Origin of the sequence: Aeromonas sp. 11P (assembly GCF_051920165.1) — a bacterium.
Lineage (GTDB): Bacteria > Pseudomonadota > Gammaproteobacteria > Enterobacterales > Aeromonadaceae > Aeromonas > Aeromonas veronii.
On the sequence record NZ_JBQBDJ010000004.1, the window covers coordinates 2,402,501 to 2,517,843 of the forward strand.

Sequence of the window (115,343 nt, forward strand, 5' to 3'; positions counted from 1 at the left end):
GCCTTATTTTCAAAGGCTTTTCGAGGTTACCGACGAGGTTGTTTGCGTTGCTGCTTGCCCTGTCGATGGAGGCGCATTATAGGGTTCTGGATCACGCTTGCAAGGGTGTTTTCGAATAAAATTCGCATTTTTGGTTCAACCGTTCACTATTCACCCAAAATGCGCATTTATCCTGCAATAACACACCCGTTTGGCGAGCTCGCTATCCTCTAGATGGCGTGGCGATGGTAGCAGATCAAGGTTGTGGCGATTTGCTCTCTCTACATCTATATGCATGGTGATCGAGGTCACGCCTTCGGGTAACATAGCGCCCCTTTGCGATTCACACACTCTTGGGCTTTGGAGAGTTTAATGCCTTTTGCACTTGGCCAGCGTTGGATTAGTGATACAGAGACGGATCTGGGGTTGGGGACTGTCGTTGCTGTTGAAGGACGCATGGTTACCCTGTTGTTTCCGGCTACCGGTGAAAACCGCATGTATGCCAAAGAAGAGGCGCCGGTCACCCGGGTCAGCTTCAATGTGGGCGATCAGATCACCAGTCACGAAGACTGGACCATGACGGTCGAAGAAGTGCAGGAGAAAGACGGCCTGCTTATATATGTAGGTGTGCGCACCGACAATGATGAGCCCGTTGCCCTCAAGGAAGTGTTTCTCAACAACTTTATCAAGTTCAACAAGCCGCAGGATCGCCTGTTCGCCGGTCAGATCGATCGGATGTCCCGCTTCACCCTGCGCTACGAGGCGCTGGTCAACCAGCACCAACGTCGTCGCAACCCGACTCGCGGTCTGGCCGGTGGCCGGGTCAGCCTGATCCCGCACCAGCTCTATATCGCTCATGAAGTGGGTCACCGCTACGCCCCGCGCGTACTGCTGGCCGATGAGGTGGGTCTGGGCAAGACCATCGAAGCGGGCATGATCATTCATCAGCAGCTGCTCTCCGGCCGCGCCCATCGGGTGCTTATTCTACTGCCCGAAACCTTGCAGCACCAATGGCTGGTCGAAATGCTGCGCCGCTTCAACCTGCACTTCTCCCTGTTTGATGAGGAGCGCTGCATCGAGGCATTCGCCGATGCGGAGAACCCCTTCGAGACCGAGCAGCTTGTGATCTGCAGCCTCGACTTCCTGCGCAAGAAGCGTCGTCGCTTCGAGCAGGTGCTGGAAGCCGAGTGGGATCTGCTGGTTGTCGACGAAGCCCACCATCTGGAGTGGAGTGAAGAGGCGCCGAGCCGTGCCTACGAAATGGTGGAAGCACTTGCCGAACAGGTGCCGGGCGTACTGCTGCTGACCGCGACCCCGGATCAGCTGGGCCACCAGAGCCACTTTGCCCGTCTGCGCCTGCTCGATCCCGAGCGTTTCTACGACTACGAGGCCTTCCTCGCCGAGGAGCAGGCCTATGGTCAGGTCGCCAGCGCAGCGCAGGAGCTGCTGGATGGCGAGACCCTGAGCGATGAAGCCAGACAGATCCTCGCCAGCCAGCTGGAAGGGCTGGACTTGAGCGATGCGACTGCCCGTCAGCAGGCAGTCGCCAAGCTGCTGGATCAGCATGGCACCGGCCGGGTGCTTTTCCGCAACAGCCGCGCCAATATTCAGGGCTTCCCCGAGCGTCACCTCAACGTTTACCCCATGCAGTTGCCGGAGCAGTACAAGACTGCCATCAAGGTGATGGGCATGATGGGTGGCAACGGTGGCGATCTGCAGACCCGTGCCCTGCGCTACCTCTATCCCGAGAAGATCTTCCAGCAGTTCGAAGGTGACAACGCCACCTGGACCCAGTTCGACCCGCGCGTCGAATGGTTGCTGGAGCTGCTGCTCTCAGCCCGCCAGCAGAAGGTGCTGGTGATCTGCTCCGAAGCGGCGACCGCTATCGCGCTGGAAGAGGCGCTGCGTACCCGTGAAGGGATCCGTGGTGCCGTGTTCCACGAAGGGATGTCGATCCTCGAGCGGGACAAGGCCTCCGCCTATTTTGCCCAGCAAGAGGGTGGCGCCCAGGTGCTGCTCTGCTCCGAGATCGGTTCAGAAGGGCGCAACTTCCAGTTTGCCAGCCATCTGGTGCTGTTCGATCTGCCCCTCAACCCGGATCTACTGGAACAGCGTATCGGCCGACTGGATCGTATCGGTCAGCAGAATACCGTCGAGATCCACGTTCCCTATCTGGAAGGGACTGCCCAGCGCGCCCTGCAGCTCTGGTATCACGATGGTCTGGACGCGTTCGAGCAGACCTGCCCGACTGCCCGCCCGGTATTCGAAGCGGTACGTGAAGAGCTGTTCGAGCTGCTGGCCGCCAACACCGGCGATCAGGCGGCCCTCGACGCCCTGCTGGTCAAGACCCGCGAACTGCACGAGCCGCTCAAGGCTCGGCTGGAACAGGGCCGCGATCGCCTGCTGGAGATCCACTCCAGCGGTGGCGCTGCCGCCCAGCAGCTGGTCGAGAAGCTGGCCGCCGAAGATGACGACACCGGCATGATCTCCTTCGCTCTCAAGATGTTCGACGAGATCGGCGTCAATCAGGATGACCGTGGCGAGAACGCGCTGGTGCTGACCCCCGGGGATCATATGCTGGTCTCCAGCTTCCCGGGCCTGCCGCAAGACGGTATGACCATCACCTTCGATCGCAACACAGCCCTGTCGCGGGATGACATGGCGCTGCTCTCCTGGGATCACCCCATGATGCGCGGCGGTATCGACCTGATCCTCGGCTCCGAGATCGGTGCCACCTCGGTGGCTCTGCTCAAGAACAAGGCGCTGCCGGTCGGTTCCATCCTGCTGGAGCTGATCTTCGTCGCCGAGTCAGCGGCTCATCCCCAGCTCTACCGCTTCATGCCGCCGACACCGATCCGCCTGCTGATGGACAAGAACGGCAACAACCTCGGCGAGAAGGTGGCGTTCGATGCGTTCAACCGCCAGCTGACGCCGGTCAACCGCCACCTTGGCAGCAAGCTGGTGACTGCGTCCCAGCCGGTGATCCATGGTCTGATTGGCCAGGGTCAGGCGATTGCCGAAGAGCTGAAGGCCGGGATTGTCGACAAGGCCCGCGCCCAGATGGCGCAAACCCTGCAGCAGGATCTGGATCGTCTGGAAGCGCTCAAGGCAGTCAACCCGAACGTGCGCGACAGCGAACTGGATTATCTGCGCAATCTGCAGGCAGAATTGCACCACCTGATCGATCAGACCCAACTCAAGCTGGATGCCATCCGCTTTATCGTGGTCACCCATAACTGACAAGGTACCGACCGATAGCGGCCAGACCCAGTTCAAACTGGATACCCAAGGCCGCTTTGTCGTGGTTACCCATAACTGATGGGGGCTTGCCCCCACCTTCTGATGCGAGACATTTATGTTTGAATACTCACCGCCTCTGGAACCCTGGCTCGATATCCTGTTCAAGGACAAGGACATCATGGTGGTCAACAAGCCCACTGGCCTGCTAAGCGTCCCCGGGCGCGGCCCCGAGAATGAAGACAGCGTCCTGCATCGGGTGAAACAGCAACACCCCAAGGCGGCGGCGGCTCATCGCCTCGACATGTCCACCACTGGCGTCATTGTCATTCCCCTCAATCCCAACTCTCATCGGGAGTTGAGCCGACAATTTCGCGAGCGGGAGACCGAGAAGCACTACCTCGCCTGGGTGTGGGGTGAGCCGGAGGCAGAGTCGGGTCAGGTTGACCTGCCGCTCTGCGTTGACTGGCCCAACCGCCCGAAGCAGAAGGTGGATCACGAGGAGGGGCGTCACGCTCTGACCCTGTGGGAAAAACTGAAGGTGGAGAACGGCAACAGCCTGATCAAGCTGACCCCCATCACAGGTCGCTCGCACCAGTTGCGCGTCCATATGCTGGAGCTGGGCCACCCGATCCTGGGTGACAACCTCTACGCTCATCCGGATGCTCTGGCGGCTGCGCCCCATCTCTACCTGCATGCGGCCATGCTGACCATCAGCCACCCCCGCAGCGGCGAGCGGATGACCTTCGAGGCGCCAGCCCCCTTCCCGCTCTGAGCGGAAGAGGCTTACGCCAAATCGCAGAGATAAAAAAGCCCCCATCGCAAGATGGGGGCTTTTTCATTAGGGTCAGACGCGAATATCGATCTTGCTTCCCAGAGAAGCGCTGGCCGATGTCGGTGCAACCGGCGCTGATTGCGCTGCGTTTTGCAGCAGCTTCAGCGCAGCTTCGCCCTCTTGGGTCTGCTGTTTCTTGGCCAGACTGGCCGTCATCAGAGCAGAACCAAACGACGCATTTGCAGAACTTGATATATCCATAGGGTTCCTCCTGCACTCAACAGTATCGGCCAAGCGGCCCCGAACATAAGCCCTGAATGCAAAACAATCTGAAAGTCGCTTTTCTATCAATCAGATAGCAATAGCATTCATGGCCCCTGTTCACCGCTGGATGACGCCTTCAAGCTCCTGTGCCGTCATCGGCCGAAGCACCTTGCAAGGGTTGCCAGCCGCCACCACATTGGCGGGCACATCTTTGGTCACCACCGAGCCTGCGCCTATAACGCTGTTGTCACCGATAGTGACGCCGGGGCAGATGACGACGCTGCCGCCAATCCAGACGTTGTGACCGATCCGCACCGGCTTGCCGAACTCGACACCCTTGATACGTGGCGCCACCGCCACCGGGTGAGCGGCGGTGTAGATCTGCACCCCGGGCGCCAGCAGCACGTTGTCGCCGATGTGCACCTCGCAGACGTCGAGGATGGTGCAGCCCACGTTGGCGTAGAAGTTCTCGCCGACGAAGATATTGGCGCCATAGTCGCAGGAGAACGGCGGGTTGATGGCGCACTCCTGGCCGCGGCCACCAAGCAGCTCGTGAAGCAAAGCATCCCGATCCGGTTTCTCCTGCCAGCAGGTGTTGAAGGTGTGATAGAGCCTTCGGCAGCGCTCGCGCGCCGCTTTGAGCTCAGGGTCGCCCGCATCATAAGGTTCCCCCGCCACCATCTTCTGCCACTCGGTACCGCGCACCACCTTCTCCATTACCTACTCCATCAGCCAGATCAGGGATTCATAAGGGCGCAGCATACCCGATTGCGGTTGGGCCGGGCTATCCGGGTAGTTGCCGAGCAGCAGCCGACCTTGCCCGCTTTGCAGCTCGGCAGGCAAGGCAAACTCCACCGGCTCGCCGTAGAAGTTGCTCACCACCAGCAGGGTCTGACCGTTGGCGCGGCGGGCATAGGCCCAGATCTGCGGGTGCCCGGTCAGCAGCTCCTGATAATCCCCCTGAGTGAAGATGGGGTGCGCCTTGCGCAGGGCGATAAGATCCCGATAGTGCCAGAACACCGAGTACTGGTTGGCCAGCGCCGCCTCGGCGTTGATCTCGGGATAGTTGGCGGCAGGCTTGAGCCAGGGCGTCCCGCTGGTGAAACCTGCATTGGCCGCAGCGCTCCACTGCATCGGGGTCCGCGAGTTGTCGCGGGACTTGGCACCGAGAATGGCGAGGATCTCGGCCTCGTTCATCCCTTCGGCCTGCTTGATGGCGAAGATGTTGCGGCTCTCCACATCCTGATAGTCATCGATGCGCTGATAGCCGGGGTTGGTCATGCCGATCTCCTCCCCCTGATAGATGTAGGGGGTGCCTTGCAGGCCGTGCAGCGTGCTGGCCAGCATCTTGGCGGCCACTACCCTATGCTCGCCCTCATCGCCGAAACGGGAGACGATGCGCGGCTGATCGTGGTTGCACCAGAACAGCGCCGACCACCCCTTGCCATGCATACCGCTCTGCCAGTGGTTGAAGATGCGCTTAAGTTCGAGGAAATCGAACGGCGCCTTGGTCCACTTGTCGCCGTTGGGGTAATCCACCTTCAGATGGTGGAAGTTGAACACCATGGAGAGCTCGGAGCCATCGAGGGCACCATAGCGCTGGCAGTGCTCCAGCGAAGTAGAGGACATCTCCCCCACCGTCATGGCGCCGACAGGAGCAAACACGTCGCGGCTCACATCCTGCAGGAATTCGTGGATGCGCGGCCCGTCGGTATAGAAGCGGCGGCCATCGCCAATCTCGTCGTTCGGGAACGCCTGATCCTTAGAGATAAGGTTGATGACGTCGAGGCGGAAACCGTCCACCCCCTTCTTGGCCCAGAAGTGGATGATATTTTTCACCTCGGCACGCACCGCCGGATTTTCCCAGTTGAGATCCGCCTGCTCGCGGGCAAACAGGTGCAGGTAGTACTGACCGGTGGCAGAGTCCAGCTCCCAGGCGCTGCCGCCAAACTTGGATTGCCAGTTGTTGGGCACGCCGCCATCCACCGGATCACGCCAGATGTAGTAGTCGCGGTAGGGGCTGTTTTTATCCCCCAGCGCCGACTTGAACCAGGCGTGCTCGGTGGAGGTGTGGTTGACCACTATATCCATCACGATGCGGATGTCGCGCGCGTGGGCGGCGGCCAGCAGCGCCTCGAAATCATCCATGGTGCCGTAGGCGGGATCGATGGCGTAGTAGTCGGCGATGTCGTAGCCGTTGTCCACCTGCGGGGAGACGTAAACCGGGGTCAGCCAGAGGGCATCGACGCCCAAGGTCTTGAGATAGTCGAGGCGGGCCATGATCCCCTTGAGATCGCCGGTGCCACGGGCGCCGGAATCCTGAAAGCTCTTGGGGTAAATCTGGTAAATCACGGCACTCTGCCACCAGGGTGTTTGGCTCATGGGTCTTTCTCTTGTCTCGAATAGAAAATGGAGAGGGCGACCCACGGGTCGCCCTGATAATCAGTGTCAGGCGCTGGCTTGGGCCAACTTGCCAGCCGCTTGCTGGCGCTTATAGACCAGCAGGGTCAGCACCACAGGCACCACGATGGCGACCAGCATGGCGATGGCGAACACCGCCCAGTATTGCGGCTGGATGGAGAGGATGCCCGGCAGGCCGCCTACCCCGATGCCGTTGGCCATCACTCCGGCGAAACCGCAGATGAGGGCCGCAAGGCTGGACCCCACCATGGCGCACAGCATGGGGAACTTGTACTTGAGGTTGATACCGTACATGGCCGGTTCGGTCACCCCGAGGTAGGCGGAGATGGCAGCAGGTACCGAGATCTCCCGCTCGTTCTCCTTGCGGCTAATCAGAATGATGCCGACGACCGCAGACGCCTGAGCGATGTTGGAGAGGGCGATCAGCGGCCAGATTGGCGTGCCACCCATGCTCTGCATCAGCTGCAGATCCACCGCGTTGGTGGTGTGGTGGATGCCGGTGATGACCAGCGGCGCGTAGAGGAATCCGAACAGGGCGGCACCGATAGGGGCGAAGGAGCCGGTCATGGCAGCCTTGGCAGCGAAACCGACGCCATCACCAATCCAGCGACCGAACGGGCCGATAAAGGCGTGAGCCACGATCACTGCCAGCAGCAGCGAGACAAATGGTACAATCACCAGATAGAGATAGGCCGGAATGATCCGCTTGAGGTTGGTCTCAACCCAGGCCAGGAATACACCCGCCAGCAGCGCCGGAATGACCTGGGCCTGATAACCCACCTTCTGGATCACGAACAGGCCGAAGTCCCACACCTCGGGAGTCTGCTGACCAATGCCGTAGGCGTTCATTAACTGCGGTGACACCAGCGTCACCCCCAGCACGATACCCAGGATCTCGGAGCCGCCCATCTTCTTCACTGCAGACCAGCAAACACCGACCGGCAGGAAGTGGAAAATCGCCTCGCCCAGCAGCCAGAGGAAGGCGTGTACCTGAGCCCAGAACTGGCTGATCTCGGTGAGGGTGTGAGTGCCATCGTCAAACATCTTGATGTCGCCGATGACGTTGCGAAAGCCCAGGATCAGACCGCCGGTGATGATGGCGGGCAGCAACGGTACGAAGATCTCCGCCAGATGGGAGATGCCCCGCTCCAGCGGATTCATGTTCTGGCGAGCCGCCTGCTTGGCGGTCTCCTTGCTGCTACCGCTGACGCCGAGCTGTTCGGTCAGCGCCTTGTACCACTGCTCTACCTCGTTACCGATGACCACCTGGAATTGACCGCCCTGGGTGAAGCTTCCCTTCACCGCCGGAATGGTCTCGATGGCCTTGCTGTCGGCCTTGGCCGGATCGTTCAGGACGAAGCGCAACCGGGTCAGGCAGTGGCTGACGGTGGCGATGTTCTCCTTGCCGCCGATCTTGTCGATCAGGGTGGCAAGCTGCTGTGCGTTGATCTTGGACATGGGTCTTCCCTCTGTGACGCCATTGAATAGTGGTCTGTATCGCCCTTTTGAGCCAGTCTGTCGGCCGGAGCGTTTTTGGTATCGTTCCCATTTAGCATGCCGACAATCTGGCCAGATCGAAATGGGAACGTTCCCAATACGTGGCCAGCATCACAAAAAGCGTACTTTTTGTTCAGTCCGGAGTGATGGGGCTCACAGGGTTCGACAGGGGGCGATTGTCACCAGCGGAGGCTGATCCTGCTCAATCTGGCCGAGCAGCTGACGCGCCGCCTGCTCCCCCGCCCCCTTGTATCCAAGATCGAGACTGAGGGCGTTGGGGAAGAGGAAACTGAGCATGGGGTTGTTGCCAAGGCCGGTCACCAGCACCTCGCTACGCCCTTGTTCTTGCAGGTATTTTGCCGCACCGATGGCGAGGGTGTCGCTGGCGCAGACCAACGCCTGGGTGGAGGGCGTCAGCAGCTCGGCCGCCAGCCGGTAGCCGCTCTGCAGGCTGAGATCGCCGAGGGCGCTGCGCGGGCGCAACCCTTGCTCTGCGCAGTAAGCGAGATAGGCGTCGAGGCGACGCTGGCCGGTGGTGAGATCCGAGGCATCAACCCCCAGATAGGCGATGTCGCGGGCGCCACGGCTTGCCAGTTGCGCCAGCATGGTGCGTACCGCACCGGCGTCGTCGAAGCAGACCGAGGAGAAACCGGGATATTCACGAGCGACCAGCACCAGCTTCTCTTTCAGCGACGCCATAGCGGCATAGTCCAAGTTATTGAAGGCGAACAGGATAATGCCATCCACCCCGCGCCGCTCCAGCACCGCCAGATGCTCCTGTACCTTGGCGGGGGAGAACTTGCTCTCCATCAGCACAGCATCGTAGCCGCGCTGATAGAGGGTCTCCAGCATGCCGCGCACCGCCTGATTCTCCGAGCTGGAGTCGAGCCGCGAGACGATGATCCCCACCACCTGCTGGCTCTGGCTGCGCATAGCACGCGCCGACTTGCTCGGCACGAAGCCGTGATCGGCGATGATCTGCTCCACCCGCTCGCGGGTCTCCTGCTTCACCTTGGGATCCTGATTAAGCACCCGGGAGACGGTCGACTTGCCGACGCCACTCAGTCTGGCGATATCGAGGATGGTCAGTTTCTTGTCCATGAATTGGCTCACAGGAGGCTAGGCGGTGGAATTGCCCACATTGTTGTGATTAACCCCTGTGAATACAAGCCCATGGCGTTAGAATGCCCTTTTTGCCCCGCCGTCAGGGTGTGTGGGCACAGCACAGGATGCCCATCATGGATCTGCTGGCCAGTCTGCTCTTCTCCCTCTCCATCACAGGCCCCATCTGCGTGGTGCTACTGCTCGGCATCTTGCTCAAGCGGTTGGGGCTGCTGCCGGATCCCTTTACCGAATCCGCCTCGCGGCTGGTGTTTCAGGTCACCCTGCCTGCTCTGCTCTTGCTCAGTATTCTGGGTACCAACTTCGCCACCATACCGAGCCTCTGGTTTATCGGCTATGGCCTGCTCGCCACCGTTATCAGCTATCTGGTGCTGGAGCTGCTGGCCGGACGTTTTATCGGGGAGCAGCGGCTGCGCGGCATCTTCGTGCAGGGGAGCTTTCGCGGCAACAGCGCCATTATCGGGCTTGCCTACGTGCAGAACGCCTACGGCCACGAGGGGTTGGGGGCAGCGGCCTTCTATGTCGGCGCGGTGACCGTGCTCTACAACATTCTCGCGGTGATCACCCTCACCCGCAGTCTCGGCGGCGCCACCGGCATTCGCCCCATCCTGCTCGGCATCATCAAGAATCCGCTGATCATCGCCATTGTGGCGGCGCTGCCGTTCAGCCTGCTCGGTATCAAGATGCCGCAACTGCTGCTCACCACCGGCAGCTACTTCGCCAACATGACGTTGCCGCTGGCGCTGCTCTGCACCGGCGCCTCCCTCAGCCTGGATGCTCTGCGTGGTGGTGCAGCCATTGCGGGCTGGGCCAGCATCATGCGGCTCTGTCTCATTCCGGCTGCGTTCACTCTTGGGGCTGCCCTGCTCGGCTTCAGCCATCTGGAGCTGGGTATTCTGTTTCTCATCAGCGCTACCCCGACTGCCGCCGCCAGCTATGTGATGACCCGCGCCATGGGGGGCGACAGCGTGCTGGCCGCAAACATCATCGCCACTACCACCCTCGGCTCGCTGCTCACCACTAGTCTGGGAGCAACCCTAATGAACTATCTGGGTCTTATGTACTGACGGCTTGACCTTGCCGGAGGCGGCAGCTTTAGGCTGGCGTCCATCAACAGAGGAGATATCCCATGACCATCGAACTCACCGTGTCCGGCATGTCCTGTGGTGGCTGCGCCGCCAGTCTGCAAAAAGCGCTGCTGGCCCAGCCTGTAGTCACCACCGCAACCGTCGACTTTGCCAGCCGCAAGGCCGTCATCGAGAGCGAGCTGAGCAAGACCGAGCTGATCGCCCTGATTGAAGCCAAGGGTTTCTCTGCGAGTTAAATTATCTCCATAGAGGTATAAAACAGGTTAAAAATCTGTACTCACCTGTCTTTTGGTGAGTTTTATCACAGATATTGATGGTTATCTGGGCAAACTGGCTGCAATTATTCCAATCATAAGGATTTGCAGCATGACCCTACCGATCCGCAAGACCCTGCTCGCCGCCGTCGTTGGCCTGACACTCTCCCCCATGGCCATAGCGCTGCCCAACGTCCATATTCTGGCAACCGGCGGCACCATTGCCGGGGCAGGTCAGTCGGCTACCCAGTCCAACTACGAGGCTGGCAAGGTGGCCATCGAAACCCTGATCGCCGCCGTGCCCGAGATGAAGAACGTGGCCGATGTGCAGGGTGAGCAGGTAGTCAAGATCGGCTCCCAGGACATGAACGACGAGGTGTGGCTCAAGCTGGCCAAGCGGGTCAACGAGCTGCTGGCCAAGGATGACGTGGATGGCATTGTCATTACCCACGGCACCGACACCATGGAAGAGACCGCCTACTTCCTCAATCTGACCGTCAAGAGCGACAAGCCGGTGGTACTGGTTGGCGCCATGCGCCCCTCCACCGCCATGAGTGCTGATGGCCCGCTCAACCTCTACAACGCCGTGGTGACCGCCTCCGACCCCGCCTCCAAGGGACGTGGCGTCATGGTGGCGATGAACGACACCGTGCTCGATGCCCGCGACGTCACCAAGACCAACACCACAGGCGTGCAGACCTTTGCCTCCCCCAACTTTGGCCCGCTGGGTTACATCCACAACGGCAAGATCGACTATCAGCGCAGCCCGGCCCGTCTGCACACCAGCAAGACGCCGTTTGACGTGAGCAAGCTCGACAAGCTGCCGCAAGTGGGCATCGTCTACAGCTACGCCAACGCCACCGACTTGCCGGCCAAGGCGATGGTGGATGCCAAGTTCGACGGCATCGTCAGCGCCGGGGTGGGCAACGGCAACCTCTATCACACCCTGTTCGACACCCTGGCCAAGGCGAGCAAGGATGGCATCCGCGTCGTACGCTCCGCCCGCGTGCCGACCGGCGCCACCACCCTGGATGCCGAGATCGATGATGCCAAGTACGGCTTCGTGGCCTCCGGCACTCTCAACCCGCAGAAGGCGCGGGTGCTGCTGATGCTCTCCCTGACCCAGAGCAAGGATCCGGCCCAGATCCAGCGCTGGTTCCAACAGTTCTGATAACGGTTGTCTGAACCATGACAAGCAAGGGCGGGACTTCCCGCCCTTTTCCCTCCTGCAATGCTGCCTCGCCCATTACGCCGTTTGGCGTGGTCATCCTTCCCTTTTCCGGCCATCTTTTTCAGCCATCCCAGAGCGCGGTCATCAAATTAGCGAGCCGGATCACCCGCTTTCACAAGCACATCGCCGCCAAATTCATTACACTGCCAGCGATATTTTCTACTCAAGGAGTGCAGCTGCAGTATGGAACTGTTGATCCTGTTGGGATTGATCTTGCTTAACGGCCTCTTCGCCATGTCGGAAATCGCCATCGTCACCGCCCGCAAGGCGCGCCTTGGCAAGCTGGCCAATGAAGGAAGCCGCTCGGCGGCCATCGCACTCAAACTCGGCGAAAACCCGACTCATTTCCTCTCCGCCGTGCAGATCGGCATCACCTCCATCGGCCTGCTCAACGGTATCTATGGCGAATCCCTGCTGGCCCAGCCCTTCTCCCTCTGGCTGCAGGAGTGGGGACTCTCCCCCAAGAGCAGCGGACTTATCGCCACCGTCATCGTGGTGGTGGGGGTGACCTACCTCTCTATCGTGGTGGGTGAACTCGTGCCCAAGCGGCTTGGCCAACTCAGCGCCGAGCGCATCGCCTGTCTGGTGGCGCGCCCCATGCTGTGGCTTGCCATCATGACCCGCCCCTTCGTCTGGCTGCTCTCGGCATCCACCAACACCACCTTGCGCCTGCTGCGGGTCAACCAGAATGGCAACGCCAACGTCACCGAGGAGGAGATCCATGCCATGCTGGTAGAGGGGTCGGAAGCCGGGGTGATCGAGGATCACGAACATACCATGCTGCGCAACGTGTTTCGTTTAGACGAGCGCAGCCTCTCCTCCCTGATGGTACCGCGCAGCGATATCCGCTATCTGGATCTGGCGCTGCCGCTGGAGGCCAACCTGCAGCGGCTGGTGGAGTATCGTCACAGCTTCTTCCCGGTCTGTGACGGCAGCCTGTCGGATCTGGTGGGGGTCATCAACGTCAGCAAGGTGCTGCACGCCTACATCAAGGGAGAGCCCATCGATCTGGCGGCCCTGACCGAGGATTGCAGCCTGCTGCCCGAGACCCTCAACGGGGTCGAGCTGCTCAACCACTTCCGCACCCACAGCGAACAGATGGTGATGGTGGTGGACGAGTATGGCGAGCTGCAGGGGCTGGTCACCCAGCAGGATCTGCTGGAAGCGCTGGCCGGGGATTTCCAGCAGGAGGATGGCGAGGACAACTGGGCATTCCAGCGCGCCGACGGCAGCTGGCTGCTCGATGGCCTGATCCCGCTGCCCGAGTTGAAGGACTGTCTGGAGCTGGTTCGCCTGCCGGAAGAAGAAAAACATCACTATCACACCCTCGGAGGGCTTATCATGCTGCTCCTTGGTCGTGTTCCACACACCGGCGATCTGGTGACCCTGGAACAGTGGCAACTGGAAATTGTTGACATGGATGGCCTGCGCATCGACAAGGTGCTCGCCATGCCCTTGACCGATCAACCCAGCTAACCTGCGGAGTTTGCAAGTATGGAGCAGTTTTACCAACTGGCTCACGCCTTTATGAATCACGATCTGAACACACTTTCCGATCCCAAGATGGCCTTCATGATCTGTGGTGTGATTCTGACGTTTCTGGTACTGGAAAACGGATTCATCCCTACCGCCTTTCTGCCCGGTGACAGCCTGCTGATCCTCACCGGCGTGCTCATCTATCAGGATGTGTTGTCTCTCGGGGTGATCCCCCTGTTGATCATGGCTACCTTTGTCGGCACCTGGCTCGGTTACATGCAGGGGCGCTTCCTTGGCCACACCCAGCTCTACCATCGGCTGATGTCCCACGTGGAAGAGCGACACCAGCAGAAGGTCTACCACCTGCTGGACAAGTACGGGATCATCACCCTGATCACCGCGCGCTATATCGCCTTCGTACGCACCGCCTATCCCTATATCGTAGGTGCCACCGAACTGCCCCAGGGGCGCTTTCTCATCGTCAATCTGATCAGCTCCATCATGTGGATCTGCCCGCTGGTCGGGTTTGGCTACTACCTTAGCCACACCAAGCTGGCCGCCGAATACCAGACCCAGTTTTTCAACATCATCATCTATCTGCCGGTGGCCCTGCTGGTGGGTGGCATGGTGGCGCTGGTCTGGCGCTGGATCAGCAAACGCAGGGCCGCGCAGCCGCGGGATTGACCCTTCGCCCAACGCCCGACCCGAAAGCCCTCGCCAGAGGGCTTTTTTGATCGCCAATTTCGCGCAAATAGCAGAAATAGTCCCGCTCGGCCCTTGTAAAGCCGGGGTAAAAATGAGTGAATCTAGCGCCTTTTTTTGGATGGGAACGGAGTCGGTTGTATGTGGTGTCGGATTCGCGCAGCAGCGCTGGTTGTCGGGTTGATGGGAATGCTGGGATTGCCTGCGGTCAGCGCGGCCCCTAACCCAGCCAAACTGGAAGTACGCTCGAGCAGCGCCCTGGTCGTGGATGTAAAAACGGGCAAGACGCTCTACCAGAAGAATGCCACCAAGGTGCGTCCCATCGCCTCCCTCACCAAACTGATGACAGCGCTGGTGGTGCTGGATGCCAAGCAGAATCTCAACCAGACCATCACGGTCGACAAGAACGATCTGGATCGGGTCAAACACACCCACTCCCGCATCCGCATGGGCACCAAGGTGACCCGCCGCGACGCCCTGCATCTGGCGCTGATGTCCTCCGAAAACCGGATGGCCTCGGCACTGGCGCGTCACTATCCGGGCGGTCGCAGCGCCTTCGTGCGGGCCATGAACAACAAGGCAAGACAGCTGGGTATGCGTAATACCCACTTCTACGACTCCACCGGCCTCTCCACCCGCAACGTCTCTACCGCCCAGGATCTCGGCAAGCTGGCTGCCGCCGCCTACCGTCAGCCGCTGATCCGTCAGTTCACTCAGGATGAGAACCGGGAGATGCGCTTCAGCGCCCCCGCCTACAGCCTGATGTTCAACAACACCAACCCGCTGGTGAAAAACCCGGATTGGGACGTGCGCCTCTCCAAGACCGGCTTCACTGACGAAGCGGGGCGCTGTCTGGTGATGCGCGCCAAACCGGACAGCCGCGAGCTCGCCATCGTGCTGCTCAACTCAGTGGGCAAACGCACCCCCATCGGCGATGCCAACCGCATTCGCAAATGGCTGAAAAGCTGAGTAAATATCTCAACACAAAAGGATGCTGCGGCATCCTTTTTTATTGCCCGCAAAACGCCTCAGCAGGCCTTGCAGGATGTTGATAGCCAAACCCTGCATGATGAGCTGCGCAGCAGCTGCCGTGGCAACAACAGGCATACAGAGCACCTGCAGATGAAGCAATGAGTGGTACCGGTCAGAAGAGCTCGACGCAATGGCAAAAAGGGGGAATGGAGGATGGTAAGCGAAGAGAGGAGGGAGGGCGATCCACCCGCAACAGCGCACGGGGATCCGCACCAAAAGCTAAATATCGCCCATAAAAAAACAGCCCCGACCGAAGTCGAGGCTGTCTGTATGGTGCGCCCGAGAGGATTCGAACCTCTGACCACCTGGTTCGTAGCCAGGTACTCTATCCAGCTGAGCTACGGGCGCTCATAAACTTTTGGCACTGCTTGAAATATGGTGCGCCCGAGAGGATTCGAACCTCTGACCACCTGGTTCGTAGCCAGGTACTCTATCCAGCTGAGCTACGGGCGCTCACAAACTTTTGGTACTGCTTGAAAAATGGTGCGCCCGAGAGGATTCGAACCTCTGACCACCTGGTTCGTAGCCAGGTACTCTATCCAGCTGAGCTACGGGCGCTCATAAATCGTTGTGTCGTTTTAAATGGTGCGCCCGAGAGGATTCGAACCTCTGACCACCTGGTTCGTAGCCAGGTACTCTATCCAGCTGAGCTACGGGCGCCCTGTTTTAAAACGATAAAAAAAGCTTACTTATCAGTAAGCCTTTTCCAAAGTGTCGACTTGCTGATGGTCAACACATGACTCTTGCTTGAGTCGTAATATGGTGCGCCCGAGAGGATTCGAACCTCTGACCACCTGGTTCGTAGCCAGGTACTCTATCCAGCTGAGCTACGGGCGCAAATGGCGGAGAAGGGGGGATTCGAACCCCCGATGCGGGTATAAGCCGCATACTCCCTTAGCAGGGGAGCGCCTTCAGCCTCTCGGCCACCTCTCCGTTTGCGGGGCTGATAATACTTCACAGGGATTTTTAGTCAAACACTTTTTTGGAGAAAAAAGTGCGTTCGCTCAGCATTTGGTCAAAGCGTGGAATATTCAAACAATATCGGCACTTATCCCGCAGTTTCGCGCCCTGCAGGGCGATTTCAGGGGGCCTGAAAAACAAAAGGCGACACATGAGGTGTCGCCTTGTCACAGCCATGAAAGTGGCTTAGAAGCCCGGTTGGCCCGGAACTTTCTCGGCCTGGATGCGCTGGTAGATCTCTTCGCGGTGTACGGAGACCTCTTTCGGCGCGTTAACACCGATACGGACCTGGTTGCCTTTAACGCCCAGTACGGTGACAGTCACTTCATCACCAATCATCAGGGTTTCCCCAACACGACGAGTCAAAATAAGCATTCGCTTGCTCCTGTATCCTGTTTTGTTTTTATATCGATATGCGACATTATCTAACAAAGATACCGATATGGTAAATGGTTGAAACTAAATCAATCAGAGATTGTTAGCCCAAGGGCTGCTCTTGCGGTGCCTGATCCAACCCGAAAGCCGCGTGCAGGGCTCGCACCGCCAGCTCCAGATACTTCTCGTCAATCACCACAGAGATTTTGATTTCAGAGGTCGAGATCAACTGCATGTTGATCCCCTCCTCGCCCAATACCTTGAACATGGTGCGTGCAACACCGGGATGGTTCCACATGCCGACACCGACAATGGAAACCTTGGCAATCTCGCCATTTCCCTGCACGCAGGAGGCGCCAAGTTCGGTGGCGGTCTCCTCCAGCAGTGCCCGGGCGCGGCGATAGTCGTCACGATTCACCGTGAAGGTGAAGTCGGCGGTGCCATCTCCCAGGGTGTTCTGCACAATCATGTCGACATCAATGTTGGCGTCGCTGATCGGATTCAGGATCTGAGCGGCAACGGTTGGTCTGTCCGGCACGCCCAGAATGGTCAGGCTGGCCTCGTTGCGGTTAAAAGCGATCCCGGATACCAGGGGAGCTTCCATCCTATCACCTCCATATGTGATTAAGGTTCCCTCTCCATCGATAAAGCTCGACAGCACCCGCAGCGGGACGCGGTACTTGCCCGCAAACTCCACCGAGCGGATCTGCAGCACCTTGGCGCCGAGACTGGCCATCTCCAGCATCTCCTCGAAGGTGATGGTGTCGAGACGACGCGCCTTGGGCTCGATGCGCGGATCCGTGGTGTATACCCCATCCACATCGGTAAAGATCTGGCACTCATCGGCCTTGATGGCCGCCGCCACGGCAACCGCCGTGGTATCCGAACCGCCGCGGCCCAGCGTCGTGATGGCGTTATGCTCGTCACGGCCCTGGAAACCGGCGATCACCACCACCTTGCCCGCAGCCAGTTCAGCCTGAACCAGCTCGGTGTCGATGTGGGTGATGCGCGCCTTGCCATAGGCGGAATCGGTATGAATCCGCACCTGATCACCGGTCATTGAGACCGCAGGACAACCGCGTTTGTTCAACGCGATCGCCAGCAGCGCTATGGTGACCTGCTCACCGGTGGAGACCAGTACATCCATCTCCCGCCGGTTGGCATCAGGATCCAGCTGCTGGGCCATGCCCAGCAGCCGGTTGGTTTCGCCCGACATGGCGGAGACAACCACCACCACGTCGTGTCCCTGGGCGCGGGTCTGCTCGACCCGCTCAGCTACCGCCTCGATCCGCTCCAGTGTGCCGACCGAGGTGCCGCCGTACTTCTGTACATAGAGTGCCACAGATCACCTCGCCCGATTACAGGCGCTCTTCCAGCCAGGAGTGAACGGATTGCAGCGCTGCCGGCACCGCCTCAGGCTGGGTACCACCCGCCTGTGCCATGTCCGGACGGCCACCGCCCTTGCCACCCACCTGCTGGGCAACCAGATTGACCAGCTCACCGGCCTTGACCTTGCCGGTCAGGTCGTTGGTGACACCGGCGATCAGGTTGACCTTGCCGTCGGCACAGGTTGCCAGCAGCACGACACCGGACTTCATCTGGTTCTTCAGCTCGTCCAGCATGCCGCGCAGGGATTTCGGATCGGCCCCTTCCAGCGCAGCAACCAGCACCTTCTGACCGTTGATCTCGATCACCTGACCCAGCAGGTCGTTACCGGCCTGAGCGGCCAGCTTGGCCTTGAGCTGCTCCAACTCGCGCTCCATCATCTTGGCCTTGTCCAGCATCTGGCGAACCTTGTCAGCGATGCAGAACTGGTCACCTTTCACCAGTGCGGCAGCCTCTTCGATCTGCTCGCCAACCTGATGCATGAAGTCGATGGCGGCCTTGCCGGTCACCGCTTCGATACGGCGCACACCAGCCGCGATGCCGCTCTCGGCGATGATCTTGAAGAAGCCGATATCACCGGTGCGCTTGGCGTGAGTACCGCCGCACAGCTCGGTGGAGTAGTCGCCCATGCGCACCACACGCACGTCGTCTTCATATTTTTCACCAAATAGCGCCATGGCACCGGCGGACTTGGCCGCCTCCAGATCCATCAGCTGGGTGGTGATTTCGTGGTTGGCGCGGATCTGGTTGTTGACCAGCTCCTCGACCCGACGAATGGTCGCCATGGTCAGCCCCTCGAAGTGGGAGAAGTCGAAACGCATGCGCTCGGCTCCAACCAGAGAACCTTTCTGGGTGACGTGCTCGCCCAGTGCCTGACGCAGGGCTGCGTGCAGCAGGTGAGTCACGGAGTGGTTCAGGGCGATGGCCTGACGACGATCGCCATCAACCACGGCTTCTACTTCGGCGTCCTTCTCCAGGGGGCCCAACTCCATGTAGCCCTTGTGGATGATCGCCTTGCCCGCTTTCAGGGTGTCGGTCACGGCAAAGATGCCGTCGTCCACTTTCAGGATACCGCTGTCGCCAATCTGACCGCCGGACTCGGCGTAGAAGGGGGTCTCTTCCAGCACGATGACCGCTTCGTCACCGGCGATAAGACCGCTCACCTCTTCCACACCCTTGTAGATACCGACCACGCGAGTGCGCTCGGTCAGGGTCTTGTAACCGGTGAAGGGGGTCTCGAAGTCGAGCTTGAGCATCTCGTTGTAGTTCACACCGAAGCTGGACGCTTCCTTGGCACGAGCACGCTGCTTCTCCATCTCGGCCTTGAAGCCCTCTTCGTCGATGCCGATCTCGCGCTCGCGCACCACGTCGGCAGTCAGGTCGGCCGGGAAGCCGTAAGTGTCATAGAGCTTGAACACCACCTCGCCCGGAATAACCTTGGCATCGCCGAGATTGGCCAGAGCGTCTTCCAGCAGCAGCAGACCGCGATCCAGAGTGCGGACAAACTGCTCCTCTTCGATACGCAGCACGCGCTCGACCAGCGGCAGCTGGGCGATCAGCTCGGCAGCGACGTCTTTCATCTGCACGGCCAGCTCGGCAGCCAGTTTGTAGAAGAAGACATCGGTCGCGCCCAGCTTGCGACCATGACGCACAGCACGGCGGATGATACGACGCAGCACATAGCCACGACCTTCGTTGGACGGCATCACGCCATCAGCCACCAGGAAGGCGCAGGAGCGGATGTGGTCAGCGATGACGCGCAGGGACTGGTTGCTCAGATCGGTGGTGCCGACAATCTCGGCCGCTTTCTTGATCAACGCCTGGAAGATGTCGATTTCGTAGTTGGAGTGCACACCCTGCATGATGGCGGAGATACGCTCCAGACCCATGCCGGTATCCACGGACGGACGCGGCAGCGGCTCCATGGTGCCGTCAGCCTGACGGTTGAACTGCATGAACACCACGTTCCAGATCTCGATGAAACGGTCACCATCCTCTTCCGGTGAGCCGGGACGGCCACCCCAGATGTGATCGCCGTGGTCATAGAAGATCTCGGTGCAAGGACCGCACGGGCCGGTATCGCCCATCGCCCAGAAGTTGTCGGAAGCGTAAGGGGCGCCCTTGTTGTCACCGATGCGGACGATGCGATCGGCCGGGACACCAACCTCTTTTTCCCAGATATCGAAAGCTTCATCGTCAGTCGCGTAGACGGTTACCAGCAGGCGATCTTTCGGCAGCTGCAGCACCTCGGTCAGGAAGCCCCATGCAAACTTGATGGCATCCTGCTTGAAGTAGTCACCGAAGCTGAAGTTGCCCAGCATTTCGAAGAAGGTGTGGTGACGAGCGGTATAGCCGACGTTTTCCAGATCGTTGTGCTTACCACCGGCACGCACGCAACGCTGGGAAGTCGTCGCGCGATTGTAGGCACGCTTGTCTGCGCCAAGGAACACATCCTTGAACTGGTTCATACCCGCGTTGGTAAACAACAGGGTCGGGTCGTTATGCGGTACCAGCGAGCTGGAGGAGACAACCTGGTGTCCCTGGGAACGGAAATACTCGAGAAACGCAGCGCGTATCTCTGACGTGGACATATACATGGAAAATCCTGCTTGATTCGAATACGGACTTTTAACCGCATTAATGTAAGTTTTCTGCGGGGTAAAGTAAAACGGACAGGGCCGCCACGGGCGAAAAAGCGCACATAAACGGGCCAGATAAGAGCGCCGCTGCCCACAGTGGCTTTTTTCACTGTCGAGAGGCAAAAAAGCAGCGCAGAAAGAGAGATGAGATGAACAAAAGGCCGCTTTTTCGGAATTGCTTGCGCAAACTACTGAGCGGGCAGGGAAAACCTGCCACCAAGAGAGGTGAAACGACGTTTGCCACGCAGTGGCGTTACTCTTCCCGCTCCTGCAGGGCAGAGATGGCATAACGGGCCTGATCCTGGGTAAAGCCGCGCCCCAGCAGATACTTGAGCCACTTCATCCGTAGCTTGAAATCGGCCAGATCGGCTCTTTTTGCCCGTCGTTCCAGCAGCTCGAAGGCGAGCTCGAACCAGTCCAGCTCGGGTTGTTCGAAAGCGGCGTCTATCTGCATATCGTCCAGCCCCTTGCGGCGCAGATCGAAGCGGATCTTGATGGGGCCATGCCCCTTGGCGGCACCGGCACGTACAGCCATACCGCCGTAACGTTCGTCATTGACCCAGTTGTACCCGCGGCAGTAGTCGACCACCGCCTCGATCACCTCTTCATTGAAGCCCTGCTGGCGCAGCCGGTTGGCCAGCTCAGACTCGGCACTCTCGCGACGGGCCAGACTGCGCATGGCAAAGGCGCGGGCGGCGGCCAGCTGCTCGGCAAAGGTCGGCTCGGCGGGCTCAAGCGGTTCGGTCACGGATTCATCTACCATCATAAATAACAAGGCCGGGTATCTACCCGGCCTTCCTTTGTTCCTTATTCGAACTCTTGTTCGCTTTCGGCATCGAACTCTTCTGCCTCAACCGATGCAGCCTTGTCATCGACAGGTACGGCACCGGAGAGCAGCAGCTCGCGCAGGCGGGCTTCCACTTCGCCAGCCAGCGCCTTGTTCTCGGCGAACAGCTTCATCACGTTGGCTTTGCCCTGACCAATCTTCTCGCCGTTGTAGCTGTACCAGGCGCCCGCCTTGTCGATCAGCTTGTGCTTGACGCCCAGATCCACCAGCTCGCCCTCTTTGGAGATACCGGCACCGTAGAAGATCTGGAATTCGGCCTGCTTGAAGGGAGGAGCCACCTTGTTCTTCACTACCTTGACGCGGGTCTCGTTACCGACCACTTCGTCACCTTCCTTGATGGCGCCGGTACGACGGATATCCAGACGCACGGAGGCGTAGAACTTGAGCGCGTTACCGCCGGTAGTAGTCTCCGGGCTGCCGAACATAACGCCGATCTTCATCCGGATCTGGTTGATGAAGATGCACAGGCAGTTGGCGTTCTTGATGTTGGCAGTCAGCTTGCGCAACGCCTGGGACATCAGACGGGCCTGCAGGCCAACGTGGGAGTCACCCATCTCCCCTTCGATTTCCGCTTTCGGCGTCAGGGCAGCCACGGAGTCGACGATGATAACGTCAACGGCGTTGGAGCGAACCAGCATGTCGCAGATCTCCAGCGCCTGTTCACCGGTATCCGGCTGGGAGATAAGCAGGTCGTCGACGTTGACGCCGAGCTTGGCGGCATAGATAGGATCCAGCGCGTGCTCCGCATCGACGAAGGCACAGGTCTTACCCTTCTTCTGGGCTTCCGCGATCACCTGCAGGGTGAGGGTGGTTTTACCGGAAGATTCCGGGCCGTAGATTTCGACGATACGGCCACACGGCAGACCGCCAATGCCCAGCGCCACGTCCAGCGAGAGGGAACCGGTAGAGATGGCTTCGATATCCATGGTCTTGCTGTCGCCCAGACGCATGATGGAACCTTTGCCGAACTGCTTTTCAATCTGACCCAGCGCAGCCGCCAGTGCCTTCTGTTTGTTCTGATCCATGCCAATCTCCGCTGGAAATCGTGAGTAAGAAGTGAAGTTGGGCTAAGTATACTGTCTATTCATACAGTATCAAGCCCAATTTATCTGAGCAGGGCCAACAGACCCGACAAGGCCTGTCTCACCGCCTGCTGGCGTACCTGCCGGCGATCCCCGTCGAAGCGGGCCAGCAGGGAGTGGTGACGGCCATTGCGGTCGGCCCAGGCGAACCAGACGGTGCCGACCGGCTTGCCTTCGGTGGCGCCGCCGGGACCGGCGATACCACTGATGGCAACGCTGATGGAGGCAGACGAGTGGGCCAGCGCGCCGCGGGCCATCTCCAGCACCACGGCTTCGCTCACCGCACCGTGCTGCTCAAGGCTCTCGCTGCTCACCCCCAACATCTGCTGCTTGGCTTCGTTGGTGTAAGTGACAAATCCGCGATCGAACCAGCCGGAACTACCCGCGATGTCGGTGATGGCCGTAGCCACCCCACCGCCGGTACAGGATTCGGCGGTCGCCGCCAGCCAGCCCCGTTGACCAAGGGCCCGTCCCAGCTCGATGGCAAGGTGCTCTATCTCTGCATCCAGTTTCATCACGACTCCTTATGATCCGCTCAAGGGGCACATTATGCGATCCCGCTAGCGCCGCCCGCAACCACGGCAGACCGCCCTTGCCTGCCGCAATGTGAGGTGCTGCGCCGGTGTCATGTCTTCAATAGCGCAGAACAACCGCGCCCGGAACACCCGCTCCCCCGTCGCGGCGCTTATGTGTAGAATGGCGCCATCAAGCTCAAGGCTCATCACCGCAGACACTGGCCCGCAGAGGCCCCTTCTGGAACAGAACATGACAGCACAACACCAAGCCAGCGGCGCCACAGGCTCCGCTCCCGGCGCCAATCTGAGCGCCCACACGCCCATGATGCAGCAGTACCTTGGCCTCAAGGCCGAGAACCCGGAGATCCTGCTGTTCTACCGGATGGGCGACTTCTACGAGCTGTTCTATGACGATGCCCGCAAGGCCTCCCAACTGCTCGACATCTCCCTGACCAAGCGCGGCCAGTCGGCGGGTAGCCCCATCCCGATGGCGGGGGTGCCCTATCACGCCATCGAGGGCTATCTGGCCAAGTTGGTACAGCTTGGCGAATCCGCCGCCATCTGCGAACAGGTAGGGGATCCCGCCACCAGCAAGGGGCCGGTGGAGCGCAAGGTCATTCGCATCATCACCCCGGGCACCGTCTCCGACGAAGCGCTGCTCAGCGAGCGGCAGGACAACCTGATCGCCGCCGTCTACCACGATGGCCGCCGCTTCGGCTATGGCACCATGGACATCGGCTCGGGCCGCTTCTTCATCAACCAGTTCGAGAAAGAAGAGACCCTGCTGGCAGAGCTGCAACGCACCAATCCGGCGGAGCTGCTCTACCCGGAATCGTTCGAGTTTCTGCACCATATCGAGGGTCGCCGCGGCCTGCGCCGCCGCCCGGAGTGGGAGTTTGAGCTGGGCACCGCTCGCAAGCTGCTCTGCCAGCAATTCGGCACCCAGGATCTGGTTGGCTTTGGCGTAGACAAGAGCGAGACCGCCCTGTGCGCCGCTGGCTGCCTGATGCAGTACGTAAAGGACACCCAGCGCACCGCCCTGCCCCACATCCGCAACGTACGCCTCGAGCAGCCAGATCATGCGGTCATCATGGATGCCGCCACCCGCCGCAATCTGGAGCTGACCCAGAATCTGGCCGGTGGCTATGAAAATACCCTGGCCGAGGTGCTGGATCGCACCGCCACCCCCATGGGCAGCCGCCTGCTCAAGCGCTGGATCCACCAGCCGATCCGCGATCGGGTGATCCTGAAAGGTCGCCAGAGCACCATCCATACGCTTATCGAGCAGAACCTCTACGACGAGCTGGGCAACCTGCTGCGTCAGGTGGGGGATGTGGAGCGGGTGCTGGCCCGTCTCGCCCTGCGCTCGGCCCGCCCGCGCGACCTCACCCGGCTGCGTCAGGCCTTCGCCCAGTTGCCAGAGTTGCAGCGCCTGCTGGCGGACAACGAGCACGAAGCGGTGCAACAGCTGGCCGAGCGGGCCAGCACCTTCCCCGAGCTGCTCGACCTGCTGGAACGTGCGGTGATGGAAGTGCCGCCGGTGCTGATCCGCGATGGGGGCGTGATCCGTGACGGCTTCAATCAGGAGCTGGACGAGCTGCGGGATCTCGCCAACGGCGCCACCGCCAGCCTCGCCCGCATCGAAGAGCGGGAAAAACTGCTGACCGGCATCAACACCCTCAAGGTGGGCTACAACAAGGTGCACGGCTTCTATATCGAGGTGAGCCGGGCCAACAGCCATCTGGTGCCGGCCCACTACATCCGCCGCCAGACCCTCAAGAACAACGAACGCTACATCATCGATGAGCTGAAGAAGTACGAGGACAAGGTACTCACCGCCCAGTCCCAGGCGCTGGCGCTGGAGAAGCGGCTCTACGAAGAGCTGCTCGATGCTCTGCTGCCGCATCTGGGCGATCTGCAGGAGTCCGCCGCCGCGCTGGCGGAGCTGGACGTGCTGGCCAACCTGGCCGAGCGGGCCGAGACCCTCGACTACCGCTGCCCGACCCTCATCGATGAGGATCAGATCCTGATCGAGGCGGGCCGCCATCCGGTGGTAGAGCAGGTGATGACAGATCCCTTTATCGCCAACCCCATCCGGCTGGAGCGGGAGCGGCGGATGCTGATCATCACGGGTCCCAACATGGGCGGTAAATCGACCTACATGCGCCAGACCGCGCTGATCGTGCTGCTGGCCCATATCGGCGCCTTCGTGCCCGCCGACAGCGCCCGCATCGGCCCCATCGACCGCATCTTCACCCGCATCGGGGCATCGGACGATCTCGCCTCCGGCCGTTCCACCTTTATGGTGGAGATGACCGAGACCGCCAACATTCTCAACAACGCTACCGCTCGCAGCCTGGTGTTGATGGACGAGATCGGCCGCGGCACCAGCACCTATGACGGCCTCTCGCTGGCGTGGGCCTGTGCCGAACAGCTGGCGAGCAAGATTGGCGCCTACACCCTGTTCGCCACCCACTACTTCGAGCTGACCCGCTTGCCCGAGCTGATGAGCGGGCTGGCCAACGTCCACCTCGATGCGGTGGAGCACGGCGACACCATCGCCTTTATGCACGCAGTACAGGAAGGCGCAGCCAGCCGCTCCTACGGCCTGCAAGTGGCGGCGTTGGCCGGGGTGCCGAAATCGGTGATCCAGCAGGCCCGCCACAAACTGCATGAGCTGGAGAGCGCCACTCCGGTCGCCGCCGGTGAAAGCCGCCCTGCTCCGGTGACTCTCGCCCCGCAGATCCATCCGGTGGTGGAAGAGCTGGAAGCGGTGCGCCCGGACGAGCTCACTCCCCGTCAGGCACTGGACCTGCTCTATCGCCTCAAGCAGATGCTGTAAGCACTGGCTGCCGTGCAAACATGCAAAAGGGGAACCGCGAGGTTCCCCTTTCTATATTCAGCACCCGGCAAACCAGTCAGGCCACCGCTCGCACCTCTCCACGTGCCCGCAGCAGGCTCTGGCGCCCCTGCCAGTAACCCTGCAGATAGCCAGACTCCAGCTTGACCGGATCCTGGGTAAAACGGGAGACCATGAAACCGGCCGATGGCGCGATCACCTCGATCTCGCAATCGGCAGGGGGATTGGCAATGAAATCGAGTGCCCGGTTGTAGGCGAGATCCCGCTCCAGCATGGCTTGCGCCAGCGCAGGCTGGGTTTTCAGCAAGGCTTTGACCATCCAGCAGAAACGGGCCGGCTTCTTGCGATATCCCCGGGGCTCCGACAGCACCACCGTCATCCGCCGCGCCCCGAGCCGATAGGCCTCGATCACCGGAATGGAATCGCTGATGCCGCCATCAGCCATCGGGCGACCATCGACGCAGGGGGTATCGTGCTGCACCACCGGCAGGGCACAGGTGGCGGTCAGCACCTCGTCCATGTTGTCGGGCCGCACCGGCAGATAGATGGCCTTGCCGCTCGCCACATCGGTCGCCACCGCGTAGAAGGGAATGTCGCGGGCGCAGAAAGTGTCGAGATCGAGCGGGAAGCGATGGCGACTGGCCTGCCACAGCCAGCCGATGTCCACCAGATCGCCCCCTTTGACGAAACGCAGGGGATCGAGAAAACGGGAGCTGCAAGCCAGCTCGGTGATGATGTGGTGACTGCGGCGCGGCTGCTCGCTCAGATAAGAGACCAGATTGGTGGCACCGGCCGAGACGCCCATGACGAAATCGAACGGGTAGTGGTGACTTTCGACAAACGCATCGAGCACGCCGCTGGCAAAGATGCCGCGCATCGCGCCCCCTTCGACAATCAGGGCGCAAGAGTGGGGATTAAACATAACAAGGCTCCGTCAGCTGTAATACCTGCCGGGATCGATCCCGGCCCAGTGATGGACGCCTTCATGCAGAACATCAAGACGCCGCAGCAGGACGATTCAGGCTCACTCGCACAAGCCAGAAGCAGGCAGGAGCAAACCTGAACCGTGAAGCGACCCCCAGTATATGCAGTGCACCAACCTTCAAAAAATGAATTTAAATAATAAAAAACATGCCTTTTTGGCATGGTTCAGCACATCGGCAGAGACGGCCCTTTATCCGGGAACAGCCCCATCAGGATCAAGGCAGCCCGGGCCCGAACGTCCCGTCGACGGGGTTGTAGTGGTAGGCCCGATAGTCAAAGTCCACCTTATCAAGGCGCGGATTGGCCAACTCGAACAACAGGCGCCTGGGGAGCTGCGCCTGCTCGAGGGAAGGTTTGAAGTGGCGCAGCCAGAGCTGTTGCAGCGAGCCATCCCGCCACGCCAGCTTGAGGCCGACCGAGAGGCGGCGGATGGCGGCCTGATTACCCTTGTGGGTGTAGAAGAGGTGGAGGAAGGGATAGTGCAGCGCCACTCGCCGATCCACGGTGAGGCCGGGCAGATCACTGTGCTGCTCCTGCTCGATAAAGAGCTCGTTGGCCCCGCGGCAGAAGAGATCGATGCGACCGCGAGCCACCAGCTTGAACAGCCGCTCGTAACCGTCGATCTCCTGCACCTTGAATCCCCCATGACGCAGGATCTCCACATCCTGCCAGCCACGTCCCTGCCCGTGCAGAAATTGCTGCAGCTCGGCCAGGGTATTGACCCTTGCCACCGCGTCGGCCTGCTGCGGGCTGACAAAACAGATGCGATAACCGAGGATGCCCAGCTCCACCGGAAAACGGACGTAATCCAGCGCTCCGCTCTCCGCGGCCGGGCGCAGACTGTCGGCCACAAACAGGTTGGGGTATTGCTGAGTCTGCACAACCTGTCGCATCCGGATACGGTTCATCGGCGGCGCGGTTCGCAGCTCGTAGTCACCGAAGCTGTCGCGGGTCTTCTCCAGCGCCAGCTGCAACAGATCGCGAAAATAGAGGGTACGCAAGTCCCGATCGCTCTCGGGGCTGATGTGAGTGATGACGTCGCTCGCCCGAAGGGGAGTGGCAAGGAGGGAAAGGCTGCACAGCAGCAAGCAGGAAGCGAGGCGATGAAAGGTCATACTGCTCATCCCGGAAATACACGCTCACTAGAGTGTAGCGCCGGGACGAGCCGCCTTCTAAAGGGAAGCCCGGCCTACCAGAACATCCGGCCCAGCAGGGGCGCCAGCAGCACGGTCACCATGCCGGCGATCATCATCACCATACTGGAGACCACCCCCTCTTCGTTACCCATCTGATAGGCCTTGGCGGTGCCGGCGCCGTGGGCCGAGGCGCCAAACCCCGCCCCCTTGCCGAGGCGACTGCGAATGGCCAGCACGGTGAGCACGCTCTCCCCCACCGCCATGCCGATGACGCCGGTCAGCACCACAAACAGCGCGGTGAGGTCGCTCTGACCGCCGATGGCGCGGGTCGCCTCCACCGCAAACGGCGTAGTGATGGATCGCATCGCCAGACTGCGCTGCAACATGTCGGAGAGATCCAGCCAGCGGGCCAGCAGCACGGTACTCCCCACCGCCATAATAACTGAGGCGACCACCCCCACCGACAGCGACAACCAGTGGCGACGAATGAGCTGGCGGTTCTCGTAGACCGGCACCGCGAAGGCGACGGTCGCCGGGCCCAGCAGCCAGAGCAGCCAGTGGGATTCCGCCATGTAGTCCTGATAGGGGATGTGGAACAGCAGCACCACGGCCACCAGCAGGGTCGGCGCCAGCAGCAGCGGCATCAGCGGCAGGATCCGCTTTTTGCCGTAGAGCCATTTGCTGGCGTAGTAGAAGAGCAGGGTGAGGGCGAAACAGATCAGCCCGAGCAGGGTATCAGACATGACGGCGACTCCGGCGGGCCAGTTTCAGTTCGAGGCGGTAGACCCGATCCACCACCAGCGCTGTGGTGCCGAGCACTAGCGTGGTGCTCACCAGCAGCACCACCATGATGCGCCACCCCTCTTGCAGCAGCAGATCCTGATAGTTGACCACCGCGACTACGGCGGGCACGAAGAAGAGCAGCATCTCCGCCAGCAGCCAGCGAGCCCCCGCGCTGAACCACTCGGCCTTTACCACCCCGAGCAGGATGCAGGCCAGCAGCAGCAACATGCCGGTGAGGTTGGCGGGCAGCGGCAGGTGGAGGGTACGCACCGCGGTATCGGCCAGCAGCCAGATGGCTGCCAGCAACACAATCTGGAAGGGAGTCTGTAACCAGCGCAAGCAGAGGGCTTTCATGATCATCGTCTTTCTGTGAACCGGCTCACAGTATAGAGTTGAGCAAAACCTGCCAGAAATGAATTAAAATTATCAAATTCATGCCGCATAGGCATACTTCATCCCGTACCCGCCAACACGAGTCGAGAGAGTCCATGGATATTCGCGCCCTGCGCTATTTTGTCGAACTGGTGCGGGAAAAGAGCTTCACCCGCGCCTCTGAAAAGCTGTTCGTCACCCAGCCCACCATCAGCAAGATGATCCGCAATATCGAAGAGGAGCTGGGCCAACCCCTGCTCAACCGGGAAGGGCGCCGCTTCACCCTGACCGACAGCGGCCAGGTGCTGTTCAACCGGGCCCAGACCATCTTGGCGGAGATGCAACAGCTGGAGGCCGAACTGGCGGATCTGCAGAGCCTGCAACACGGTCGCCTCACCCTCGGCATTCCCCCCATGGTGGGTCACGTCTATGCGGATCTGATCCGCGCCTACCGCAGCCGCTATCCCAAGGTGGAGCTGACCCTGGTGGAGTACGGCGGTCGCCGCATCGAACAGGCGGTGCTGGAGGGGGAGCTGGATCTCGCCATCACCATGCTGCCGACCAAAGAGGGGGGCGCCCTCAGCGCGCTGGAGCTGGATCAATACCCGATCCGGGTGGTGCTGCCTGATCAACCCCGCTGGCATGGCGAGGCGCCGCTGCGGCTGGAGTCTCTGCAGGAGGAGCCCTTCCTGCTCTATACCCAGGCGTTTACCCTGAGCGAGCGGTTGGAGCAGGCGTGTCAGGAGGCGGGCTTTGTGCCGCAGGTGGCGGCGCGCAGCAGCCAGTGGGATTTTCTCACCGCCATGGTACGCAGCGGCATGGGGGTCGCCTTCTTGCCGGAGCCGGTCTGCAACCGGCTGACTCCGGATGGTCTGGTGCTGCGACCGCTGGAGCCCGAATTGAGCTGGCGACTCGGGGTGATCTGGCCGAGCGAGCGCTATCTGTCGCGCACCGCCGAGGCCTGGCTGGCCCTCTGCCGCCAGCGGCAGGCGCCTCAGTAATCGCCGAAGCGATCGGTTTGCGGATTGTAGAAGTAGGGGCGGTAATCGAAGCTGATCCCGTCGAGGAAGGGGTTATCCAGACGCAACATTCGGCGCTGGGAGAGCTTGGCAAAGGCGATGGCCGGGCCAAAGCTCTTGCGCCACAGAGCCTGTAGCGAGCCATCCTGCCACGCCAGCTGCAACCCCCGCTCGACCCGCTGCAGTGCCTCGCGATTGTTGGGATTGGTGTAGAAAACCCGGGGCAGCGGGTAGTAGATCAACAGCGCGTCATCCACCAGCAGATCTGCCATCTCCTTGTGGGTCAGCTGCTCGCTGCGCAGCTCGCTCACCCCGCGGCAGAAGAGATCGAAGCGCCCCCGCGCCACCATCTTGAACAGCTTTTCGTACCCCTCCACTTCCACCACCTCCATCCCGGCGTAACGCAGGATATCCACATCCAGCCACCCCTTGCCCTGACCGAAGGTGAACTGGCGCAGCCCCTTGAGGTCGGTCACTTTGCTCACCGCCGCCTTTTGCTGCGGGCTGACAAAACAGATGCGGTAGCTGACGATCCCCAGATGGATGGGAAAACGGACATAGGCGAGCCCCAGATCCTCGCGGGTGCTGCTGTAGCTATCCATCACAAAGAGGTTGGGATAGCTGTCGAGCTGCATGCTGAGCCGCTCGCGCGCCTTGGTCATGGGCGGCGCAGGTTCCAGCAAATAGTCGCCAAACTGGTCACGGGTCTTGTCGAGGGCGAGCCGCAGCAGCTCCCGATCATAAGTGGTTCGCGGATCTCGCTCGCTCTCCGGGCTGATATAGGTAAACCGGGTGGCCGCCAGTCCGGTCAGCGACAACATGCAGAGCAGAGCGGCAGCAAGCAGATGCAGGGGTGACATAAACCGCGCCTTGGCTGAAGGGGGTACTTTCAGTGTAGCCCTGAGCGTGGGCACTCGGCCCTGCCACCACCCCACGCTCTCCTCCCCTTTTCGGCCAGTCGCATCCATCAGCCTACTCCCCCACCGGAGGTGTGCTTCTGAGCGATGTTGCATAACGCTGATAGGCAGCAGAGTCGCGCACCTGCTCGATAGCATCCCACACCTGCCGGCTTTGTAGGGGATGGGCCTGATAAAAGCGGTGAGAGAAAACCAGATAGTAGGGCTTCTCCACCAGCACCGGCGACAGCCGCTCGATGCGGGCCTGCAACTCGGGATGTGCCGCCAGAATACTGTCAGCCACCTCGGTCTGGATGGCGGTCGCCTGCGCCCGATCCATCACCAGTTTTTTCAACATGATCAGCGGGTCACGGCTGGAGTCATCCACCTCGGCTCCCGCAGCCTGCAACAAGTCGACGATGGAAAATCCTGACTGGGCAGCCACCACGCCATTGACCCTGAGGGTGGTGCCATCCCACTGGCTCTTACCCCCCTTGAGCTGGTAGAGACTGTAACTCTCTGTCAGCAGCCGCTTGGCAGGGTCGGGTTTGCCCTCACGCATTGGATAGACCCCCACTGTGGTCGCCCGCTCGACGCTATAGCTCATCTTGATGGCCGCATCCATCTGGCCACTGCTCACCTGAGAGAGGCAGCGCTTCCACGGTAGCGGCGTCAGCACGATCTCGGCATCAAGAGCGGTAGCAACCGCCTTGAGGTGATATTGCACAACCCCCTCCCCCGATTGCAGCAGCCAGGGGTAGGAGTCACTGTTTTCAAAGCAGGTACGCAGCGTAAAGGCAGGGGCCGCACTGCCGGTGGCGGGCAGCAGCAACGCGATAAAGAGCAGGGAGCGGGCAGATGCGCGCATGGGCCATATCCTTGGCGGCAATTATTCCATCTCCACTATATCAGCCAGGAGTGAGCCAACAAGGATACATCCGGGCCACCACAGGCCCGGAGAGCAGGTTCACACCGTGCCCGGCACTACTCTTCGCCGATGGGAGCGGCGATCCACTTCATCAGCGTCAGCATATCCTGCGGCGCCACCCCCACCGAGAGCCCGCGCTTGCCGCCACTCACCAGGATTTCGTCAAACTGCAGCGCCGACTCATCGAGCACGGTAGGCAACTGTTTCTTCTGCGCCAGCGGGCTGATGCCACCCACCTTGTAGCCGGTCAGCTTCTCCGCTTCCGCCGGTTTCATCATCTCCACCTTCTTGAGACCGGTCGCCTTGGCCAGCTGTTTCAGACTGCACATGCCGGATGAGGGAACGATGGCCACCACCGCCTGCTTGTCGTGATGGGCAACCAGGGTCTTGAACACCTGCGCCTCCGGTAGCCCGAGCTGGGTCGCGGCATGCTTGCCGAAATCGTCGTGGGCTTCGCACTCGTAGGGGTAGAGCTTGTGGGGAATTTTGAGCTTCTTCAGCAGGTTGATGGCAGGAGTCATGATGGTTGCCTTGAATCGAATCGCATAAAAACAAGGCCAAACAGTCTGCGCCTCACTCTGGGGTGATGCAAGGGGGGATGGAAGTTGCAAGGGCCATTGACTGGCGCCATACCATGCACGCTTGGTGGCGAGCGACCAGAACACTTGACCAAACAGAGTCCAAACGGGTATTGCTTTAACCCTTTGACGCCGCCACAACCCATACCGCAGGAGCCCATATGCAACTCACCCCACCCCAACCGCCTCAGGACGATGATGTTGAAGCACTGCGCATTGGCCTGACGGGCTACAACGTAAGTCAGGCTGGCCCTCAACTGTACGAACTTCGGCGCGAGCGGATCGCCAGCTTTATCAAGGATAAAGAGGGCAAGGTACACGGCGGCATCATCGCCGACATCAAGTGGGGCTGGCTGCACGTCGACTGGCTCTGGATCGACGAAAGCCTCCGCCGCGACGGCTGGGGCGGCCGCCTGCTGGAGGCCATGGAGCAGTACGCCCAAAGCAAGGGCATCACCAACTACCATCTGGAAACCACCAGTTTTCAGGCCCTCCCCTTCTACCAGAAGCAGGGTTACGAGGTCTTTGGCCAGCTGCCCGATATGCCGCCGGGGCATATCAGTTACTTTCTGAAAAAGCAGGATAAGTGATGACTCTCCCGCGCCTTGCCAATGCCAATATCGTGATCCGCCCGTTCGAACCGGCCGATGCCGACGAATTTGTCCGCGCGGCCCACGAATCGATCGAGACGGTCGGTAAATGGATGAGCTGGTGCTCCCATTCATTTACTCGGGAGAGCGCGCTGGAGTGGTTTGCCAGCTGCGATCAGGATCGCGCGGCGGGACGTGCCTTTGACATGGGCATCTTCTGCGCCACCACCGGCCAACTACTGGGTGGCGCAGGTATCAACCAGCTGTCGCCCCATCATCGCTACGGCAATATCGGCTATTGGGTACGCCAATCCCGCCAAGGCTGCGGCATCGCCCGTCAGGCTGTCGCCCTGCTCCGTGATTTTGGCTTTCGGCAGTTGGGACTATTTCGGCTGGAGATCGTGATGGGAATCGGCAACAGCTCCAGCGAAGCGATTGCCATCGCCGCAGGGGCCACCTTTGAGTGCCGGGCAAGGAACCGTATCTTTCTTCATGGGCAGCCCCTTGATGCACATATCTATTCGCTTGTTCCTAATGCGTCATTTCTGTAGTCTAATGACTCTTACTGAACTGTGTGAGACATATAGAGAAGTGCAGATATAGTGTAATGTGGTTGACCAGATTATATTGGTAATGCCCTGTTAGCTTAAAACACTTATAAAATATCCAGTAAATTTTCACTGGCATTATATTAAACAACCCCCCAACTGAATAGCCGGTTGGCATAAAAGCCAAGAAGAAATAAATGAAGCCATTACTTGAACACTTTGCGAATGCCACTAGAAACATGCAAAGTCTATACATAATTGTTTTTATATTAGCGGCTTTTTTACTTCGAACAACACTATACCTATATACATCCCAAAGTGAAATTACACTTGAAGATTATGCAGCTAATAATCTTTTACCTGAAGTTACAGGAATGGTAATAGAGTTGGTGTTAATCCTTTTTGTCGTAGATGCTATCCAAAGCAAAGAAAAAAAGGAAAGAGAAAACAATGAAACATTAGAAAAAAGACATAAGCAGATTATGCTTGAACGTAGACTTAGGGCGCAACTTAGATTTTTAATTAGACAAATTTTTGAAGACGTGACTATTGACAGCGGAACTATAGGAAAAGACTTTTTATTTCATGCTGCCGATCATTATGAAAACCAAGTATCCATTAATAAATTCAAAGAAGTTATTGCTGAAGAAATAGCGAGCGACTCATTTAAGGAGTATTTAATAAACGTATGTTTAAATGAGCAACCTTTAATACTAGCTTTATCTCCGGTATGCTCTGAGCTTAGCGATAGACATGTTAAAGCATGGATGGCTATTGCTCATTACCTTCAAAAGATTACGACAGGAAATAACCCTTTGCAGAACACTGAAAAACTGCTTTCATGGATCGCTTTCTTTGACAAGCAAACTTTTAGCCAAGGGCTTATAAACTCATAAATCTGTACATTACTTACTAATGATCTGATCATATCAACTCCGTAGGGTACAGTGAACGAAGTGGCGTAGGGTGTAATGAACGAAGTGAATTACACCTCTATCTGCATAACTATCATAATGAAAGCGGTGCAATGCGCTCCGCTTATTGCACCCTACGTTAACCACGTTAATTCCGATTATTTATTGTTATGTGGTATTGCATCTTCTGGCGTGGCGGTATCTCTCCAATATAATGGATACCGACCCTGTTGCACCCAACGATGGAAGGTGGAATATGGCCAATCTTTCGGGGCTGTTACCAATCCATGTTTGACAGGATTGATATGGATGTAATCGAGATGATGATTGAAATCTTCCTGATCGCGGATCAGATGCTCCCAATAACGTCGCTGCCAAATACCCCGCTCACCACGCTGCCAACGAGATTCTGAGCGAGCCTCTGAATTGGGGATTGATCGTGAAAACTTGCTTTTTATTTGGCGCCAGCGCAACGGAAAATTGGTATCCCCTTCCGGCAACTCCAACAGTGCATGTAGATGCTCGGGCAAGACAACCCATCCGTGGATCCGGAATGGGTGGCGCTCTTGCACCTCCCTGACAACTGACCTCAGCAGATCAATCTGCTCGACAAGTAGATGGTTGTTCTGACGTTCAGCCAGCACGACTGTAAAAAACCAGGTTCCCCCCGGTTGCCATATTCGTCTGTAATTCGCCATGTTTTGCCCAATCCACAATCAACCCTGTTGTTAAATGTGGCCCAAGCGAAGCAAAACGTAGGGTGCAATGAACGAAGTGAATTGCACCTCTCGTCACAATCGCGGTGCAATGCGCTTCGCTTATTGCACCCTACGACCACTACGACCACACCCTGAGGTTATGGTGGGCACGGTTTTGGTTTCCCCCTCTTATTGGCTGAGGCGAGCCCGCTTGTCCAGGCCGCGAGACAGGATGTCGAGCGAGCGGCGCCGGGCCATGGATGGCCCGTCGGCGCGTGCCGTCGGACAAGCGGGTGAGCCGAAGGAACCCGACGAAGTCGGGCGAATAAGCGGGGGTGGCCTTTCTTTTGGTGACTTTTCTTTGGCCACGCAAAGAAAAGTTACTCGCCCAAGCCCGAAGGGCGGGCGAAACCCCTTCGAGGCCAGCGGCCTCGCGTCCTGCACGGCAAAGCCGTGCCACCACACAACGGCCCCTGCCGCCAGCGCCATACCTCGGAACGGACGATTACGCCTACCGGCTAATCGACCCTACGATTGCACGGCGCAGCCGTGCCTGCTTGCCACAGGCACGGAGTCTGGCTGGACGCTGGATGCCACCGGCAAAGGGGACGTGGCCGCCCCTATCGGCCCAAGAAGGGTTCCCAATCCTTGAACACCGGCTGCAACCCCGCCTGCCGCACCGCGGCGGCCACTTCCCCTACCGGGCGGTCGTCGTGGATGGCGAACTGCTCCAGCTCCTCTTTATCCCCCTCGGCATAGCCACCCGGCTGGGTGCGCGACTCGGCCGACATCTGGGTGATGCCAAGGCGCACCGCACCGTTGCGAAAGGTGGCGGACTCGCGGGTGGAGAGGGACAAGTCCAGCGTGGGCGAGAAGAGACGCCAGGCGCAGATAAGCTGTGCCAGCTGGCGATCCGACATGACCACGGCAGGTTCCAGTCCGCCGGTGCAGGGGCGCAGGCGCGGGAAGGAGAGCGAGTAGCGGCTCTGCCAGTGGTGGCGCTCAAGCCAGCTCAGATGCTCGGCGACAAAGTAGCTGTCGGCGCGCCAGTCCGCAGAGAGGCCAATGAGCGCCCCCAGCCCGATTTTGTCGATACCGGCGCGGCCCAACCGATCCGGCGTCGCGAGGCGCCATGCGATGTCCCGCTTGTTGCCGCGCAGGTGGTGGCGGGCGTAAGTGGGGGCGTGGTAGGTCTCCTGATAGACCATGACGGCATCGAGGCCGAGAGTTTTCAGTTCGGCATATTCGGCCTGCGAGAGGGGCTGCACCTCCATCCCCACCGTGCTGAAGTGGCGGCGGATGATGGGCATCACCTCGCGAAAATAGGCGAGCCCCACCTTGTGCTCGTGCTCGCCGGTCACCAGCAGCACGCTGTCAAAACCGCGCGCCTTGATGGCCAGACACTCGCGCTCAATCTCCTCTGCATTCAAGGTCTTGCGCTTGAGGCGGTTGCTCATGGAGAAGCCGCAGTAGGTGCAGTCGTTGGCGCACAGATTCGACAGATAGAGCGGTACATAGAAGCCGATGGTGTTGCCAAAACGCTGGCGGGTCAGCCGCTCGGCCTCGGCTGCCATCTGCGGCAAAAATGCCTCGGCGGCTGGCGAGATCAGCGCCATAAAATCGGCCAGTGTGCGGCGGGGTGCGCTCAGGGCTCGGGCCACATCGGCGGCGGTCTTGGCGCGGATCTGCATGCCGATATCGTCCCAATCAAGTTCGTACCAGCGGTCGAGAAAGGTAGACTCCTTAGCCCTCACCCCCGGCGCCCTCACCCCCTCTCCCAGAGGGAGAGGGGGGCAAACCTCTGGCTGCCCTTGGGGCAAGGGGGAGATGTTCATGGTCGCCCCTGTTTCATGACTCATAACGCCCCCAGAAAATCGGTCAGCGGGCTGGAGGCTTGGGCCTGCAGGGCGCGGGCGCCAAGTCCTGCCTCATAGGCGCTGCGACCGGCGGTGCAGGCCAGCGCAAAGGCGCGGCCCATGGCCACCGGGTCGCCGCTCACCGCGATGGCGGTATTGACCAGCACGGCATCGGCCCCCAGCTCAAAGGCGGCGGCGGCGTGGCTTGGTGCACCGATCCCTGCATCCACCACCACAGGCACATTGGCCTGCTCGACGATGATGGAGAGAAACTCCCGGGTCACCAGCCCCTGATTGGAACCGATGGGGGCGCCGAGCGGCATCACGGCGGCGCAACCCACCTCTTCCAGCCGCTTGCAGAGCACGGGGTCGGCGCCGCAGTAGGGCAGCACCACAAAGCCCTCTTTCACCAGCTGCTCGGCGGCTTTCAGCGTCTCGATGGGATCGGGCAGCAGATAGCGCGGATCGGGGTGGATCTCCAGCTTCAACCAGTTCGTCCCCAGCGCCTCGCGGGCGAGGTGGGCGGCAAACACCGCCTCGGCGGCGGTCTTGGCGCCTGAGGTGTTGGGCAGCAGCTTGACCCCGAGTTGCAGCAAGGGGCTCAGGATATCGTCGTGGGCCTTGCCCGGTTCGAGCCGCTTGATAGCCATGGTGACCAGTTGGGAGCCGCTCGCCTCGATGGCGGCGGCCATCAGTTCCGGGCGGGCAAACTTGCCGGTGCCGGTAAAGAGGCGCGATGAGAAGGTGTGATCGGCAATCTTGAGCATGTCAGCCTCCGGCCACAGTGGTAAGAAGAGATGAAGTTCCACCGCAAGGCAGAACGATCGAAGATGGGACTGCGAGCATCATGGGTCAGCCTCCCGCAATGGCGGTAAAGAGGTGAAGTTCGTCCCCGTCATTGAGACGGGTCTCGGCCCAGCGGCCACGGGGCAGCACGGCGCCGTTAAGGGCTACCGCCACTCCCTGTGGATTAACGTCTTGCGCTGCCAGCAGATCGGCCACACTCAGCCCTGCCGCCAGCGACTGGGCTTTATCGTTGAGTCGAATGGTGAGGGTCATGGGGTGATCTCCTTATCGTGTGTCGGGCATCGGCGCTGCCCGCAAACCGGGCAATCGGGGTCGGGGGCCAGAGTGAGGGTCTGCCACTGATGGGTCAACGCATCGAAGCGGCGCAATGTGCCAGCGACCGGACTCGGCATCCCGAGCAGCAGTTTCAGTGCCTCCAGCGCCTGCAAAGAGCCCATCACTCCGACCAGCGGGCCGGTGACGCCGCTGGTCTCGCAGCTCTGGGCGAGCTTGGTATCCAGCGGATAGAGGCAGGCGTAGCAGGCGTGCTCACTGCTGGTTCGCGCCATCAGCTGCCCCTGCCAACCCACTGCGGCGGCAGAGATCCAGGGCTTGTCCTGAGCCACGCAGGCGGCGTTGATAGCCTGGCGGGTGGCGAGGTTGTCGCAGCAGTCGATCACCAGATCCACCTCGGCCACAAACTCCGGCAGGCTGGCGGCATCGAGCCGCTGGTTGATGGCGATCAGCTCCACCAGCGGGTTGTGGGCGGCCAAGCGCTCGCGGGCCAGCTCCGCCTTGGAGTGGTTGACCGCCTCGCTATCGAACAGGATCTGGCGCGGCAAGTTGCTGGAATCGACCGTATCGCCATCGGCCAGCCACAAGGTGCCGACCCCGGCCCCGGCCAGATAGAGGGCGAGCGGTGAGCCGAGCCCGCCCAAGCCCACGATCAGCACGGACTTATCCTTGAGCCGCGCCTGACCCGCCTCGCCCACTTCCGCCAGCATCAGCTGGCGGCCGTATCGCAAATACTCAACATCAGAGAGCATGTTCCACCTCCCTTATGGCAGAGGCCGAGCATGGCTCATCCCCCGCTCCCACGGCCTCGAGCAGCCGTTCGATCGCCCCCTGCCAGTCATCGCTGGCAGTGATGGCCGAGACCAGCGCGATGCTGCCGACCCCGCTTGCCTTGACCGCCGCCACCCGCTCCTCGCTGATGCCGCCGATGGCCACCGTCGGCCAGTCGCACATCAGGGCGCGGTAGCGGTGCAGCCGCACCAGCCCCTGCGGGCGCGAAGGCATCGCCTTGGTATTGGTCGGGAAGATATGACCCAGCGCCATATAGGAGGGGGCCAGCTCGCGGGCCCGCATCAGCTCGAAGTAGCCGTGGGTGGAGATGCCAAGGCGCAGCCCGGCCGCCTGAATGGCGGCGAGATCGGCGGTCTCCATATCCTCCTGCCCCAGATGCACGCCCCAGGCGCCCTCCTCGATGGCCTGCTGCCAGTAGTCGTTGATAAAGAGCCGCGCCCCATGACGGCGACCGAGCGCTACCGCATCACGAATGGCCGGTGCCACCTGAGCGGCGGGCAGATTCTTGATCCGCAGCTGGATGGTCTTGACCCCAGCCCCCAGCAGGCGGCGCAGCCACTTGACCGAATCGACCACCGGATAGAGGCCGAGGTTGTGTTCGGTCGGCGCGAAGGGGCCCTGCGGCAGGCGGGCGCAGCTTGTCTCATAAAGTCCGAAGCGGCGATCGAGGGCAGACCCTGCCAGCACGGCACGGGGGAAGTGGGCCAGGTCGGCAGGCCAACCGAGATGGGCGATGGGCCCCGGGCCTGCGCCCACCCCCTGCGCCGCCGCCAGCCCCTGTTGCAGGTAGGCGCGAGCGAGGGTGATGGCGTCCTCCACCGGATAATCCTGCGCCACCACGGCGGCGATGGCGCTGGCGTAGCAGCAGCCGGTGCCGTGGCCATGGCGGGTATCGAGTCGCGGCGCCGCCAGCCAGAATTCGCGCTGCTCATCCTGGTAGTAGTCGAGGCAGAGATCGCCGTTCCACTCCAGATGTCCGCCCTTGACCAGCACGGCGCGGGCACCGAGTTCGCGCAGCCGCCGGGCGGCGAGGCGCACCAGCTCGGGGCTGCTGACCGGCAAGCCGGTCAGGGCTTCCAGCTCGGGGCCGTTGGGGGTAATAAGCGACAGACGTGGCAGCAGCTGTTCGCGCACCGCCTCCAGCATATTGGGCTCCGCCATCGGGGTGCCGGTGCTGGCGATGGCCACCGGATCGTAGACCACAAAGGGGGCATCGATGGCCGCCAGTCGACGGGCCAGCACCTCGACATGCAGCCGGGTCGGCAGCAGGCCGATCTTGATGGCGGCGGGCGGCAGATCGACACCGAGGGCGTCGATCTGGGCGGTGAAGGTCTGCATCAGCACGGGGTCGACCATCTTCACCGCCACCGAGTTCTGGGCGGTGATGGCGGAGATGACCGAGCAGCCGTGGACACCGAGGTCGTGCAATGTGTGCAAGTCGGCCTGAATGCCGGCACCGCCGCCGGAGTCTGAACCGGCGATGGTCCAGACAACTGGGCGGGAGTCCGTCACGGGCAGCAGATCGGCGGGGCTGACAGCCCCGCTTGCGCTGCTCACGCCTCCTCCCCTGCGGCCTGTTTCAGCGCCGCCGCCTGATGATAGATCTCGCCGCCAGTCTCCTTGAAGGTCTCCGCCATGCGGGCCATGCCGCTCTCCACCTGAGCCACTACCTGCTCCTGCTGGCCATCCATACCGACCAGCTTGATCTCCACCACTTCAAGCTTGGCGGCATAGTCACGCACATCCTGAGTGATCTTCATGGAGCAGAACTTGGGCCCGCACATGGAGCAGAAGTGGGCCACCTTGCCGGACTCCTGCGGCAGGGTCTCGTCGTGGTAGGCACGAGCGGTGTCGGGATCCAGCGCCAGATTGAACTGATCCTCCCAGCGGAACTCGAAACGCGCCTTGGACATGGCGTTGTCGCGGATCTGGGCGCCCGGATGCCCCTTGGCAAGGTCTGCGGCGTGAGCGGCGATCTTGTAGGTAATCAGCCCCTGCTTCACATCCTCCTTGTTGGGCAGCCCCAGATGCTCCTTGGGGGTGACGTAGCAGAGCATGGCGCAGCCGTACCAGCCGATCAGCGCGGCGCCGATGCCGGAGGTGAAGTGATCGTAACCCGGCGCGATATCGGTGGTGAGCGGGCCCAGCGTATAGAACGGCGCCTCGTGACAGCGCTCCAGCTGCTCGGTCATGTTGCGCTCGATCATGTGCATCGGCACGTGACCCGGCCCCTCGATCATCACCTGCACGTCGTACTCCCACGCGATTTTGGTCAGCTCACCCAGGGTGCGCAGCTCGGCGAACTGGGCCTCGTCGTTGGCGTCATAGATGGAGCCCGGACGCAGACCATCGCCCAGTGACAGGGCCACGTCATAGGCGGCGCAGATCTCGCAGATTTCGCGGAAGTGCTGGTAGAGGAAGTTCTCCTTGTGGTGGGAGAGGCACCACTTGGCCATGATGCTGCCGCCACGGGAGACGATGCCGGTGAGGCGCTTGGCGGTCATCGGCACGAAACGCAGCAAGACACCGGCATGGATGGTGAAGTAGTCCACCCCCTGCTCGGCCTGCTCCAGCAGGGTGTCACGGAACAGCTCCCAGGTGAGCTCTTCGGCGATGCCGTTGGTCTTCTCCAGCGCCTGATAGATGGGCACGGTACCGATGGGCACCGGGCTGTTGCGCAGGATCCACTCGCGGGTCTCGTGGATATAGCGACCGGTGGAGAGATCCATGACGGTGTCGGCGCCCCAGCGGGTGGACCAGACCAGCTTTTCGACCTCCTCCTCAATGCTGGAGGTGATCGCCGAGTTGCCGATATTGGCGTTGATCTTCACCAGAAAATTGCGGCCGATGATCATCGGCTCCGCTTCCGGGTGGTTGATGTTGCTGGGGATGATGGCGCGACCGGCGGCCACCTCATCGCGCACAAATTCCGGGGTGATGTTCTGGGGCAGACGGGCACCGAAATCGCGGCCCGGATGCTGGGTGCGCAGGAGCTCGGAGCGCACCCGCTCGCGCCCCATGTTCTCGCGAATGGCGATAAATTCCATCTCGGGAGTGACGATACCGGCACGGGCATAGTGGAGCTGGGTGACCCGGCGACCCGGCTTGGCGCGGCGCGGCTTTGGCAAGTGCTCGAAGCGCAGGTGATCCAGCCCCTCATCGGCCAGCCGCTCCTGAGTGAAGGTGGAGCTGAGCCCCGGCAGTTCGTCGGTGTCATCCCGCTCCAGCACCCAGTTCTCCCGCAAGCGCGGCAGGCCACGGCGCACATCGATGGCGACCCCCTCCTCCCCGTAACGGCCCGAGGTGTCGTAGACCGGCACCGGCTCGTTGGGCTCGAACCGGGGATCTTCTTTGGTGCCACCGACGAAGGTGTCGGCCAGCTGGATCTCCCGCAGGGGAACACGAATATCGGCGCGGGAGCCTTCGATAAAGATGCGGCGGGAGTTGGGGTGAGCCATCCCCTTGAGGCTGTCGATAAAGGCCTGAGCGCTGGAGCGCTGCTCGCGGCGGCTGGATTTGGTGGTATCAGATACGGAAGTAGACATAGCAAAACTCACATTAACTGGTTGAAGTTATGGGTATTTGCTTGTCTGGAGTTCGAGGAGAAGATGAACTTGCGGCGGGGTGTTTATCTCGGGAGGGAGTGCGCGCGGGATAGATCTCCGCGCTGCTGTTCTGCCGCTTCCCGCTCTCTGCATGCTGTGGGCAAGGCGCCCCACGTGCTCGACAACCGGACGGGACAGACTCCCTCCTGTGCGCCCTGACCCATCAAGGGTGATCCCTACGATGAGCGGAAGAGGGCTTGTTCCTCCTCCGGCGCGGTAACCCGCAAGTTACCCTTGTTCCCTTCGCAGGTTTTAACCTGATCAGGTTCCACGGATCCCGAATTAACGGTCTCAGCTTCGCGTCGTTCGACGGTCAGCACTCCGACAAGATGGCGCCAGTATAAGGGGGAAAATTTAAAGCACAAGCCGTTAACAATCTGGCCAACACGCCTCTTTCAACAAATGAGTGAACAATGCCTCGCTCACGGGGCCACCCCAAACAGAGGGCAAACCTGCGTTGGCATCCCCTTGGCAAGCTACAGCTTCCCGCTGTGATCATGCAGGGACAAGAGGAGAAAAAGAGGGAAAATCGAGGGCGCTGGGCAAGTGCATCGTCTTGCGCAGAACAGAAACAGGCCCCTATGAAAGGGGCCTGCGAGGGAGGTTATTGAACCGGAACTATGGTCAGGGATACATTGCCAAACCCTTCGTTGGCAAGGGCCTCCTGATCCAGATCTACACCGGTCAGAGCCACACCTTCAGCAGAGGCGTTACGCAACTGGGCAGAGGCCGCGGAACGGGTCTGGGGCTGACCGATTTCGATATCGCCGGCAAACTGGCTCTCGGCATAGAAGTCACCGGTCACCGCCGAACGGATCGGGCGCAGCACACGACCCAGGTTATTCTGCATGGTCGACAAACCATACTCGCTGATGGTCCAGTTCAGTCCCACCACTTCACTTCACCCGGGATATAACGCTTGTCCCACTGATAGCGGATGCTGCTGGCCTTGTCGCGGAACGGGCCGACGGCAAAGGTGTGCTCCCAGGTCGGACGATTATCAGGATGGGTATACCAGGCATTGCCGCCCCAACGCAGGAAGCCCTTCATGGTCAGGTCATAATTGACCTCGGCCTTGAACTCATAGGGGTATGAGATATTGGACTTGTAGAGGGCAACCCGCACCGGCAGGCTGGAGTGAGGTGGCACCGTGGGGCGCGCTTCAACCGAGACAGTCTCGGTGGTCGAGCCCCCGTGTTGGGAAGCCCAGCTCTGGCTCGCTGCGATCTCGATGGCCAGTTCGGTTTCCCCCACCAGCGGCCACTGAAACTTGTTCTTGGTGGTCACCTTCTCGCTCAGGCTGTAGGTGTCGGTCTTCGACCAGTTGGTGGCCTTGTCGTACTTCAGGGTCACCACCACCTGCTGAGGCAGATCCGTGTAGTTGGTCGCATTGGCCGTGATGGTCTTGACCAGCTGCTTGCCGCTCTCGGTGACCTGACCATGGCTGAAGGAGTCGGGTTCCAGGGTATATGAGAAGTTGCTTACCTTGATGGAGCTCTTCTCCCCGCAACGATATCCGGAGCAGCCGCCATCATTATTTCCCTTTATCAACCAGCCATCGCCAACCCGGGTAACATCCATATCTTCCCCGACATAAGGGCTATGATTTCCACCCACCCAGGCGTATCCCAAATAATGGGCGAGATAACTGACTGGCTTGATAAAATAATCATTATCATGGACAAGCCGCCATTGCACATCGACCTCATCACCCGCCGGAATATTCCAGTCAGAGAGTGTTGGTATTTCTCCGGAAACTGGTGAGTTGGGATAACACCAGGTTTCTCCGGCAGTGCCCTGTTTGATTTCGCCATTATATCCCGGCCCCATAATCACCCAGCGATCCGCCAGCCCGGTGATCTGCCACTGCCCCATGCGGCTGACCAGATTACCCTTGATACTCATGGCTTCATCGCGGGTCAGAGGACGGTAACCACTGGCACAGACGCCCGTCCCAAGACCCGCCCACTTGACCTGATCAGGGTAGACAGGTTCAGCCGCCTGCACCTGAGCGAGCATCAATGAAGACGCCAAAAACGCCAGATTGGCGGTAATTATTCTATTCATCATTTATCCCTCTTTCAGACATACGATAATTGTTATTGTGTAGAAATATCCTTTTTCATTTGACAGGTATGGACTCCGACAAAACCTGACACAAATAAAATAAACCACCAAAAAACATCCATGACAAACAAAATAATGGTGGTATAAGAAAATAATTAGAGTGATGACTTTATTGAGGAATAAATCATAAATATTGTGGCAGCCATTATTTAATGGCTGCCACAATATGGTGAACCTATATTAAATAAGAAGATGCTGAATTACTCTTCCGGATTGATCACTTCAATTCCCTGCAATATTCCATCCGCCGAACGGATCAATACCAGCTCGCTCCCGGCATGCAGATCGGCGGCCGAGCCGTTGACCCAGCGCACCAGCGGATTGAGTGGCACTGTGCCCAGGGTTGCCAACGTGAGCTGCCGGTCATCGAAGGATTGCAGGCGATCTTGCGCCCGCTGCCAAGGCTGATTGGCCAGCGGAGCTCTGGCGGCCAGCAACTCGATCCGGGTGGCAACGCCATCGGCGACCAGCAGGGCGAGCTGGTCGCCGGGTTTGAGTGGCTGTGGCCAAATCTCCCCCTGCCGCCAGACGGCGGCACTGCCCTGCTCCACTTCGGCCCCCTGAAATTGCAGGCGGATGCCATCGCTGTGCTCCAGCTCCACCAGCCACAATTCGTCGGCTCCCGCCTGCGCCGCCCAGAGCGGCACACCCAGCATCCATGCACACCACTTTCTCGATTGTTCCATCTTCGTTCGTCCCTGAACAAAAAGCCCATGCTGGACAAGCATGGGCTTCATTCGGGAGCATTTCTAATCGGAACGCAGAGATCGGATCAGTCATCCTCGCGGCAACGGCTCAGGCGCATGCCGTCAAACTTGCACTCCAGCTCCAGCCAGCGCCCTTCGAACGGCACCAGACTGTTATCCGAGGTGGTGTAGCCCCAGATCCGCCCCCCTTCGACCGGCCCCTCCAGATCCATCTCGTCCTTGTCATCTTCGTCGAGGGCTTCGACCTTGCGCACATAGCGCACGCCGTTCTCCACCACCCCTTTCATCTCTACCCAGGTACCGCCGAGGTCATCCTCGTTGAGCCAATCCTTGAAGCGAGTCTGGTCGTCGATCACGAACGGCATGCCGTTGACCATCAACTGGCCAAGCTGCCAGGTGGTGCGGCCGGTCAGTTTGAATTCGGTCGCCTGTGCGGTGCCAAGTGGCAACAAGATCAGCAACAGGAAGGCGCAGAGAGACTTCTTCATCAGGGATCCTCGGGGTTACACTGGCAAACAGGATGCCGTATCCGGTGTGAAAAGAGCGTGAAACGCTCGCCAACCAGGAGAGCAAAGCATGAAGATTTTGGTAGTGGAAGACAATCCTCAGGTGGCGGAAACCATCATGGATTATCTGGAGCTGGCCGGTCACCGCCTCGATTGTGCCTATCACGGTCAGGCGGCGCTGCAACTGCTGGAGGAGCAGCGTTTCGACGTCATCATCATGGATGTGATGATGCCGCGCCTCGATGGCCTCAGCACGGTGGCCCGCCTGCGCGAGCAGGGGATTGCCACTCCCGTGCTGTTTCTCACCGCCCGCGACAGCCTGGAGGACAAGCTGGCGGGCTTCAAGGCGGGAGGGGATGACTATCTGGTCAAGCCGTTCGCCATGGAGGAGCTGGAGGTGCGGCTGCAAGCCCTCAGTCTGCGTGGCCCGCGCGGCGATGTGGGGGCCATCAGCTTTGGCGATCTGACGGTCGATGTCGCCAGCGGCCGCGCCACCCGCGCCGGTGAGCCCCTCAAGCTCGGCAAGATCCCGTTCCGGATCCTCGCCCTGCTGGCCCGCCGCGCCCCCGCCATCGTCAGCCGTCAGGAGGTACTCGACACCGTCTGGGGGGATGAGGAGCCCGACTCCGATGCCCTGCGCAGCCATATCTACGCCCTGCGCAACGCGCTCGACAAACCCTTCCCCACACCCATGCTGGAGACCTTGCACGGTCAGGGCTACCGACTGGTGAACGCATGAACCTGCCGAGCCTGCGCCGCCGCCTGATCATGGCGCTCGGCGGCGCCGGGGTGGTGCTGCTGATCCTGCTCTCCGGCTTGATGCTGGTGGCCGAAGACAAGATGGAGGAGCTGAGCCTGCGCCACTGGCTGGAAGCCGAAGTGACCCGCTACAGCGATGACTGGCTGCGACTCGGCCCGGCCGCCGCAGCCCCGAGCCCCAGACAGTTCTCTAGCTACTGGACCGAGGCGGGCCGTCTGCCGAAGTGGTTGAAGCCCTACCAGACTCCCGGCTTTTTCGAGCACCAGCTGGGCAAGGAGGACAAACACTTTCTGGTGGCCCGTCACCCCTCCGGCGAGGGACTGCTCTATCTGGTGTTCAACGACGACGCCGACGACTACCTAGACCCCTACGAAGACAAGCTGCATCTGGCGACCCGGCTGATCGGGGTGACCCTGCTACTCGCCTGCCTCGGCTTCGGCATCTGGCTGGTACGCCATATCACAGGGCCGCTGCAACGGCTGCAACAGAGGGTCGCCCACCTCACCCCGGATCAGGCGGATTTCGAGCCCGACGCCCCCTGGCAGGAGCTCAGGGACATAGAACTGGCGCTGCTGGCCGGCAAACAGGAGGTGGCCGCGGTATTTGCCCGCGAGCAGGAGTTCAGCCGCTTCGCCAGCCACGAGCTGCGCACCCCCAACATGGTGATCCAGGGTTCGGCCGCGCTGCTCGGCAAGGTGACGGATCTGCCCGCGCCAGCGGCCCGCGCCACCACCCGTATCCGCGCCGCCGCCGACGAGATGGCGCTGCTCACCGAGACATTCCTGCTGCTGGGCCGCAAGGAGGCAGTGGAGCGCCCGCTGCAGCAGGTCACCCCGCTGATCCGTCAGGAGCTGGCTCGCCTCGCTCCGCTGTTGCAGCGGGAGGCACTCGATATCCGGCTTAATCTGGACGAGAGCAGCGAAGTAAATGCCCCCCTCTCCCTGCTCGCCATTGCCCTCGGCAACCTGCTGAAAAATGCCCTGAGCTATGCCGAAGGACATATCGACATCGAGCTGTGTGGCCCGGTGCTCACCATCAGCAACCCGACGGCGGCGGCGCCGGATCAGATCCTCGGCTACGGCTGTGGCCTCACCATCATCCAGCGCATCTGCGAGAAGCTCGGTTGGCAGATCGACACCCGGCTCGAGGATGGCGTATTTAGCGCAAGGCTGGCGATGATCACTGCCGACCTCGCGAAGGCATAGCCCCCTCACCCCCGGCCCTTCTCCCCGTCTATTCAAAATAGTGGGAGAAGGGAGACAACAGCCCCCCAGCAAGCCATCACTGCTCGCGGTGACAACCACAGGCCAACGACGATTGCCCAACACCACCGAACAGTTCCTCTCCCTTTGGGAGAGGGGTAGGGTGAGGGTTCTTTGGTTAAGCCAGATAGCAACAAGGCGCCCGAGGGCGCCTTGTTGCTATCTGGCTACTGCAAGCCCGAGGCTCACTCCGCCGGTTTGTTCTTGCGGCTCGCCTTGAGTTCGAGGAACTCGATGATCTTGCCGGCCACATCCTTGCCGGAGGCGGCTTCCACCCCTTGCAGGCCGGGGGAGGAGTTGACCTCCAGCACCAGCGGGCCGCGGGCGCTGCGCAGGATATCTACCCCCGCTACATCCAGCCCCATGATCTTGGCGGCCTGCACCGCGGTAGCGCGCTCTTCCGGGGTGATCTTGATCGCCTCGGCGGTGCCGCCACGGTGCAGGTTGGAGCGAAACTCCCCCGGCTGGGCCTGACGGCGCATGGCCGCAACAACCTTGCCGTTGACCACCAGACAGCGGATGTCGGCACCATTGGCCTCGCGGATATACTCCTGCACCAGAATGTTGTTGTTGGTCTGGATAAAGGCCTCGATCACGCTCTCGGCGGCTTTCTGGGTCTCGCAGAGCACCACGCCAATCCCCTGGGTTCCCTCCAGCAGCTTCACCACCAGCGGCGCCCCGCCCACCATGGTGATGAGGTCGGGCACGTCGTGGGTGCTGTGGGCATAGCCGGTGATGGGCAGGCCGATACCATGGCGGGAGAGCAGTTGCATCGCCCGCAACTTGTCGCGGGAACGACTGATGGCCACCGAGCTGTTGAGGGCCATGGTGTTCATCATCTCGAACTGGCGCAGCACGGCGGTGCCGTAGGCGGTAATGCTGGCACCGATCCGCGGGATCACGGCGTCATAGCTTCCCAGCTCCCCACCCTCGTAGTGAATGGAGGGGTTGTGGGAAGCGATGTTCATATAGCAGCGCAGGGTGTCGAGCACCTCTACCTGATGACCGCGCGCCTGTGCCACCTCGACCAGACGGCGGGTGGAGTAGTTTTTCGGCTCACGGGATAAAATGGCGATCTTCATGACAATTCCGCTAGAAGGCTATGCCTGGGCAGGATGGGGCGGGAGAGTATAAGGTGCCACAGCGCCAAGACAACGCCAATTGTTTATCCTGACAACAAGACAAACCACACCAAACCGCACGCTACCACATCACTGTGACCAACAGGTTAAACGGCGGCTCTGCGCAGGTTGTTCAACCCGTGCAAGGATGCCGCCGTTTCTCGTTAAAGATCAACCGATGTCACGCGGGAGTCAGTTCAGGTTTGGCCCCAGCCAGCGCTCGGCCTCGGCCAGCGTCATCCCCTTGCGAACGGCGTAATCTTCCACCTGATCTTGCTGGATCTGCGCCACCGCAAAGTATTTGCTCTCGGGATGAGAGAAGTACCAACCCGATACCGCCGCCCCCGGCCACATGGCGTAGGATTCGGTGAGCTGCATGCCGATAGCCTGCTCGACATCCAGCAACTCCCAGATGCTCCCCTTCTCGGTGTGCTCCGGGCAGGCCGGATAACCGGGGGCCGGGCGGATGCCCTGATAGTTCTCGCGAATGAGCTCCTCGTTGCTGAGGGCCTCGTCGGGAGCATAACCCCAATGTACCTTGCGCACCTGCTCGTGCAGATACTCGGCAAAGGCTTCGGCCAGACGGTCGCACACCGCCTGAATAAGGATGGCATTGTAGTCGTCGTGCTGCGCCTTGTAGGCCTTGGCGATGGCCTCCTCACCGATGCCGCCGGTCACCGCGAAGGCGCCGATCCAGTCGGGCTTGCCACTCTCTTTCGGCGCCACATAGTCCGCCAGACAGTAGTTGGGGAAGCCCTGCTTCTCGCTCTGCTGGCGCAGGTGATGCAGCACCTTGATGACCTCGGTGCGCGACTCATCGCTGTAGACCTCGATGCTGTCCCCTACCGCGTTGGCCGGGAACAGGCCGACCACCCCGGCGCAGCGCACGCTCTGATCCTTTTCCAGCTGATCCAGCATGGCGTTGGCGTCGGCAAACAGCTTGGTCGCTTCCTCGCCGATGATCTCGTCCTCAAGGATGCGCGGATACTTGCCCGCCAGCTCCCAGCTGAGGAAGAACGGCGTCCAGTCAATGTAGGGGCGCAGCACCGAAATGGCCACATCTTCGAACTTCTGCACTCCGAGCTCGCGGGGCTTGGGTGGCTGGTAGCCAACCCAGTCCAACTGATGCCGGTTGGCGCGGGCATGAGCCAGACTGACCGGGCGGGAGCGTGGCTGCTTGCGGGCATGCTGATCCCGGGCGATCTCGTACTCCTTGTCGATGCGGGCGACAAACGCCTCCTTGAGATCCGGACTAAGCAGGCTCTGGGCCACCCCTACCGCGCGGGAGGCGTTGGAGACATAGACCACAGGCTCCGAGTAGTTCTGCTCGATCTTCACCGCAGTGTGTGCCTTGGAGGTGGTAGCGCCGCCGATCAGCAGCGGCAGCTTGAAGCCCTGACGCTCCATCTCCTTGGCCACATGCACCATCTCGTCCAGCGACGGGGTAATGAGACCCGACAACCCGATGATATCGGCACCGACCTCCCGCGCCGTCTTGAGAATCGTCTCGCAGGAGACCATGACCCCTAGGTCGACAATCTCGAAGTTGTTGCACTGCAGCACCACCCCGACGATGTTCTTGCCAATGTCGTGCACATCCCCTTTCACGGTCGCCAGCACGATTTTGCCGTTGCTGGAGCCGCCCGATTTTTCCGCCTCGATATAGGGCTGCAGATAGGCCACCGCCCGCTTCATCACCCGCGCCGACTTCACCACCTGCGGCAGGAACATCTTGCCCGCACCGAACAGGTCGCCGACCACGTTCATGCCATCCATCAGCGGCCCTTCGATGACGTGCAGCGGCTTCTCGGCGCCAGCGCGCGCCTCTTCGGTATCCTCTTCGATAAAGTCGGTGATCCCCTTGACCAGCGCGTGCTCCAGCCGCTTGCCCACCGGCCAGCTGCGCCACTCCTGATCCCGCGGATCCTCAGCCTGGGCACCGGCACCACGATACTTCTCGGCGATGGCCAGCAGCTCCTCGGTGGCGTTGTCATTGAGGTTGAGCACCACCGCCTCGACCTTCTCTTTCAGCTCCGCCGGAATGTCTTCATAGATGGCGAGCTGACCGGCGTTGACGATCCCCATGTCCATGCCGTTCTTGATGGCGTGGTAGAGGAAGACGGCGTGAATGGCTTCGCGCACCGGCTCGTTGCCGCGAAACGAAAACGAGACGTTGGAGACGCCGCCGGAGATCATGGCGTGGGGCAGGTGCGTTTTGATGTCCTTCACCGCCTCGATGAAGTCCACCGCGTAGTTGTTGTGCTCGTCGATGCCGGTCGCTACCGCGAAGATATTGGGGTCGAAGATGATGTCTTCCGGCGGGAAACCGACCTGATCCACCAGGATCCGGTAGGCACGCTGGCAGATCTCGAACTTGCGGGCGCGGGTATCGGCCTGACCCGCTTCATCGAACGCCATCACGATGACGGCGGCGCCGTAGCGGCGCAGCAGTTTCGCCTGCTGAATGAACTTCTCCTCCCCCTCTTTCATGGAGATGGAGTTGACCACCGGCTTGCCCTGCACGCACTTGAGGCCCGCTTCCAGCACCTCCCACTTGGAGGAGTCGATCATCACAGGCACCCGGGCGATATCCGGCTCACCGGCGATGAGGTTCAAGAAGCGCACCATGGCCGCTTCGGCGTCCAGCATCCCCTCGTCCATGTTGATGTCGATGATCTGGGCGCCGTTCTCCACCTGCTGCTTGGCCACGTCCAGGGCCTCGTCGTAGAGTCCCTCCTTGATCAGCCGCTTGAACTTGGCCGAACCGGTAACGTTGGTGCGCTCACCCACGTTCACGAACATGGATTCGGGGGTGATGATGAGGGGCTCGAGGCCCGACAGACGACAGGCCACCGGCAACTCGGGCAGCACGCGCGGCTTGATGCCCGCCACGGCGTCGGCCATGGCGCGGATATGGGTCGGGGTGGTGCCGCAGCAGCCGCCGACCATGTTGAGAAAACCGCTCTGGGCCCACTCGCGGATATGCTCCGCCATCTCGACTGCGTCGAGATCGTACTCGCCGAACGCATTGGGCAGACCGGCGTTGGGGTGGGCGCTGACGCAGGATTCGCTGATGCGCGACAGCTCCTCCACATACTGGCGCAGCTCATCGGGCCCCAACGCACAGTTGAGGCCGAACGATACCGGTTTGACGTGGCGCAGCGAGTGATAGAAGGCTTCGGTGGTCTGGCCGGAGAGGGTTCGGCCGGAGGCATCGGTAATGGTGCCGGAGATCATCACCGGCAGGCTGTAGCCCAGCGCCTCGAACACCCCTTCCACCGCGAAGGCAGCGGCCTTGGCGTTGAGGGTATCGAAGATGGTTTCGATCAGGATGATGTCGGCGCCGCCCTCGATCAGGGCGTGGGTCGATTCGGTGTAGGCGGCCACCAGCTGGTCATAGGTGACGTTGCGCTTGCCGGGATCGTTCACATCCGGCGAGATGGAGGCGGTGCGGTTGGTGGGGCCCAACACCCCTGCGACGAAACGCGGCTTGGCGAGATCTTTTGCCGTCCACTCGTCTGCCACGGCGCGGGCCAGACGGGCGGCTTCCCGGTTGATCTCGGCCGAGAACTCTTCCATCTCGTAATCGGCCATGGCGATGCGAGTGGCGTTGAAGGTGTTGGTCTCGAGAATGTCGGCCCCGGCAGCGCAATACTGCTCGTGGATCTCGCGGATCACCGCCGGACGGGTCAGCACCAGCAGATCGTTGTTGCCCTTGATGTCGGTATGCCAGTCAGCAAACCGCTCACCCCGATAATCCGCCTCCCCCAGCTTGTAGCCCTGGATCATGGTGCCCATGGCCCCGTCGATGATCAGGATCCGCTCCCTGAGGCAGGCTTCCAGCTTCTTTGTTACGTCCGACTGCTTGCTCGGCTCTCTGCTCGACATTACGTTCGACACCGCGTGTTCCTCTTACATCCATGCAACTGCGTAAACAGCATCCTAACAGCAAACAAATAAAATGGAAATCTAGCCGTCTATCAGTCCAAATTCACCACCATATACTCATTTATGGGTAATGAGTAACATAGGGCCCGAGAGTAACCTATGCCCGTCCTGCATAGGGATACGTGCTTGCTGTCTACCAACGAGAAAAAAATAACTATGAGCGTCTACTACACACTCTGTTTTCTGGCAGCGTTGGCGATTTTTATCGCCTTTGCCAACCAGTATGTTGTGAAGATCCAGACCACCATCGCCATTACTGCGGGCTCCATGCTGATCTCCGCACTGCTGGTGCTGTTTGGCAAACTGGGCTGGTTCAACCTGGAACCTCTTGCCGTCAAGACCATGGAGAGCATCGACTTCCAGAACTTCCTGCTGAAGGGGATTCTGGGCTTCCTGCTGTTCGCCGGTGGCCTTGGCATCAACCTCAAGGCGCTGCGTAGCCAGAAGTGGGAGATCACCATTCTGGCCATCATTGCCACCCTGCTCTCCACCTTCCTCATCGGCTACGGCTTCTGGTTTATCGCCAAGCTGCTGGGCTGGGAGTTGCCGCTGGTCTACTGCATGCTGTTCGGCGCGCTGATCTCCCCCACTGACCCGATTGCCGTACTGGCTATCGTCAAGAAGATGAAAGCGCCACCCCAGATCGCCATCCAGATCGAAGGGGAATCCCTGTTCAACGACGGTGTTGGCCTCGTCATCTTCGCTACCGTGTTTGCCGTCGCCTTTGGCGGTGTCGAGCCCACCTTCGGCAGCGTGGCCGGTCTGTTCCTGCACGAAGCCCTCGGTGGCATCCTGTTCGGCGCCGTGCTGGGCCTCATCGCCCACGTGATGATCAGCGCCACCGATGACGGTTCATTGGAGCTGCTGCTGACCCTCTGCATCCCGACCGCCGGCTTTGCTTTTGCCAACATGATCGGCGTCTCCGGCGCACTGGCCATGGTGGTCACCGGCATCATGATCGGCAACTGGACCCGTCACTCCGGCTTCTCCGAGCAGAGCAGCCATCACCTGGATCATTTCTGGGAGTTGATGGACCAGTTCCTCAACGCCCTGCTGTTCCTGCTGATCGGTCTGGCGCTGGTTCTGCTGGATCTCGCCTGGCGTGACTGGATCCTGCTGGTCATTGCGGTGCCGCTCTGCCTGGGCGCCCGCTTTATCAGCGTGTCGCTGCCCTATGTGGCTTTCCGCCGATTCCGCAATTACAACACCTTCTCGGTACGGATCCTCACCTGGGGTGGCCTGCGCGGTGGTCTGGCGATGGCGATGGCACTGGCACTCCCCTCCGGCGTCATGATGATCCCGGAACATGGCGTCGATCTGCGGGAGGTCATCCTGGTGATGACCTACTCGGTGGTGATGTTCTCCATCGTGGTGCAAGGCATGACCATCACCCCGATGATCACGGCCGCCAAGAAGGCCTGTGGCGACTACTGAGTCGGCCCACTGTGCTGATTACAGAATGAGAGAGGGCTCCCGCCGGGAGCCCTCTTTTTATGGCGAATAGTTGCGAATATTTGCTGCTGATAGCCCCTTAATTACACAGCGGAAAAGCGTACTGACTTCAACATCGGCAAATTATTGTTTGCTTTTTATTCATTTCGAGGAGAGAATGCGCCCCGGCTAGTTAATCAGCCCTGTTTATGTTTATCCTGCAATGCTTCACCTCACGATGAATCCTGCCAGTACCCGCATAACCTTCTTCTGATTTACTCGCCTTGAGAACCGTCAGGCTGTCTGCCTGCGTTGCCCGGCTCTCACGGTGCAGACCCGATCTGCCCACCCAATTTGATTTATGCATCAGCATATTCCTTGAAAGTGCAGACGCCCCTTAACCGGGCTGGGTATTCCTGCGCGCTTGTCGTTCACCCAATCGACCGCGCCCATTGACCTGACATTTGCCAATACAAGGAGCAAACACCTAATTTATATAGAGAAATACCATGATGAAAGCAGTACAAACACACAAGCCCCTGCGTCGCAGCAAGCCCATCAACCTGCCTGTGCAAGAGCACGACAATGATGCGTTTCTGATCCAGTTCAGCACCCGCTTCAGCGGCGGTTTCGCCATCTCCTGTGATGGGATCGCTGGCGAGTTCTCCATCGAAGACCTCAACTGATCCTGCCTGCCCTCCGGCAGCGACCGATGCAGACAGGCCGCAACTCACGGCGGCCTCTTTGCTTCTCTCACGCCTTTAGCCAGATCCAGGCTCTTGCTTGTCACTCAATTTGACCAGCCACCTCGCCATTCGCTTTTCCGCTCTCTGACCCTGATCACTGCTCCAGCAGCAGGCACTCATCGGCATCTTCGCTCAACTTGACCAGTCGACTGCGCACCAACCCCAGCTTGGCCAACAGGCCGATGGAACGCTCGTTGCCCGGAGTGACGATGGCAACTACCTGCCCGATCCCCAACCGGCTTTTGCCATCGGCAAGAGCGGCCTGCGCCGCTTCAATGGCGTAGCCCTGACCGCGATATTGCGGCAGGAAGGCGTAACCGATATCGACCTGCTCCAGGGTATCGCGCTTGATCAGGCCGCAGATACCGAGGCTGACACCATCCTCCTTGCGCTCCACCAGATAGAGCCCATGACCATAACGGGCATAGCTGACTGCCGGCCCTTGCTGGATATACTCCTGCGCCTGTTCGAGGGTGCGAATGCCCCGATCACCGATGTAACGATAAAAGTCGCCGTCATTGAGCAGCTCAAGGATGAAGGGGGCATCGGTGGCGATCATTTCGCGCAGGATCAGGCGGGAGGAGGCAATCATGGCAAGGGCTCTCTAACGGAAAGTGAAGGGCAAAGAGTGCCCCGTCACTCCCGGGCTGGCAAGCCTGTGGCACCATCAGACATGAAAAAGGGGCCGCGTTGGCCCCTGATGAGATGGGATAAACGGGCTCAGGCAGCCAGCAACCCGGCATAGCCATTACCCTGCTCGCGCAGCGCAGTGAATTGGGCAGCGCAATCGGCCCAGCTCAGCCCCAGCGCATCTGCCACCTTGTGGGGCCACTCGGGGGGCGCCTCTTCCCCCACATCGGATTGCGCAGCCAGCACGATCGCCAGATGGATCAACCCGGCCTCGGGAGAGAACTCCTTGGCCAGCATGGGGTTGTAGTGATACTCCACCGCATTGCTGATGGTCTCGGGGAACTTCCAGTAGCGTGCCATGGCCGCCCCGACCTGGGCATAGTTGAAGCCGACCACCAGCTCTTCAGCCTTGGCCCGCCCTTTGTGCAACTCCAGATCGTGAATGTGGTGGACGGTGTTTTCCGGCAAGCCTACGTGCATCACCAAGCGGCCGAGATCGTAGAGCAGGGCGCAGGTAAAGACCTCATCTCCCTTCATCCCCTTCTTCACCGCCAGACGACGGGCCAGCTCCGCCACGTTGAACACGCAGCCCCAGAAATGTTTGAGGTCAATGCCGGGCACCGCAGTGACCGATTCGGTGAGCCCGCAGGCCAGCACCATGTTGCGCACCATCGCCAACCCCAGCCGCACCGCGGCTTCATTGACGGTGCCGATCTGACGACTGCTGCCGAATTTGGCCGAGTTGGCTAGCCGCAGCAACTTGGCGGAGATGACAGGGTCCTTGTTGATCAACTTGCTGATCTTGAGCAGATCCGGATCCTTTTCATTGAAGGTCTGGATCAAATCGCGCATCACTTCCGGGATCTGGGGCAGTAGCTTGGGCTCGGCCAGCAGGGAATCTATCGTGGGCATAGGCGTGTCCATCCATGTTATCTGTGTTCCAACCTGTTTGCCTTGGCAAACTCCTCCTAATTATGGGTAACAAATGGCCTCCTCATCGGATTGTTTATTCGCTGGCCATTCAAGGTGTTAGTCACATTCAGGCTATACTGGCCGCCACATTCACTGTTGCGGATATCCCATGAACGACACTCAGGAATTTTTTGATGAAGACGCGCTGCTGGAGATGGTGGAGAACCAGCTCAACGACGGTCACCCGCCCCATGTGAAGGCGACCCTGATGCGGCTGGTAATGAAGGGCACCCCGCGAGAAGAGGCGCTGCAATATATCGCCTGCGCCCTCGGTGCCGAGCTGATGGCGATGGAGGCCGATCAGGGCCCCTTCAATCTGACCCGTTACGGCGAGTTCCTCGACAGCCTGCCCGAGATGCCGTGGGCAGACGACTGACCCGAGCTGGATGACGGATGCAAAAAGGGCGGGTGCCAATGGCCCCGCCCTTTTGCATGGATCCACTCCGGATCAGAACTGGGAGTTGATGATCACCTCTTCCCCCAGCGCCCCTGCCAACGGCAGTGGCCGATAGCTGGAGTTGGCGGCCCGCAGCAGACGAATGCCGCGAATGCCGACCTCCTGCGCCGCCTTGATATCCCCATCGGCGTCGCCGTAGAACAGCTTCATCTGCTTATCCTTGAGCCATTGCACCTTGGTGTTCTGGCCCGGCTGATCACCGGCGAAGATCACCGGATTGAGCTTGTCGGCCGGAATATTCATGGTCTGCTGCAAGGTCTGGCTCACAGTTTCGGTCTTGGTGGCCGAGCGGCCGGTGACGAAATAGATGTGGTCTCCGCGCTTGAGATGCATGGCGATGAGCGCCTTGCCCACCTCTTTCGGCATGCTGAACGCATCCCAGCCATTGTTCATCTTCTCCCAGAAGGCAGGGTTCTTCAGGTAGCTCTCGTCGTTGGGGGAGAACTCCTGCTTGCCGCGATAAAAACCCGGGCTGGAGAAGAGCAGGGTATCGTCGATATCAAACCCGACCGCCATCGGGGGCAGGCCATCCAGACTCTTGGCAATCTGCTCCACTGACACCCAGTGGATCGGCGCCTGCTGGGCCAGAGTGACGGTGGTGACACCGGCAGGGATCGGCTGAACGGTAGCGGCTTGACCCGCCACAGCAGGCAGAGAGAGGGCGGCAGCCAGCAAGGAGGCAAGCAGCGCCGGACGAGAGACGTGTTTCATAAGGCAGGTTGTCATCTTGAATCAAAAGAGGGGGCCAATAGTGCCCCCATCCCGCCTATCAAGTCTGTGAATGCTCCTGCAAAAGGGAGTATTTGACGCCCGATAATTAATCTTCGATTGGCAGCAGATCGGTAAAGACAAAGCCGTCGCGCAGCACTGTCTCGCCGACCCGAATGCCAAGCGGACGGGAGAACATGGGGCCATCATAGGCCAGGGTGTGAAACTCGCCGTTCTCGCCACATGGGTCAACGCCCTCCGGCAGCGCCGCCAGCAGTGCCTCGTCAAAATCGTGGCCCCCCAGGCTGGCATCCAGCTTGTTCGGGTCGAGAGCACTGATCCGCGCCTTCAATCCAGCGGCCACCATCTGCGGCGCCAGTTCACGGGTATTACTGCCCCACAGCGGGAACAGTGGTTCGATGCCGGTGCCTGCCAGCTGCTTTTCACGGTAGGCGCGCACATCCTCGAGGAACAAGTCGCCAAAGGCCATATGGCGGATCCCCTGTGCACCACATCGGCGATAAAGCCGGTCATGATGCGGGCGTAATCCTCGTTGCTGCAGGGCCAGGGCAGATCGATGGTGATGAGAGGCAGCCCGACGCAGGCGGCCTGCTCGGTCAACAGCTGCTTGCGCACCCCGTGCATCGCTACCCGCTCGAATGCCTGATTGAGGGTGGTAAACAGCCCCACCACCTCGATGGCGGGATCTTGCCGCAACTGATGCAGTGCCCATGCGCAATCCTTGCCGCTGCTCCAGGAGAGCAGTACCCGTTTCTTTTCCATCATTCCTCCGCCAGCGGGGCATTCGGATTGCCCCAAAAAGATGCAAGACAGTGTTGCGAATTGCGCGATTTACACACAAGAGGCAGGCAGCATACTCTCGATCACCTGTATATGCCCCTTGTCCGGGGTGACAATAACTAAAAAAACCGATGGGAAACATACGGATATGACCACGACCACACAACAGCACGATCACGCCCGCCCCCTCAATCGACAGGATTACAAAACTCTGAGTCTGGCTGCCCTCGGCGGTGCGCTGGAGTTTTACGACTTCATCATCTTCGTCTTCTTCGCCGTGGTCATCGGCGAGCTGTTCTTCCCGGCCGATATTCCCGAGTGGCTGCGCCAGTTCCAGACCTTCTGCATCTTCGCAGCCGGTTATCTGGCCCGCCCGCTCGGCGGCATCATCATGGCCCACTTTGGCGATCTCATCGGTCGCAAGCGGATGTTCACCCTCAGCATCATCATGATGGCGCTGCCGACTCTGTTGATCGGTCTGCTGCCCACCTATGCAGTGCTCGGCATCGGCGCACCCATCGCCCTGCTGGGACTGCGGATCCTGCAAGGCGCCGCCATCGGCGGTGAAGTGCCCGGCGCCTGGGTATTTGTCGCCGAGCACGTCCCTGCCCGTCGAGTCGGGGTCGCCTGCGGCACGCTCACGGCGGGATTGACGGCCGGCATCCTGCTCGGCTCCCTCATAGCCACTGCGGTCAACAAGAGCCTGACCCCGGCCGAAGTGAGTGACTGGGGCTGGCGGGTGCCCTTCCTGCTGGGCGGTATCTTCGGCATCGTCGCCATGTACCTGCGCCGCTGGTTGCACGAGACCCCGGTCTTCGCCGAGATGAAAGCCAACAAGACCCTGGCTGATGAGCTCCCCCTCAAGTCGGTGCTGCGCAACCACAAGAGCAGCGTGGTGGTCTCCATGCTGCTCACCTGGCTGCTCTCCGCCGGTATCGTGGTGGTGATCCTGATGACCCCGACCTATCTGCAGAAGGTCTATGGCATCAGTCCGGCTGACGCCCTGACCGCCAACTCGCTGGCCATCGTGGCCCTGACCCTAGGCTGCATCGTCTATGGCCGACTGATCGACCTGCTGGGCAGTGGTCTCACCTTCATGTTCGGCTCCCTGCTGCTGGCGGGCTCCAGCTACGCCTTCTATCACGGTCTGGCGGCCGGTACGAGTCAGCTGGTGCCGCTCTATATGCTGGCGGGCTTTGCGGTCGGGATTGTCGGCGCCGTGCCTTACGTGATGGTCAACGCCTTCCCGCCGGTAGTGCGCTTCTCCGGTCTGTCGTTCTCCTACAACGTGGCCTACGCCATCTTCGGCGGCCTCACTCCGATGGCGGTGACCCTCTGGATGAAGAGCGACATGCTGGCCCCCTCCCACTATGTGGTGAGCCTGTCTGTACTGGGTTTCGCTATCGGTCTCTGGCTCTGGTTCCAGCAACGAGCCGTCCGGCAGCAGCCACAACCGGCCTGAGCCAAAGCCCCGAACCCGGTTCGGGGCTTTTTTGTACTGCTTGCGTTCAGGTAGACCAGCATAAAATATGCCCCCTCTTGAGTCGGGCGACGGCCTTGCTCAAGATATTCCCATTCATCCCTGCTATCAGAGGCTCAACATGTTCTTTCAGGTCGTCTTTCTCACCTTGCTGGCACTGCTGCCCATGGTCAACCCGCCCACCACGGCCACTCTGCTGCTGGGACTGAGCAAGGGGATGTCGCGCGAGCATGTGCGCCGTCAGGTCAAGCTGGCCGCTATCTATCTCTTCTGCACCCTCTGCATCACCTTCTTCATCGGCTCTTCCATCCTGGATCTGTTCGGGATCTCCATCCCAGGTCTGCGCCTGGCCGGTGGTCTCATCATCGGCTTTATCGGTTTTCACATGCTGTTCCCCGCCCCAAGCCAATCCAGCGGTGTGGATATCAACCAGAGCATTGCCTTCGTACCGCTCACTATGCCCAGTATGTGCGGGCCGGGCACCATGGCGCTGGTGATCAGCGGAGCCGCCCAGATTGCCGAGTTGCCAGCCGAATACGAACGTCTGCCCATCTATGGCGGTGTGGTTACGGCATTCGCCCTTATGAGCCTGATCAGCTGGGGCGTGCTCAAACTGGCGGATCCGGTTTGCAAGATCCTGGGCGCCACCGGCATCGATGCCATGACCCGCATCATGGGCTTCCTGCTGGTCTGCATGGGTATGCAGTTCTGCATCAACGGCATCAAGGAAGTTGCGCAGGATCCGGTATTCCATGGTGCACCTGCGGTTCAAACAACCCCCAATTTGCCACAGATGGACGGCCATTTTGATCAACTGCCGAAGCCGCACCAGCAGTGATTGAAAACGGTATCAAAAAGTCCCTGACGATCTGCACTGATCTTGTCCCTGATCATGTTATTGACACACAAATGAGTTAGTTTGTTTTTCATACAGACTGTATTCAGATGGACGCTGATAGGTTTGTTGATGAATACCCACTCAACTTCAGGAGAGTATGCAGATGGACAAGATGCTGACCGAAATAGGGAGCCATAGCCTGTTTCACGAGTACCTGAACGTGGTTGGGATTGCGAGCCCATCCCTCGCCAAGATCGAGCAACGCTGGGAATATAAAGATCAAGAGCAGCTGGTTGCCAAAATCCAGATCGACAAACAGGGTAACGCTCGCTATTTCATCGACGCCCGCGCCATATCCGTCAACTGATACCGAATAACCCGCCAGCCCCGGTCCAACGACCGGGGCTTTTTGTTGCCTGTGGTTCCCTGAATAGCAAAACCCCGGCAAGAGCCGGGGTTTGAATGCGTCGGGTTACGCTGCTGCGCGGCTAACCCAAACCTACGAAGTGCCACCCACGGTGAGCTGATCCAGTTTGAGGGTGGGTTGGCCGACACCGACCGGTACGCTCTGCCCCTCCTTACCGCAGATGCCAACCCCGCGATCCAGCGCAAGATCGCTGCCCACCATGGAGACCTGGCTCATCGCTTCTGGGCCGTTGCCGATCAGGGTCGCGCCCTTGATGGGAGCGGTGATCTTGCCATCCTCGATGAGGTAAGCCTCGGAGGCGGAGAAGACAAACTTGCCGGAGGTGATGTCCACCTGACCGCCGCCGAAGTTGGGGGCATAAATGCCCTTCTTCACCGAGGCGATGATCTCGGCCGGATCATACTGACCCGTCAACATGTAGGTGTTGGTCATGCGCGGCATCGGCATGGCGGCGTAGGATTCGCGGCGGCCGTTGCCGGTGAGCGGCACACCCATCAGGCGGGCGTTCTGCTTGTCCTGCAGGTACCCTTTGAGGATGCCGTTCTCGATCAGCACGTTGTAGCCACCTGGCGTCCCCTCGTCATCGATGGAGACGGAGCCGCGCCGACCCGGCAGAGTGCCATCATCGACGATGGTGCAGTGCTTGGAGGCCACCTGCTCGCCGATACGGCCAGCAAACGCGGAAGAGCCCTTGCGGTTGAAGTCCCCCTCCAGACCATGACCTACCGCCTCGTGCAGCAGCACGCCGGGCCAGCCGGAGCCCAGCACCACCGGCATGGTGCCGGCTGGCGCGTCGATGGCTTCGAGGTTGACCAACGCCTGACGCACCGCTTCACGCACATAGCCAAAAGCGCGGCTCTCCAGCCCGTCCAGTTCGAGGAACCAGTCGTAACCAAAGCGGCCACCGCCACCGGCACTGCCGCGCTCACGGCGATCACCCTTCTCGGCGATCACGGTCACCGACAAACGCACCAGCGGACGCACATCGGCGGCCAGGGTGCCGTCGGTGGCGGCCACCAGCACCTCTTCGTAGACGCCGCTGATGGAGGCCATCACCTGATTGATGGCGGGATCCAGACTCCTAGCGAACTTGTCCATCTGCTCCAGCAGGGCGATCTTCTGGTGCTTGTCGAGGGTTTGCAGCGGATCCATGGCCGGATAGAGCAGGTTTGCGGAGGTTCTGGCCCACGCCTTTACCTTGCCGTGAGCACCGGCAGCGGCGATGCCGCGGGCGGCAGTCACCGACTGTTGCAGCGCCAGCAGGCTCAGCTCGTCCGAGTAGGCAAAGCCGGTCTTCTCGCCACTGACGGCACGCACCCCCACCCCCTGATCGATGTTGTAGCTGCCATCCTTGACGATGCCATCTTCCAGCATCCAGGACTCGTGCCAGCTGCGCTGGAAATAGAGATCGCCGAACTCCACCTGATGGCTCATCAGGCTGCCGAGCAGCTGCTGCAGGCGCCCTTCGTCGAGATCGTTTGGGGCCAACAGGGAGGCACTAACCTGGCTCAATAGACTCAATCTTCTTCTCCACTCTCGTAACGAGCTGTTTTAAATCGTCTTGCCGACGGGTTGGCAACAAGCCACACCATCACAACAAACGGGCATGCTCCAGCACGGGCAAACGGCTGCGTTTCAATTTTTCACCACACCATCAGAGCAAACGGGCGTGTTGCAGCACTGGCATGGTGCGTTTCAATTCGTCGATAAGCCCGGGCTCCATCTGCGCCAGCACTGTGCCGCGCCCGGACTCTTTGCTCGCCAGCACCCGGCCCCAAGGATCGATCACCATGCTGTGGCCCCAGGTCTGGCGCCCCGTTTCGTGAGTGCCGCCCTGATTGGCCGCGACTACGTAGCACTGGTTTTCGATGGCGCGAGCCCGCAGCAGCGGCTCCCAGTGCGCCTCGCCGGTCACGGCGGTAAAGGCGGCAGGCACCAGCAGCACGCGAGCTCCAGCTCGGGCCAACTGGCGGTAGAGCTCGGGAAAGCGCAAATCATAACAGATCGAGAGGCCGAGGGGACCAAACGGGGAGTCCACCAGCACAGGTGCATCCCCCGGGCTGAAGGTCTCCGACTCCCGATAGCGGCCGTGATTGTCCGCCACATCCACGTCGAACAGGTGGATCTTGTGGTAGTGGCCCCTGAGCTCACCGCCTGGGTCAAACACCAGCGAGCTGGTGTGGATATGGTCGGAACCTGCGATGGTGGTCGGCATTCTTGTCGGCATAGCCCCGGCCACCAGCCAGATGCCGTAATCTCGTGCCCATTCGGCCAGCTGCTGCTGGATCGGGCCCTCACCTATGGTCTCGGCCCCATCCAGATAACCCTGCCGTTCGCCAAACAGGGCAAAGTTCTCCGGCAACAGCACCAGTAGCGGCCGCTCTTTGGGCAAGGCGGCCAGCTCGGCGGCGATCTGCTCCCGGTTATCCTGCCAGTGACGACCAGATACCAGCTGTATTGCGGCTAACCACATGACGTTCTCCTTGTCCGCGTTAATCGCGATCCACTATATTCGGGTCTTTATCCATCTCGGCCAGCATCTTGCGAAGATGATGCCGGACCAATCCCCGCTGCCCCCGCTCCGCCCATTTGAGGCAATCGAACAACTCCCACACCAGACCATCCCCTTCGGCCATATAGGCAGGAAAGTTCCAATGGCTTGGGGCAGGGCCAGATACCTCAAGCGCACCAAGGGAGGAAGTTTTATCGAACAGTGGCAAATAAGGTTTGGCAAGGGGGAACTCAGCCCCCCGATCAAGGATGTGGATCTCGATGCTGGACATGTCGAGGAATATGAATCGCCAGTATGAACAGACCTCTTCATGTCTTCCTTGCCAGCAGTGAAAGATGGGCCGCTCCCCCACAATGGTGCGCACCAGTTCGTCTCCTTGCTTATGGAAGCCGGGCTCGGCCAGCAGCAAGAGATCGACATCGGATACCCGGTCTGCCTTGCCCTTGGCGAGCGACCCAACCACTACCCCGGCATCAATCGCAGGATGGGCTGCGCCATGTTTCATAACCGACTCCAGCAGTGCGCGCTGCAGTGGCGGGATGGCAGCCCAGTGCTCATTCACCATCATAACGGCCCCTCTGACACAACCCGATCCCCTGCCTGCAGGGTGTAATCCAGCACTATGATGCGCTCCAGCACCGGACGGAAGATGGCCTTGAGGGCATCGTGATCAGGATGGGGCAGATAGCGCTGACGGGCCGCTTCGTCGGCGAAGGTCATCAGCACGCTGTGGGTAAACCCCTCGGCCCGCCCCTCCGGGCTGTCATCCCGACCCCACTCCACGGCGGTCACGCCGCTAACCTGATGGGGAATGGCGAGAAAGGCGGTACGCACCGCATCTATCTGGGCAGGCAGGGTGCCCGGCTTGAAGGCGATCAGCAGGATATGTCGGATCATGGCTCACTCCTTGTGATGGTGTCGTGCCGCTCGTTCAGCGCTGAGCGGGCCCCGCGTGTTTGGGGCTCAGCAGGAAAGGGGTCACCTCTTGGGTCGGCAGGCTGGGGGCAACGGCATCTACCGCCTCTTTCTGCTGCTGGTTGAGCTTGATGCGCGCGCGATCTCGTCCCGCCTCGATCAGCTTGGGTGCGTCGAGCGGGCCCGAGATGCGAAAATCGATGCGGGTCACCACATCCACCACCGGCTCCAGCAGTTTGGAGAGGGCCAGCACATAGAGCCCCGTGACCGGCGTGATGGAGAAGGCCGCCACCACCGGCAGGGTGCCCCCCAGATTGGGGGAGAAGCTCAGCTCGTAGTCGAGCTGCCAGCGCACCAGATCGGCGATCCCCTCGCCGCGAAGGTTGCCTGCCGCCCCCTTCATATAGAAATCATCGTTGCTGACCTGCCCCTGCTTGATGGTGGCAGAGGCGGACATGGATTCGAAGTAGAAGCCCTTGTCGAACACATCGCGAAAATCGAGCCGCAGTTTGCGCAGCAGGGAGTCGAGACTGAGCAGGGAGAGCAGTCGCGCCCCCTTGTCGTTGACCTCCCGCAGGGTGCCGCCCTCCAGCTGATAGTTGGCACTTCCCCCCAGGGTCGGCAGACTCGGGCGGTAGGGCACATCCTGCCAGTTCAGATCAAAAGCGAGGGAGCCTGGGGCATCGCCGATGGGCGAGGTGTAGCCGAGCCGCTTGAGCAGCAGTTCGCTGTTGTTGCTGGTCAGCTTGCCACGAGCGCGGGTCTCCATCCGGTTGCCATCGGCCAGCCAGTCGACGCTGCCGGTGAGCTGACTCCCCGCCAGCTGCATATCCAGCCCCTTGAGGGTCACCTTGTTGGCGCCGGGCACCAGCTCCCCTTTCACTTCACCGAGCGGCTGCTCTCCAAAACGGCAATCGACACAGCTGAATGTCAGCCAGGGGATCGAGGCCATGATGGCGTTGTCCTGTTTGGCATCGGGATCCGGGCTGAGATCCGAACTCTTGCCAGACCAGTAGATGCGGGCAAACTTGGCATCCACCGGGCGATTGGCCACTGCGGGCAGGCGGATCACCCCCATCACATCGGGGCTGTCGATCATCACCTCGGTCGCCTGATTGGTCGGCCCCACGGTGAAACGCGCTGCCTTGAGGGTGGCACTGCCGATATAAGCGCGAGCCAGCTGTCCATCCACCCACCACTCCTGCGGCAGGAAGGCGGGGCCGACCACCGCATTGCCGGTCTGGTTCTGCGCTGGCAGCCATTGCTTGAGTCGTGCCAGCCAGCCGCCCACATCGGCCTCCTGCTGGTTGATGGCGAGCAGCATGGGGGCATCACGCATTACCCGGGCGCCCGGCTGACCCACATCGACCCGCACCCGACTGAGATAAGGCACCCCTTCGCCGTAGACCAGTCGGGTCTGCATATCCACATCAGCCCCCAGCACGGCACGAATGTCGGCGCTGCCATCCCGGCCACGGGCGATCACCTTGAGCGGAAGCCGGCTGGCACTGCTCTTGACCAGCGGCAACGGCAGATCCAGCCCCATCCCCTGCAGATTGGAGTCGAGCGCCAGCTGGAAGCTGAACGGCTTGCTGTCGGGCAAGGTCAACCCAAGCTTGCCGCCCCAGTTGCTGCGGCCGTTGAGAATACCGAATGAAGAGATGGCGGCGGGCTGGCGGCGGCTATCCCACTGCCCCTTGAAATCGAGGTCGACCTGATAGTGATCCGGATGCTGGCGCCCCTGATAGTCGAGGGTCAGCGGCTGGTTCCACAAACTCGCCTTGAGGTTGCTGAAGCGGGTCTGTTCGTTGTCATATTCGAGACGCCCCTGCACCTTATCCAGCGGCAGGTCCAGACTGGCGACCCGCACCTTGTTGTTGCTGAAGGTGGCATCGCCGCTCGCCTTGACCTCGCTCTCGCCATCGAGAGGAATATCGAGCTTGACCGAACCGGCCATCGGGCCGCGGATCTCGATCTCCCGCAGCGCCTGTCCCACCGAACTGCCCAGCGGGGAGTCCTGCAGGTAGTCGCTGATGGCCTTGCCTTCCCCCTGCACCTTGGCATCCACATAGAGGTGGGCACCGGGGGAGAGATCCGGGATCCAGGCATGCACCGAGTCGGAGCTCGCCTTGCCGAGTTTGGTGGATCGGCTGCGCATATCGAGACCGGCATTCTGGAACAAGAGATCGATCTGCAGGTCGGTGAGCGGTTGCCAACCGGGGAAGAACTCGTAGGTAGCCTGCTCCAGCGGCACCGCCACCTGGAAGATGCCCTTGCCGTTGTCGTAGGGAAAGTCCCTGAACTCGCCATACCAGAGCAGGTCGGCCCCCTTGGCCTTGCCCCCCTTGATGGCGCCGCTCAGGTAATCCACCAGCCCCTTGTCCATCGCCTGCAGCGGGAAGTAGCGATCCGCATGGCCCGCATTCTTCACATCGATGCGGCCGGTCAGGGCGAGGAAAGGGTGCTCGAACAGATCGAGGCGGAAACGGCTGGCCAGGGTCAGATCCGGGTTATCCAGCGCAATATCCTGCCCGTAGAGCACCCAGCCCTGTTCCTCGCGCCACCAATCGAGGCGGGCCGAGAAGTTGTCGACCGGGATCGGCATCTTGAAGTGACGGGCGGGATCCACCTTGTCGTTCGCCAGCGCCAATCTGGCGCTACCGCCGGTCGGGGTAAGCCAGAATTCGCCGTTGAGATCCTGCATCCCGGGTATATCCTGCCAGGCCTTGAGGCGCACCTTGCTGAAGCGGCCACTGAGGGAGAGATCCTGCCAATTGGCGTTGGCCAGTAGCGTCAGATCCTGCACCGAGCCCTGCGGATTGGTCTGGCGCAGGGTCTCGCAGAGCGTCGGGTAGAGCGCCGAGCCCAGCTGGCTGATCTGGGTGATCTTGTCGAACTCGATGCTGGGCAAATAGCCCTGCACCCGATCCCCGATCCGCTCCAGCTGCAAGCGGCTCTGCAACCAGGGTTTGCCGTCCAGCTTGAAGGTGACGTTGTGGCTGGCCAGCTGCCAGTCGGTGCCATCGCGGCGCAGCTGGATCTTGCCGCCATCGAGGCCGAAGCGGTGCATCTCCCCTTTCTTGGGATCCTTCCAGATCAGGTAGTTGTTGCCAAACGCCAGCAGGGTATTGCCCAGCTTGCCACTGTCAAACTCGCTCCAGAGCTGGAAGTCGAGCTGACCGGCAACCCTGGGTTCGCCCGCATGGATCTTGGCCAGGGTCGGGGTGATATCGAGCTGGCGGGCCCCCAGATAGAGCTGACCCTTGAGGCGATCGAGCCGGGCAGTCGGGGCGTCCACATCCAGAATCAGATCGAGGGTGCTCTCGCCCACCCCGTTGATCAGATAAGCCTTGCCGACCCCCTGATGGCGCTTGCCACGGTTCTGCCAGCGCAGTTGGGCGATATCGAGCGCCCGCATGTTGCCTAACGCCGTGGTGACGCTGAGACGAGTGTTGTGCACATCGAAGGTAGAGAGCTGGGTCAGCAGAAAGCGCAGCAGGGCGCCCTGCTGGGGATCGCCGGAAGGGCTGTCGTCAGCCGGTTGGCGCAAGTCGATGGTGATATCGCCATCGCTCAGGATCAGCTCGCCAAAGACCGGCTTTAGCTCGTTAATGGTGCGCCAGAAGTCGAGGTGCACCCAGGCTTTGCCGAGCTGTACGGTAAAACGCCCCGAATCCGGGGCGATGGCGAGTTGCTGCAGTTCGAGGGCGGGCCCGGATTGTGTCCAGTCCAGCCCCACTTGCTCCACGCTGACCTTGAGTTGTGAATCACCCAGCAGAGTGTGGATCAGACTCTCCCGATATTGATTCAGCAAAGGACCCCCGACCCGTACCAAGGTGACCAGCATGGCCATCAGTACGAACAGGACCCCCAGGGCCAACCAGCCCCGACTCAGCCAGCGATAGACCAATTACATCATCACCACGTCGAACTGCTCCTGACCGCAGAGGGGTTCGCTCACTACCCGCACCTGCTTGCCGATGAACACTTCCAGCTCAGCCAGACTGTGGGACTCCTCGCCATGGAGGTAGTCGGCCACAGCCGGGGCCGCGTAGACGGTGAACTGATCCGCATCGTAGGCACGATTGACCCGAATGATCTCCCGCAGGATCTCGAAGCAGACCGACTCCACCGTCTTGACCCGGCCGCGCCCTTTGCACTCGGGGCACTCGGAGCAGAGCACATGCTCCAGACTCTCGCGGGTGCGCTTGCGGGTCATCTCCACCAGACCGAGCTGGGAGAAGCCGTTGACGTTGGTCTTGGCACGATCCTTTGACAGCGCCTGCTCCAGACTGTGCAGCACCCGGCGGCGATGATCCTCGGACTGCATATCGATGAAGTCGATGATGATGATGCCGCCAAGGTTGCGCAGGCGCAGATGACGGGCGATGGCCGCCGTCGCCTCGACGTTGGTGTTGAAGATGGTCTCTTCCAGATTGCGATGGCCGACAAAGGCGCCGGTGTTGATATCCACCGTGGTCATGGCTTCGGTCTGGTCGATGATGAGGTAGCCGCCGGATTTCAGCTCCACCTTGCGCTCCAGCGCCCGCTGGATCTCGTTCTCCACGTCGTAGAGATCGAAGATGGGCGACTCGCCTGGGTAGTACTCCAGCTTGCTGGCCAGCTCAGGCACGTACTCTTCGGTGAAGCGCTTGAGCTGATCGAAGCTCTGGCGCGAGTCAACTCGGATCTTGTCGAGCTCGGCACCGACGAAGTCGCGCACTACACGGAATGCCAGACTGGGATCCTCGTAGAGGATCTTGCAAGGTGGATACTTCTGCTTGCGCTCGAGGATCTTGCGCCACAGGCGTTTCAGGAAGGCGGCATCCTGCTCCAGCTCCTGCTCCCCCACCCCTTCGGCGGCGGTGCGAATGATGTAGCCACCCAGTTCATCCACATAGCCGGCCACGGTGCGCTTGAGGCGCTCCCGCTCTGCTTCGGACTCGATACGTTGGGAGACACCGACGTGGGCACTGCCCGGCATAAAGACCAGATAGCGGGATGGCAGGGTGATATCGGTAGTGAGACGGGCACCCTTGGTACCCAGCGGATCTTTCACCACCTGCACCATGATGTCCTGCCCCTGACGCACCAGCTCGGCGATGTTACCGACCTGGAACTGCTCCTTCTCCTTCACCGCCACACACTCGGTGTGAGGGACGATATCAGAGGCGTGCAAAAAGGCTGCCTTGTCCATGCCGATATCGACGAAGGCCGCCTGCATGCCGGGCAGCACCCGGCTGATCTTGCCTTTGTAGATATTGCCCACGATGCCGCGTTTGGCCTGACGTTCTACATGCACTTCCTGCAGCAGACCGTTTTCGACCAGAGCGACCCGGGTTTCGGAGGGGGTAACGTTAACCAGCAGTTCTACCGACATAAGTAACCTTGCCTGTTCCAGTTTTGAATTCTATAGAGCCAATCCGGTACAACGCGCGCAAGGGAGAAACGCAGCAGAGCACAGCTGACGGGAAATTATTTGAGCTGTTCCAGATGATGCTTGATCAGCAGGTCTGTCTCCAGCAGGGGCAGACCGACCACGGCGCTATAGCTCCCTTCGATGCGGCTGACAAACTTGCCGGCAATACCCTGAATACCATAAGCCCCGGCCTTGTCACAGGGCTCACCGGTCTGCCAGTAGGCCTCGATCTCGGCCTCGTCCAGCTTGCGAAACGCCACGTTGGTGGTGACCAGACGCACGTCACAACGATCCTTGCTGGCCAGCGCCACCGCCGTCATCACCTGATGCACCTTGCCGGAGAGGGACTCCAGCATATCTTTGGCATCCAGCAGATCGGACGGTTTCTCCAGTACCCGGTCGCCCAGCACCACTATGGTGTCGGCACCCAGCACCGGCAACGCCGTCGGCGCACACGCCACACCCGCCATCGCCTTGTCACGGGCGAGACGGCAGACGTAATCCTGCGCCTTTTCACCCTCTTCCCGCTGCTCGGGCACATCCAGTTTCAGCACATCAAAGCGGTAGCCAATCTGGGTCAGCAGTTCACGGCGACGGGGAGAAGCCGAGGCGAGATAGAGTTGTGGTTCGTTGTTTTTGTTCATATTTACCTGATATTGAAGCGGCGCCGCACCTTGCGCAGCACCAGAAACACCCAGGGCCATATTAGCATCGTCGTCAACGTCGACCAAAAGTAGGAGAAGTTGAGACTGGCCTGGCTGAACAGATGCTCGGCCCAGAATACCGTCATTTTACCCACCAGCGAGAGGCCACCGATGATCAGTGCCTGCTGCCAGAGGGAGAAGTTGCGGATCTTCTGGAACTGGAAGGCCGCCAGATAGGTGGTGATGGCCATCGCCATCGCCCGCACGCCGAGGGTGCTGCCAAGCAGCACATCCAGCAGCAGACCGGCCACCCAGGCGGTACCGACGTTGGTCCGGTGCGGCAAGGCCAGTGCCCAGTAGATGAGCACCATGGCCAGCCAGTCCGGGCGGAAGGGGTCAAATTCGAAAGGAAGCGGCAGGATCGACAGGCTCAAGGCCAGCAGGATCGAGATCCAGATCCAGATCCTGCCGCTGGCGGGTTCTAGCATTAGCGGGTGGCTCCTGCAGCGGACGCAGCGGGAGCCGCCCGTTCGCCATCCTCATCGTGTACTTCAGGCTTCTTGTCGGTCCACAGCAGCAGCAGATAACGCAGTCTGTCCAGCTCCACCAGCGGCTTGGCCTCGACCTGAGCAAAGGGCTTGCCCTCCACATACTCGGAACGGGTTACGGTCGCCACCGGATAACCTTCCGGGAAGCGGCCACCCAGACCTGAGGTGACCAGCAGATCACCCACCTGAATATCGGTATTGCGCGGCAGGTTGCGCAGCTCAAGCTTGTCGAGCTCACCACTGCCGGAAGCAATGGCGCGCAAGTCGTTGCGCAGTACCCGCACCGGAATACCGTGGCTGGAGTCGGTGATCAGCAGCACGCGACTGGTGGTGGAGCCCACGTGGAGCACCTGACCAATCACCCCCTGATCGTTGATCACCGCCTGACCGTTGTAGACGCCATCCAGCGCCCCCTTGTTGATCAGCACCTGATGGCTGAAGGGGTCGGAATCCACCGATAGCAGCTCGGCCACCATCTTGCGGGACTCCTTGTGCACCGGCGAACCGAGCAGCTCACGCAGCCTTTGGTTCTCGTGCTCCAGCTGATCCATTTTGAGCAGACGGGCACGCAGGGTAAACAGCTGTTGCTCCTGCTGCTTGGTCTGCTCGATGAGATCGGCGCGGGTCTGCACCTGGGTCGACATGGTGTCGAGCAGGGTACCGGGCGCATTGGCCATGTATTGCAGGGGACTGACTAACGAACTGAGGTAGACGCGGACATGGGTAAACACACCGAAGCGGGAATCCGCGACGATGGCAGCGATGGAGATGATGACGGCGAGAAACAACCGTAACTGAAGCGAAGGGCCTCTACCAAAAATGGGTTTCATGGGTCGTCAAAAAAGAGCCGGCACGCTGGCCGGCTTTGGGTCTTATTCGTAGTGGAACAGATCGCCACCGTGCATATCGATCAGCTCCAGCGCCTTGCCGCCGCCACGGGCCACACAGGTGAGGGGATCTTCGGCCACGACGACAGGAATGCCGGTCTCTTCCATCAGCAGACGGTCGATATCTTTCAGCAGTGCGCCACCACCGGTCAGCACCATGCCGCGCTCGGAGATGTCGGAAGCCAGTTCCGGCGGAGACTGCTCCAGCGCCACCATGACGGCAGCCACGATACCGGACAGCGGCTCTTGCAGCGCTTCCAGGATTTCGTTGGAGTTGAGAGTGAAGCTGCGCGGTACACCTTCAGCCAGGTTGCGACCACGGACTTCAATCTCGCGCACCTCTTCGCCCGGATAGGCGGAGCCGATCTCGTGCTTGATGCGCTCGGCAGTCGCTTCACCGATCAGGCTGCCGTAGTTGCGACGGACGTAGCTGATGATCGCCTCGTCAAACTTGTCGCCACCGATACGGACGGACTGGGAGTAGACCACACCGTTCAGAGAGATGATGGCCACTTCAGTGGTACCACCACCGATATCAACCACCATGGAACCGGTCGCTTCGGATACCGGCAGGCCGGCACCGATGGCAGCAGCCATAGGCTCGTCGATCAGGTAGACCTCGCGGGCACCAGCGCCCAGTGCGGACTCCTTGATGGCGCGACGCTCAACCTGGGTTGAACCGCACGGTACACACACCAGCACACGCGGGCTGGGGCGGAAATAGTTGTTGTCGTGAACCTGTTTGATGAAGTGCTGCAGCATCTTCTCGGTCACGTAGAAATCGGCGATCACGCCATCTTTCATCGGGCGGATTGCGGAAATGTTGCCCGGGGTACGGCCCAGCATCTGCTTGGCGGCATGACCGACAGCAGCGACCGATTTGGCGTTCCCGCGCTCTTGGCGAATGGCGACAACTGAGGGTTCGTTAAGGACGATCCCTTGATCTTTTACATAGATCAGGGTGTTGGCAGTTCCCAAATCGATCGACAGATCGTTGGAAAAGACGCCTCTGAGCTTTTTGAACATGGCTACGGGAAATCCTAAGAATTTGGAGGTGCAGAAAACCGGCTAACTTTACCAATGCCCACCCCAATGGGCAAGCGCTCAAACTGTCGCCAATCAATCAGGCGCGACAAAAATGCGAGTCATCACTCACTCGGACACGCTTGCAAACACTAATAAACAAGGATTTAGGGGGATGCTGTTGAGTCAGCCCCCCTCACACATCATTTACTGCAATACTTCGCGCCGATAAATAATTCTGTCATTACCCCGGCTGGAGCCGAAAATGGCCTCACCTTGCAGGTTGCCGTCATTGGCACTCGTTGGGTCAGACAACCAGAGTGGCGATGATGGCTGTTTTGCCAAATCGACTTTGTAGGGGATGCGCACCGAGATGTCCGGCTTGGCAAAGTGGAACAGGATCTCCCCATCTTTCGCCAGTGCAGCATCCCCACCCGGTGCCGAGCTGCCCAACCCCAGCTTGATCTTGCGACCCGCCCCCAGATTCAGCTCGCGAGTCGCCGCATCAAAGGTGTGACTCGGATTGAGGAAAATACCCCCCTGATTGGCCAAAGAGAGCTGGGTACATTGATCTTCCTTGTTTTGCAGCCAGTTGCCCGCTTCGTAATATTGCATCTGCAGTGGAATGGCCAGCGGCGCCGAGGCCAGGCCAGCCGCCGTACCAGCCTGCAGGCGGCCAAAATAGGCTTTCATAGGCACACTGTCTATCTGACGGGCATTACAGCCGCTACCACTGCAGTTACCTACCACGGCATCATTGAAATTCGGGCTGGCAATCAGCGTTCTGTCGCCATCGTTATCCCTCATATACAGACCAAACAACAAAGACTTGTAGGGACCATCCGGTTGCGTGCCAGAGAGGCGCACAAACTCGCTGCTACCGGTAGTCAAGGCCGCACGGCCATCGAGCCATGGCAGCAGCTGCAGACTGCGCAAGCGGCTCGACAGGGATTTACCATCCTTATCATTGGCAACCGCGAGATAGGCTTCGCCCTTGGCAAAGGGCCCAGTATAGTTTCGGGTCTGTACACCCGTCGTATTACGAGCCAGCACATCCAGCACAACGCCAAAGGGCTGCCCCATATAGGAGAACGCATTGCAGGCCGGCACTATGTCGCCGCTCACCAGATTGAAGTCGGCAGGAATAAAACGTCCCACCGACTGGCTCTGGGCTGATGGGATGGTGTAATTGAAGTAGCCATTGGCTGGTGGCGTCGCCGTCATACGGAACACTCCCACCTCGCTCACGGTCTGGCTAACGCTATTGGCACTGTTGGCCGCAGCCACATGGTTATAGATGGTAGTACCCAGCGTTGCATTGGTGCCCGGATTGGGTGCCACCAGCGTACTGCCCAGAGCAATATTGGGCAGGGAAAAGTTGGGCGTAGTCTGATTCCCGGCGCAGATATCCCCATCATTGGCGGATTCCCAGGCCATCGCCTTGATATCTACCTGGAACGTCTCCCCCGCTTTTTTGAATACCGGACAACTGCTGTTACCTGCCACGCAGACCCCTTGCAGGGGCGTAATGCACAGACCGACAGGACGTGCCACAAACGTGTCGGACCCCGTCATCACCAGACCCGCCGTCTCACCACTGCCATTATGACTTGCTGAAAGCTGCATCTGACCCGCATCCGGGTAGGTCACTTTTTTCAAGGTCGCCTTACCCTGATTATCGAAAGTCAGGTTAAGGGTGGTTGGCGTTGGTGAAGAAACACTGCCGGCATAAGTTGCAATGGCGTTGCCATCTATCGAGATCTTGCTACCAAAGTTATTGGTATTTGGATTGTTGTACGTTCCCCAAAAGCCGACAGACCTCACGCCGGTAAATCCGGGCACACATTGCTTGGTAATGTCGTCTTTTTTAACCGCACTGATAGTTACATCCTGAGGCTGGTTGGAATAAGTATCAGACACATCAAAGAAGAAGCCGCTATCAGCAAAGTTCAGGGTACAGGCTGCGGTACTGGGAGTCCCGGCCCCGGCCTTGCACAAGGTTTCACTGAGTGGTTTGACAGCAGGAACGGAATTGTTCACGCCCATCGTAACTTGGGTCTGAGTATTGTTACGCAACAATACTTTGCCCGTTCCACCGGTAAAGGTCACCGTATTGCCACTCACATTGTTGGCACCAGACAATGGGTACCAACCACCATCCAAGATACTCTGTGGCGACAAGGAAACAGCAACTTGTTCGGTAATCAGCAGACTGCAATCTGGATTTGCACACGCCTTGATAGTGATCTCTTCCGGATTGCAGGTCAGAGGTTGACCCGAGTACTGCAACTCGAAATGATCTACCTGAACGCCTACCTCTCTTGATTTCAGCGCACATATTTCTACGTTATCGAGTTCGTGAATATTGGTCAGGGCACCTGTAGAACCTGTCAATGACACATAAAAGTCTTGCGGTAATGGACTTTGGCCCAATGCAGGATCCAGCGCATCAAACGAATCGATAAGAGAGATAAACCCGTTTCCCGTATCACGCTCTACTTTGACAATCGCTCGCCCACTGGTTCGTGAATCAATCGTCAGGCGGTAACGATGGTTGGCGCTACCGTTACCATCTACCTTTGGACTCAAGCAACTGGTATTAACATTGGTAGTTCCGTTATTACAGGTGCCTCGCAGATAGTTATATCCGGAATAATTGGATCCCGAGCCACGCACGACAACCGATTGCGGGCGATAGCCCACACTCCCCCCCCCCCCCCCCAAAGGATGAGAAGTTGCCATATTCATCCAAGCCAAATCCGAGCCAACCGCCAGCAAATCCAGGTGAGTTACTCGGTTGATAATGGCCATAACCCAAGGGCCCCCCAGCAGCACCTGGCTGTGGCGTCACTGACGCGTCAGAAAGCACAACTGTCATGCCATCTGCACCAGTGCTCGTGCCACCATAGGCGTAGTGATTAAATGTCAGCGTCACCAGATTGCCAGCAGCAGGAAATAACCTCTGATAAGTCGCAGAGGTTGCTTGTCCCGTGCTGGCTTGGGTCATCCGTAAACGTCGGTCTGCCGTAATGGATGGTATAAATCCGCCAGCACTCTGCTTGACGGCCCACCTATCACCGAGCGGCTGGGAGAAGTCATCGGTCTCACAAATCAATGTCGAGCCACCACAGGGATGACGTTGACTATATAACTCAGCTATCTGAGCGTCAGACAGGGCCAAACCATAAATAGCAACCTCATCAATTCGGCCATTAAAGCTGCGACTATCGATATAATCTCGGCCAATCTCCAAATTTTGTGTATTTGCTCTTAATGAGTTTGCATCATTACCTTTAGCCGTATCAGCGACGCCATTGACATATATTTTTTGACGTTGATTGTTAGCAGCCATTGCATCATAGCGAATGACTATATGGGACCACGTATTTAACGGTATTTTGGTGTTTGTTGTCAGTGCCTGGTTCACGCCAGAACTTCTCTCCCAATACCAATACACTCTGCCTTGACTATCCAGATGAAACTCATAGTTGCCATCTTTTGACACGATAGAATACAAATTCCCAGCCGATGGCAGACTTACCGGATATACCCAAGCAGAAACAGTTAACTGATTTGAAAATGACAGGCGAGCGTCATGCGGCACTTCAATGTATTGATTACTACTGCCAGTAAACTCACCATAACCACAAGTGCCAAGATTATTCGCGTTTGCAGGTAATGCAGGCGACACAGTATTAGTTTTCGCTCCCCTCATTGCGCGACCATGTAGCATATCAGCAACAGCGTTTTTGACTTCTCCTGCAACGCCAGTCCACTTACTCTCTTCAAGCTGATACAAGGCAACAGGTGCCGGGACACAAGCATTCACCGGATTTGACACTGGTAAGCAAGTACCAGTCACAGAGCTATTGTTGACATTCACCACCCCACCGGCATTATTTGTTGCAGCAGTCAGATTGCCATAAACCGTAGAATTGGTAACAGTGATATTATTTGATGTGGTCGAGATAGTGACGGGGCTACCCTGAGCACCGAGTTGACTGCCTGTGGCATTAAATGAGCTGGCACCTGTGACACTTCCACTGGTCATATTGACCGAATTTAAGGTAACCGGATTGTTAGCACTCATGGTGATGTTACCACTGTAGGTTCCACCTGCCATGGTCACAGAATTATTTGCTCTGATATCCCCTGACAATTGCACATTAGTTACGCTGACAGCGTTATTGCGGCTGGTTATATTTCCCTGCACAACCCCAGAACTTAGCGATACATTCCCTCCAGTAATTACATTGCCATACAGATAAATATTGTTCAGAGTGACATTGGAACTGTTAGCGGAAATGTCACCATATATAGTATTTTGATAACCTTGAGCGGTAATAGCACCAGCAGTAGCTTGCAGGCTAATTTTGTTTGATATATTGCCTACTTTGCTATTTACGAGAGAAAAACCAGCGCTGGCAACAACAGTTGAGTTCGTATTGGCGATAAGTACATCGCCATCATTTAATGTCACTTGGCCATTACCGCCAGTACAGGTATAAGTGCTTCCTGATTTTTGCCACGAAGTGTTGCAAGGTGGGTATTGGTTACTGGATAAATTATATTGCTGTGCCACAGCGGTACCGCAGAAAAGTAATAAACCAACCAGCCATTTAATATTCATCACTTTCCTCTCCACTTATATCATCTGCCGCAATATCGATCGTTAGTACAAAGTGCAGGCGAATGACTTGCACTGAAACAGCGATAACCACTCCAGCCAGAAGTGACTAACACAACCGACATCATCGCCATCACGATTCATGGCGTTCCTCCATCATAAGCTTCGACCATCAGGGTTCGGCTCACGGCAAAATCCGGGTTGGCACTGTCAAGGTCCGAGCTGCCACAGGTTCCGACACTCTCGAGACGATAGCCATTGGTCACAGATCCGTTGTAGGTCACCGGCACCGTGGCGCAACGAACCACAGCCTGACAGTTGGTCAGTCCGGGAGTGCTGGCAAAGCTCAGTGGGCTGCTTGCCAGGCAGACCGCTGGGGGGGTCGGTTGGGCAAGCGTGCGCTTGGGGAACAACCGATAGAGCGCTACTTCCAGCCCGCTCTGGGCGGCCAGCAGAGCCCGCACGCTGCGCACCTCCACGGTATTTTTCTCGCCGCTATCGACCAGAAAACGGCCCATTGCAGCCGCCAGCAGGGCCATCACCACAATCACAAACAGGGCGATCATCAAGGCACTGCCTCGCATCCGTCCGAAAGCCTGTGGATCAGGGCACATTGAACACCTCTATCTTGTGGTTGAAGGTGACCGACTCCCCCTTGCGCTCGAAGACAAAGCGCATGCCAAACTCCCCTTCGGCGTTAAACGCCGAGGTTTCCCGATAGAAGGTGCCAATACGAAGGGAATCGGCCATCAACACGCCTTGAGCGGGTAACGATGCACCAATGGGCGCGGTGGCACGGGTGAGCGTGCTTCCTTCCACACAGTAACGTACCTGCTGGTTGGCAAAGTAGACCCGGCTGCCTGGAGAGAGACCAGCCAGACTCTCGGTGCTGGTATAGCGGATGGTTTGCGCTCCGGATACGGGCGTCAGCACATCGGTAACCCTGGCTACGCAGCGGCCATAATCACAGCCTGCAGTAAGCGAACCGACATTTTTGTCCGGCACGGGAAATACAATCAGCTGATCGTCTTTTTTAACGGCGGTGGCATCCACATCCAGCGGATTGGCAGCGGAAGCGGGGGTCGCCATCACCAGCTCAAGGGTAGCCGCGCTCCCAGACATGGCGCGGTTAAGCGCCAAATAGCGGCTCGAGGTGCTGATGGGCCAGAATCGCAAACAGGCACCGGTGTCGTCCCATATCCCGCCAGTCGTCTCGATCCGCTCCGAGCCCGGCACCGCATCACGCAGTTCGCGGTTAAGCCGCTCCATGGCGAAGCGGGCATCGCTCATCAGCTGCTCACGGCTGCTGGCATCGCCATAAATCTGGGTGCCGATACCGATAAACTGGCTGGTAAAAGTCGCCATAATCCCGAGCAGCAGGATGACCATCACCAGCTCGACCAGGGTAAAGCCACTGTTACCCCGAGGTTTGCGGTAGGTGCGATTGGCCGCCAGGCGTAATCGAACGCCGGAAGTGGTTACAGGCGCGGACATTCGGACAGGCAAGCAACCTCCGACAGCGGAGCGATCCATCAGTAATTCCCCCGATAGAAGGAGAAGTCGAGCACGCTCTGATCCGGTAGTTTGATCTGCAGATCAATACGCTTGCCCACAGAGCAGGGGGCGACACAACTCTTGAAGGTGCCGTCGCTAAAATCAGCTCCGCTCACCGCAATTTTCACCTGATAGTTGCGATACTCTTCGCTGCTGACTCCCCCCTCAGTTGTGGTCAGCGTGTTGGCATCCACCCAGTTACCTGCGGTATCGAAATCATCCACATCGTTATAGGCGTAGGATGCAGGTTCGCCATCCGGGCCATAACTGGTGGAGCAGGAAGAGATGGTCACCCCTGCCACCTGCTCGCCACAACGATAGCGACCACCGTTATGATCCGAATGTTCATCAAACGACTTTTGCAAGATCTCGCCGGAGAGGCGCTGGGCCAGCTGGGCGGCGCGTACCTGCTGCACCGGATCCACCGCCTGCGGCGCCTGATCGATAAGCAACCCCAATATGCCGGTCAAGGCCACCGCCAGCAGCACTATACCGACGATCAGCTCAATCAGGGTGAAACCACGCTTAAGGGATCTCATGGATAAACCCCTCGGATTCAATCTTGATGCGGCTGGTTTCGCGACCATCACTCACCAGCAAGGTACAACCGGTGGCGCAACTGCCTAGCGGCCTGCCCATCTGATCGAAGCGCAGCACGAAGCGGTTGTTGCTGTTATTGAGGGAGATAGACATATCGGCAGAGGGGGTCACCAGCCGACCACGGGTCTCCAACTGGGGAGTCCAGCCACTACTGGTATCCAGGTCATCGCTGGCGGGACACGCAACATAAGTACGGTGGGCAAAACGGGGAGAGGCAACCACCAGCTGGGTACAGCGGTTGGCAGGCTCATGCATATTGACGGTCTGTACCAGCCGCAGGCGGGTCAGCAGCTCGTCACGTACGGTTTGAGTTTCAAAGCCGCCTTTGCCCAGCCATTTGGGCACGGCAAAGGCGGCCAGAATCCCGAGTAACAGGATCACCAGTACCAGTTCAATCAGGGTAAAGCCCTTGGTTGCAGGCATGGGTTTTCTCATCAGGGAAAAGAGAAAGCGAGGCCGAAGCCTCGCTTTAACATTATGGATTATGGGGTTACAACACATGCATTGGTTGCGTCGAATTTACCCAATTCCGCTTTAGCGGGTGTAGTAGAGGTGGCTTGAGTGTAAAGAACACAATCAGACTTTTCTTTCGCATCGTTTGGTGCAAAACGGAATGTGGAACTAGAGGCTGAAACGCCTTTCCAGGAACCATCAATAGTCACAGCTTGCTCAATGCCGTCTGCAGATGCCTTGGGGTAACCGTACACAACTTGAATAGTTGTACCATCAGAGCTTGATACAGCACCGGAAGAGGCTGTTTCCAACCCTTCCAACGCAGCTTTGCTATATACCAGTTGAGAAGAGCTCTGTACTGCAGCCAGAACTCCGCTTGCCGCTGCAGTTTTTGCATCATCCTGCAGATTCAGGAACTTGGGTGCAGCGGTGACCGCCAGAATACCCAGAATGATGATCACGATAACCAGTTCGATCAGGGTAAAACCCGCCTGTTTTTTCATTTCACTTTCCTCTGTTAATTAATATTTGTGGTCACCTGACCGGACGCCGGACGGTAACTGAAACTCATAAATGCATCAGTCTTGCCTTGCGGATCCTGATACTTGCCATCACTGCCCTTACTCAAACTATTGACCAAATAGTAACGGCAGACCGAATCCAGTCCATTACTGCTCACTGTGGCATAGTATTTCAGGTCATTGCCGCTACCGCGCACTTCATTGAAGCTGGCCGTAGCCTTGGGCGGGTTTTGCAGTAACCCCTCCCAAATATTGAGACAACGTTCGGCAGTCAGATTGGCCGGATCCACATCGGGATTACCGCTTGCAACGGTATCCATGGGATAGCCGGGCGACAGCTCGCCGTTGCTGATCTGGGTATCGTTCGGAGTGGTCAGATAGAAGCGGCTGCCGTCATAGAGCACGGTATTGAGGCTGTCCTGTTTGGCGCGACCTTCCGCCTCCCATTGAGCACGCACCAGCGAAACGCCGGTAGCAAAACCGCCGGAGACCCCTTCCACGCTGGCCTTCTTCGCTTCATCGGTCACATCGAGAAAGCGCGGCAGCGCCGTTACCGCCAGGATCCCCAGGATCACGATAACGATCACCAGCTCAATGAGGGAGAAGCCGGCGGCCCGTCTCCTCATCCCGTTTACCGGCATTGTTGGTGCCATTGGTTTCATTGTCATGCTCCCTCCGTAATGCCCCGCATTATTTCATGCAGGCCCAAAAAAATCATGTAGTTGGGTCATATGATTAGTTTCATTCAAGGCTTTTTCATCACCCGCCCGTCAGAAAACTGATAAACCAGCCAATAACCATCCCACCCCATCTCGCAACCACTGCCATCGGGGCGGGCTAGAACCTGCAGGGGAGGCATGCTCCCCTTCGTCTCTCCCACCAGTGCCAGCCACAACTGACGGCAATTTTCCGAAGGGGATTGCAGCGGCACCAGCCCCAGAGGCCAACCCTTGGCGTCAAACTGCCACCCCTTGCCGGCGACATGCAGTATCTGCGGACGCCGCTCATCGAGCCAGATCCCGTGCAAACGCTGTGCCCGCTCGGCAAATTGCTCCCCCAGCAAGGTGAGTGTGAGCTGCTGCGCCTCTTCCCGGTGGCTCTGATAGCTGCGCACCAGGGTCGCCACAATCACCATCAGCAGGATGATCACGGCGATCCGCCGATATCCGGTCAGCCAGCGATCATCCTGCTGCGTCTGTCTGCTCATCCAGCCCTCGACTCCACCGATCACTTGCCTCTTACGGCTCTCATCATGTCCCACCACTCAAGCGTGAAGATGCCGAGTTACTTGCCGCGAACAGCGCGCATCATGTCCCACATTGGCGTAAAGATCCCGAGTGCCAGGATCAGCACCATCACCGCCACGATCCCGATCAGGATCGGCTCGATGCGGGCGGTGAGACTCTTGAGGTCATAATCCACCTCCCGCTCGTAATACTCGGCCGCTTCGTGCAGCAGGTCATCGACCTGACCGGTCTCCTCCCCCACGGCGATCATCTGCATCACCAGCGGGGTAAACAGGCCACTGCTGCTGGCGGTGCGCAGCAGGCTCTCGCCCCGCTCGATACCGGCGCGCATATCCCGCACCCGCCCCGCCATATAAGCGTTATCCACCGCATCGGCCACCAGGGTCAGCGCCGTGTTTAGCGGCACCCCGGCCTTGAGCATCATGGAAAAACTGCGGGCAAAACGGGCCAGCAGGGAGCGTTCTATGATGGTGCCGACGATCGGCAACTTGAGTTGCCAGCGGTGCCAGGTCAGCTTGCCCTTGGTGGTGGCTACCCAACGGCGCCAACCGAACACCATCCCAGCCAGAATGGCGAGCAGCAGCCACCAGTAGTGGACAAAAAAGTGCGAGGTGGCGAGCAGAATGCGGGTCGCCAGCGGCAACTCCACCCCGAATTTGGCGAACATCCCGGCAAACACCGGGATCACCATGATATTGAGGATTACCATGGCGATACCGATGGCGATCATCACGAAGCTGGGGTAGCGCATGGCGGTCTTGATCCGCTTGCGGGTCTCCAGCTCCAGCTCGAAATAGTTGGCGAGCTGCAAAAAGGCCTCTTCCAGCTGACCTGTGTTCTCACCCACATGGATGATGGCAACAAACAGGCTGCTAAATACCTTGGGATGCGCCTGCATCGAGCTCGACAGCGGACGACCATTGCCGAGATCTTCCCCCAGCGAGTGCAGCGCCCGCTTGAGCGGCTTGCTGTGAGTGCTCTCCTCCAGCCCGGCAATGGCGCGCAGGATCGGGATCCCGGCCCGGGTCAGGGCATACATCTGGCGGCTGAAGATCACCAGCTCATCCAGCTTGACGCCCCCTTCCAGCAGCAGTGACCAGTCGATGGCAGCGGATTTGGCCTTGCCCGGTTTGAGCTCGGTCGGCATCACGCCACGGCGCATCAGCTGCTCGGCGGCCGCCATCTCGTTGGCCGCTTCGACCACGCCACTGGTCGAGTTGCCCTGGCTGTCACGCCCCTTGTAGGCAAAGTTAGCCATCGCTTACCCCAAATCCTCGGCCAGTCGCAGCACCTCGTCCACCGAGGTGATCCCCTGACGGGCATAATCGAGGGCAGTGAGGGCCAGCGGCCGGTAGTGTTCGTGTTGACGGGCCGCCTTGGCGAACCCTTCCGCATCGTTGCGGCGCAGGGCATCCATCATCGGCTGATCCAGCTCCAGCAGCTCGTAGACCCCGATCCGGCCGGAATAACCGGTAAAGTTGCAGCTCTGGCAACCCCGCCCCTTGTGATAGATGTACTGACTAGGCGCCTCGCCAGAGAGCACAGTGAGCCAGGTGGCCTGCCCTTCGTCGGGCGCCTTCTCCTCGACGCAGTGCTCACATACCCGCCGCACCAGCCGCTGGGCGACCACCGCCCGCAGGGCGCTCGCCACCAGATAGCCGGGCGCCCCCATGTCGATCAGGCGCAAGGCACTGGTCACCGCATCGTTAGTGTGCAGAGTGGTCAGCACCAGGTGACCGGTGATGGCGCCACGCAAGCCGATCTCCACCGTTTCGTTGTCCCGCATCTCACCCACCAGCAGGATGTCCGGATCCTGACGCAGGGTGGAGCGCAGCACGTTGGAGAAGGTGAGGCCGATCTTGGGGTTGACCTGCACCTGATTGACGCGGGAGAGACGATACTCCACCGGGTCTTCTACCGTGATGATCTTGTTGCTGGACTGGTTGAGCTCGGAGAGCGCGCCATAGAGGGTGGTGGTCTTGCCGCTACCGGTGGGGCCGGTCACCAGGATCATCCCGTGCGGGCGTTTGAGCTGGCGACGGAAACGGGTCAGGATCTCAGGCGGCATGCCGGTCTCGGTCAGCGACAGGATGCCGGAGGATTGATCCAGCAGACGCATCACCACCGACTCGCCATACTGCACCGGCATGGTGGACATCCGCACATCCACATCGCGACCGCGCACCTTCATGTTGAAACGGCCATCCTGCGGCAAACGCTTCTCGGAGATATCGAGCCCCGCCACCAGCTTGAGGCGCAGCACCAGCGCCTGGGCGATCCGCACCTCGTTGAGGATATTCTCGTGCAGAATGCCGTCGATCCGCTGGCGAATGCGCAGCACCTTCTCGTCCGGCTCGATATGGATATCCGAGGCGCCAACCTGCACCGCGTCTTCAAACAGGGAGCGCAGCAGTTTGGCCACCGTAGCCTCCCCCTCATCATTAGCTCCCAGATTGCTGGAGCCCAGCTCGAAGCCGGAGTCCTGATACTCCTCCTGCAGCTGTTCGGCGAAGCCTCGATTTCGCGGGTACGGCGGTAGAGCCGGTCGAAATACTCCAGCAGCTGCCCTTCTCGGGCAACCGCCAGCACCATGATGCGCGGGCTGAGCAGGGCAGCGATGGCATCCAGCGCACTCAAGTCGGCCGGATCCGACATGGCCACCGTTACCCGGTCGTCGGTGAGATTGACCGCCAGCGCCCGGTAACGGCGCGCCTGCACCTCGGGCAACAGCGGCACGGCGGCGGCATCTATGGTGAGGTTGTTGAGATCGAAGAAGGGTACATCCAGCTGACGGGCGAGGAACTGCAGCAGCTGCACCTCGCTGATAAAGCCGAGGTCGATGAGGGTGGTGCCCAGCTTGCGGCCGGTCTGACGCTGCTGCTGCAGGGCAAGCTGCAACTGATCATCAGAGATGATCTGCTCTTGTACCAGCAGGTCGCCGAGGCGCATTTTCAGTCTGGGTTGTGCCATGTTTGCTCCGATCTCTGTTACTTCACACCCGTTGCCGCATCCGATTCCACTTAGCTAATCGAACCAGCTGTTTATCAAGGGGTTAGTTGGCCAATTCGTTGTTCCAGCCAGTTGGTCGACGCCTCGCCGAGGTTGCCGTGCAGCAAGGCGTTGCGATAGGCATCGAGCGCCCGCTGGCTGTGACCCTGACCATCCTCGGCCACGCCGAGGCCAAGCCACCAGCGGCCCTGATCCGGCTGCTGACGCAGCAGCTTCACATAGAGCGCCGCCGCATCGGCATTCTGGCCCAGCTCCTGAGTCAGCCCGGCCCAGGTGGCGTAGTAGTCCATGTTGCTGGCGAGATCCGGCTGATAGCCGGACAACCAGCCAAGCGCCTGCTGCTGCTGCCCCTCGCTGATGGCAAGACGGGCCAGTAGCAGACGAAAATCGGCCTGCTGGGGATCGAGACGGATCCCCTCTTCCAGCAGCTGACGCGCCTCGGTCAGGCGGCCCTCGCCGTAGAGCAGCCCCGCCAGCTGCTCGCGCGCCCCCTGGTTGTAGGGATCGTGGGCCAGCACCTGATAGTAGTTGTCCTGCGCATCCCGCAGGCTTCCCTTGGCCATGGCGGTGGTCGCCTTGCGCTCCGCCAGCGCCGCCAGCTCCTTGGCCGACAGCTCCACCGTCTCGATCTTCAATACGCTCGGCTTGCGCGGCGCGCTGGCGACGGCCTGCTGCTCTGCCGCCAGTTCGGCGTAAAGCTCGGGCTGCAGCTCTTCATCGGTCGGCTCGGATTCGTCAACATCGCTGGAGGCATCAAAGGGCGCACCGTCGGCCACGTCGGCCGAGTCACTCTCGCCTGCCTCATCATTCACCTCGTCCTGACTTGGCAGCGGCAGCGCAGCCGCCACCTCGACCGGCTCGAGCTGGCTGACTGGCGCGGCGGCCCTTGCCACCACATCGGGGGCGATCACTTCGCTGGCAGCCATCACGGTATGGGTCTGCTGCCAGTAGATCCAGGTTCGCCAACCAAGGATCCCCAGTGCCAGACCGCAGATCAGGGTCAACAGCAACATCCACCATCCCTGCTGGCGCGCAGGGGCAATATAGACGGCAGCACCTTCGGATCCTTGCTGGCGCCGATCCAGATCTTTCAGCATCTGGTTGATAACGCTCATGGCCAGACTCCATAAGCCAGGGCGCACCCCAGCAACAGTAACAGGGGCCACCAGCGCCGTAGCGCAAAGCGGCTGGCATCGTCGGTATCGCGAATGGCGAGCCGTACCAGATGGCTATCGATCTGACGCACACCCTGACCATAGGCCAGCATCAGACACTTCTGCGCCAGGATATTGATAAGTCTCGGGATCCCTCGCGATGCTCGCCACAACAGACGCATGGCGCGACCTGCGAACAGCGGTGCCCCGCGATACCCGGAGACCTGCAATCTGTGCTCCAGATAGGCGCGAGTCTCGTCAAAACGCAGCGGCCGCAGGCAGTAGGAGAAGCCAATCCGCTGGCGCAGTTGGCGCAGATGCGGCTTGCCCAGTCTGGTATCCAGCTCCGGCTGGCCGAACAGCACGATCTGCAGCAGCTTGCTCGATTCGGTTTCGAGATTGCCGAACAGGCGGATCGCCTCCAGGGTCTCGTCCGGCAGCGCTTGCGCCTCGTCGATCAGCACCACCACCCGGCTGCCTTGCTGGTGCAGACTGATCAGGTGACGATGGATACGATCGGTCAGATCCAGCTCGCTCTGATCCCGTACCGCCAACCCCAGCTCCAGTGCCAGCGCGATGCGCAGCTCGGCCGGAGTGAGGTGGGGATTGGGCAACCAGGCAAGCCGCACCGGACGCGATTCCGAACCCAGTTCGCTGAGCAACTTGCGGCAGAGCAGGGTCTTGCCGGTACCCACCTCGCCGGTCACCTTGATAAAGCCCTCCCCCTGCGCCAGCGCCCAGTTAAGCACTTGCAGAGCCTCTTCGTGAGGCGGCAGGCCGTAGTAGAAGCCGGTGTTGGGAGTGAGGCTGAACGGTGCCTCCTGCAGGCCGAAGTGGGTCAGGTACATGAGACCTCACCTGCCACGGCAAGCAAGCAGCCTGTGCTGGCAAGGCCGCACAGGCCGTTCGGGATAAGGGTGACCGCATCTGGTGTCATGGGTCAGCCCTTGGCCGGATACCACTTGTCGAGCAGCTCAGAAGAGCGTTGCAGCTCGTTTTGCCAGGTATCTTTCTCCACCACGGTCGGTTTGAGCATGATCACCAGCTCCACCTTCTTGGTGCTCTCGCGGCGGTTGGTAAAGGCTTCACCCACCCAGGGAATATCCCCCAGCAGCGGTACCTTGCTGACGATCTCCTGCTTGTCGGTCTTCATCAGGCCGCCGATAACGATGATGTCACCGTTATTGGCCTGCACTACGGTATCGGACTCTCGAATGGAGCTTTTCGCCAACGGCAACACCAGCGTATCGCTGTCTGTCACCTTTATGGTCTTGGTTTGCTCTTCAGTATCGATAACGGAGGGATGGATATGCAGCAGCACCTTCCCCTCTTCATCGATCTGTGGTGTTACATCCAAAGAGATACCTGAGAAGAAAGGGGTCAACTCTACATTGGGAGTTGTTCGGTCACCGCTCGTCGTGCTCACGGTTGTTGTCGATGCATTGGTGACAAAATATTCGTCCGTCCCCACCTTGATCACCGCCTTCTGGTTGTTGGTCGCGGTGACACGGGGGCTGGAGAGGGTATTCACATCGCCCTGGGTCTTGAGCAGGTTGACCGCCACATTGAAGTTGCCGTCAGAGATCTTGAAACCGGCGCCGCCACCCAGTGCAGTGAAGATCTGATTAGGGGTGGTGGGTAACTGGGTATTGGCCAGTGAACCGCCACCGGTAATCCCCTTGTTGCCATCCCAGCTGGCGGAGAGACCGCTCCAGTCCACCCCCTGCTCATACCCTTCGTTGAGGGCAACTTCGATGATCCGCGCCTCCAGCACCACCTGCCGCTTGAGGTGACTATCGGATTGATTCAGGAATTCACGCACTGCCTTGAGCTCTTTCGGGTAGGCGCGGATGGTGACCAGACCTGCCTGCGGGCTGGTGATCACGGCGCGTCCATCGCCAGAGCCAATCAGAGTCTGCAGAGAGTCACGCAGATCGGTCCAATAGTCGCTGTTGGTATCGGTCTCGATACGGGTGCCGTTACTGCTGTCACCGTTCGAGTTGTTGCTGGAAGAGTTATTGGTGCTGTTGTTGGACGAGTTGTCGAAGCTGCCGTTGCTGTCGTTGTTGCTGTCATTGGCCGTCACCCCGCCGGTACTGACCGAGGTGCGGGAGAGGCCACGACGGGACATCATCAGATAGTTGACCGGGATGGTCTCGGTGCGCAGACCCGCCGGATAGATATGGAAGACATTGCCCTTGCGCTGCACGTCGAAGCCATACATGTCGCCAACCACCGCCAGCACCTCCGGCAGAGTCACATCCTTGAGCTCGACGGAGACCAGCCCGGCCACCCCGGGGTGAACCGCCACGCTGTAGCGGGAGCCCTTGAACAGGGAACCGAAAAACTCCACAGCCTCCACGTCGTGAGCCGCGATACGCAGCCGCTTCTCCGGCATGCCGACCGGCATCTGCGGCCGGTTCAACTGCAGCAATTCACTTTGCACCGATTTGGGCAAAGCGGTCAGAGGGGCAGCCTGTTTCTGCTGTTCGTTCATGGCCTGTTTGAGAGCATCCTTGGCCTGGGTCGGCTCGGGGTGCTGATACGTGGTACAGCCTGCAGCCATCATGGCCACGGAGATCAGACAGAGACGGTGTTTTTTCATGTAATTAGGGCACCCTGACTTGCAATTAAACTCGATAAAGCCGATTCACCTCTCGAGAGGCAAGCACGACTCAAACCCGGATCTTGCTGGCAAACAGTGTTACCGCATGGCGTTTTCCCGCCTTTTCCAGCACCACAGCATCGGCATTGATGGCCACCAGCGTATAGCCGTCCACCTGTTGCCCGACCCGATAACTCTTGCCATTGAGTACCGCCAGTGCCGGGCCATTACCCAACACGACACTCTGCAGCTTCGGCAAACCGGCGCTGCTCTCGCCGGTCGCACGGGCGCCAACCGCCACATCCGCCAGCGGCGCGGTGGGATCCTGCAATACCTCGACCTGCTGTGCCTGTACCAGCAAGCTGAACAGGCAACAGCACAACGCAAATACTCTAGCCACGGATAAACTCCTTGCTGGTACTCAGGGTGTAGATCTCCATCTCCACCACCGCGCCGGGATAGGCTTTGACCTGATAATCGAACTGCTTCCAGTAAAAGTGGCGCGGCAAGGCTTCCAGCGCTTTAAGATATTGATACACATCGAAATAGCCGCCTTCAAGCTGAAGCCGGATACCATGCTTGTAGAGATTGACCTTCTGCTCTCCCGCCATCAGCGGGGTCGGCTCCAGCGAACTGAGGGCCAGCATGTGAAGGTTGGCGGAGCGGGAGAGCAGCGCCTCCAGCACCAGCGGCATCTCGTGCGCCGGGATCAGATCGACGGTCTGGGCCTTGAGCTCATCGTCGATCCGGGCCAGATCCGCCTCGACCTGTGCCAGCTGGTCGCGAACTCCCTGATTGGGATCCCGCTTGAGCCGGGCCTGTTTGCCGAGGTTTTCCAGCTCCATGATCTCGAGGTCGCGCTCGGCGGCGCTCAGGGCCATACGGTCCTGCTGCAGACGGGTATCGGCGCCATCGAGCCAGCCGTAAATGCCGGCCGCGCCCAGCAGTACCAGGCCGGTCAGCAGGATCAACACCCGCTCCCGCTGGCTCAACACGGCGATACGCTGGCTCCATGCCTGCCATTGTGCTTTCAGGTTCATCAGGGTTTCTCCCGCGCAATGCCGCTCAACTGGAAGGTCAGACGCCCCTCCTTGTCACGGCCGAGGGTCAGTTCACCAAACTCCTTGCCCACCAGACTCGGGGTCTGCTTGAAGCGGTTGACCCAGGCCGGCACATCCTGACTGCGTCCAGCAAAGCCGGAGAGGTTGATCCGCCCTTCGTTGATCTCGATGCGCTGCAACGAGAGGTTGCTGTTGCGAATGCGGGAGAGATCCGCCATCACGCTGGCATAGCCCTGGGATTTTTGCAGGGTCAGGCTGCCCAATTGGCGCATCAGCCCCTGCTTGGCCGTCAGCTCATCCTGCTTGTTGACCAGTTGCTGTTGCAGCCGGGGATCCGCCTGATGGCGCGCCAGCTCGGCATCGAGCCGCTGCGCCTCGCTGCGCTTGAGCTCCAGCTCGGCAGAGCGCTGCGCCAGGGCCCGGCTGACCTGCTGCTGCTGCCAGCTGTAACCGACACCCGTCAACAGGATCAGCAGCAGCGCAAAGCCCCATACCAGCGCCATCTGATTGAGGCTGGCCCACTGCCGCTTGGGGCGAAACTCGGCGCCATAGAGGTTTATCTGACGTTTCATCACGCATCCTCCCCGATGGCGGCGGCATAGGCCGAGAGGTATTCGACGCCGGCCAGCACCGCTTTATTGGCCATGGCGGAAACAGCGAAACCAAAGGTCTGCTCCATGTGGCGCACCAGGGTACCGATAAATGGCGAGGCGACGGCAAACTGCATCTGCCCCAGCTCGGGCAATTTCAGCTGGCCCGCCAGATAGTCGAGGGAGCGCTGGATCTCCAGCGCCAGTGAATCGAGCAGCATGCTGTCCGGCTCATGTTCGCCAGTCAGGCTGGTAAAACCGCGCAACTGGCGGGAGAAGCAGAGGCCGCCCTGATGGAAGACCAGCAGTTGCAGATCCTGCCCCTTGGGCTGCCACAGCAGCATGCGCACCGTCTCATCCGCGTCATAGAGAGAGGTGAGCGCCAATTCGTCGCTGATGATGGATTGCAGGGTGGCGATGCCGTTGATGGCATCGGCCAGCTGTTGCACCCGGCTCTTGGGCAGGCAGATCACATTGATGCGCGGACGACCGGCAGGCGGAGTGGGCAAGTCCACATAATCCATCGCCAGTTGCAGCACGGGTTCGCTGACATAGTCCTTGATGGCCCAGGGGAGCGCCCCCGCCATTTCGGCGTCAGGCACGGCAGGCTTGTCGATCTGGATCTGTTGATAAAGGCTGGCGGCGAGGGCCACCCGCACCGTAGACTTGGCCAGCCCATGACGGCTGAACAACTCGTTCATGGCCACAGCCCACTCCTGTGGGCCGTTGATGGTGCGCGTCGCGAAGACGGGGGGATTGCCCACCGCAGCCAGCATGATCCTGTCATTGGCCAGCAAGAGCCCGACCTGGCGGCTTGGCGTCGACCGTCTGAACAGTTGTTTCATGTAAGCCCGCCCATCAATATTGATTAAATGTATGAAATATTAACATAAACAGCAGATTAGCCTCCATATAAAAGACGGACTCACCATTGCAAGCCAGCCTTTCCGCCGAGTCAGAGGGTCAAGCCACCCTCCCTTCCCCCTGCAACGCCTCCACCATCCGTTGCTGACCCGCTATGGCGTCGAGCTGTGGTGCAAGCGGGATGACCTGATCCATCCGGCCATCTCCGGCAACAAGTGGCGCAAACTCAAGTACCACCTGCTGCATGCCAAAGAGCATGGCAAACGGCACCTGCTCTCGTTTGGCGGCGCCTACTCCAATCATATCCACGCGCTGGCGGCTGCGGGGTGCCAATCTGGTCTTCGTACTACCGGTATCATACGGGGCGAGTATGACGCCGTCAGTAACTCTACCCTACGGGATGCCCGGCGCTGGGGCATGGATCTCGTTTTTGTCGACCGCCAGAGTTACCGGCGACGGCAGGATCCCGACTGGCTGGCCCAATTCGATGCACCCGATACCCTGATCGTGCCGGAAGGGGGCAGTAGCCCGCTGGCCATCCCCGGCGTGGCAGAACTGGTCGGCGAAGTGCCCTTCTCGCCGGATCTCTGGGTACTGCCCTGCGCCAGCGGCGGCACTCTGGCGGGCCTGATCGCTGGCAAACGGGATCGGGAGCAGATCCTCGCCATTGCGGTACTGAAAGGGGGCGGCTTTATCGCTGACGAGGTGTGCCGCCTCCACCCCGCAGCCGCCAGCATTCCCGGTTGGCGCATCGCGCTCGAGCACCACGACGGTGGCTACGCCAAATTCAGCCCGGCCCTCTGGCAGTGGGTACAGGATTTCAGCGCCGACACCGGCCTGCCGCTGGAGCCCATCTACAGTGGCAAGGCGATGTGGGGGCTGTTTCGCGAGCTGGCGGCGGGCCGCATCGCCCCCGGCAGCAAGATCGTCTTTATCCACACCGGCGGCATGCAGGGGCTGGCCGGACTGCGGGAGCAGGGGCGGCTGTGAGCCCCACCTGACGGCAACCGCAAACAACAGAGGGTCGCCCCAAGGCGACCCTCTGTTGTTTATCTCACGCGCCAGCCTGTTCCGGCACCAGCCGCTGGGGTTCGGCAAACCAGGGCCCCTGCCCGGCATGCACCCCGAGGTGGCGCAGCATCTTCCACTCGTCGCCACTCTCCACCCCCACCGCCAGCACCCGGGTGCGGGTATTGGCGCAGCCGCCTACCAGACTGCGGACCGCCATCTGGTTGACCTGACGGGCGTGGATCTCCCGCACCAGGCTGGGGTGCAGCTTGAGGAAGTTAATCTCGAACTCCTTGATGTACTGGGTGCTCACCACATCCTGACCGGCATGATCGATGGCCAGCTGACAGCCGAGCATCCGCAGGGAACGCAGCGGCCGCTTGAGTGCCTCGAAGTGACGGGTCACCTGGGATTCGGAGAGTTGCAGGATCAGCCGCTCGTTGGTGCTGCGCGGCAGCTGGAACAGGGCGAAGAAGAGCCAGCGCTGGAACTCGCGGTTAAGCAGGCTCTGGGCACTGAGGGTCAGGCTGATGGGGCAGCTCTGCTCGGAGCGCTGGCGCAGCAGGGTGAGGGTCTGCTCCGCCACCAACCGATCCAGTTGCAGCAACAAGCCCACCTTCTCCGCCATCGGCATGAAAATACCCGCCTGCAGGGCACGCCCCTGCTCGTCGTGCAGATAGGTGAGCAACTCCTGCTGCAGCACCACCTGCCCCCGATCCTGCTGGATCGGCTGGGTATAAAATTCGATGCCGTGCTCTTCGAGACGGCGGCTGATCAGGGTTCGCCAGCGTACTGTCCCCTTGCTGCTCTGCTCCTCATCCAGCTGCTTCTCGTAGAGGAACCAGCCGTTGTGCCCCTGCAGCCGGGCGCTCTTGAGGGCCAGCTCCGCCTCCTCTTGCACCTTGAGCAGGCTATCTTCTGCCTGATAACAGACGGCGCCAAGATAGACCGCCGTGTCGGGATTGATCTCCTGCGGCCAGTGCAGCCGTTGCAGGCTCTTGAGCAGCTGGCTGGCGCTATCCACCATCTCGCTCTCGGACATATTGGGCAGCAACACCGCAAAGACCTGACCGGCGTAGCGGGCCTGCAGGGCGCCGTTATGCTTGCGCACGAAGGCACCTATGGTGGCGCTCGCCTCCATCATCAAATCGTGCCCCAACAACTCGAACTGATCGGCCTCCAGCTCCTCCAGACAGGCGAGATCGATCAGCAGCACGCCGCCGCTCATCACGCTCGCCTCCATGATGGCGCTCTCCAGCCGGTTGTCGAAAAACAGCCGGTTACCGATGCCGGTCATCTTGTCGACGAAGGCGTTGCTGCGAATGAAGTTGTCGAAGCGGCTGCGCTCCTTGCGGGCATCCGCCAGCTCGGCGAGCAGATGATCGAGGGCCTGACTGGCGGCCACCGGCCACTCTTCGGCGGGGTCATGACTCAGTTTGGAGAGTTTGTCATCGAGGATCAGCTGGGCGCGAATGCCCAGCAGCTCGGCCCCGCGCAGCTGCTGGCGTAGCCAGCGGATGGAGTACCAGAGACCGAACACCACGATAAAAATGCCCAGCGAGATGCCGGACATCGCCTTGATGGAGTATTCCGCCTCCTTGAAGGGGCGCTCCAGTTTGAAGTTGGCCTGCATGCCGGCCTGATGGGGCAGCGGGTGGCTGTATGGCACCAGCAGCTGTTCGTCGACCGGATTGCGCACATCGCGGAACCAGTAGACCCGCTGGTTATTCTGGCGCACCTCCAGCTCTACCACATGGGCAGCCCGCAGCAGGGTAGGCAGCCAGTGGCTCATATCTTCCATGTCGTGAGCAACATCGAGCTGCTTGTCGATCACTTCGACCAGCGCATCGACCTTCTTTTGCTGCAACTCCATGCCCAGCTCGCGAAAGCTGAACACCCCGCCAATCAGCACGGTCGCCATGGCTGCGATCACGCAAAGGGTGATAAATGAGACAAGCTGTGTAGTGAGTTTCATGCGCCTTTCCGTATGCCCGGCATCATCCATGTCGCCTCATGGTAGCAGCGGCGATCGGGCCACAGCTATGGATGAAGATCCCGCTTCTGCAATTTAAGCGGGCAAGCATAACCCAAAGCAGAGGGAGAACACCAAGGATGACGGGCTACAGACGCGGGAAAGGGCGGGATGACAGACAGAAAAATGGTCCCTCAAAGGGGACCAAAAGGAACACTCATATCAAAACTAACACTCTGTGCTACTGACAAAAAACAGATACAGGAGTATTGAACACACGGTGAGTCAAACCGCAGGGCTACTCTAATGCAGTTCGGATAAGCTGGGCAATTGTCATTTATGACAGGTCAGCGATTGAATCTAGCCAAAGTTAATAATAAAAACATTTAAAATCATGTAGTTAAAAAATCAATCAACAAGTATGACAAGTCGGACTCAAATTGATTGCACTAATGCTCTATGATGGCTCAGCCCATTTGCATCCGATTACCACGATGGTGGTTTATGCTGAAAATATTCAAGACGCCCTCTTTCTGGGTGACGCTATTGCTGCTTGGCGCGCCTATCGTATTGAGTCAGGTATTGGCACCCTTGTTGGCCACCCCGCTTTCACGCTATTTGCTGGAACAGAAGAAGTGGGAAATTGAAGCCGCGATGAGCGCTCGCAGCAAAGAGCTGACCGATAGTATCACGGCTCAACTCGCCGGATTTACGTTCGATTGCGGCCCTCAAGATATGGCGCTGCTTCGCAATTATCGCTTTTATAACAGCCATATCCGGGTTCAGGGCATCAAACTAGGCTCTGGCGGTGGTTGCTCAAGCTTGGGTCCGGATATCCCGCTAAACCTTGATAAACCGCTTTCCGAGCTAAAGGAAAAGCAAACAGGACTGGTTGCCACAGCAGCAAGATTCAATACAGAACAAGAGATGGTGGCTTATTACCGGGTCGGTAATAACACCGTATATTGGGTGCTCAATAACTGGAGTAATACCTGGTTAATGACCCCCTGTGCCTACTGCTTTTACATTGAATTTCGCCAGGATCAGCGTGACGTACAAGCCGTTGTGTTCCCCCGTGGCAATAGTGCCATCAAATCCGAGAGCAGCAGTCACAGCCTGACCTTTACACAACCATTCACAGGCATTGTACAAACCCTGTGGGCAGGCACTGAGCTGGAAAAGTATGCTGCCCAACTGACCCATCAGTATGGGAAATGGGTCGGCGCCGTGCTGGGGCTCCTGTTTGCCAGCGTCTACTGGCTGCTGCGCAGCTACCGGCGATCCCTGAAGGGGATGCTGCAAACGGGGTTGGCCAAGCGGGAATTTGTGCCTTTTTACCAGCCTGTGGTGAACAGCCAAACTCGACAGGTGGTCGGCTTTGAGGCCCTGCTGCGCTGGCAACGAGGCAATGAATTGATTCCGCCCGGCTCCTTTATCGAGTACGCAGAGGAGCAGGGGCTGATCCTGCCGATGACCGAGCAGTTACTGGAGCAAGTGATCAGCGACCTGCCACTGCTGGCGCCGGAGCAGTGGGTCAGCGTCAATCTGGTGGCAGCCCATATCGAGCACCCCTTGCTGCGCAACCTGCTCCATCACAACCACAACCCCTCCCCCGCCCAACTCACCTTCGAGTTGACCGAGCGCAAGCCGATCCTCGACATCAAGGCGGCCACCGAGGAGATCTCATTGCTGCAGCAGATGGGTTATCACTTCAAGCTGGATGATTTCGGTACCGGCTACGGTGGCTTTGCCTACCTGCAGAGCCTGGGGATCCGTCAGATCAAGATCGACAAGATGTTCGTCGATACCATCGGCACCAACGACCTCAAGCGCAGCGTACTGGACGCCATCATCGTCTTTGGTCGGGAATCGGGCATGGAGATGATCGCCGAAGGGGTCGAGAGTCAGCTCCAGGTCGACTATCTGAGCCAGCACGGCGTCTATCTAATACAGGGCTACTTCTTCGGCAAGCCCATGCCACTGAAGATGCTGTCTCTCTGGCAACGGGAGTGGCAACAGCAATACCGCAAGGCCAGCTGACGCAGACATTACAGGATCTGACCGCGACACAACTTGGCAAGCTGATCGATATCCCCAAGCCGGTGCTGGCTGTGCTGATAGCCCAGCCCGGCCATCAGGCGGGTACAGCCCCCTGCAGACCACACACCGGTTCCGTCGTGAAATCGAACCGCCTCCTTCCCCCCCCCTTATTTACATTCAGCAACAAAATGATCTGCCCTGACGGGGATAACAGCCTTTATCATAAGGAGCCGGTTATCGTGCAATCGATAACTGCGCAACCTGTTTATGTCGCCCGGTCGTCCAGACCCCCAACAGAGAACCATTGCCTATGAAGACAGTTATCCGGCAAGAGATTGCCCTGCCCGTCGGCCTGCTGACCCTGCTCTTTTTCAAGACGCTCGGCAGCGACCTGCTGACAGAGACAACTCCGCTCGGGATCTATCTTCCGGTATCGGCGGCACTACTGGCCATCGTCACCTGGGCCATCTTCTCGGTGGTGCGCCACTCCGATGCCCTCGCCATCAAGCTGGGCGAGCCCTTCGGCACCCTGATCCTCACCCTCTCGGTCATCTCGCTGGAGGTGGTGATGATCTCCTCGGTGATGCTGACCGGCGAGCCCAACCCCACCATGGCCCGCGATACCATGTTTGCGGTAGTGATGCTGGTGAGTACCGGTCTGGTGGGCTTCACCCTGCTGTTTGGCGGCTGGCGCTACCACACCCAGAGCTTCAATCTGGACGGAGTGAAATCCTATCTGGTGGCCATCATCCCGCTGACCCTGCTCTGTCTGGTGCTGCCCAACTTCACGGAGGGTGGCGCAATCGGCAGTATGTCGCGCGCCATGTCGTGGATGTTGATCATCATCTCGATCCTGCTCTACGGGGTCTTTCTGCTCATCCAGACCCGCAGCCACAGCCACTTCTTCGTCGACAGCGATCACGAGGATTACGAGGAGCACCACGGCCCGCTGCAGAGCAACGTCTATCACACCATCCTGCTGCTCGCCTACCTGCTGGTGGTAATCCTGCTGGCCAAGACCCTGGCCATCCCCATCAACTACGGGGTGCATGTCATGGACGCGCCCGCCGCACTGGGCGGCTTTATCGTGGCCTGCATCGTGCTGGCCCCCGAAGCAGTCGGCGCCATCAAGGCCGCCTTCAACAACCAGCTGCAGCGGGCAATGAACCTCTACTTCGGCTCTGTGCTGGCCACCATCGCCCTCACCGTGCCTGCCGTGCTCTTTATCGGCTCCATGCTGGATCAGGAGGTGCGCCTCGGCCTCTCCCCTGCCGATATGGTGCTGCTGGTCACGACCTTGATGGTCTGTAAAGTAACCTTCAGCAGCGGCCGCACCAATGTGCTCCATGGTGCGACCCATCTGGTGTTGTTTGTGGTCTATCTGTTCCTGATGTTCGAGCACGAATAACCGCGTTCAACCAACGTCAGAGACGCAAAGACCGCCCGATGGGCGGTCTTTTGTTATCGGCTCCCGGACCTCACCGGCGCCAGTGAAGCGGCTTCCCCCTCATCCCCAACCCTTTTCCCGCCAGGGGAGAAGGGTGCTCAGGTTCACAGGCTGGGCAGCACCCCGGCCGGGATCAGGTCGTTGTAGCTGGCACGGCCCAGCAGGGCGGCAGCCGCTTCGATATCCGGCGCGAAGTACCTGTCTTTGTCGTAGAAGCTCACCTCTGCCCGCAGTCGCCCCTTGGCCAGCTCGATCAGCTCGGTACTGCGCAGCGGCGCGCGGAAATCGAGCCCCTGTGCCGCCGCCAGCAGTTCGACCGCCAGAATGCCACGGGTGTTCTCGGCCATATCGGCAAGCCGGCGGCCAGCGAAGGTCGCCATGGAGACGTGATCCTCCTGATTGGCCGACGTAGGCAGGCTGTCCACCGAGGCGGGATGGGCCAGGGTCTTGTTCTCGGAGGCCAGCGCAGCCGAGGTGACCTGAGCGATCATAAAGCCCGAATTCACCCCGCCGTTATTGACCAGAAACGCCGGCAGACCGGACATCCGAGAGTCGATCAGCAGAGCCATACGCCGCTCTGAAAGTGAGCCGATTTCGGCGATGGCCAGCGCCAGATTATCGGCGGCGAAGGCAACAGGTTCTGCGTGGAAGTTGCCGCCGGAGAGGATGTCTTCATCCTCGGCAAACACCAGCGGGTTGTCGGAGACCGCGTTGGCCTCGCACACCAGCACCTCGGCTGCCTGGCGGATCTGGGTCAGGCAAGCCCCCATCACCTGTGGCTGGCAGCGCAATGAGTAGGGATCTTGCACCTTCTCGCAGTTGTGATGGGACATGCCGATCTCGCTGCCATCCACCAGCAGGTGGCGATAGCAGGCGGCCGCATCGATCTGGCCACGCTGACCGCGCACCGCGTGGATGCGAGCATCAAACGGCCGACGGCTGCCGAGCGCAGCCTCCACACTCATGGCACCTATGGTGATGGCACCTGCGTAGAGATCCTCGGCGTGGAACAAGCCTTCCAGCGCGAAGGCGGTGCTCGCCTGGGTGCCGTTTAGCAGCGCCAATCCTTCTTTGGGTGCCAGCGCGATAGGCTCGAGCCCGGCAATTTTCAGCGCCGTGGCGGCGTCGATCAGCTCGCCCTTGTGACGGGCCTTGCCCTCCCCGATCAGCAGGCAGCTCATATGAGCAAGCGGCGCCAGATCGCCGGAGGCGCCGACGGAGCCCTTCTTCGGTACTACCGGATAGACTTCGGCGTTGATGAGGGTCATCAGGGCCTCCAGCACAGTCAAGCGGATGCCGGAGAAGCCCCGCGCCAGCGAGTTGAGTTTGAGCACCATCATCAGCCGCACGGTGGCGTCATCCATGTACTCGCCAATCCCTGCCGCGTGGGAAAGCACGATGGAGCGCTGCAGCTCGTCCAGCTGCTCCACCGGAATGCGGGTGTTGGCCAGCAAACCAAAACCGGTGTTGATGCCATACACCACCCGGTTCTGCTCGATCACCTTGGTAACCACCGCAGCGGAGGCGTGGATCGCCGGCAACGCGGCCGGATCCAGTGAAACATGTACCGGCTCGCGACTGACGCGGCGCAGGGTGGCAAGATCCAGCTCGCCCGGGGTAATAGTCAATTCAAACATGGTGTTACACCTTTCCTTTGACACCGTTGACGCCGTCAATCATCGGCAGGTCCAGTTTCGCCTCGTGGGCACAGTTGATGGCAATCTCGTAGCCCGCATCGGCGTGACGCATAACCCCGGTGGCCGGGTCGTTGCGCAGCACCCGACCGATGCGGCGAGCCGCGTCATCGGAGCCATCACAGACGATCACCACGCCGGAGTGCTGGGAGAAGCCCATGCCGACCCCGCCGCCGTGGTGCAGGGAAACCCAGGTCGCGCCACCAGCGGTGTTGAGCAGGGCGTTGAGCAGCGGCCAGTCGGAGACGGCATCGGAGCCATCCATCATCGACTCGGTCTCGCGGTTCGGGCTCGCCACCGAGCCGGAATCCAGATGGTCGCGGCCGATGACGATGGGGGCTTTCAGCTCGCCGTTTTTCACCATCTCGTTGAAGGCCAGACCGAGGCGTACCCGATCCTTGACCCCGACCCAGCAGATCCGCGCCGGCAGCCCCTGAAACGCGATGCGCTCGCGGGCCATGTCGAGCCAGTTGTGCAGGTGAGGATCATCGGGGATCAGCTCTTTCACCTTCTGATCGGTCTTGTAGATATCTTCCGGATCGCCGGAAAGGGCAACCCAGCGGAACGGGCCAATCCCCTCGCAGAACAGCGGGCGAATGTAGGCGGGGACGAAGCCGGGGAAGTCGAAGGCGTTTTTCACCCCCTCCTCAAGCGCCATCTGACGGATGTTGTTGCCGTAATCCAGAGTCGCCGCGCCGCGCTCTTGCAGGGTCAGCATCGCCTCCACCTGACGGGCCATGGAACGACGAGCGGCCAGATTCACCTCCTGCGGGGCACTCTGTTGCAGCTCGCGCCACTTGGCAACGCTCCAGCCCTGCGGCAGGTAGCCGTGCACCGGGTCGTGGGCGGAGGTCTGGTCGGTCACCACGTCAGGGGTGATGCCACGAGCAACCAGCTCGGCGAACACGTCGGCGGCGTTGCCGAGCAGACCGACGGAGACGGCGCTGCCGCTCTGTTTGGCCTCTTCGATCATGGCCAGCGCCTCATCCAGAGTGTGAGCCTTCTTGTCCACATAACGGGTGCGCAGACGAAAATCGATGCGGGTCTCGTCGCACTCCACGGCGATCATCGAGAAACCGGCCATGGTCGCAGCCAGCGGCTGGGCACCGCCCATGCCGCCAAGACCACCGGTCAGGATCCAGCGGCCCGCAGGCGAGCCGTTGAAGTGCTGGTTGGCCACCGCGAAGAAGGTCTCGTAGGTGCCCTGCACGATCCCCTGGGTGCCGATGTAGATCCACGAACCCGCAGTCATCTGGCCGTACATCATCAAGCCCTTCTTATCGAGCTCGTTGAAGTGCTCCCAGTTGGCCCAGTGCGGCACCAGATTGGAGTTGGCGATCAGCACCCGCGGCGCATCCTTGTGGGTCTGGAACACCCCGACCGGCTTGCCGGATTGCACCAGCAGGGTCTGATCCTCCTCGAGCCGGGTCAGCACCTCAACGATCTTGTCAAAGCAGGCCCAGTTGCGGGCGGCGCGACCGATGCCGCCATAGACCACCAGCGACTGGGGATGCTCGGCCACCTCAGGATCCAGGTTGTTCATCAGCATCCGCAGCGGCGCTTCGGTGAGCCAGCTCTTGGCGGTCAATTCGGTGCCGCGCGGGGCACGGATCACGCGGTTAGGATCATGACGGGGATCCTGCTGTTGCACAGACATACACACTCCTTGTTGTATCAATAGGGTGCCTTCGGCGACGGGCGGCCAAAGGGTTAACGGGTCAACAGATGAACCAGCCGCGCGGCCACGCGGGCACTGCGGTTATCCTGATCCAGCGTCGGGTTGTACTCGGCCAGATCGGCAAGCCTGAGCTTGCCGCTGGCCCGGATATGGGCGATCAGCGGTTCGATCACCGCCAGCTCCACGCCGCGAGCGGCGGGGGCACTCACTCCCGGCATCAGGTTGCCGGGCAGCACGTCGAGATCGATGGTCAGATAGAGGTGATCACAATCGGCGATAAAGGCGTCCAGCCCGCTTAGCAAGGCTGGCAACCCGATCTGGGTCATCGCCTCATCCAGCACATGCCACACACCCAGCGCCTTGGCACGGGCAAACAGGGCTTGGGTATTGGCAGTCTCGGCTACCCCGAGGCAGGCGTAGTGAAACGGCGTACCCTGAGCGGCGCACTGCTCGGCAATCTGGAAGAAGGGGGTGCCGGAGCTCGCCAGCTCCTGCTTCATGCGCAGGTCGAAGTGGGCGTCGAAATTGATGATCCCGACCCGACCCTCGCCACCAAGATGACGGTTGAGGCCGCTCCAACTGCCGAAGGCCACCTCGTGACCGCCCCCCAGCACCAGCGGGAAGTGGCCCAGTTCGAGCGCAGCAGCGACCCGCTCGGCCAGACGGCCGTGGGCGGCATCGAGATCCCCATCGGTACAGCTCACATCCCCGCCATCATAGACGGGTCGATTCAGGTGCCAGGCGGTATTGGCCAGCAGCTTGCGCACCGCCAGCGGCGCTCCGGCGGCACCGACACGCCCCTTGTTGCGGCGCACCCCTTCATCGCAGGCAAAACCAAGCAGCACCACGCCGGGCTCGCTGTCGGCTTGCCAGGGCTGCACCTTGTCGTGCCAGCGCAGGGCCAACTCACCATCTTCCGGATCCTGTCGTCCCTGCCAGAGCGACATGTCGACCGGGTTGAACTTATCCATGGAGGGTCTCCTCACCGTTGAAGATGCGGCCTGCCAGCTGATCGACGCCGACCATGTAGCTCAACTCGGCCGGATGGGCGCAGTGCCAGATCAGGAAATCGGCCGCCATCCCCACCCTAAGCTGGCCAAGGCGCTCCTGCTCGCCAAGCGCTTTGGCGGCGTGGCGGGTCACCCCGACCATCGTCTCCACAGGAGTCAGACCAAACAGGGTGCAGGCCATGTTCATCGCCATCCGCAGCGAGACGATGGGGGCTGTGCCCGGGTTGATGTCGGAGGAGACCGCCATCGCCACCCCCGCCTTGCGCAGGGTGGCAACCGGCGGCAGCTTGGTCTCTTTGAGGAAGTAGAAGGCGGTGGGCAGCAGGGTGGCGACCACGCCACGGTGGGCCAGCGCCAGGATCCCTTCCGGATCCAGATACTCCAGATGGTCCACCGAGAGGGCGCCAAAGTTGGCAGCGAGCATGCTGCCACCGAGATTGGAGAGCTGATCCATATGCCCCTTCACCGGCAGGCCGTATTGATCCGCCGCCAGATAGACCTGCTCGGTCTGGGCCAGCGAAAAGCCGATGTGCTCGCAGAAGACATCTACCGCATCGGCCAGACCCGCCTCGGCGGCGGCCGGGATGATCTCCTGACAGATGGTCTCGACCCAGCTGTCGGGATCATCGCGATACTCCGGCGGCACCGCATGGGCCGCCAGCAGAGTGGTCTTGACCCGGACCGGCAGCACCTCTCCCAGTCGGCGGGCCACCCGCAGCATTTTGAGTTCATCATCCAGCGTCAGGCCGTAGCCGGACTTGATCTCCACAGTGGTGACACCCTCGCGGATCAGGGATTTCACCCTCGGCAACGCCAGCTCGAACAGTTGCTCTTCGCTGGCGGCACGGGTGGCACGCACCGTGCTAATGATGCCACCGCCCCGACGGGCGATCTCGGCATAGGGCACCCCCTGCTGACGCAGCTCGAACTCTTCGGCACGGCTGCCGGCGAAGACCAGATGAGTGTGACAATCGATAAGGCCGGGGGTGACCAGCTTGCCCCGCATATCCTGCCAGTGAGCGGGATACGACCCCTTCAGTTCGGCCATCGGCACCAGCGCGTGGATCTTGCCATCCTTCACGCCGATGGCGTGGAGCGGCAGCAGGCCGTAGTCGGCCAGCTCATCATTCAGGGTAGCGGGCGTCACGTTGAGCCAGACCCGCTCGCAGTTCAACAGTTCCTTGTTCATAGCGACCTCAAATGTATATACATATTCTTATAGTCGATCTCTATGACAAAAGAAAGAGCGGCGTTCACATCCTGATAACAGCATCAAAATTAGAGTTTAAGCACAAAAAAGCCCACCAGGAGGTGGGCTTTGCAAAAATCGATTTGTATAGACATTCACTCCAGCTGAGTCTTGGAGCTGAGCTTGTAGCGGGAACCGGGGGAGAGCAAACGGGCATAGGAGACCAGATGCCCCTCAGACCAGGTACGCCGGTGCAACAACAGGCAGGGGGAATCTACGCGGATCTGCAACAATCCCGCCTCACCGGCGCTGGGCAACACGGCTTCCACCACGTGCTCCATCTCGGAGAGGGGGCAGACATCCATCAGATAGCGGTTGGGGGTCTGTTGGGTAAAATCCTGCTCGCCATAGCCTGGCAGGCGCCCGGCATCGACGAAGCGTTCCTCCAATTGCAACGGCTCCCCATCGGCCTGATGGACGATCAGACTGTGAAAGATGGGGGCGCCAACCCGCAGCCCCAGTTGTACCGCCACCTTCTCGTCGGCAGCCAGTCGCTGTAGCCGAATCACCCGGGCGCTGTACTCGCTGCCACGCTCGGCGATCTCGTCGGCAATATTGCGAATAGCCAGCAACGGCGACTCGGTACGCCGGTCCGCCACGAAGCTGCCGGAACCGGCGGTACGCACCAGCCAACCTTCAGCCACCAGCTCCCGCAGCGCCCGGTTGACCGTCATCCGGCTCACGGTGAACTGCTCGCACAGGGCAGCTTCGGTCGGGATCCTGTCCCCCGCCTGATAGTGGCGTTCGCGGATCCCGTCCAGAATATGCTGTTTGATCTGCAGATAGAGGGCTGGCGCCACCATGAAGCTCCCTAGCGCCGACGGTGGGGCGGACGCATGTCCGGCCAGGCGCGATAGACATCGGGGATCTGATCCGGGCCGCTGATGCAGAGATCGAGATCATGCAGCAAGCCATCCTTGATCCCGTAGATCCAGCCATGCACCGCCAGCTCCTGCCCCTTGCGCCAGGCGTTCTGGATAATGGTGGTATGGCAGACGTTGGCGACCTGCTCGGCCACGTTCAGCTCGCACAGGTAGTCGAAGCGCTCATGCTCATCCTCGATGGCCTCGAGCTCTTCACCATATTTGAAGTAGACATCCTTGATGTTGCGCAGCCAGTTGTCGATGAGCCCCAGCTCCTGGTTCTGCATCGCGGCCTTGACGCCACCGCAACCGTAGTGACCGCAGACGATGATGTGCTTCACCTTGAGCACTTCTACCGCGTATTGCAACACGGAGAGGCAGTTGAAATCGGTATGTACCACCAGATTGGCGACGTTGCGGTGGACGAAGACATCCCCCGGCAGCAAGCCCATCAGCTGGTTGGCGGGAACCCGGCTGTCGGAACAACCGATCCAGAGGTATTCGGGGGCCTGCTGGGCAGAAAGAGTGGCAAAGAAATTGGGATCTTCGGCTTTGATCCGTTCGGCCCACTCACGGTTGTTGGTAAACAGGTCGTTCAACAGTTTCACTTCTGCTCTCCCTAATGTGGCAGTGGCGGCAACATAACACACTCAAGGGTAACCAAAGCAAGGCCGACCAGATCCTTGCGAAACAAAAACAGGGCCATCAGGCCCTGTTTTTATGAGAGGAAGCATCAGGCTTCCATGGCATCTTTCAGCTTCTTGAGTGCGTTTTTCTCAAGCTGACGCACACGCTCGGCAGAGACGCCGTAGGTATCGGCCAGCTCCTGCAGAGTGGTCTTGCTGTCATCATCGAGCCAGCGGGCGCGGATGATGTGCTGGCTGCGCTCATCCAGGGTGGCGAGGGCCGAGCTCAGGCGACGGGTCGCGTGATCGTCCCAGTTGTCGTTCTCGATGGTCGCGGCCAGATCGGAGGATTTGTCCTCCAGATAGTGAACCGGAGCGAAACCGCCCTCTTCTTCATCATCACCCACCAGATCGAACGCCTGATCGTAGTTGGCCATCCGCGCTTCCATTTCGGTCACGTCAGCGGCAGAGACGCCGAGATCGGCCGCCACGGCCTGAACCTCTTCGTGGTTCAGCCAGCCCAGACGTTTTTTGGATTTGCGCAGGTTAAAGAAGAGCTTGCGCTGGGCCTTGGTGGTCGCCACCTTGACCATACGCCAGTTGCGCAGGACATATTCGTGGATTTCGGCCTTGATCCAGTGCACGGCAAAGGAGACCAGACGCACGCCGACCGTCGGGTCGAAGCGCTTGACCGCCTTCATCAGGCCGATGTTGCCTTCCTGAACCAGATCGGCCTGAGGCAGGCCGTAACCGGCATAACTCTTGGCGACATGAACGACAAAGCGCAGGTGCGACATAACCAGCTGACGGGCAGCCTCGAGATCGCCATCCTGCTGCAAACGCTCAGCCAGTTCACGCTCTTCCTCTGCGCTCAGCACAGGAATAGAGTTTACTGCCTGGATATAGCCTTCCAGACTACCTTGCGGAATCAGAGCCATAGTGCGCTGCAATGAAGTTCCCATCTGTTACCTCTTACTTTTCAATCGAATCAGTCTAACACCCTGAGAGGGTCTGTCTACTGACCGGATGCCATTCTGCGGCGTGTATCAAAGAACATGCCCAGTTTTAGACCGGCTTATCTTAAGCCTGCAGGATGAATCATGAATGAACAGTCAAAAAAAGGGGGTCACAATGAAGGACCCCCGAAAAGTAGCATGCTAAGTCCATTGTTGCGGAGCTCGCAACCTTCACATGCTTGCCAAGTCTGACGAGCAAGGCAGAGGGGCCACACCCGTATAAATGCTTCAGCTTTAATAGACTGCTTATAAATCAGAAGGTTCACTGGATCTAGCGAAGATCCGGAAGATCATTGTTATTCAGAATACTCTGACTATGGGGGCCAAGCCAGAAACGGCCCCTCTTTTACTTGATCCGCCTCTCAAAATCCAGCGATTTACTTTGATGACAAAGTAATCAGGATGGTTCGATGTCGCGAATGTGGCGATGGACCGAGAACCAGGAGGCAATCAGCCCCAGCAGGGCGCCCAGCAAGATCAGATTGATCCCGTCTACCGCCCCCATGCCAACCAGCCGGAAGTTACTGTTATACAAGCCCGCCAGCTCCTTCACCACCCCTTCGCTCCAGATCACCATCACTTCGGTCAGCCACCAGGCCAGCATGCCGCCGATCACTCCGAACCAGATACCTGTATAGAGGAAGGGGCGATGAATGAAGGAGTCGGTCGCTCCCACCAGCTTGAGCACTTCAATCTCGGAACGCTGGTTGAGGATGTTGAGACGCAAGGTATTGCCAACGATCAGCAACACGGCGGAGAGCAGCAGCACCGCGATACCGGTAATGGTGTGGCGCAGCAGGTTCATGATCCCCTGCAGCCGGGTCAGCCACTGCAGATCCAGCTTGCCCTGTTCGACCCCCACCTCATTATTGAGCTTGCTGAGCAGCTCGGCGGCCCCTTCAGGGTTCTGCCAACGCGGGTCAGGAATGACGCTCAGCACAGGCGGCAGCGGGTTGCTGTCCAGATAATCGAGGGCATCGCCGAAGCCGGAGATCTCGCGAAACTCCCGCAACGCATCGTCACGGCTCAGGTAGGTGACCGAATCCACCTCGGGATAGAGCAGGATCCTGTGTTGCAGATCGAGAATGCTCTGCTCCGGCAGATCCTTGCGCAGGTAAAGGGAGATCTGGGAACTGCTCTGCCAGCTCCCCTCCACCACCTCGGCATTTTTCAGCAGCACGTGGAAGCAGGATGGCAGTGCCAGGCTGACGCCAAGCACCGCAAGCGTCATCAGAGAGGCGAGCGGATTGCGCCACAGCTCCCCGAGACTAGCAAACGCCTGCCGCACATGATCAACCCCGTACATCATCAGACGACGCAGCGGCGGTTGTTTATGACGAACGATAGCCATCAGAGCTCCTCCCCGGCCGAATACATGCGACCCGCCTTGAGGGTCAGGGTGCGATAGCGCATGCGCGCGATCAGCCCCAGATCATGGGTGGCAATCAGTACCGAGACCCCAAAATTGTTGAACTCCTGAAATAACCGCATGATATCCATGGAGAGCTGGGGATCCAGGTTGCCGGTCGGTTCATCCGCAAGCAGCAGCGGCGGCTTGTTGACGATGGCACGGGCGATGCCGACCCGCTGCTGCTCACCACCGGAGAGCATGCGCGGCTGGTAACGCTCCTTGCCGAGCAGCCCCACCTTGTCCAGCGCCGCCGCCACGCGCTTGTTGATGTCTGCATGGCTGTAACCATCAATCACCAGCGGCAGCGCCACGTTGTCGAACACGGTGCGGTCCATCAGCAGGCGGTGATCCTGAAAGATCATCCCGATCTGGCGGCGAACATAGGGGATCTGGCTGCGCTGGATATGGCTGACATCATCACCATGAAAGAAGACGCGACCATCGGTCGGACGCTCCATCACGCTGATCAGTTTGAGGAGGGTACTCTTGCCCGCCCCCGAGTGCCCGGTCAGAAAGGCCATCTCTCCCTTGCGCAGGTGAAAGCTGACCTTTTGCAGCGCCTGATGGCCGCCGCTGTATACCTTGCTGACCTTGTCAAAACGAATCATAACGGTTCCCTGAAATTGACAAACCCCGACCGGAGTCGGGGCATGGAACACTTACTCATCACGGCTGAGCTGACTCATCGCGGCCGGACTTATTCATCGCGGCTAAAGAGCGCCTCGATGAAATCGTTAGCAACAAAGGGACGCAGATCGTCGATCCCCTCGCCCACCCCGATGTAGCGGATCGGGATCTGGAACTTGTCGGCCACCGCGAAGATGACGCCGCCCTTGGCCGTGCCATCCAGCTTGGTGAGGGTGATGCCGGTCAGGCCAACCGCCTCGCTGAACAGCTTGGCCTGGCTCAGGGCGTTCTGGCCGGTGCCGGCGTCCAGCGTCAGCATGATCTCGTGGGGCGCCTCTTCATCCAGCTTCTTCATCACCCGCACCACCTTCTTGAGCTCTTCCATCAGGTTGCTCTTGTTCTGCAGGCGACCGGCGGTGTCGGCGATCAGCACATCAGCCCCGCGGGAGCGGGCGGCCTCGATGGCGTCATAAATGACGGAAGCGGAGTCGGCACCGGTATGCTGGGCAATCACCGGAATGTTGTTGCGCTGACCCCAAACTTGCAGCTGTTCGACCGCAGCGGCACGGAAGGTGTCACCCGCCGCCAGCATTACGCTCTTGCCTTCAGCCTGGAACTGTTTGGCCAGCTTGCCGATGGTTGTGGTCTTGCCGACGCCGTTTACGCCGACCATCAGGATCACGTAAGGCTTCTTGCTGGTGTCGATCACCAGCGGCTGCTCGACCTTGGCCAGCATCTCGCCCATATCCTGCTTGAGCAGGCCATAGAGCGCCTCCGCATCCTTGAGCTGCTTGCGATCTGCGTGCTGCACCAGCCCTTCGATGATGCGGGTGGTGGTATCCACGCCGAGATCAGCGGTCAGCAGCTGGGTTTCCAGCTCTTCAAACAGCTCATCGTCGATCTTCTTGCCACGGAACAGGCCGAAGAAACCGGAGCCGATATTCTCCTTGGTGCGCACCAGACTGCGCTTGAGGCGAGCAAAGAAGCCCTCCCGCTGCGGTTTGTCCTGGGTGTCGTCGTCTACCTTGGCGGCCAGCGGCAGAGCAGCCAGTGCGGCGGCCTCAGCCTCCATCGCGGCGACCAGGCGCATATCTTCCGCTCGCTGTGCCTCTTTGGCGATACGGGCTTCTTCCGCAGCCTGAGCTTCAGCGGCAATGCGAGCCTCCTCCGCAGCGCGAGCCTCGGCAGCAATACGAGCCTCTTCCGCAGCGCGAGCCTCGGCAGCAATGCGAGCTTCTTCCGCAGCACGGGCTTCGGCAGCAATACGAGCCTCTTCCGCAGCGCGGGCTTCGGCGGCGATACGAGCCTCTTCCGCGGCGCGGGCTTCGGCGGCAATGCGAGATTCTTCCGCGGCGCGAGCTTCGGCGGCGATGCGGGCCTCTTCCGCAGCGCGGGCTTCAGCAGCAATACGAACCTCTTCCGCCGCACGGGCTTCAGCAGCAATACGAGCCTCTTCCGCCGCACGGGCTTCGGCGGCAATACGCGCCTCTTCCGCAACGTGAGCGTCAGCAGCAATGCGAGCCTCTTCTGCGGCTTTAACCTCGGCGGCAACACGGGCAGCTTCGGCAGCTTGCGCCTCTGCGGCGGCACGCTCCTCTTCTGCCATCAGGGATTCGTTGACGATCACCGGCTCCAGATCGGAGGCGCACTCCTCCACCACCAGCGGGCCATGACCATCCAGCTCGGTTGGCGGGCAGCAATCGTCGTGCAAAACGGGATTCTGTGCGCTGGCAGGCACTTCGGGGGCAACAGCCGGCGTACTATCGGAAACAGTGGTATCGGAAACGGGAGCGGGGGTAGCTGTGACCTCGGGCTCAACGGTAACGGGGGTGGCTTGGGGTGTCTGTGGTTGGACAGCCTCAGCCTCTTCTTTCTTGCGGCCGAAACCCAGCCAGGAAAACAAACCTTTTGCCATCTAAAAATACTCACATCAAAGGCTGACTGCTAAGATAGCCGTCCCTTGGCGGGTCGGCATAAAAATGAACCGCCTTATACTACCACTTTATTTTCTGACGATGAAACGCGATGCCCAGAGTGAAATCCAGCCGTAGCAACCCGAGCAAAAGCCCTGTCCCTCAAGGAAAATCAGGCTTTGTAAGAATCATCAGCGGCCAGTGGCGAGGCCGCAAATTGCCGGTCAAGGATGTGGAAGGGCTCAGACCCACCACGGATCGCGTCAAGGAGACCATCTTCAACTGGCTGGCTCCCCACATCCGCGGCACCCGCTGCCTCGACCTGTTTGCCGGCAGCGGCGGCCTAGGTCTGGAGGCGCTGTCGCGCTACGCCGAGCAGGTAACCCTGATCGAGATGGACAGAGGGGCGGCAGAGCAGATCAAAAAGAATCTGGCCACTCTCGGCAGCACACAGGGTCAGGTATTCCAGACCGATGCAGTGAGCTGGCTGCAAGGCCCGGCCACGCCGTTTGATCTGGTGTTCCTCGATCCACCGTTTCGCCGCGAGCTGCTGCCGCAGGTGTGCGAACTGCTGGAGCAGCGCGGCTGGCTGGCAGCGGACGCCCTCATCTATCTGGAGCGGGAAAAAGAGATGGCCGATCTGGCGCTGCCCGCCAGTTGGCAACTACTCAAGGACAAACAAGCAGGTCAGGTCTGTTATCAACTCTATCTACGGGAGGTAAACAATGAAGCGGGTCTTTAATCTGTTGGCGATGGGGCTGATACTGTTCTTCTGGTTTGGCGTACTGGTGAGCCTGATTGCCCCGCTACCCGGCAAACTCAACGGCTTTCTGCCGGTCTGTGGCGTGATCGTCGCCCTGCTGCACTGGCTGCAGGCCAGCATGATCAAGGCAGCTTGCAAACGCTACTTCGCTGTCACCAAGGCCGAATTTGTCACTGTGCTGATCTTTGGTGTGTTTGGCATGGTCGACATTCGTCAGCGCCTGCAAGAGATCGTCAACGCCGCCCAGCGCGGCAATCTCTCGGACAAACCATAAAAGAAAAGGGGACGGCGGTAGCCGTCCCCTAGAGTCGTGTCGTCCTGTCCGTAGAACTGCAATGCTCCCTGCAATCCCTGACGTTATCCTAATCCTTTGGAATATCCCCTTTCCAATCCGTTGGCGTGTCCTGCGGCGTCCTGGCCTGGCAATTCATCCTGAACTGCTTCCCTGTCTCCATCCTGGAGGTGTCCATTACCACGTCCTGTGGGGTTCCTTGCGTCTTCCTGACAGATAACCATCCGGGTTATCTCACTTCATCCTGAAGTATTCCTCTCGCATCCGGCGAGGTCCTGTTCATCCTGAAGAACGAGGCTCCATTCGTTCTGCTCTCATCCCGAGAGTGTCCTGCCGCATCCCGCGGTGTTCCTTTATTCATCCGTGACGATAACCATCCTGATTATCGAACTCATCCTGAGGTGTCCCTTGTCCACATCCTGCGGACTATTCCATCTTTATGCGCTACCCTGCATCCTGCCGGACCAGCTCCGTCCTTGTGAGACCCATACTAAGGAAATGCGCACCCCGAACAAGGGCCATCCGATGATAAAGATCCGATGCAGCTCCCATTCAAAAATACGAACTTAAAAACTAACCCTTTAATATCAGTCATTTATTTAGTTTCACAGGAAAGCTCGATCATTCTGGCATGGCTTCGCGTACGGCTCAAAGCGCCAGCCTCTTACAGTCGCTATGGCAGATCTCTTACACGGGTTTCGCCCCCAAAAACGGGGCAGGAAAACGGTTTAATCCTGTCGTTAAGACTTAAAAATTAGTTGAATAAATATGCTTAAAAAAGCAGCAAAAAAAGAGCCGAGACCAGGCTCGACTCTTCAGCATTCCAATTTTTTAATCAGCTCAAACGATTGGCCGGATTGAGATAGGCCTTGCGCAGCGATTCCGGTGCCAGCACCTCGAGTTCACCGCCGATGTTGTTCAACCAGCTGCGAAACTCCGGAGTGTCCTGCACTTCGGTCTCCACCACCACGCTGCGCTTGTCATAGCGGGTCATGCGCGGATTGTTGCCGGGGATCTGGTTATCCACCAGCGACTGGCTGTTGGCATCGATCCGGCCGACGAAGCGGATCGGGCCGCTCACATCCTGATAGCCCTGATCGCGGATCAGCTTCTGGATATTGAAATCCTTCGGCTGGGTGGCGCTGAAGTTGGTCAGCTCCACATTCTTGATATGGTCGAACGGAATGCCGTAAACCTTGGGATCCAGCTCGGACAGAGTGCAGAGCAGGATCGGACCGTCCGGCTGATTGAGAATGCCGAGCGGGTTGATACGGTCGTAGCAGAGCCATACGGTGCGCTCTTTGATCACGCGCTGGATCTCGGCACTGAACTTGCGACCACGCCAGAGCGCATCGCGGATCAGGGTGCTGCGGCGGATCTCCGGGTTGCCAGCAAACGGACGCGGTGACTGGTGCACACTCTCCAGCCAGCGTTCGGCCAGTTCACTCTGGCTGTCGCGGATCACCTGGCTCGCCTTGTCGACCAGCGGATTCAATTCGGTCAGTACACTCGCCGGCAACAGTTGGCTCGCCTGATCACTCCAGGTTTTCAGGGCCACCGCCAGCGAGAGCGGCATGATATTGGCAAAGTCGTTGAGGCCGTGGCGCTCGAAGCACCAGCCATGGGGTTTGCTGCGCTCGTCCGAGGTGAGGTCGAACAGTCCCATGCCGGACATCTCTTCCAGGTCCCGTTGCACGGTACGCAGACTGACGTGGATGCCTTCCTCTTCCAGTTTTACCTGGAGTTGGCTGGCGGTCAGCTTGTAAGGGCGGTGCGGGATGCAACGCGCCAAGGTCAGTTGTCGTAACAGCTTCTTGCTCATGGTGCTTGCCTTCACTGGTTTAGCGTTGACTGTATGCTAGTCGTGACTTGCGACAGTCTATGTCGCAAGTTTTGCTGCGACAACTGTCGCCATTTTCATACAAAACACACTAAGTGATTGATTTATAAAGACAATACACTCAAAAAAGGAGCCGCTAGAGGCTAAAATTAGCCAAAAATCCCTCAAATGAAAGTTCTATGTTGCGATTTATTGTCAGCATAAAACTCCGATTAATTAATTCATCTCAGAATATGATTTCAGGGGAGAGCATGACTCTCCCCTTTTGCTCACATCAGCCACGACCAGGCTGACTTGGTGATGGCCGCACCGACCATGTAGCCAAACACCGCCAGCGCCGCCACACCGGCCACCAGCTTCTGACCGCGGGCCGGGCGCTTGAGCGCCATGACACCCAGACCGATATAGAGCACCAGTGCAATCAGCTTGGCCATCAGCCAGGGTTGTTGACCCGGGCTCAACTGCAAGGCCACCGCCAGCAACACACCAAACAGCAGCAGGAAGGTGTCGTTGATATGCGGCAGGATCTTCAGCCACTTCTGCTGCAACCGATCGCTGCCAGCAAGCGCCAGACTCCAGCGATAGATAAAGAGCAGCAGACTGACCAGCGCCAGCGTCATATGCAGGTGTTTGAACATGGGATAATAGGCAATCATTTTGCTTCCTTGTCGTCGTCGGGTAGCCCGCTATTCCAGTTGTGGGCATGGATACGCTCCTGCCCCTCCTCGTCGTCTTGCAACAGATCGGAGAGGATCTCCCGGTATTGCAGGCTCTTGTTGATATAAGTGTGTTCGTCGTCCAGATAGTTGACCTGCTCGCGCAACAACCAGTTATCGTGCTGCTTGAAGGTCTGCCCCGCCCGCCAGGCCTGGTTGGCCCGAAAACCGAGCTGGGTCAGGGCTTCCACCCCCAGATCGACCGCCGAGCCCAGGGTTTCCCGGTGCACGCTCTCGACCCCGTGGCGCAGGATCTCGTGGGCATGGGGTCGATCCAGCGCTCGCGCCAGGATCTTCAGGTGCGGGAAGTGCTTCTGCACCATCTCGATCACCGCCAGCGAGGTAGCCGGATCGTTGATGGAGAGCACCAGCAGCTTCGCCTTGTGCGCCCCTGCGGCATGGAGCAGATCGATCCGGCTGGCATCGCCATAGAAGACCTGATAGCCATACTTGCGCAGGGTCTCTATCTGGCTGGCATCCTGCTCGAGGATGGTGGTGCCGATGCCGTGACCATGAAGCAGACGCCCCACGATCTGACCGAAGCGGCCGAAGCCTGCGATGATCACCGGATGCTCCACCAGCTCAGGTTGCTCATGCTGCGGTGCGTCGCTCTGGTTACGGTAATCGAACCAGGGCTGGATCACCCGATCGTTGAGGATCAGCAGCAGTGGGGTGAGCGCCATGGAGAGCGCTACCACCAGCGTCAGCAGCGAGATGGTCTCGCCGGGCAGCACCCGGTTCTGGGCGGCAAACGAGAAGAGCACGAAGGCAAACTCACCGCCCTGTGCGAGCGCCAGCCCGAAGGTCCAGCGTTGACTCGGCGAGATGCGGATAATGAAGCCGAGCGCCATCAACACCAGCCATTTGAGCACCATCAGGCCAACCACCAGAGTGGGTATCAGGAAGGGGTGTTCGGCAAACAGCCCGAAGTCGATCCCCGCCCCCACCGACATAAAGAACAGGCCGAGCAGCAAGCCCTTGAACGGCTCTATGTCGGCCTCCAGCTCATGGCGATATTCGCTGTCGGCCAGCACCACCCCGGCGAGGAAGGAGCCAAGAGCAGGCGAGAGGCCCACTGACTCCATCAGCACCGCAATGGCGATCACCAGCAGCAGGGCGGCGGCGACGAAGATCTCCCGCATATGGGACTGGGCGATGGCACGAAACACCGGCCGCATCAGGTAGTGGCCACCCAGCACTATGCCTGAGATGGCCGCCACCACCAGCAGACCGTGCTGCCAACCCGCCAGCTCGGAGCCGCCATTGCTGGCGACCGGCGCCATGGCCAGCAGCGGCAGGATCGCCAGGATCGGAATGACCGCAATATCCTGAAACAGCAGCACCGCAAAGGCGGAGCGACCACTCTCGCTCTGCATCAGCTTGCGCTCCTGCAGGCTCTGCAACACGATGGCGGTGGAAGAGAGTGCCAAAATGAGGCCGATGGCCAGCCCCTGTTGCAACGGCAACCCAATCAGGTGCGCCACGCCGGTCAGTGCCGCCGTA

General features: G+C 59.9%; 100 protein-coding genes, 6 tRNA genes, 5 pseudogenes and 1 riboswitch (1 of these 112 cut by a window edge). Of the genes and pseudogenes, 28 read left to right on the forward strand and 83 right to left on the reverse strand.

Going from position 1 to position 115,343, the window contains the following annotated elements; translation table 11 throughout:
- Positions 1–351: 351 nt before the first annotated feature.
- The gene (rapA, locus tag ACTG1P_RS11005; RefSeq protein ID WP_440001284.1) at positions 352–3,219 is read left to right on the forward strand and encodes an RNA polymerase-associated protein RapA; all 2,868 of its coding nucleotides are present in this window, start codon (positions 352–354) and stop codon (positions 3,217–3,219) included.
- Positions 3,220–3,334: 115 nt separating this feature from the next.
- Positions 3,335–3,991, forward strand: coding sequence for a bifunctional tRNA pseudouridine(32) synthase/23S rRNA pseudouridine(746) synthase RluA (rluA, locus tag ACTG1P_RS11010; RefSeq protein WP_021140100.1), 657 nt, complete (start codon positions 3,335–3,337; stop codon positions 3,989–3,991).
- A 72-nt stretch (positions 3,992–4,063) separates the two neighbouring features.
- On the opposite strand, the gene ACTG1P_RS11015 is transcribed toward rluA, so the two are convergent.
- The 5 genes from ACTG1P_RS11015 to treR all read right to left on the reverse strand — a co-directional run bounded on the left by ACTG1P_RS11015 (position 4,064) and on the right by treR (position 9,274).
- Complete coding sequence (locus tag ACTG1P_RS11015; RefSeq protein WP_005336040.1) at positions 4,064–4,252, reverse strand: hypothetical protein; 189 nt, start codon at positions 4,250–4,252, stop codon at positions 4,064–4,066.
- Positions 4,253–4,372: 120 nt separating this feature from the next.
- Positions 4,373–4,972 (reverse strand): sugar O-acetyltransferase, encoded by a 600-nt coding sequence (locus ACTG1P_RS11020; protein ID WP_440001286.1) that lies wholly within the window; start codon positions 4,970–4,972, stop codon positions 4,373–4,375.
- Between the two features lie 3 nt (positions 4,973–4,975).
- On the reverse strand, positions 4,976–6,637 hold the full coding sequence (gene treC / locus ACTG1P_RS11025; protein ID WP_440001287.1) for an alpha,alpha-phosphotrehalase: 1,662 nt from the start codon (positions 6,635–6,637) through the stop codon (positions 4,976–4,978).
- 66 nt (positions 6,638–6,703) lie between these two features.
- Complete coding sequence (gene treB / locus ACTG1P_RS11030) at positions 6,704–8,134, reverse strand: PTS trehalose transporter subunit IIBC (protein WP_106844193.1); 1,431 nt, start codon at positions 8,132–8,134, stop codon at positions 6,704–6,706.
- 192 nt (positions 8,135–8,326) lie between these two features.
- Entirely contained in the window at positions 8,327–9,274 is a 948-nt protein-coding gene (gene treR, locus ACTG1P_RS11035) for a trehalose operon repressor TreR (protein ID WP_440001288.1), read from the reverse strand.
- Between the two features lie 137 nt (positions 9,275–9,411).
- On the opposite strand from treR, the gene ACTG1P_RS11040 reads away from it, so the two are divergent.
- The 7 genes from ACTG1P_RS11040 to pbpG all read left to right on the forward strand — a co-directional run bounded on the left by ACTG1P_RS11040 (position 9,412) and on the right by pbpG (position 15,015).
- On the forward strand, positions 9,412–10,362 hold the full coding sequence (locus tag ACTG1P_RS11040; RefSeq protein WP_440001289.1) for an AEC family transporter: 951 nt from the start codon (positions 9,412–9,414) through the stop codon (positions 10,360–10,362).
- Positions 10,363–10,424: 62 nt separating this feature from the next.
- Entirely contained in the window at positions 10,425–10,619 is a 195-nt protein-coding gene (locus ACTG1P_RS11045; RefSeq protein ID WP_440001290.1) for a heavy-metal-associated domain-containing protein, read from the forward strand.
- 130 nt (positions 10,620–10,749) lie between these two features.
- Positions 10,750–11,808 carry an L-asparaginase 2 gene (gene ansB / locus ACTG1P_RS11050; protein ID WP_440001291.1) on the forward strand — a complete coding sequence of 353 codons (1,059 nt, stop codon included), beginning with the start codon at positions 10,750–10,752 and terminating at the stop codon, positions 11,806–11,808.
- A gap of 17 nt (positions 11,809–11,825) precedes the next feature.
- Positions 11,826–12,089, forward strand: coding sequence for a hypothetical protein (locus ACTG1P_RS11055; RefSeq protein ID WP_440001292.1), 264 nt, complete (start codon positions 11,826–11,828; stop codon positions 12,087–12,089).
- Positions 12,052–13,344: a hemolysin family protein gene (locus ACTG1P_RS11060; RefSeq protein ID WP_182926333.1), complete on the forward strand. Its 1,293-nt coding sequence runs from the start codon at positions 12,052–12,054 to the stop codon at positions 13,342–13,344. Before ACTG1P_RS11055 ends, ACTG1P_RS11060 begins: the two co-directional genes overlap by 38 nt.
- Before the next feature lie 18 nt (positions 13,345–13,362).
- Positions 13,363–14,028 carry a DedA family protein gene (locus tag ACTG1P_RS11065; RefSeq protein WP_005343012.1) on the forward strand — a complete coding sequence of 222 codons (666 nt, stop codon included), beginning with the start codon at positions 13,363–13,365 and terminating at the stop codon, positions 14,026–14,028.
- Positions 14,029–14,187: 159 nt separating this feature from the next.
- The gene (pbpG, locus tag ACTG1P_RS11070) at positions 14,188–15,015 is read left to right on the forward strand and encodes a D-alanyl-D-alanine endopeptidase (RefSeq protein WP_005348750.1); all 828 of its coding nucleotides are present in this window, start codon (positions 14,188–14,190) and stop codon (positions 15,013–15,015) included.
- Between the two features lie 9 nt (positions 15,016–15,024).
- Here pbpG and ACTG1P_RS11075 read toward each other — a convergent pair whose 3' ends face one another.
- The 13 genes from ACTG1P_RS11075 to pncC all read right to left on the reverse strand — a co-directional run bounded on the left by ACTG1P_RS11075 (position 15,025) and on the right by pncC (position 22,882).
- Positions 15,025–15,153, reverse strand: a complete 129-nt coding sequence (locus ACTG1P_RS11075; protein WP_440001293.1) for a hypothetical protein — start codon at positions 15,151–15,153, stop codon at positions 15,025–15,027.
- 196 nt (positions 15,154–15,349) lie between these two features.
- Positions 15,350–15,426, reverse strand: a tRNA-Arg gene (locus ACTG1P_RS11080).
- A 28-nt stretch (positions 15,427–15,454) separates the two neighbouring features.
- A tRNA-Arg gene (locus ACTG1P_RS11085) sits at positions 15,455–15,531 on the reverse strand.
- Positions 15,532–15,559: 28 nt separating this feature from the next.
- Positions 15,560–15,636: transfer RNA gene (locus ACTG1P_RS11090), tRNA-Arg, on the reverse strand.
- Positions 15,637–15,661: 25 nt separating this feature from the next.
- A tRNA-Arg gene (locus ACTG1P_RS11095) sits at positions 15,662–15,738 on the reverse strand.
- 100 nt (positions 15,739–15,838) lie between these two features.
- Positions 15,839–15,915: transfer RNA gene (locus ACTG1P_RS11100), tRNA-Arg, on the reverse strand.
- Positions 15,916–15,918: 3 nt separating this feature from the next.
- Positions 15,919–16,011 (reverse strand) — tRNA-Ser (locus tag ACTG1P_RS11105).
- Positions 16,012–16,224: 213 nt separating this feature from the next.
- Positions 16,225–16,413 carry a carbon storage regulator CsrA gene (gene csrA / locus ACTG1P_RS11110; RefSeq protein WP_005336053.1) on the reverse strand — a complete coding sequence of 63 codons (189 nt, stop codon included), beginning with the start codon at positions 16,411–16,413 and terminating at the stop codon, positions 16,225–16,227.
- A 103-nt stretch (positions 16,414–16,516) separates the two neighbouring features.
- A complete protein-coding gene (locus tag ACTG1P_RS11115; RefSeq protein ID WP_111809428.1) occupies positions 16,517–17,755 on the reverse strand; it encodes an aspartate kinase in 1,239 nt (412 codons plus the stop codon).
- Positions 17,756–17,771: 16 nt separating this feature from the next.
- Positions 17,772–20,396 (reverse strand): alanine--tRNA ligase, encoded by a 2,625-nt coding sequence (gene alaS, locus ACTG1P_RS11120; RefSeq protein WP_440001294.1) that lies wholly within the window; start codon positions 20,394–20,396, stop codon positions 17,772–17,774.
- Between the two features lie 295 nt (positions 20,397–20,691).
- Complete coding sequence (locus ACTG1P_RS11125) at positions 20,692–21,201, reverse strand: regulatory protein RecX (RefSeq protein ID WP_440002299.1); 510 nt, start codon at positions 21,199–21,201, stop codon at positions 20,692–20,694.
- Positions 21,202–21,245: 44 nt separating this feature from the next.
- A complete protein-coding gene (gene recA, locus ACTG1P_RS11130) occupies positions 21,246–22,310 on the reverse strand; it encodes a recombinase RecA (RefSeq protein ID WP_041210818.1) in 1,065 nt (354 codons plus the stop codon).
- An 80-nt stretch (positions 22,311–22,390) separates the two neighbouring features.
- On the reverse strand, positions 22,391–22,882 hold the full coding sequence (gene pncC / locus ACTG1P_RS11135; protein ID WP_005348742.1) for a nicotinamide-nucleotide amidase: 492 nt from the start codon (positions 22,880–22,882) through the stop codon (positions 22,391–22,393).
- A gap of 250 nt (positions 22,883–23,132) precedes the next feature.
- Here pncC and mutS point away from each other — a divergent pair, with 250 nt between their 5' ends.
- Entirely contained in the window at positions 23,133–25,724 is a 2,592-nt protein-coding gene (gene mutS / locus ACTG1P_RS11140) for a DNA mismatch repair protein MutS (protein WP_440001295.1), read from the forward strand.
- A 76-nt stretch (positions 25,725–25,800) separates the two neighbouring features.
- Here the strand turns inward: mutS and ACTG1P_RS11145 are convergent, their stop codons facing one another.
- The 4 genes from ACTG1P_RS11145 to ACTG1P_RS11160 form a co-directional block, all read right to left on the reverse strand.
- Entirely contained in the window at positions 25,801–26,664 is an 864-nt protein-coding gene (locus tag ACTG1P_RS11145; RefSeq protein WP_440001296.1) for a patatin-like phospholipase family protein, read from the reverse strand.
- A gap of 277 nt (positions 26,665–26,941) precedes the next feature.
- The gene (locus ACTG1P_RS11150; protein ID WP_440001297.1) at positions 26,942–27,841 is read right to left on the reverse strand and encodes a hypothetical protein; all 900 of its coding nucleotides are present in this window, start codon (positions 27,839–27,841) and stop codon (positions 26,942–26,944) included.
- A 74-nt stretch (positions 27,842–27,915) separates the two neighbouring features.
- Positions 27,916–28,605, reverse strand: a complete 690-nt coding sequence (locus ACTG1P_RS11155) for an LrgB family protein (protein WP_041210813.1) — start codon at positions 28,603–28,605, stop codon at positions 27,916–27,918.
- Positions 28,598–28,999 (reverse strand): CidA/LrgA family protein, encoded by a 402-nt coding sequence (locus ACTG1P_RS11160; RefSeq protein WP_040069042.1) that lies wholly within the window; start codon positions 28,997–28,999, stop codon positions 28,598–28,600. The genes ACTG1P_RS11155 and ACTG1P_RS11160 overlap by 8 nt, the downstream gene beginning before the upstream one ends.
- Positions 29,000–29,133: 134 nt before the next feature.
- On the opposite strand from ACTG1P_RS11160, the gene ACTG1P_RS11165 reads away from it, so the two are divergent.
- Positions 29,134–30,018, forward strand: a complete 885-nt coding sequence (locus tag ACTG1P_RS11165; protein ID WP_139430208.1) for a LysR family transcriptional regulator — start codon at positions 29,134–29,136, stop codon at positions 30,016–30,018.
- Here the strand turns inward: ACTG1P_RS11165 and ACTG1P_RS11170 are convergent.
- From ACTG1P_RS11170 to ybaK, 3 genes are all read right to left on the reverse strand, one after another.
- On the reverse strand, positions 30,012–30,896 hold the full coding sequence (locus tag ACTG1P_RS11170) for a hypothetical protein (protein WP_440001298.1): 885 nt from the start codon (positions 30,894–30,896) through the stop codon (positions 30,012–30,014). The two genes, ACTG1P_RS11165 and ACTG1P_RS11170, sit on opposite strands and share 7 nt — an antisense overlap.
- Positions 30,897–31,008: 112 nt before the next feature.
- Complete coding sequence (locus ACTG1P_RS11175; protein ID WP_139742514.1) at positions 31,009–31,800, reverse strand: substrate-binding periplasmic protein; 792 nt, start codon at positions 31,798–31,800, stop codon at positions 31,009–31,011.
- A gap of 116 nt (positions 31,801–31,916) precedes the next feature.
- Complete coding sequence (ybaK, locus tag ACTG1P_RS11180) at positions 31,917–32,381, reverse strand: Cys-tRNA(Pro) deacylase (RefSeq protein WP_113740402.1); 465 nt, start codon at positions 32,379–32,381, stop codon at positions 31,917–31,919.
- Positions 32,382–32,599: 218 nt separating this feature from the next.
- Between ybaK and ACTG1P_RS11185 the strand changes: the two genes are divergently transcribed.
- The 3 genes from ACTG1P_RS11185 (at position 32,600) to ACTG1P_RS11195 (ending at position 34,472) form a co-directional block, all read left to right on the forward strand.
- Positions 32,600–33,028: a GNAT family N-acetyltransferase gene (locus ACTG1P_RS11185; RefSeq protein WP_440001299.1), complete on the forward strand. Its 429-nt coding sequence runs from the start codon at positions 32,600–32,602 to the stop codon at positions 33,026–33,028.
- Positions 33,028–33,579 (forward strand): GNAT family N-acetyltransferase, encoded by a 552-nt coding sequence (locus ACTG1P_RS11190; protein WP_440001300.1) that lies wholly within the window; start codon positions 33,028–33,030, stop codon positions 33,577–33,579. The genes ACTG1P_RS11185 and ACTG1P_RS11190 overlap by 1 nt, the downstream gene beginning before the upstream one ends.
- Positions 33,580–33,773: 194 nt before the next feature.
- Positions 33,774–34,472 (forward strand): hypothetical protein, encoded by a 699-nt coding sequence (locus tag ACTG1P_RS11195; protein WP_440001301.1) that lies wholly within the window; start codon positions 33,774–33,776, stop codon positions 34,470–34,472.
- A gap of 176 nt (positions 34,473–34,648) precedes the next feature.
- On the opposite strand, the gene ACTG1P_RS11200 is transcribed toward ACTG1P_RS11195, so the two are convergent.
- The 10 genes and pseudogenes from ACTG1P_RS11200 to ACTG1P_RS11245 form a co-directional block, all read right to left on the reverse strand.
- Entirely contained in the window at positions 34,649–35,188 is a 540-nt protein-coding gene (locus ACTG1P_RS11200; RefSeq protein WP_440001302.1) for an REP-associated tyrosine transposase, read from the reverse strand.
- A 620-nt stretch (positions 35,189–35,808) separates the two neighbouring features.
- The gene (gene thiH / locus ACTG1P_RS11205; RefSeq protein ID WP_440002300.1) at positions 35,809–37,023 is read right to left on the reverse strand and encodes a 2-iminoacetate synthase ThiH; all 1,215 of its coding nucleotides are present in this window, start codon (positions 37,021–37,023) and stop codon (positions 35,809–35,811) included.
- Positions 37,024–37,043: 20 nt separating this feature from the next.
- Entirely contained in the window at positions 37,044–37,811 is a 768-nt protein-coding gene (locus ACTG1P_RS11210; protein WP_042081355.1) for a thiazole synthase, read from the reverse strand.
- Positions 37,812–37,896: 85 nt separating this feature from the next.
- Positions 37,897–38,103 carry a sulfur carrier protein ThiS gene (thiS, locus tag ACTG1P_RS11215; RefSeq protein WP_139405115.1) on the reverse strand — a complete coding sequence of 69 codons (207 nt, stop codon included), beginning with the start codon at positions 38,101–38,103 and terminating at the stop codon, positions 37,897–37,899.
- Positions 38,100–38,876: a HesA/MoeB/ThiF family protein gene (locus tag ACTG1P_RS11220; RefSeq protein WP_440001303.1), complete on the reverse strand. Its 777-nt coding sequence runs from the start codon at positions 38,874–38,876 to the stop codon at positions 38,100–38,102. Before ACTG1P_RS11220 ends, thiS begins: the two co-directional genes overlap by 4 nt.
- On the reverse strand, positions 38,866–40,473 hold the full coding sequence (gene thiE / locus ACTG1P_RS11225; RefSeq protein ID WP_440001304.1) for a thiamine phosphate synthase: 1,608 nt from the start codon (positions 40,471–40,473) through the stop codon (positions 38,866–38,868). Before thiE ends, ACTG1P_RS11220 begins: the two co-directional genes overlap by 11 nt.
- On the reverse strand, positions 40,470–42,461 hold the full coding sequence (thiC, locus tag ACTG1P_RS11230; protein ID WP_440001305.1) for a phosphomethylpyrimidine synthase ThiC: 1,992 nt from the start codon (positions 42,459–42,461) through the stop codon (positions 40,470–40,472). Before thiC ends, thiE begins: the two co-directional genes overlap by 4 nt.
- A 281-nt stretch (positions 42,462–42,742) precedes the next feature.
- A riboswitch (TPP riboswitch) is annotated at positions 42,743–42,855 on the reverse strand.
- 270 nt (positions 42,856–43,125) lie between these two features.
- Positions 43,126–44,588: pseudogene (gene aerA, locus ACTG1P_RS11235) on the reverse strand (aerolysin AerA).
- A gap of 260 nt (positions 44,589–44,848) precedes the next feature.
- Entirely contained in the window at positions 44,849–45,334 is a 486-nt protein-coding gene (locus ACTG1P_RS11240) for a hypothetical protein (RefSeq protein ID WP_151287137.1), read from the reverse strand.
- An 86-nt stretch (positions 45,335–45,420) separates the two neighbouring features.
- The gene (locus ACTG1P_RS11245; protein ID WP_440001306.1) at positions 45,421–45,843 is read right to left on the reverse strand and encodes a hypothetical protein; all 423 of its coding nucleotides are present in this window, start codon (positions 45,841–45,843) and stop codon (positions 45,421–45,423) included.
- An 88-nt stretch (positions 45,844–45,931) separates the two neighbouring features.
- On the opposite strand from ACTG1P_RS11245, the gene ACTG1P_RS11250 reads away from it, so the two are divergent.
- Both ACTG1P_RS11250 and ACTG1P_RS11255 read left to right on the forward strand, forming a co-directional pair.
- Positions 45,932–46,600: a response regulator transcription factor gene (locus ACTG1P_RS11250; protein ID WP_058054173.1), complete on the forward strand. Its 669-nt coding sequence runs from the start codon at positions 45,932–45,934 to the stop codon at positions 46,598–46,600.
- Positions 46,597–47,826, forward strand: coding sequence for a sensor histidine kinase (locus ACTG1P_RS11255; protein ID WP_440001307.1), 1,230 nt, complete (start codon positions 46,597–46,599; stop codon positions 47,824–47,826). Before ACTG1P_RS11250 ends, ACTG1P_RS11255 begins: the two co-directional genes overlap by 4 nt.
- A gap of 242 nt (positions 47,827–48,068) precedes the next feature.
- On the opposite strand, the gene rimK is transcribed toward ACTG1P_RS11255, so the two are convergent.
- Positions 48,069–48,965, reverse strand: coding sequence for a 30S ribosomal protein S6--L-glutamate ligase (gene rimK / locus ACTG1P_RS11260; RefSeq protein ID WP_005340088.1), 897 nt, complete (start codon positions 48,963–48,965; stop codon positions 48,069–48,071).
- A gap of 231 nt (positions 48,966–49,196) precedes the next feature.
- The gene (metH, locus tag ACTG1P_RS11265) at positions 49,197–52,892 is read right to left on the reverse strand and encodes a methionine synthase (RefSeq protein WP_440001308.1); all 3,696 of its coding nucleotides are present in this window, start codon (positions 52,890–52,892) and stop codon (positions 49,197–49,199) included.
- Positions 52,893–53,108: 216 nt separating this feature from the next.
- On the opposite strand from metH, the gene ACTG1P_RS11270 reads away from it, so the two are divergent.
- Positions 53,109–54,386, forward strand: a complete 1,278-nt coding sequence (locus ACTG1P_RS11270; RefSeq protein WP_019446508.1) for a cation:proton antiporter — start codon at positions 53,109–53,111, stop codon at positions 54,384–54,386.
- Between the two features lie 506 nt (positions 54,387–54,892).
- Positions 54,893–55,069 (forward strand): hypothetical protein, encoded by a 177-nt coding sequence (locus tag ACTG1P_RS11275; RefSeq protein ID WP_005340085.1) that lies wholly within the window; start codon positions 54,893–54,895, stop codon positions 55,067–55,069.
- Between the two features lie 154 nt (positions 55,070–55,223).
- On the opposite strand, the gene ACTG1P_RS11280 is transcribed toward ACTG1P_RS11275, so the two are convergent.
- Positions 55,224–55,721, reverse strand: coding sequence for a GNAT family N-acetyltransferase (locus ACTG1P_RS11280; RefSeq protein WP_042081371.1), 498 nt, complete (start codon positions 55,719–55,721; stop codon positions 55,224–55,226).
- A gap of 128 nt (positions 55,722–55,849) precedes the next feature.
- Positions 55,850–56,671, reverse strand: a complete 822-nt coding sequence (locus tag ACTG1P_RS11285; RefSeq protein WP_019446506.1) for an HDOD domain-containing protein — start codon at positions 56,669–56,671, stop codon at positions 55,850–55,852.
- Positions 56,672–56,840: 169 nt separating this feature from the next.
- Between ACTG1P_RS11285 and ACTG1P_RS11290 the strand changes: the two genes are divergently transcribed.
- A complete protein-coding gene (locus ACTG1P_RS11290; RefSeq protein WP_005348674.1) occupies positions 56,841–57,107 on the forward strand; it encodes a hypothetical protein in 267 nt (88 codons plus the stop codon).
- 72 nt (positions 57,108–57,179) lie between these two features.
- On the opposite strand, the gene aphA is transcribed toward ACTG1P_RS11290, so the two are convergent.
- Together aphA and ACTG1P_RS11300 are read right to left on the reverse strand one after the other, a co-directional pair.
- Complete coding sequence (aphA, locus tag ACTG1P_RS11295; RefSeq protein ID WP_440001309.1) at positions 57,180–57,899, reverse strand: acid phosphatase AphA; 720 nt, start codon at positions 57,897–57,899, stop codon at positions 57,180–57,182.
- A 106-nt stretch (positions 57,900–58,005) separates the two neighbouring features.
- Positions 58,006–58,679 (reverse strand): annotated as a pseudogene (locus ACTG1P_RS11300) (ATP-binding protein).
- Positions 58,680–58,845: 166 nt separating this feature from the next.
- On the opposite strand from ACTG1P_RS11300, the gene ACTG1P_RS11305 reads away from it, so the two are divergent.
- The 3 genes from ACTG1P_RS11305 to ACTG1P_RS11315 all read left to right on the forward strand — a co-directional run bounded on the left by ACTG1P_RS11305 (position 58,846) and on the right by ACTG1P_RS11315 (position 61,382).
- Positions 58,846–60,159, forward strand: coding sequence for an MFS transporter (locus ACTG1P_RS11305; RefSeq protein ID WP_440001310.1), 1,314 nt, complete (start codon positions 58,846–58,848; stop codon positions 60,157–60,159).
- Positions 60,160–60,298: 139 nt separating this feature from the next.
- Positions 60,299–61,015 carry a MarC family NAAT transporter gene (locus ACTG1P_RS11310; protein WP_440001311.1) on the forward strand — a complete coding sequence of 239 codons (717 nt, stop codon included), beginning with the start codon at positions 60,299–60,301 and terminating at the stop codon, positions 61,013–61,015.
- A gap of 163 nt (positions 61,016–61,178) precedes the next feature.
- On the forward strand, positions 61,179–61,382 hold the full coding sequence (locus ACTG1P_RS11315) for a hypothetical protein (protein ID WP_005340062.1): 204 nt from the start codon (positions 61,179–61,181) through the stop codon (positions 61,380–61,382).
- Positions 61,383–61,514: 132 nt separating this feature from the next.
- On the opposite strand, the gene tldD is transcribed toward ACTG1P_RS11315, so the two are convergent.
- The 28 genes and pseudogenes from tldD to ACTG1P_RS11455 all read right to left on the reverse strand — a co-directional run bounded on the left by tldD (position 61,515) and on the right by ACTG1P_RS11455 (position 91,656).
- A complete protein-coding gene (gene tldD, locus ACTG1P_RS11320; protein ID WP_440001312.1) occupies positions 61,515–62,963 on the reverse strand; it encodes a metalloprotease TldD in 1,449 nt (482 codons plus the stop codon).
- Between the two features lie 133 nt (positions 62,964–63,096).
- On the reverse strand, positions 63,097–63,915 hold the full coding sequence (locus ACTG1P_RS11325) for a carbon-nitrogen hydrolase family protein (RefSeq protein ID WP_440001313.1): 819 nt from the start codon (positions 63,913–63,915) through the stop codon (positions 63,097–63,099).
- A gap of 19 nt (positions 63,916–63,934) precedes the next feature.
- Complete coding sequence (locus ACTG1P_RS11330; RefSeq protein ID WP_440001314.1) at positions 63,935–64,522, reverse strand: nucleotidyltransferase domain-containing protein; 588 nt, start codon at positions 64,520–64,522, stop codon at positions 63,935–63,937.
- Complete coding sequence (locus ACTG1P_RS11335) at positions 64,519–64,851, reverse strand: Dabb family protein (protein ID WP_278169725.1); 333 nt, start codon at positions 64,849–64,851, stop codon at positions 64,519–64,521. The genes ACTG1P_RS11330 and ACTG1P_RS11335 overlap by 4 nt, the downstream gene beginning before the upstream one ends.
- Before the next feature lie 34 nt (positions 64,852–64,885).
- Positions 64,886–68,779 carry a YhdP family protein gene (locus ACTG1P_RS11340; protein WP_440001315.1) on the reverse strand — a complete coding sequence of 1,298 codons (3,894 nt, stop codon included), beginning with the start codon at positions 68,777–68,779 and terminating at the stop codon, positions 64,886–64,888.
- Positions 68,780–70,249: a ribonuclease G gene (rng, locus tag ACTG1P_RS11345; RefSeq protein WP_005340056.1), complete on the reverse strand. Its 1,470-nt coding sequence runs from the start codon at positions 70,247–70,249 to the stop codon at positions 68,780–68,782.
- A 95-nt stretch (positions 70,250–70,344) separates the two neighbouring features.
- Positions 70,345–70,932 (reverse strand): Maf family protein, encoded by a 588-nt coding sequence (locus ACTG1P_RS11350; protein ID WP_440001316.1) that lies wholly within the window; start codon positions 70,930–70,932, stop codon positions 70,345–70,347.
- Positions 70,933–70,934: 2 nt separating this feature from the next.
- Positions 70,935–71,420 (reverse strand): rod shape-determining protein MreD, encoded by a 486-nt coding sequence (gene mreD, locus ACTG1P_RS11355; RefSeq protein ID WP_005340054.1) that lies wholly within the window; start codon positions 71,418–71,420, stop codon positions 70,935–70,937.
- On the reverse strand, positions 71,420–72,310 hold the full coding sequence (mreC, locus tag ACTG1P_RS11360; protein WP_005340053.1) for a rod shape-determining protein MreC: 891 nt from the start codon (positions 72,308–72,310) through the stop codon (positions 71,420–71,422). The genes mreD and mreC overlap by 1 nt, the downstream gene beginning before the upstream one ends.
- A gap of 42 nt (positions 72,311–72,352) precedes the next feature.
- The gene (locus ACTG1P_RS11365; protein ID WP_005340051.1) at positions 72,353–73,393 is read right to left on the reverse strand and encodes a rod shape-determining protein; all 1,041 of its coding nucleotides are present in this window, start codon (positions 73,391–73,393) and stop codon (positions 72,353–72,355) included.
- A 204-nt stretch (positions 73,394–73,597) separates the two neighbouring features.
- Positions 73,598–76,505: pseudogene (locus ACTG1P_RS11370) on the reverse strand (DUF6701 domain-containing protein); the annotation flags it as partial.
- Positions 76,506–76,604: 99 nt separating this feature from the next.
- A pseudogene (locus ACTG1P_RS11375) lies at positions 76,605–78,020 on the reverse strand (LamG-like jellyroll fold domain-containing protein); the annotation flags it as partial.
- A gap of 137 nt (positions 78,021–78,157) precedes the next feature.
- Positions 78,158–78,583 carry an MSHA biogenesis protein MshP gene (locus ACTG1P_RS11380; protein WP_440001317.1) on the reverse strand — a complete coding sequence of 142 codons (426 nt, stop codon included), beginning with the start codon at positions 78,581–78,583 and terminating at the stop codon, positions 78,158–78,160.
- A 37-nt stretch (positions 78,584–78,620) separates the two neighbouring features.
- The gene (locus tag ACTG1P_RS11385; protein ID WP_440001318.1) at positions 78,621–79,511 is read right to left on the reverse strand and encodes a PilW family protein; all 891 of its coding nucleotides are present in this window, start codon (positions 79,509–79,511) and stop codon (positions 78,621–78,623) included.
- 38 nt (positions 79,512–79,549) lie between these two features.
- On the reverse strand, positions 79,550–80,110 hold the full coding sequence (locus tag ACTG1P_RS11390) for a type IV pilus modification PilV family protein (RefSeq protein ID WP_440001319.1): 561 nt from the start codon (positions 80,108–80,110) through the stop codon (positions 79,550–79,552).
- On the reverse strand, positions 80,097–80,594 hold the full coding sequence (locus ACTG1P_RS11395) for a prepilin-type N-terminal cleavage/methylation domain-containing protein (protein WP_440001320.1): 498 nt from the start codon (positions 80,592–80,594) through the stop codon (positions 80,097–80,099). Before ACTG1P_RS11395 ends, ACTG1P_RS11390 begins: the two co-directional genes overlap by 14 nt.
- 59 nt (positions 80,595–80,653) lie before the next feature.
- Entirely contained in the window at positions 80,654–81,127 is a 474-nt protein-coding gene (locus ACTG1P_RS11400; protein ID WP_100654690.1) for a prepilin-type N-terminal cleavage/methylation domain-containing protein, read from the reverse strand.
- Between the two features lie 14 nt (positions 81,128–81,141).
- Positions 81,142–81,813, reverse strand: a complete 672-nt coding sequence (locus ACTG1P_RS11405) for a type II secretion system protein (protein WP_440001321.1) — start codon at positions 81,811–81,813, stop codon at positions 81,142–81,144.
- A gap of 77 nt (positions 81,814–81,890) precedes the next feature.
- On the reverse strand, positions 81,891–82,352 hold the full coding sequence (locus tag ACTG1P_RS11410; RefSeq protein WP_440001322.1) for a hypothetical protein: 462 nt from the start codon (positions 82,350–82,352) through the stop codon (positions 81,891–81,893).
- Between the two features lie 77 nt (positions 82,353–82,429).
- Positions 82,430–83,650: a type II secretion system F family protein gene (locus ACTG1P_RS11415; protein ID WP_440001323.1), complete on the reverse strand. Its 1,221-nt coding sequence runs from the start codon at positions 83,648–83,650 to the stop codon at positions 82,430–82,432.
- A 3-nt stretch (positions 83,651–83,653) separates the two neighbouring features.
- Positions 83,654–85,362 (reverse strand): annotated as a pseudogene (mshE, locus tag ACTG1P_RS11420) (MSHA fimbrial ATPase MshE).
- A 74-nt stretch (positions 85,363–85,436) separates the two neighbouring features.
- Positions 85,437–86,516, reverse strand: a complete 1,080-nt coding sequence (locus tag ACTG1P_RS11425) for a tetratricopeptide repeat protein (RefSeq protein ID WP_440001324.1) — start codon at positions 86,514–86,516, stop codon at positions 85,437–85,439.
- Positions 86,513–87,403: an ExeA family protein gene (locus tag ACTG1P_RS11430; RefSeq protein ID WP_440001325.1), complete on the reverse strand. Its 891-nt coding sequence runs from the start codon at positions 87,401–87,403 to the stop codon at positions 86,513–86,515. The genes ACTG1P_RS11425 and ACTG1P_RS11430 overlap by 4 nt, the downstream gene beginning before the upstream one ends.
- Positions 87,404–87,495: 92 nt before the next feature.
- The gene (gene mshL / locus ACTG1P_RS11435) at positions 87,496–89,160 is read right to left on the reverse strand and encodes a pilus (MSHA type) biogenesis protein MshL (protein WP_440001326.1); all 1,665 of its coding nucleotides are present in this window, start codon (positions 89,158–89,160) and stop codon (positions 87,496–87,498) included.
- 70 nt (positions 89,161–89,230) lie between these two features.
- Positions 89,231–89,560: a SctD/MshK family protein gene (locus ACTG1P_RS11440; RefSeq protein WP_440001327.1), complete on the reverse strand. Its 330-nt coding sequence runs from the start codon at positions 89,558–89,560 to the stop codon at positions 89,231–89,233.
- The gene (locus tag ACTG1P_RS11445; RefSeq protein WP_421338719.1) at positions 89,553–90,200 is read right to left on the reverse strand and encodes an MSHA biogenesis protein MshJ; all 648 of its coding nucleotides are present in this window, start codon (positions 90,198–90,200) and stop codon (positions 89,553–89,555) included. Before ACTG1P_RS11445 ends, ACTG1P_RS11440 begins: the two co-directional genes overlap by 8 nt.
- On the reverse strand, positions 90,200–90,793 hold the full coding sequence (locus ACTG1P_RS11450; protein ID WP_005348605.1) for a PilN domain-containing protein: 594 nt from the start codon (positions 90,791–90,793) through the stop codon (positions 90,200–90,202). Before ACTG1P_RS11450 ends, ACTG1P_RS11445 begins: the two co-directional genes overlap by 1 nt.
- On the reverse strand, positions 90,793–91,656 hold the full coding sequence (locus tag ACTG1P_RS11455) for a hypothetical protein (protein ID WP_005340015.1): 864 nt from the start codon (positions 91,654–91,656) through the stop codon (positions 90,793–90,795). Before ACTG1P_RS11455 ends, ACTG1P_RS11450 begins: the two co-directional genes overlap by 1 nt.
- 85 nt (positions 91,657–91,741) lie before the next feature.
- Here ACTG1P_RS11455 and ACTG1P_RS11460 point away from each other — a divergent pair, with 85 nt between their 5' ends.
- Positions 91,742–92,665 carry a 1-aminocyclopropane-1-carboxylate deaminase/D-cysteine desulfhydrase gene (locus ACTG1P_RS11460; RefSeq protein ID WP_440002301.1) on the forward strand — a complete coding sequence of 308 codons (924 nt, stop codon included), beginning with the start codon at positions 91,742–91,744 and terminating at the stop codon, positions 92,663–92,665.
- Positions 92,666–92,729: 64 nt separating this feature from the next.
- Here the strand turns inward: ACTG1P_RS11460 and ACTG1P_RS11465 are convergent, their stop codons facing one another.
- Positions 92,730–94,658 (reverse strand): EAL domain-containing protein, encoded by a 1,929-nt coding sequence (locus ACTG1P_RS11465; protein WP_278169767.1) that lies wholly within the window; start codon positions 94,656–94,658, stop codon positions 92,730–92,732.
- A gap of 449 nt (positions 94,659–95,107) precedes the next feature.
- Between ACTG1P_RS11465 and ACTG1P_RS11470 the strand changes: the two genes are divergently transcribed.
- From ACTG1P_RS11470 to ACTG1P_RS11480, 3 genes are all read left to right on the forward strand, one after another.
- Positions 95,108–95,302 carry a hypothetical protein gene (locus tag ACTG1P_RS11470; protein ID WP_278174336.1) on the forward strand — a complete coding sequence of 65 codons (195 nt, stop codon included), beginning with the start codon at positions 95,108–95,110 and terminating at the stop codon, positions 95,300–95,302.
- A gap of 28 nt (positions 95,303–95,330) precedes the next feature.
- Complete coding sequence (locus ACTG1P_RS11475) at positions 95,331–96,695, forward strand: EAL domain-containing protein (protein WP_440002302.1); 1,365 nt, start codon at positions 95,331–95,333, stop codon at positions 96,693–96,695.
- Positions 96,696–97,005: 310 nt separating this feature from the next.
- Complete coding sequence (locus ACTG1P_RS11480) at positions 97,006–98,103, forward strand: calcium:proton antiporter (protein WP_440001328.1); 1,098 nt, start codon at positions 97,006–97,008, stop codon at positions 98,101–98,103.
- Between the two features lie 143 nt (positions 98,104–98,246).
- Here the strand turns inward: ACTG1P_RS11480 and hutH are convergent, their stop codons facing one another.
- The 10 genes from hutH to ftsY all read right to left on the reverse strand — a co-directional run bounded on the left by hutH (position 98,247) and on the right by ftsY (position 110,231).
- Positions 98,247–99,779: a histidine ammonia-lyase gene (gene hutH / locus ACTG1P_RS11485; RefSeq protein ID WP_440001329.1), complete on the reverse strand. Its 1,533-nt coding sequence runs from the start codon at positions 99,777–99,779 to the stop codon at positions 98,247–98,249.
- A gap of 4 nt (positions 99,780–99,783) precedes the next feature.
- Entirely contained in the window at positions 99,784–101,493 is a 1,710-nt protein-coding gene (gene hutU / locus ACTG1P_RS11490; RefSeq protein WP_440001330.1) for a urocanate hydratase, read from the reverse strand.
- Between the two features lie 53 nt (positions 101,494–101,546).
- Positions 101,547–102,485, reverse strand: coding sequence for a formimidoylglutamase (gene hutG / locus ACTG1P_RS11495; RefSeq protein WP_440001331.1), 939 nt, complete (start codon positions 102,483–102,485; stop codon positions 101,547–101,549).
- A complete protein-coding gene (gene hutI, locus ACTG1P_RS11500) occupies positions 102,478–103,713 on the reverse strand; it encodes an imidazolonepropionase (RefSeq protein WP_440001332.1) in 1,236 nt (411 codons plus the stop codon). Before hutI ends, hutG begins: the two co-directional genes overlap by 8 nt.
- Before the next feature lie 155 nt (positions 103,714–103,868).
- A complete protein-coding gene (gene hutC, locus ACTG1P_RS11505) occupies positions 103,869–104,573 on the reverse strand; it encodes a histidine utilization repressor (RefSeq protein WP_026035093.1) in 705 nt (234 codons plus the stop codon).
- Between the two features lie 11 nt (positions 104,574–104,584).
- Positions 104,585–105,244, reverse strand: coding sequence for a carbonate dehydratase (gene can, locus ACTG1P_RS11510; RefSeq protein WP_042076162.1), 660 nt, complete (start codon positions 105,242–105,244; stop codon positions 104,585–104,587).
- A gap of 125 nt (positions 105,245–105,369) precedes the next feature.
- Entirely contained in the window at positions 105,370–106,224 is an 855-nt protein-coding gene (gene rpoH, locus ACTG1P_RS11515) for an RNA polymerase sigma factor RpoH (protein WP_005339997.1), read from the reverse strand.
- A gap of 451 nt (positions 106,225–106,675) precedes the next feature.
- Positions 106,676–107,629 carry a permease-like cell division protein FtsX gene (gene ftsX / locus ACTG1P_RS11520; RefSeq protein WP_005339996.1) on the reverse strand — a complete coding sequence of 318 codons (954 nt, stop codon included), beginning with the start codon at positions 107,627–107,629 and terminating at the stop codon, positions 106,676–106,678.
- The gene (gene ftsE, locus ACTG1P_RS11525; protein WP_005339995.1) at positions 107,629–108,297 is read right to left on the reverse strand and encodes a cell division ATP-binding protein FtsE; all 669 of its coding nucleotides are present in this window, start codon (positions 108,295–108,297) and stop codon (positions 107,629–107,631) included. Before ftsE ends, ftsX begins: the two co-directional genes overlap by 1 nt.
- A gap of 89 nt (positions 108,298–108,386) precedes the next feature.
- On the reverse strand, positions 108,387–110,231 hold the full coding sequence (gene ftsY / locus ACTG1P_RS11530; RefSeq protein WP_440001333.1) for a signal recognition particle-docking protein FtsY: 1,845 nt from the start codon (positions 110,229–110,231) through the stop codon (positions 108,387–108,389).
- Between the two features lie 110 nt (positions 110,232–110,341).
- Between ftsY and rsmD the strand changes: the two genes are divergently transcribed.
- On the forward strand, positions 110,342–110,971 hold the full coding sequence (rsmD, locus tag ACTG1P_RS11535) for a 16S rRNA (guanine(966)-N(2))-methyltransferase RsmD (RefSeq protein WP_440001334.1): 630 nt from the start codon (positions 110,342–110,344) through the stop codon (positions 110,969–110,971).
- The gene (locus ACTG1P_RS11540; RefSeq protein WP_005342853.1) at positions 110,955–111,266 is read left to right on the forward strand and encodes a DUF1145 domain-containing protein; all 312 of its coding nucleotides are present in this window, start codon (positions 110,955–110,957) and stop codon (positions 111,264–111,266) included. Before rsmD ends, ACTG1P_RS11540 begins: the two co-directional genes overlap by 17 nt.
- An 853-nt stretch (positions 111,267–112,119) precedes the next feature.
- On the opposite strand, the gene ACTG1P_RS11545 is transcribed toward ACTG1P_RS11540, so the two are convergent.
- The 3 genes from ACTG1P_RS11545 to ACTG1P_RS11555 form a co-directional block, all read right to left on the reverse strand.
- The gene (locus ACTG1P_RS11545; RefSeq protein WP_005339987.1) at positions 112,120–113,106 is read right to left on the reverse strand and encodes a helix-turn-helix transcriptional regulator; all 987 of its coding nucleotides are present in this window, start codon (positions 113,104–113,106) and stop codon (positions 112,120–112,122) included.
- 287 nt (positions 113,107–113,393) lie between these two features.
- Positions 113,394–113,780 carry a SirB2 family protein gene (locus ACTG1P_RS11550; protein ID WP_042081419.1) on the reverse strand — a complete coding sequence of 129 codons (387 nt, stop codon included), beginning with the start codon at positions 113,778–113,780 and terminating at the stop codon, positions 113,394–113,396.
- Positions 113,777–115,343 carry the 3' portion of a monovalent cation:proton antiporter-2 (CPA2) family protein gene (locus ACTG1P_RS11555; protein WP_158110892.1) on the reverse strand. The gene runs 290 nt beyond the window's last position, so 1,567 of the gene's 1,857 nt are visible here — the last part of the coding sequence; its start codon lies beyond the right edge, outside the window; the stop codon is at positions 113,777–113,779. The genes ACTG1P_RS11550 and ACTG1P_RS11555 overlap by 4 nt, the downstream gene beginning before the upstream one ends.

Bases quoted from the DNA above. Each gene is read 5' to 3' on its own strand.
- rluA (WP_021140100.1), top strand. From the start codon at position 3,335: ATGTTTGAATACTCACCGCCTCTGGAACCCTGGCTCGATATCCTGTTC.
- ACTG1P_RS11165 (WP_139430208.1), top strand. From the start codon at position 29,134: ATGGATATTCGCGCCCTGCGCTATTTTGTCGAACTGGTGCGGGAAAAG.
- ACTG1P_RS11455 (WP_005340015.1), bottom strand. From the start codon at position 91,656: ATGAAACAACTGTTCAGACGGTCGACGCCAAGCCGCCAGGTCGGGCTC.
- rsmD (WP_440001334.1), top strand. From the start codon at position 110,342: ATGCCCAGAGTGAAATCCAGCCGTAGCAACCCGAGCAAAAGCCCTGTC.
- ACTG1P_RS11350 (WP_440001316.1), bottom strand. From the start codon at position 70,932: ATGAACAAAAACAACGAACCACAACTCTATCTCGCCTCGGCTTCTCCC.
- ACTG1P_RS11405 (WP_440001321.1), bottom strand. From the start codon at position 81,813: ATGACAATGAAACCAATGGCACCAACAATGCCGGTAAACGGGATGAGG.
- hutI (WP_440001332.1), bottom strand. From the start codon at position 103,713: ATGAACAAGGAACTGTTGAACTGCGAGCGGGTCTGGCTCAACGTGACG.
- ACTG1P_RS11195 (WP_440001301.1), top strand. From the start codon at position 33,774: ATGAAGCCATTACTTGAACACTTTGCGAATGCCACTAGAAACATGCAA.
- ACTG1P_RS11240 (WP_151287137.1), bottom strand. From the start codon at position 45,334: ATGGAACAATCGAGAAAGTGGTGTGCATGGATGCTGGGTGTGCCGCTC.
- ACTG1P_RS11380 (WP_440001317.1), bottom strand. From the start codon at position 78,583: ATGATCGCCCTGTTTGTGATTGTGGTGATGGCCCTGCTGGCGGCTGCA.
- ACTG1P_RS11365 (WP_005340051.1), bottom strand. From the start codon at position 73,393: ATGTTCAAAAAGCTCAGAGGCGTCTTTTCCAACGATCTGTCGATCGAT.
- treB (WP_106844193.1), bottom strand. From the start codon at position 8,134: ATGTCCAAGATCAACGCACAGCAGCTTGCCACCCTGATCGACAAGATC.
- ACTG1P_RS11160 (WP_040069042.1), bottom strand. From the start codon at position 28,999: ATGAAAGCCCTCTGCTTGCGCTGGTTACAGACTCCCTTCCAGATTGTG.
- csrA (WP_005336053.1), bottom strand. From the start codon at position 16,413: ATGCTTATTTTGACTCGTCGTGTTGGGGAAACCCTGATGATTGGTGAT.
- pbpG (WP_005348750.1), top strand. From the start codon at position 14,188: ATGTGGTGTCGGATTCGCGCAGCAGCGCTGGTTGTCGGGTTGATGGGA.
- ACTG1P_RS11220 (WP_440001303.1), bottom strand. From the start codon at position 38,876: ATGCTCTCTGATGTTGAGTATTTGCGATACGGCCGCCAGCTGATGCTG.
- ACTG1P_RS11060 (WP_182926333.1), top strand. From the start codon at position 12,052: ATGGAACTGTTGATCCTGTTGGGATTGATCTTGCTTAACGGCCTCTTC.
- ACTG1P_RS11465 (WP_278169767.1), bottom strand. From the start codon at position 94,658: ATGAAACTCACTACACAGCTTGTCTCATTTATCACCCTTTGCGTGATC.
- aphA (WP_440001309.1), bottom strand. From the start codon at position 57,899: ATGAAACACGTCTCTCGTCCGGCGCTGCTTGCCTCCTTGCTGGCTGCC.
- ACTG1P_RS11185 (WP_440001299.1), top strand. From the start codon at position 32,600: ATGCAACTCACCCCACCCCAACCGCCTCAGGACGATGATGTTGAAGCA.
- thiS (WP_139405115.1), bottom strand. From the start codon at position 38,103: ATGACCCTCACCATTCGACTCAACGATAAAGCCCAGTCGCTGGCGGCA.
- ACTG1P_RS11470 (WP_278174336.1), top strand. From the start codon at position 95,108: ATGCTCTATGATGGCTCAGCCCATTTGCATCCGATTACCACGATGGTG.
- ACTG1P_RS11245 (WP_440001306.1), bottom strand. From the start codon at position 45,843: ATGAAGAAGTCTCTCTGCGCCTTCCTGTTGCTGATCTTGTTGCCACTT.
- ACTG1P_RS11415 (WP_440001323.1), bottom strand. From the start codon at position 83,650: ATGGCTAACTTTGCCTACAAGGGGCGTGACAGCCAGGGCAACTCGACC.
- ACTG1P_RS11200 (WP_440001302.1), bottom strand. From the start codon at position 35,188: ATGGCGAATTACAGACGAATATGGCAACCGGGGGGAACCTGGTTTTTT.
- alaS (WP_440001294.1), bottom strand. From the start codon at position 20,396: ATGTATATGTCCACGTCAGAGATACGCGCTGCGTTTCTCGAGTATTTC.
- mshL (WP_440001326.1), bottom strand. From the start codon at position 89,160: ATGAAAAAACACCGTCTCTGTCTGATCTCCGTGGCCATGATGGCTGCA.
- ACTG1P_RS11210 (WP_042081355.1), bottom strand. From the start codon at position 37,811: ATGCTCAAGATTGCCGATCACACCTTCTCATCGCGCCTCTTTACCGGC.
- ACTG1P_RS11305 (WP_440001310.1), top strand. From the start codon at position 58,846: ATGACCACGACCACACAACAGCACGATCACGCCCGCCCCCTCAATCGA.
- ACTG1P_RS11445 (WP_421338719.1), bottom strand. From the start codon at position 90,200: ATGAACCTGAAAGCACAATGGCAGGCATGGAGCCAGCGTATCGCCGTG.
- thiH (WP_440002300.1), bottom strand. From the start codon at position 37,023: ATGAACATCTCCCCCTTGCCCCAAGGGCAGCCAGAGGTTTGCCCCCCT.
- ACTG1P_RS11400 (WP_100654690.1), bottom strand. From the start codon at position 81,127: ATGAAAAAACAGGCGGGTTTTACCCTGATCGAACTGGTTATCGTGATC.
- ACTG1P_RS11480 (WP_440001328.1), top strand. From the start codon at position 97,006: ATGAAGACAGTTATCCGGCAAGAGATTGCCCTGCCCGTCGGCCTGCTG.
- ACTG1P_RS11155 (WP_041210813.1), bottom strand. From the start codon at position 28,605: ATGTCTGATACCCTGCTCGGGCTGATCTGTTTCGCCCTCACCCTGCTC.
- ACTG1P_RS11170 (WP_440001298.1), bottom strand. From the start codon at position 30,896: ATGTCACCCCTGCATCTGCTTGCTGCCGCTCTGCTCTGCATGTTGTCG.
- ACTG1P_RS11075 (WP_440001293.1), bottom strand. From the start codon at position 15,153: ATGCCTGTTGTTGCCACGGCAGCTGCTGCGCAGCTCATCATGCAGGGT.
- ACTG1P_RS11385 (WP_440001318.1), bottom strand. From the start codon at position 79,511: ATGTCCGCGCCTGTAACCACTTCCGGCGTTCGATTACGCCTGGCGGCC.
- ACTG1P_RS11425 (WP_440001324.1), bottom strand. From the start codon at position 86,516: ATGAGCGTTATCAACCAGATGCTGAAAGATCTGGATCGGCGCCAGCAA.
- ACTG1P_RS11285 (WP_019446506.1), bottom strand. From the start codon at position 56,671: ATGCCCACGATAGATTCCCTGCTGGCCGAGCCCAAGCTACTGCCCCAG.
- ACTG1P_RS11395 (WP_440001320.1), bottom strand. From the start codon at position 80,594: ATGCCTGCAACCAAGGGCTTTACCCTGATTGAACTGGTACTGGTGATC.
- ACTG1P_RS11150 (WP_440001297.1), bottom strand. From the start codon at position 27,841: ATGACCTTTCATCGCCTCGCTTCCTGCTTGCTGCTGTGCAGCCTTTCC.
- hutU (WP_440001330.1), bottom strand. From the start codon at position 101,493: ATGTCTGTGCAACAGCAGGATCCCCGTCATGATCCTAACCGCGTGATC.
- ACTG1P_RS11310 (WP_440001311.1), top strand. From the start codon at position 60,299: ATGTTCTTTCAGGTCGTCTTTCTCACCTTGCTGGCACTGCTGCCCATG.
- ACTG1P_RS11270 (WP_019446508.1), top strand. From the start codon at position 53,109: ATGAGCGTCTACTACACACTCTGTTTTCTGGCAGCGTTGGCGATTTTT.
- ACTG1P_RS11250 (WP_058054173.1), top strand. From the start codon at position 45,932: ATGAAGATTTTGGTAGTGGAAGACAATCCTCAGGTGGCGGAAACCATC.
- ACTG1P_RS11145 (WP_440001296.1), bottom strand. From the start codon at position 26,664: ATGTTTAATCCCCACTCTTGCGCCCTGATTGTCGAAGGGGGCGCGATG.
- ACTG1P_RS11020 (WP_440001286.1), bottom strand. From the start codon at position 4,972: ATGGAGAAGGTGGTGCGCGGTACCGAGTGGCAGAAGATGGTGGCGGGG.
- ftsX (WP_005339996.1), bottom strand. From the start codon at position 107,629: ATGGCTATCGTTCGTCATAAACAACCGCCGCTGCGTCGTCTGATGATG.
- ACTG1P_RS11335 (WP_278169725.1), bottom strand. From the start codon at position 64,851: ATGATCCGACATATCCTGCTGATCGCCTTCAAGCCGGGCACCCTGCCT.
- rng (WP_005340056.1), bottom strand. From the start codon at position 70,249: ATGTCGGTAGAACTGCTGGTTAACGTTACCCCCTCCGAAACCCGGGTC.
- ACTG1P_RS11045 (WP_440001290.1), top strand. From the start codon at position 10,425: ATGACCATCGAACTCACCGTGTCCGGCATGTCCTGTGGTGGCTGCGCC.
- ACTG1P_RS11040 (WP_440001289.1), top strand. From the start codon at position 9,412: ATGGATCTGCTGGCCAGTCTGCTCTTCTCCCTCTCCATCACAGGCCCC.
- pncC (WP_005348742.1), bottom strand. From the start codon at position 22,882: ATGAAACTGGATGCAGAGATAGAGCACCTTGCCATCGAGCTGGGACGG.
- ACTG1P_RS11255 (WP_440001307.1), top strand. From the start codon at position 46,597: ATGAACCTGCCGAGCCTGCGCCGCCGCCTGATCATGGCGCTCGGCGGC.
- ftsE (WP_005339995.1), bottom strand. From the start codon at position 108,297: ATGATTCGTTTTGACAAGGTCAGCAAGGTATACAGCGGCGGCCATCAG.
- ACTG1P_RS11290 (WP_005348674.1), top strand. From the start codon at position 56,841: ATGAACGACACTCAGGAATTTTTTGATGAAGACGCGCTGCTGGAGATG.
- ybaK (WP_113740402.1), bottom strand. From the start codon at position 32,381: ATGACTCCTGCCATCAACCTGCTGAAGAAGCTCAAAATTCCCCACAAG.
- ACTG1P_RS11450 (WP_005348605.1), bottom strand. From the start codon at position 90,793: ATGAAACGTCAGATAAACCTCTATGGCGCCGAGTTTCGCCCCAAGCGG.
- ansB (WP_440001291.1), top strand. From the start codon at position 10,750: ATGACCCTACCGATCCGCAAGACCCTGCTCGCCGCCGTCGTTGGCCTG.
- ACTG1P_RS11175 (WP_139742514.1), bottom strand. From the start codon at position 31,800: ATGCGCGCATCTGCCCGCTCCCTGCTCTTTATCGCGTTGCTGCTGCCC.
- treC (WP_440001287.1), bottom strand. From the start codon at position 6,637: ATGAGCCAAACACCCTGGTGGCAGAGTGCCGTGATTTACCAGATTTAC.
- mutS (WP_440001295.1), top strand. From the start codon at position 23,133: ATGACAGCACAACACCAAGCCAGCGGCGCCACAGGCTCCGCTCCCGGC.
- metH (WP_440001308.1), bottom strand. From the start codon at position 52,892: ATGTCGAGCAGAGAGCCGAGCAAGCAGTCGGACGTAACAAAGAAGCTG.
- rimK (WP_005340088.1), bottom strand. From the start codon at position 48,965: ATGAAGATCGCCATTTTATCCCGTGAGCCGAAAAACTACTCCACCCGC.
- mreC (WP_005340053.1), bottom strand. From the start codon at position 72,310: ATGAAACCCATTTTTGGTAGAGGCCCTTCGCTTCAGTTACGGTTGTTT.
- mreD (WP_005340054.1), bottom strand. From the start codon at position 71,420: ATGCTAGAACCCGCCAGCGGCAGGATCTGGATCTGGATCTCGATCCTG.
- ACTG1P_RS11430 (WP_440001325.1), bottom strand. From the start codon at position 87,403: ATGTACCTGACCCACTTCGGCCTGCAGGAGGCACCGTTCAGCCTCACT.
- ACTG1P_RS11055 (WP_440001292.1), top strand. From the start codon at position 11,826: ATGACAAGCAAGGGCGGGACTTCCCGCCCTTTTCCCTCCTGCAATGCT.
- ACTG1P_RS11550 (WP_042081419.1), bottom strand. From the start codon at position 113,780: ATGATTGCCTATTATCCCATGTTCAAACACCTGCATATGACGCTGGCG.
- hutG (WP_440001331.1), bottom strand. From the start codon at position 102,485: ATGGATAAGTTCAACCCGGTCGACATGTCGCTCTGGCAGGGACGACAG.
- recA (WP_041210818.1), bottom strand. From the start codon at position 22,310: ATGGATCAGAACAAACAGAAGGCACTGGCGGCTGCGCTGGGTCAGATT.
- ACTG1P_RS11190 (WP_440001300.1), top strand. From the start codon at position 33,028: ATGACTCTCCCGCGCCTTGCCAATGCCAATATCGTGATCCGCCCGTTC.
- rapA (WP_440001284.1), top strand. From the start codon at position 352: ATGCCTTTTGCACTTGGCCAGCGTTGGATTAGTGATACAGAGACGGAT.
- rpoH (WP_005339997.1), bottom strand. From the start codon at position 106,224: ATGGGAACTTCATTGCAGCGCACTATGGCTCTGATTCCGCAAGGTAGT.
- thiC (WP_440001305.1), bottom strand. From the start codon at position 42,461: ATGTCTACTTCCGTATCTGATACCACCAAATCCAGCCGCCGCGAGCAG.
- ACTG1P_RS11330 (WP_440001314.1), bottom strand. From the start codon at position 64,522: ATGATGGTGAATGAGCACTGGGCTGCCATCCCGCCACTGCAGCGCGCA.
- treR (WP_440001288.1), bottom strand. From the start codon at position 9,274: ATGGACAAGAAACTGACCATCCTCGATATCGCCAGACTGAGTGGCGTC.
- ACTG1P_RS11315 (WP_005340062.1), top strand. From the start codon at position 61,179: ATGGACAAGATGCTGACCGAAATAGGGAGCCATAGCCTGTTTCACGAG.
- ACTG1P_RS11280 (WP_042081371.1), bottom strand. From the start codon at position 55,721: ATGATTGCCTCCTCCCGCCTGATCCTGCGCGAAATGATCGCCACCGAT.
- ACTG1P_RS11410 (WP_440001322.1), bottom strand. From the start codon at position 82,352: ATGAGCAGACAGACGCAGCAGGATGATCGCTGGCTGACCGGATATCGG.
- ACTG1P_RS11125 (WP_440002299.1), bottom strand. From the start codon at position 21,201: ATGGTAGATGAATCCGTGACCGAACCGCTTGAGCCCGCCGAGCCGACC.
- ACTG1P_RS11275 (WP_005340085.1), top strand. From the start codon at position 54,893: ATGATGAAAGCAGTACAAACACACAAGCCCCTGCGTCGCAGCAAGCCC.
- ACTG1P_RS11390 (WP_440001319.1), bottom strand. From the start codon at position 80,110: ATGAGATCCCTTAAGCGTGGTTTCACCCTGATTGAGCTGATCGTCGGT.
- ACTG1P_RS11065 (WP_005343012.1), top strand. From the start codon at position 13,363: ATGGAGCAGTTTTACCAACTGGCTCACGCCTTTATGAATCACGATCTG.
- ACTG1P_RS11545 (WP_005339987.1), bottom strand. From the start codon at position 113,106: ATGAGCAAGAAGCTGTTACGACAACTGACCTTGGCGCGTTGCATCCCG.
- hutH (WP_440001329.1), bottom strand. From the start codon at position 99,779: ATGTTTGAATTGACTATTACCCCGGGCGAGCTGGATCTTGCCACCCTG.
- ACTG1P_RS11540 (WP_005342853.1), top strand. From the start codon at position 110,955: ATGAAGCGGGTCTTTAATCTGTTGGCGATGGGGCTGATACTGTTCTTC.
- ACTG1P_RS11015 (WP_005336040.1), bottom strand. From the start codon at position 4,252: ATGGATATATCAAGTTCTGCAAATGCGTCGTTTGGTTCTGCTCTGATG.
- ftsY (WP_440001333.1), bottom strand. From the start codon at position 110,231: ATGGCAAAAGGTTTGTTTTCCTGGCTGGGTTTCGGCCGCAAGAAAGAA.
- ACTG1P_RS11325 (WP_440001313.1), bottom strand. From the start codon at position 63,915: ATGTGGTTAGCCGCAATACAGCTGGTATCTGGTCGTCACTGGCAGGAT.